This window comes from Microbacterium sp. LKL04 (assembly GCF_900102005.1).
Lineage (GTDB): Bacteria > Actinomycetota > Actinomycetes > Actinomycetales > Microbacteriaceae > Microbacterium.
Genome location: NZ_LT627736.1, coordinates 168,673 through 280,340, shown reverse-complemented (window position 1 = coordinate 280,340; position 111,668 = coordinate 168,673). Strand labels below are relative to the sequence as shown.

107 protein-coding genes, 4 tRNA genes and 1 pseudogene (1 of these 112 running past the window's edge) are annotated in these 111,668 nt (G+C 69.7%); 40 read left to right on the top strand and 72 right to left on the bottom strand.

Annotation, left to right across the window (positions count from 1 at the left end):
• On the bottom strand, positions 1-1,393 hold the 5' portion of the coding sequence (locus BLP38_RS01405) for a helicase HerA-like domain-containing protein (RefSeq protein WP_091351919.1). The gene continues 500 nt to the left of window position 1, outside the view; 1,393 of the gene's 1,893 nt are visible here — the first part of the coding sequence; its start codon is at positions 1,391-1,393; its stop codon lies beyond the left edge, outside the window.
• Between the two features lie 4 nt (positions 1,394-1,397).
• On the bottom strand, positions 1,398-2,054 hold the full coding sequence (locus tag BLP38_RS01400; protein ID WP_091351917.1) for a phosphatase PAP2 family protein: 657 nt from the start codon (positions 2,052-2,054) through the stop codon (positions 1,398-1,400).
• A 176-nt stretch (positions 2,055-2,230) separates the two neighbouring features.
• Between BLP38_RS01400 and BLP38_RS01395 the strand changes: the two genes are divergently transcribed.
• Together BLP38_RS01395 and BLP38_RS01390 are read left to right on the top strand one after the other, a co-directional pair.
• Positions 2,231-2,941 (top strand): DUF3105 domain-containing protein, encoded by a 711-nt coding sequence (locus BLP38_RS01395; protein WP_091351915.1) that lies wholly within the window; start codon positions 2,231-2,233, stop codon positions 2,939-2,941.
• Positions 2,938-3,624, top strand: coding sequence for a DUF305 domain-containing protein (locus BLP38_RS01390; RefSeq protein WP_091351913.1), 687 nt, complete (start codon positions 2,938-2,940; stop codon positions 3,622-3,624). Before BLP38_RS01395 ends, BLP38_RS01390 begins: the two co-directional genes overlap by 4 nt.
• Before the next feature lie 67 nt (positions 3,625-3,691).
• On the opposite strand, the gene BLP38_RS01385 is transcribed toward BLP38_RS01390, so the two are convergent.
• From BLP38_RS01385 to BLP38_RS01375, 3 genes are all read right to left on the bottom strand, one after another.
• Complete coding sequence (locus tag BLP38_RS01385) at positions 3,692-4,663, bottom strand: carbohydrate ABC transporter permease (protein WP_091351912.1); 972 nt, start codon at positions 4,661-4,663, stop codon at positions 3,692-3,694.
• Positions 4,663-6,000, bottom strand: a complete 1,338-nt coding sequence (locus BLP38_RS01380) for a carbohydrate ABC transporter permease (protein ID WP_091351910.1) — start codon at positions 5,998-6,000, stop codon at positions 4,663-4,665. Before BLP38_RS01380 ends, BLP38_RS01385 begins: the two co-directional genes overlap by 1 nt.
• A 110-nt stretch (positions 6,001-6,110) precedes the next feature.
• A complete protein-coding gene (locus BLP38_RS01375) occupies positions 6,111-7,436 on the bottom strand; it encodes an ABC transporter substrate-binding protein (RefSeq protein WP_172824639.1) in 1,326 nt (441 codons plus the stop codon).
• Between the two features lie 267 nt (positions 7,437-7,703).
• Here BLP38_RS01375 and BLP38_RS01370 point away from each other — a divergent pair, with 267 nt between their 5' ends.
• Positions 7,704-8,744 carry a LacI family DNA-binding transcriptional regulator gene (locus tag BLP38_RS01370; protein WP_091351906.1) on the top strand — a complete coding sequence of 347 codons (1,041 nt, stop codon included), beginning with the start codon at positions 7,704-7,706 and terminating at the stop codon, positions 8,742-8,744.
• An 81-nt stretch (positions 8,745-8,825) separates the two neighbouring features.
• Here the strand turns inward: BLP38_RS01370 and rplL are convergent, their stop codons facing one another.
• The 5 genes from rplL to BLP38_RS01340 form a co-directional block, all read right to left on the bottom strand.
• Positions 8,826-9,206, bottom strand: coding sequence for a 50S ribosomal protein L7/L12 (gene rplL, locus BLP38_RS01365; protein WP_018186979.1), 381 nt, complete (start codon positions 9,204-9,206; stop codon positions 8,826-8,828).
• 50 nt (positions 9,207-9,256) lie between these two features.
• Entirely contained in the window at positions 9,257-9,745 is a 489-nt protein-coding gene (rplJ, locus tag BLP38_RS01360; RefSeq protein ID WP_091351904.1) for a 50S ribosomal protein L10, read from the bottom strand.
• A gap of 639 nt (positions 9,746-10,384) precedes the next feature.
• Positions 10,385-11,389 (bottom strand): sugar phosphate isomerase/epimerase family protein, encoded by a 1,005-nt coding sequence (locus tag BLP38_RS01350; protein ID WP_091351900.1) that lies wholly within the window; start codon positions 11,387-11,389, stop codon positions 10,385-10,387.
• Between the two features lie 35 nt (positions 11,390-11,424).
• The gene (locus tag BLP38_RS01345) at positions 11,425-12,570 is read right to left on the bottom strand and encodes a Gfo/Idh/MocA family protein (RefSeq protein WP_091359400.1); all 1,146 of its coding nucleotides are present in this window, start codon (positions 12,568-12,570) and stop codon (positions 11,425-11,427) included.
• Between the two features lie 82 nt (positions 12,571-12,652).
• A complete protein-coding gene (locus tag BLP38_RS01340) occupies positions 12,653-13,699 on the bottom strand; it encodes a substrate-binding domain-containing protein (RefSeq protein ID WP_091351898.1) in 1,047 nt (348 codons plus the stop codon).
• 319 nt (positions 13,700-14,018) lie between these two features.
• Here BLP38_RS01340 and BLP38_RS01335 point away from each other — a divergent pair, with 319 nt between their 5' ends.
• From BLP38_RS01335 to BLP38_RS01300, 8 genes are all read left to right on the top strand, one after another.
• Positions 14,019-15,494 carry a sugar ABC transporter ATP-binding protein gene (locus BLP38_RS01335; RefSeq protein ID WP_091351896.1) on the top strand — a complete coding sequence of 492 codons (1,476 nt, stop codon included), beginning with the start codon at positions 14,019-14,021 and terminating at the stop codon, positions 15,492-15,494.
• Complete coding sequence (locus tag BLP38_RS01330; protein WP_091351895.1) at positions 15,491-16,555, top strand: ABC transporter permease; 1,065 nt, start codon at positions 15,491-15,493, stop codon at positions 16,553-16,555. The genes BLP38_RS01335 and BLP38_RS01330 overlap by 4 nt, the downstream gene beginning before the upstream one ends.
• Before the next feature lie 103 nt (positions 16,556-16,658).
• Positions 16,659-17,837 carry an ROK family transcriptional regulator gene (locus tag BLP38_RS01325; protein ID WP_091351893.1) on the top strand — a complete coding sequence of 393 codons (1,179 nt, stop codon included), beginning with the start codon at positions 16,659-16,661 and terminating at the stop codon, positions 17,835-17,837.
• A 63-nt stretch (positions 17,838-17,900) separates the two neighbouring features.
• Entirely contained in the window at positions 17,901-18,578 is a 678-nt protein-coding gene (locus BLP38_RS01320; RefSeq protein WP_091351891.1) for a YqaJ viral recombinase family protein, read from the top strand.
• Positions 18,579-18,712: 134 nt separating this feature from the next.
• Complete coding sequence (locus BLP38_RS01315) at positions 18,713-20,404, top strand: MDR family MFS transporter (RefSeq protein ID WP_091351889.1); 1,692 nt, start codon at positions 18,713-18,715, stop codon at positions 20,402-20,404.
• A gap of 10 nt (positions 20,405-20,414) precedes the next feature.
• Positions 20,415-20,891, top strand: coding sequence for a MarR family winged helix-turn-helix transcriptional regulator (locus BLP38_RS01310; RefSeq protein WP_307468096.1), 477 nt, complete (start codon positions 20,415-20,417; stop codon positions 20,889-20,891).
• 146 nt (positions 20,892-21,037) lie between these two features.
• Positions 21,038-22,069, top strand: a complete 1,032-nt coding sequence (locus BLP38_RS01305; protein ID WP_091351885.1) for an NADP-dependent oxidoreductase — start codon at positions 21,038-21,040, stop codon at positions 22,067-22,069.
• Positions 22,069-22,347 (top strand): acylphosphatase, encoded by a 279-nt coding sequence (locus BLP38_RS01300; RefSeq protein ID WP_091351883.1) that lies wholly within the window; start codon positions 22,069-22,071, stop codon positions 22,345-22,347. The genes BLP38_RS01305 and BLP38_RS01300 overlap by 1 nt, the downstream gene beginning before the upstream one ends.
• 3 nt (positions 22,348-22,350) lie before the next feature.
• On the opposite strand, the gene BLP38_RS01295 is transcribed toward BLP38_RS01300, so the two are convergent.
• The 9 genes from BLP38_RS01295 to BLP38_RS01255 form a co-directional block, all read right to left on the bottom strand.
• The gene (locus BLP38_RS01295) at positions 22,351-23,136 is read right to left on the bottom strand and encodes an amino acid ABC transporter ATP-binding protein (protein WP_091351882.1); all 786 of its coding nucleotides are present in this window, start codon (positions 23,134-23,136) and stop codon (positions 22,351-22,353) included.
• Positions 23,123-23,797, bottom strand: a complete 675-nt coding sequence (locus BLP38_RS01290) for an amino acid ABC transporter permease (protein ID WP_172824637.1) — start codon at positions 23,795-23,797, stop codon at positions 23,123-23,125. Before BLP38_RS01290 ends, BLP38_RS01295 begins: the two co-directional genes overlap by 14 nt.
• Before the next feature lie 70 nt (positions 23,798-23,867).
• Positions 23,868-24,665: an amino acid ABC transporter substrate-binding protein gene (locus BLP38_RS01285; RefSeq protein ID WP_091351878.1), complete on the bottom strand. Its 798-nt coding sequence runs from the start codon at positions 24,663-24,665 to the stop codon at positions 23,868-23,870.
• Positions 24,666-24,773: 108 nt separating this feature from the next.
• Positions 24,774-25,823, bottom strand: a complete 1,050-nt coding sequence (locus BLP38_RS01280) for an NAD(P)H-dependent flavin oxidoreductase (protein ID WP_091351876.1) — start codon at positions 25,821-25,823, stop codon at positions 24,774-24,776.
• A gap of 73 nt (positions 25,824-25,896) precedes the next feature.
• A complete protein-coding gene (gene rplA / locus BLP38_RS01275; protein ID WP_018186961.1) occupies positions 25,897-26,586 on the bottom strand; it encodes a 50S ribosomal protein L1 in 690 nt (229 codons plus the stop codon).
• A gap of 13 nt (positions 26,587-26,599) precedes the next feature.
• Positions 26,600-27,031, bottom strand: a complete 432-nt coding sequence (rplK, locus tag BLP38_RS01270; protein WP_018186960.1) for a 50S ribosomal protein L11 — start codon at positions 27,029-27,031, stop codon at positions 26,600-26,602.
• Between the two features lie 186 nt (positions 27,032-27,217).
• Positions 27,218-28,225 (bottom strand): transcription termination/antitermination protein NusG, encoded by a 1,008-nt coding sequence (gene nusG / locus BLP38_RS01265; RefSeq protein ID WP_091351874.1) that lies wholly within the window; start codon positions 28,223-28,225, stop codon positions 27,218-27,220.
• Between the two features lie 108 nt (positions 28,226-28,333).
• Positions 28,334-28,600 carry a preprotein translocase subunit SecE gene (secE, locus tag BLP38_RS01260; RefSeq protein WP_065571373.1) on the bottom strand — a complete coding sequence of 89 codons (267 nt, stop codon included), beginning with the start codon at positions 28,598-28,600 and terminating at the stop codon, positions 28,334-28,336.
• 44 nt (positions 28,601-28,644) lie between these two features.
• Positions 28,645-28,717: transfer RNA gene (locus tag BLP38_RS01255), tRNA-Trp, on the bottom strand.
• 213 nt (positions 28,718-28,930) lie between these two features.
• Between BLP38_RS01255 and BLP38_RS01250 the strand changes: the two genes are divergently transcribed.
• Complete coding sequence (locus tag BLP38_RS01250) at positions 28,931-30,751, top strand: HSP90 family protein (protein ID WP_157681061.1); 1,821 nt, start codon at positions 28,931-28,933, stop codon at positions 30,749-30,751.
• Entirely contained in the window at positions 30,748-33,546 is a 2,799-nt protein-coding gene (locus tag BLP38_RS01245; RefSeq protein WP_091351867.1) for a hypothetical protein, read from the top strand. Before BLP38_RS01250 ends, BLP38_RS01245 begins: the two co-directional genes overlap by 4 nt.
• 53 nt (positions 33,547-33,599) lie before the next feature.
• Here the strand turns inward: BLP38_RS01245 and BLP38_RS01240 are convergent, their stop codons facing one another.
• From BLP38_RS01240 to gabT, 7 genes are read right to left on the bottom strand one after another with little or no spacing between them, the layout of a single operon-like run.
• Positions 33,600-34,964 carry an NAD-dependent succinate-semialdehyde dehydrogenase gene (locus tag BLP38_RS01240; protein ID WP_091351857.1) on the bottom strand — a complete coding sequence of 455 codons (1,365 nt, stop codon included), beginning with the start codon at positions 34,962-34,964 and terminating at the stop codon, positions 33,600-33,602.
• A 21-nt stretch (positions 34,965-34,985) separates the two neighbouring features.
• The gene (locus BLP38_RS01235; protein ID WP_091351854.1) at positions 34,986-36,446 is read right to left on the bottom strand and encodes an NAD-dependent succinate-semialdehyde dehydrogenase; all 1,461 of its coding nucleotides are present in this window, start codon (positions 36,444-36,446) and stop codon (positions 34,986-34,988) included.
• Positions 36,443-38,008, bottom strand: coding sequence for an APC family permease (locus BLP38_RS01230; RefSeq protein ID WP_091351853.1), 1,566 nt, complete (start codon positions 38,006-38,008; stop codon positions 36,443-36,445). The genes BLP38_RS01235 and BLP38_RS01230 overlap by 4 nt, the downstream gene beginning before the upstream one ends.
• A 17-nt stretch (positions 38,009-38,025) precedes the next feature.
• Entirely contained in the window at positions 38,026-38,910 is an 885-nt protein-coding gene (locus BLP38_RS01225; RefSeq protein ID WP_091351850.1) for a universal stress protein, read from the bottom strand.
• Positions 38,907-40,265, bottom strand: coding sequence for a flavin monoamine oxidase family protein (locus BLP38_RS01220; protein ID WP_091351848.1), 1,359 nt, complete (start codon positions 40,263-40,265; stop codon positions 38,907-38,909). The genes BLP38_RS01225 and BLP38_RS01220 overlap by 4 nt, the downstream gene beginning before the upstream one ends.
• Positions 40,258-41,739, bottom strand: a complete 1,482-nt coding sequence (locus BLP38_RS01215) for an amino acid permease (RefSeq protein WP_091351846.1) — start codon at positions 41,737-41,739, stop codon at positions 40,258-40,260. Before BLP38_RS01215 ends, BLP38_RS01220 begins: the two co-directional genes overlap by 8 nt.
• A 2-nt stretch (positions 41,740-41,741) precedes the next feature.
• The gene (gene gabT / locus BLP38_RS01210) at positions 41,742-43,100 is read right to left on the bottom strand and encodes a 4-aminobutyrate--2-oxoglutarate transaminase (protein WP_091351845.1); all 1,359 of its coding nucleotides are present in this window, start codon (positions 43,098-43,100) and stop codon (positions 41,742-41,744) included.
• Positions 43,101-43,193: 93 nt separating this feature from the next.
• Between gabT and BLP38_RS01205 the strand changes: the two genes are divergently transcribed.
• The 3 genes from BLP38_RS01205 (at position 43,194) to BLP38_RS01195 (ending at position 47,702) form a co-directional block, all read left to right on the top strand.
• The gene (locus tag BLP38_RS01205; protein ID WP_091351843.1) at positions 43,194-44,726 is read left to right on the top strand and encodes a PucR family transcriptional regulator; all 1,533 of its coding nucleotides are present in this window, start codon (positions 43,194-43,196) and stop codon (positions 44,724-44,726) included.
• A 211-nt stretch (positions 44,727-44,937) separates the two neighbouring features.
• On the top strand, positions 44,938-45,768 hold the full coding sequence (locus BLP38_RS01200) for an endonuclease domain-containing protein (protein WP_231916538.1): 831 nt from the start codon (positions 44,938-44,940) through the stop codon (positions 45,766-45,768).
• Between the two features lie 140 nt (positions 45,769-45,908).
• The gene (locus tag BLP38_RS01195) at positions 45,909-47,702 is read left to right on the top strand and encodes a glycoside hydrolase family 2 protein (protein WP_231916537.1); all 1,794 of its coding nucleotides are present in this window, start codon (positions 45,909-45,911) and stop codon (positions 47,700-47,702) included.
• A gap of 190 nt (positions 47,703-47,892) precedes the next feature.
• Here the strand turns inward: BLP38_RS01195 and BLP38_RS01190 are convergent, their stop codons facing one another.
• The gene (locus BLP38_RS01190; RefSeq protein WP_091351839.1) at positions 47,893-49,683 is read right to left on the bottom strand and encodes a DEAD/DEAH box helicase; all 1,791 of its coding nucleotides are present in this window, start codon (positions 49,681-49,683) and stop codon (positions 47,893-47,895) included.
• A gap of 134 nt (positions 49,684-49,817) precedes the next feature.
• On the opposite strand from BLP38_RS01190, the gene map reads away from it, so the two are divergent.
• Together map and BLP38_RS01180 are read left to right on the top strand one after the other, a co-directional pair.
• Positions 49,818-50,591 carry a type I methionyl aminopeptidase gene (map, locus tag BLP38_RS01185; RefSeq protein ID WP_020098103.1) on the top strand — a complete coding sequence of 258 codons (774 nt, stop codon included), beginning with the start codon at positions 49,818-49,820 and terminating at the stop codon, positions 50,589-50,591.
• A gap of 49 nt (positions 50,592-50,640) precedes the next feature.
• Positions 50,641-51,840 carry a pyridoxal phosphate-dependent aminotransferase gene (locus tag BLP38_RS01180; RefSeq protein WP_091351837.1) on the top strand — a complete coding sequence of 400 codons (1,200 nt, stop codon included), beginning with the start codon at positions 50,641-50,643 and terminating at the stop codon, positions 51,838-51,840.
• 100 nt (positions 51,841-51,940) lie between these two features.
• Here BLP38_RS01180 and BLP38_RS01175 read toward each other — a convergent pair whose 3' ends face one another.
• Genes BLP38_RS01175 through BLP38_RS01160 form a run of 4 tightly spaced genes read right to left on the bottom strand, consistent with a single transcriptional unit; the run spans position 51,941 to position 54,762 of the window.
• Complete coding sequence (locus tag BLP38_RS01175; RefSeq protein WP_091351835.1) at positions 51,941-53,077, bottom strand: UDP-N-acetylmuramate dehydrogenase; 1,137 nt, start codon at positions 53,075-53,077, stop codon at positions 51,941-51,943.
• Positions 53,077-53,484 carry a MaoC/PaaZ C-terminal domain-containing protein gene (locus BLP38_RS01170; RefSeq protein WP_091351833.1) on the bottom strand — a complete coding sequence of 136 codons (408 nt, stop codon included), beginning with the start codon at positions 53,482-53,484 and terminating at the stop codon, positions 53,077-53,079. The genes BLP38_RS01175 and BLP38_RS01170 overlap by 1 nt, the downstream gene beginning before the upstream one ends.
• Positions 53,481-53,927: an FAS1-like dehydratase domain-containing protein gene (locus BLP38_RS01165; RefSeq protein WP_165971285.1), complete on the bottom strand. Its 447-nt coding sequence runs from the start codon at positions 53,925-53,927 to the stop codon at positions 53,481-53,483. Before BLP38_RS01165 ends, BLP38_RS01170 begins: the two co-directional genes overlap by 4 nt.
• Positions 53,928-53,964: 37 nt before the next feature.
• The gene (locus tag BLP38_RS01160; RefSeq protein WP_091351829.1) at positions 53,965-54,762 is read right to left on the bottom strand and encodes a sulfite exporter TauE/SafE family protein; all 798 of its coding nucleotides are present in this window, start codon (positions 54,760-54,762) and stop codon (positions 53,965-53,967) included.
• Between the two features lie 88 nt (positions 54,763-54,850).
• On the opposite strand from BLP38_RS01160, the gene BLP38_RS01155 reads away from it, so the two are divergent.
• Complete coding sequence (locus BLP38_RS01155; protein ID WP_091351827.1) at positions 54,851-55,885, top strand: lactonase family protein; 1,035 nt, start codon at positions 54,851-54,853, stop codon at positions 55,883-55,885.
• 6 nt (positions 55,886-55,891) lie between these two features.
• Here the strand turns inward: BLP38_RS01155 and BLP38_RS01150 are convergent, their stop codons facing one another.
• From BLP38_RS01150 to BLP38_RS01140, 3 genes are all read right to left on the bottom strand, one after another.
• A complete protein-coding gene (locus BLP38_RS01150) occupies positions 55,892-56,449 on the bottom strand; it encodes an NYN domain-containing protein (RefSeq protein WP_091351825.1) in 558 nt (185 codons plus the stop codon).
• Between the two features lie 69 nt (positions 56,450-56,518).
• Positions 56,519-58,246, bottom strand: coding sequence for an ABC1 kinase family protein (locus BLP38_RS01145; RefSeq protein WP_091351824.1), 1,728 nt, complete (start codon positions 58,244-58,246; stop codon positions 56,519-56,521).
• 5 nt (positions 58,247-58,251) lie between these two features.
• Positions 58,252-58,863, bottom strand: a complete 612-nt coding sequence (locus BLP38_RS01140) for a PadR family transcriptional regulator (protein WP_091351823.1) — start codon at positions 58,861-58,863, stop codon at positions 58,252-58,254.
• A gap of 246 nt (positions 58,864-59,109) precedes the next feature.
• Between BLP38_RS01140 and BLP38_RS01135 the strand changes: the two genes are divergently transcribed.
• Positions 59,110-60,132 (top strand): lytic transglycosylase domain-containing protein, encoded by a 1,023-nt coding sequence (locus BLP38_RS01135; RefSeq protein WP_091351822.1) that lies wholly within the window; start codon positions 59,110-59,112, stop codon positions 60,130-60,132.
• Between the two features lie 93 nt (positions 60,133-60,225).
• Here the strand turns inward: BLP38_RS01135 and BLP38_RS01130 are convergent, their stop codons facing one another.
• Entirely contained in the window at positions 60,226-61,521 is a 1,296-nt protein-coding gene (locus BLP38_RS01130) for a M18 family aminopeptidase (protein WP_091351821.1), read from the bottom strand.
• A 106-nt stretch (positions 61,522-61,627) separates the two neighbouring features.
• On the opposite strand from BLP38_RS01130, the gene ligD reads away from it, so the two are divergent.
• Positions 61,628-62,860 carry a non-homologous end-joining DNA ligase gene (gene ligD, locus BLP38_RS01125; protein WP_091351820.1) on the top strand — a complete coding sequence of 411 codons (1,233 nt, stop codon included), beginning with the start codon at positions 61,628-61,630 and terminating at the stop codon, positions 62,858-62,860.
• On the opposite strand, the gene BLP38_RS01120 is transcribed toward ligD, so the two are convergent.
• Positions 62,821-64,437 carry a DHA2 family efflux MFS transporter permease subunit gene (locus BLP38_RS01120; protein ID WP_091351819.1) on the bottom strand — a complete coding sequence of 539 codons (1,617 nt, stop codon included), beginning with the start codon at positions 64,435-64,437 and terminating at the stop codon, positions 62,821-62,823. The two genes, ligD and BLP38_RS01120, sit on opposite strands and share 40 nt — an antisense overlap.
• 67 nt (positions 64,438-64,504) lie before the next feature.
• Entirely contained in the window at positions 64,505-64,999 is a 495-nt protein-coding gene (locus BLP38_RS01115) for a metallophosphoesterase family protein (protein WP_197672424.1), read from the bottom strand.
• 93 nt (positions 65,000-65,092) lie between these two features.
• On the opposite strand from BLP38_RS01115, the gene BLP38_RS01110 reads away from it, so the two are divergent.
• Entirely contained in the window at positions 65,093-65,347 is a 255-nt protein-coding gene (locus tag BLP38_RS01110; protein ID WP_091359391.1) for a hypothetical protein, read from the top strand.
• Between the two features lie 157 nt (positions 65,348-65,504).
• On the opposite strand, the gene BLP38_RS01105 is transcribed toward BLP38_RS01110, so the two are convergent.
• Positions 65,505-66,950 carry an SPFH domain-containing protein gene (locus BLP38_RS01105; protein ID WP_172824636.1) on the bottom strand — a complete coding sequence of 482 codons (1,446 nt, stop codon included), beginning with the start codon at positions 66,948-66,950 and terminating at the stop codon, positions 65,505-65,507.
• 383 nt (positions 66,951-67,333) lie between these two features.
• Between BLP38_RS01105 and BLP38_RS14190 the strand changes: the two genes are divergently transcribed.
• From BLP38_RS14190 to BLP38_RS01080, 4 genes are all read left to right on the top strand, one after another.
• Positions 67,334-68,398, top strand: coding sequence for a replication initiator (locus BLP38_RS14190; RefSeq protein ID WP_157681060.1), 1,065 nt, complete (start codon positions 67,334-67,336; stop codon positions 68,396-68,398).
• 416 nt (positions 68,399-68,814) lie between these two features.
• Positions 68,815-69,951, top strand: a complete 1,137-nt coding sequence (locus BLP38_RS01090) for a hypothetical protein (RefSeq protein WP_091351816.1) — start codon at positions 68,815-68,817, stop codon at positions 69,949-69,951.
• A gap of 295 nt (positions 69,952-70,246) precedes the next feature.
• Positions 70,247-70,648, top strand: a complete 402-nt coding sequence (locus BLP38_RS01085) for a hypothetical protein (protein WP_091351815.1) — start codon at positions 70,247-70,249, stop codon at positions 70,646-70,648.
• Between the two features lie 46 nt (positions 70,649-70,694).
• A complete protein-coding gene (locus BLP38_RS01080) occupies positions 70,695-71,726 on the top strand; it encodes a tyrosine-type recombinase/integrase (protein WP_091351814.1) in 1,032 nt (343 codons plus the stop codon).
• Here the strand turns inward: BLP38_RS01080 and BLP38_RS01075 are convergent.
• From BLP38_RS01075 to BLP38_RS01035, 9 genes are all read right to left on the bottom strand, one after another.
• Positions 71,708-71,781, bottom strand: a tRNA-Met gene (locus tag BLP38_RS01075). The two genes, BLP38_RS01080 and BLP38_RS01075, sit on opposite strands and share 19 nt — an antisense overlap.
• 24 nt (positions 71,782-71,805) lie before the next feature.
• Positions 71,806-71,877, bottom strand: a tRNA-Thr gene (locus tag BLP38_RS01070).
• 64 nt (positions 71,878-71,941) lie between these two features.
• Entirely contained in the window at positions 71,942-73,258 is a 1,317-nt protein-coding gene (locus BLP38_RS01065; RefSeq protein ID WP_091351813.1) for a M23 family metallopeptidase, read from the bottom strand.
• Positions 73,259-73,445: 187 nt separating this feature from the next.
• Positions 73,446-74,234, bottom strand: coding sequence for an inositol monophosphatase family protein (locus BLP38_RS01060; protein WP_091351812.1), 789 nt, complete (start codon positions 74,232-74,234; stop codon positions 73,446-73,448).
• Between the two features lie 104 nt (positions 74,235-74,338).
• Entirely contained in the window at positions 74,339-75,361 is a 1,023-nt protein-coding gene (locus BLP38_RS01055) for a hypothetical protein (protein ID WP_091351811.1), read from the bottom strand.
• A gap of 149 nt (positions 75,362-75,510) precedes the next feature.
• Positions 75,511-75,595, bottom strand: a tRNA-Tyr gene (locus BLP38_RS01050).
• Between the two features lie 87 nt (positions 75,596-75,682).
• On the bottom strand, positions 75,683-76,171 hold the full coding sequence (locus BLP38_RS01045) for an FBP domain-containing protein (protein WP_091351810.1): 489 nt from the start codon (positions 76,169-76,171) through the stop codon (positions 75,683-75,685).
• A 40-nt stretch (positions 76,172-76,211) separates the two neighbouring features.
• Entirely contained in the window at positions 76,212-76,526 is a 315-nt protein-coding gene (locus tag BLP38_RS01040; RefSeq protein WP_091351809.1) for a hypothetical protein, read from the bottom strand.
• Between the two features lie 50 nt (positions 76,527-76,576).
• Entirely contained in the window at positions 76,577-77,422 is an 846-nt protein-coding gene (locus BLP38_RS01035) for a LysM peptidoglycan-binding domain-containing protein (RefSeq protein ID WP_091351808.1), read from the bottom strand.
• A 93-nt stretch (positions 77,423-77,515) separates the two neighbouring features.
• On the opposite strand from BLP38_RS01035, the gene BLP38_RS01030 reads away from it, so the two are divergent.
• From BLP38_RS01030 to BLP38_RS01020, 3 genes are all read left to right on the top strand, one after another.
• Complete coding sequence (locus BLP38_RS01030; RefSeq protein WP_028497481.1) at positions 77,516-78,007, top strand: YajQ family cyclic di-GMP-binding protein; 492 nt, start codon at positions 77,516-77,518, stop codon at positions 78,005-78,007.
• A gap of 96 nt (positions 78,008-78,103) precedes the next feature.
• A complete protein-coding gene (locus BLP38_RS01025; RefSeq protein WP_091351807.1) occupies positions 78,104-78,355 on the top strand; it encodes a hypothetical protein in 252 nt (83 codons plus the stop codon).
• Positions 78,352-78,801, top strand: coding sequence for a BLUF domain-containing protein (locus tag BLP38_RS01020; RefSeq protein WP_091351806.1), 450 nt, complete (start codon positions 78,352-78,354; stop codon positions 78,799-78,801). The genes BLP38_RS01025 and BLP38_RS01020 overlap by 4 nt, the downstream gene beginning before the upstream one ends.
• A gap of 58 nt (positions 78,802-78,859) precedes the next feature.
• On the opposite strand, the gene BLP38_RS01015 is transcribed toward BLP38_RS01020, so the two are convergent.
• Complete coding sequence (locus BLP38_RS01015) at positions 78,860-79,987, bottom strand: Gfo/Idh/MocA family protein (RefSeq protein ID WP_091351805.1); 1,128 nt, start codon at positions 79,985-79,987, stop codon at positions 78,860-78,862.
• Positions 79,984-80,808: a sugar phosphate isomerase/epimerase family protein gene (locus BLP38_RS01010; RefSeq protein WP_091351804.1), complete on the bottom strand. Its 825-nt coding sequence runs from the start codon at positions 80,806-80,808 to the stop codon at positions 79,984-79,986. The genes BLP38_RS01015 and BLP38_RS01010 overlap by 4 nt, the downstream gene beginning before the upstream one ends.
• 111 nt (positions 80,809-80,919) lie before the next feature.
• On the opposite strand from BLP38_RS01010, the gene BLP38_RS01005 reads away from it, so the two are divergent.
• Together BLP38_RS01005 and BLP38_RS01000 are read left to right on the top strand one after the other, a co-directional pair.
• On the top strand, positions 80,920-81,519 hold the full coding sequence (locus BLP38_RS01005; RefSeq protein WP_091351803.1) for a TetR/AcrR family transcriptional regulator: 600 nt from the start codon (positions 80,920-80,922) through the stop codon (positions 81,517-81,519).
• The gene (locus tag BLP38_RS01000; RefSeq protein WP_091351802.1) at positions 81,516-82,721 is read left to right on the top strand and encodes a multidrug effflux MFS transporter; all 1,206 of its coding nucleotides are present in this window, start codon (positions 81,516-81,518) and stop codon (positions 82,719-82,721) included. Before BLP38_RS01005 ends, BLP38_RS01000 begins: the two co-directional genes overlap by 4 nt.
• Here the strand turns inward: BLP38_RS01000 and BLP38_RS00995 are convergent.
• The 4 genes from BLP38_RS00995 to BLP38_RS00980 form a co-directional block, all read right to left on the bottom strand.
• Positions 82,663-83,688 carry an alpha/beta hydrolase gene (locus tag BLP38_RS00995; protein ID WP_091351801.1) on the bottom strand — a complete coding sequence of 342 codons (1,026 nt, stop codon included), beginning with the start codon at positions 83,686-83,688 and terminating at the stop codon, positions 82,663-82,665. The two genes, BLP38_RS01000 and BLP38_RS00995, sit on opposite strands and share 59 nt — an antisense overlap.
• 7 nt (positions 83,689-83,695) lie before the next feature.
• Positions 83,696-85,069: an FAD-dependent oxidoreductase gene (locus BLP38_RS00990; protein ID WP_091351800.1), complete on the bottom strand. Its 1,374-nt coding sequence runs from the start codon at positions 85,067-85,069 to the stop codon at positions 83,696-83,698.
• 62 nt (positions 85,070-85,131) lie between these two features.
• Positions 85,132-86,193 (bottom strand): polyprenyl synthetase family protein, encoded by a 1,062-nt coding sequence (locus BLP38_RS00985; RefSeq protein ID WP_091351799.1) that lies wholly within the window; start codon positions 86,191-86,193, stop codon positions 85,132-85,134.
• A gap of 23 nt (positions 86,194-86,216) precedes the next feature.
• Complete coding sequence (locus BLP38_RS00980) at positions 86,217-86,963, bottom strand: demethylmenaquinone methyltransferase (protein ID WP_091351798.1); 747 nt, start codon at positions 86,961-86,963, stop codon at positions 86,217-86,219.
• Between the two features lie 80 nt (positions 86,964-87,043).
• On the opposite strand from BLP38_RS00980, the gene BLP38_RS00975 reads away from it, so the two are divergent.
• Positions 87,044-88,294 (top strand): isochorismate synthase, encoded by a 1,251-nt coding sequence (locus tag BLP38_RS00975; RefSeq protein ID WP_091351797.1) that lies wholly within the window; start codon positions 87,044-87,046, stop codon positions 88,292-88,294.
• 12 nt (positions 88,295-88,306) lie between these two features.
• Here BLP38_RS00975 and BLP38_RS00970 read toward each other — a convergent pair whose 3' ends face one another.
• Complete coding sequence (locus BLP38_RS00970) at positions 88,307-88,786, bottom strand: MarR family winged helix-turn-helix transcriptional regulator (RefSeq protein ID WP_091351796.1); 480 nt, start codon at positions 88,784-88,786, stop codon at positions 88,307-88,309.
• Between the two features lie 40 nt (positions 88,787-88,826).
• Here BLP38_RS00970 and BLP38_RS00965 point away from each other — a divergent pair, with 40 nt between their 5' ends.
• On the top strand, positions 88,827-89,747 hold the full coding sequence (locus BLP38_RS00965) for an EamA family transporter (RefSeq protein WP_091351795.1): 921 nt from the start codon (positions 88,827-88,829) through the stop codon (positions 89,745-89,747).
• Here the strand turns inward: BLP38_RS00965 and BLP38_RS00960 are convergent, their stop codons facing one another.
• The 3 genes from BLP38_RS00960 to BLP38_RS00950 all read right to left on the bottom strand — a co-directional run bounded on the left by BLP38_RS00960 (position 89,748) and on the right by BLP38_RS00950 (position 91,585).
• Positions 89,748-90,437: an esterase/lipase family protein gene (locus tag BLP38_RS00960; protein ID WP_091351794.1), complete on the bottom strand. Its 690-nt coding sequence runs from the start codon at positions 90,435-90,437 to the stop codon at positions 89,748-89,750.
• Complete coding sequence (locus BLP38_RS00955; RefSeq protein WP_091351793.1) at positions 90,434-91,219, bottom strand: alpha/beta fold hydrolase; 786 nt, start codon at positions 91,217-91,219, stop codon at positions 90,434-90,436. The genes BLP38_RS00960 and BLP38_RS00955 overlap by 4 nt, the downstream gene beginning before the upstream one ends.
• Positions 91,220-91,297: 78 nt before the next feature.
• The gene (locus BLP38_RS00950) at positions 91,298-91,585 is read right to left on the bottom strand and encodes a DUF1905 domain-containing protein (RefSeq protein WP_091351792.1); all 288 of its coding nucleotides are present in this window, start codon (positions 91,583-91,585) and stop codon (positions 91,298-91,300) included.
• A gap of 58 nt (positions 91,586-91,643) precedes the next feature.
• On the opposite strand from BLP38_RS00950, the gene BLP38_RS00945 reads away from it, so the two are divergent.
• Both BLP38_RS00945 and BLP38_RS00940 read left to right on the top strand, forming a co-directional pair.
• On the top strand, positions 91,644-92,408 hold the full coding sequence (locus tag BLP38_RS00945) for an alpha/beta fold hydrolase (protein WP_091351791.1): 765 nt from the start codon (positions 91,644-91,646) through the stop codon (positions 92,406-92,408).
• A 42-nt stretch (positions 92,409-92,450) separates the two neighbouring features.
• Positions 92,451-93,153 (top strand): annotated as a pseudogene (locus BLP38_RS00940) (hypothetical protein).
• A 100-nt stretch (positions 93,154-93,253) separates the two neighbouring features.
• Here BLP38_RS00940 and BLP38_RS00935 read toward each other — a convergent pair.
• From BLP38_RS00935 to BLP38_RS00925, 3 genes are read right to left on the bottom strand one after another with little or no spacing between them, the layout of a single operon-like run.
• Positions 93,254-94,126, bottom strand: a complete 873-nt coding sequence (locus BLP38_RS00935; RefSeq protein ID WP_091351790.1) for a PPK2 family polyphosphate kinase — start codon at positions 94,124-94,126, stop codon at positions 93,254-93,256.
• A gap of 56 nt (positions 94,127-94,182) precedes the next feature.
• The gene (gene menD, locus BLP38_RS00930) at positions 94,183-95,961 is read right to left on the bottom strand and encodes a 2-succinyl-5-enolpyruvyl-6-hydroxy-3-cyclohexene-1-carboxylic-acid synthase (protein WP_091351789.1); all 1,779 of its coding nucleotides are present in this window, start codon (positions 95,959-95,961) and stop codon (positions 94,183-94,185) included.
• A gap of 1 nt (position 95,962) precedes the next feature.
• Complete coding sequence (locus tag BLP38_RS00925; protein WP_091351788.1) at positions 95,963-96,358, bottom strand: PLD nuclease N-terminal domain-containing protein; 396 nt, start codon at positions 96,356-96,358, stop codon at positions 95,963-95,965.
• A gap of 76 nt (positions 96,359-96,434) precedes the next feature.
• Between BLP38_RS00925 and BLP38_RS00920 the strand changes: the two genes are divergently transcribed.
• Positions 96,435-96,725 (top strand): DUF4229 domain-containing protein, encoded by a 291-nt coding sequence (locus tag BLP38_RS00920; RefSeq protein ID WP_091351787.1) that lies wholly within the window; start codon positions 96,435-96,437, stop codon positions 96,723-96,725.
• Positions 96,726-96,728: 3 nt separating this feature from the next.
• On the opposite strand, the gene BLP38_RS00915 is transcribed toward BLP38_RS00920, so the two are convergent.
• Genes BLP38_RS00915 through BLP38_RS00905 form a run of 3 tightly spaced genes read right to left on the bottom strand, consistent with a single transcriptional unit; the run spans position 96,729 to position 99,808 of the window.
• Positions 96,729-97,709, bottom strand: coding sequence for a 1,4-dihydroxy-2-naphthoate polyprenyltransferase (locus BLP38_RS00915; protein ID WP_091351786.1), 981 nt, complete (start codon positions 97,707-97,709; stop codon positions 96,729-96,731).
• An 11-nt stretch (positions 97,710-97,720) separates the two neighbouring features.
• The gene (locus BLP38_RS00910) at positions 97,721-98,896 is read right to left on the bottom strand and encodes an AMP-binding protein (protein ID WP_091351785.1); all 1,176 of its coding nucleotides are present in this window, start codon (positions 98,894-98,896) and stop codon (positions 97,721-97,723) included.
• 9 nt (positions 98,897-98,905) lie between these two features.
• Positions 98,906-99,808, bottom strand: coding sequence for a 1,4-dihydroxy-2-naphthoyl-CoA synthase (locus BLP38_RS00905; RefSeq protein WP_091351784.1), 903 nt, complete (start codon positions 99,806-99,808; stop codon positions 98,906-98,908).
• A 95-nt stretch (positions 99,809-99,903) separates the two neighbouring features.
• On the opposite strand from BLP38_RS00905, the gene BLP38_RS00900 reads away from it, so the two are divergent.
• Positions 99,904-100,317, top strand: coding sequence for a glucose-6-phosphate dehydrogenase (locus BLP38_RS00900; protein WP_091351783.1), 414 nt, complete (start codon positions 99,904-99,906; stop codon positions 100,315-100,317).
• A gap of 6 nt (positions 100,318-100,323) precedes the next feature.
• Here BLP38_RS00900 and BLP38_RS00895 read toward each other — a convergent pair whose 3' ends face one another.
• Positions 100,324-101,076, bottom strand: coding sequence for a hypothetical protein (locus tag BLP38_RS00895; RefSeq protein ID WP_091351782.1), 753 nt, complete (start codon positions 101,074-101,076; stop codon positions 100,324-100,326).
• Positions 101,077-101,120: 44 nt separating this feature from the next.
• Between BLP38_RS00895 and BLP38_RS00890 the strand changes: the two genes are divergently transcribed.
• Complete coding sequence (locus tag BLP38_RS00890) at positions 101,121-102,014, top strand: zinc-ribbon domain-containing protein (protein WP_091359386.1); 894 nt, start codon at positions 101,121-101,123, stop codon at positions 102,012-102,014.
• Positions 102,015-102,032: 18 nt separating this feature from the next.
• Here BLP38_RS00890 and BLP38_RS00885 read toward each other — a convergent pair whose 3' ends face one another.
• From BLP38_RS00885 to BLP38_RS00855, 7 genes are all read right to left on the bottom strand, one after another.
• Positions 102,033-102,578: a hypothetical protein gene (locus BLP38_RS00885; protein ID WP_091351781.1), complete on the bottom strand. Its 546-nt coding sequence runs from the start codon at positions 102,576-102,578 to the stop codon at positions 102,033-102,035.
• Positions 102,575-103,081 (bottom strand): hypothetical protein, encoded by a 507-nt coding sequence (locus BLP38_RS00880; RefSeq protein ID WP_231916536.1) that lies wholly within the window; start codon positions 103,079-103,081, stop codon positions 102,575-102,577. Before BLP38_RS00880 ends, BLP38_RS00885 begins: the two co-directional genes overlap by 4 nt.
• Positions 103,057-104,568: an arabinosylfuranosidase ArfA gene (gene arfA, locus BLP38_RS00875; RefSeq protein ID WP_091351780.1), complete on the bottom strand. Its 1,512-nt coding sequence runs from the start codon at positions 104,566-104,568 to the stop codon at positions 103,057-103,059. The genes BLP38_RS00880 and arfA overlap by 25 nt, the downstream gene beginning before the upstream one ends.
• A 44-nt stretch (positions 104,569-104,612) precedes the next feature.
• Positions 104,613-105,551: a carbohydrate ABC transporter permease gene (locus tag BLP38_RS00870; protein ID WP_091351779.1), complete on the bottom strand. Its 939-nt coding sequence runs from the start codon at positions 105,549-105,551 to the stop codon at positions 104,613-104,615.
• Positions 105,551-106,474, bottom strand: coding sequence for a carbohydrate ABC transporter permease (locus tag BLP38_RS00865; protein WP_091351778.1), 924 nt, complete (start codon positions 106,472-106,474; stop codon positions 105,551-105,553). Before BLP38_RS00865 ends, BLP38_RS00870 begins: the two co-directional genes overlap by 1 nt.
• Before the next feature lie 53 nt (positions 106,475-106,527).
• Positions 106,528-107,865 carry an ABC transporter substrate-binding protein gene (locus BLP38_RS00860; protein WP_091351777.1) on the bottom strand — a complete coding sequence of 446 codons (1,338 nt, stop codon included), beginning with the start codon at positions 107,863-107,865 and terminating at the stop codon, positions 106,528-106,530.
• Positions 107,866-108,027: 162 nt separating this feature from the next.
• On the bottom strand, positions 108,028-109,041 hold the full coding sequence (locus BLP38_RS00855) for a LacI family DNA-binding transcriptional regulator (RefSeq protein WP_091351776.1): 1,014 nt from the start codon (positions 109,039-109,041) through the stop codon (positions 108,028-108,030).
• A 73-nt stretch (positions 109,042-109,114) separates the two neighbouring features.
• Here BLP38_RS00855 and BLP38_RS00850 point away from each other — a divergent pair, with 73 nt between their 5' ends.
• Together BLP38_RS00850 and BLP38_RS00845 are read left to right on the top strand one after the other, a co-directional pair.
• A complete protein-coding gene (locus BLP38_RS00850; protein ID WP_091351775.1) occupies positions 109,115-109,927 on the top strand; it encodes a DUF1206 domain-containing protein in 813 nt (270 codons plus the stop codon).
• 59 nt (positions 109,928-109,986) lie between these two features.
• Positions 109,987-110,976: an o-succinylbenzoate synthase gene (locus tag BLP38_RS00845; protein WP_091351774.1), complete on the top strand. Its 990-nt coding sequence runs from the start codon at positions 109,987-109,989 to the stop codon at positions 110,974-110,976.
• Positions 110,977-110,993: 17 nt separating this feature from the next.
• Here BLP38_RS00845 and BLP38_RS00840 read toward each other — a convergent pair whose 3' ends face one another.
• Positions 110,994-111,584: a TetR/AcrR family transcriptional regulator gene (locus BLP38_RS00840; protein ID WP_091351773.1), complete on the bottom strand. Its 591-nt coding sequence runs from the start codon at positions 111,582-111,584 to the stop codon at positions 110,994-110,996.
• Positions 111,585-111,668: the final 84 nt, after the last annotated feature.

Below are 111,668 nucleotides of genomic sequence, written 5' to 3'. Positions count from 1 at the left end.
GCAGGACGCGTTCGAGGTCGTATCCCGACGTCGGGTACGTGCTCACCGTCGCGCGGAGCGCCTTCGCATCGTCGGGGGTGAAGGCGCGGAGGGCGTGCTGGATGCGCGACCCGAGCTGGCCGAGCACGTCGGCGGGGACGTCCTTCGGCGTCTGCGTCACGAAGAAGACGCCGACGCCCTTCGACCGGATGAGGCGCACGGTCTGCACGATCGCGGCGGTGAACGCCTTCGAGGCGTCGCGGAACAGCAGGTGCGCCTCGTCGAAGAAGAACACGAGCTTCGGCTTGTCGGCATCCCCCACCTCGGGGAGGATCTCGAAGAGCTCCGCCAGCAGGTACATGAGGAACGTCGAGAACAGTTCGGGCTTGTCGGCGATCCCCGGCACCTCGAGGAGCGAGATGACGCCGCGCCCGTCGGGGCCCGTCCGCAGGAAGTCGTGCACGTCGAACTCCGGTTCCCCGAAGAAGACGTCGGCGCCGCCGTCGGCGAAGGTGATGAGCTCGCGCAGGATCACGCCCGCCGTCGCGGACGACAGGCCGCCGAGGTCCTTCAGCTCGGGCTTGCCCTCATCGCTCGTCAGGTACGAGAGCACCGCCCGGAGGTCCGAAAGGTCGACGAGCGGGAGTCCGTGGGCGTCGGCGTAATGGAAGACGAGGCCGAGACTCGACTCCTGCGTCTCGTTGAGCCCCAGGACGCGGCTGAGCAGCAGCGGACCGAACCCGGTGACGGTCGCGCGCACGGGAACCCCGGTGCCGATGCCGCCGAGGGCGAAGTACTCCGTGACGGATGCCGCCGGTTCCCACGCCTGCCCGATCGCCTCGGTGCGGGCGAGGAGCTTGGGGTTCGACTCGCCCGGCGTCGCGACGCCCGTGAGGTCGCCCTTGATGTCGGCGGCGAAGACGGGCACGCCCTTCGCCGCGAGCTGCTCGGCGAGTCCCTGCAGCGTGCGGGTCTTGCCGGTGCCGGTCGCCCCCGCGACGAGGCCGTGCCGGTTGGTCATCGCGAGCGGGATGCGGATCTGCGCTTCCCGGACGGGTTCGCCGTTGACGAGGGCGCCGAGGTCGAGGGTCGTCTCGTCGAAGGTGTAGCCCTGGACGATCCGCGCGACCTCGGAGTCGTCGAGCGGACCCGCCGCGACCGGGGACGCGGCGGCATCCGGCGCCGCGGCGTGCTCGGCGTCCGTGATCTCGGTGGGCGGCGTCTCTGCAGGCGGCGCCCCTCCGGGCGGCGTCTCTGCGGTCGCAGCCTCGGTGGGCGAGGCGTCCGTCTTCGATGCCTGGGCGCGTGCGGCCGCGAGGGCGGCCTGCGCACGGGCGAGTTTCAGCTCCGCCGCGGCGGCAGCGGCCTCCGCTTCGAGACGGGCGAGTTCGGCAGCGGCTTCGTCGGCGCTCATGCCGTCAGCCTAGCGAGAGGCGCCGCTCGCGTTCCCGGACGACGGGGATCGTGAGTGCCGCCGCGACGAGCAGGGTCGTGGCGACCCCGAGAACCATCGCGCCCAGGGTGTCGGTGAGCCAGTGCGCGTGCACCTGCGTGCGGCTGAAAGCCATGAGCAGGGTCCAGGCGATCCCCACCACGGCCACCCACACCCGCGGGAAGAGGATGACCGCGACGGTCGCGATGACGGCGGCGTTGGCGGTGTGACCCGAGGGGAAGGACCCGTGGTCCGAGATGACGAGCATCTCCTCCGGTCGCACCCGCCCGAACAGGCCCTTGAGCAGCTGGACGAGGAGAGCACCGACGATGGATGCCGCGAGGAAGAACACTGCACCCCACGGCCGACGGGCGAGCGCGAGCAGCGCGGCGCCGACGAGCGGGATGACGTAGGTGCCGACGACCCCCGCGCCCAGGACGTTCATGAGGAAGGACACGGGACGGATGCCCGGCAGGAACGTCGTCACATAGGTGTTCCACCACGCATCGAGATCAATGAGCTCGGAGTCGGTGGATTCGACGGCGATACCCGTCGCGACGGCGACCACGAGGAGGATCGCGCCGATGACCGCCAGGCGCAGGCCGATGCCGATCTCGTGTTCGTGTGTGGGCACTGTCGTCATGGGCTCATCCTGTCCGACGGCGCATCGGCGAAACTGCCCCTTGCGCGCGGGCGTCACGGTCCCCCCACGTCACGAGACGCTATGAAGGAAGCCCGACCAGGGATCCAGCAGATGCAGGCGAATAAACTCGAACCGGCGCGCCCGCGCCTCCCCACCCCGACCGACGAGGCCACCCCATGACCCCGAACGATCCTGCCGGAAAGCGGACGAGCGGTAACCCCGCGACGCAGGCACAGCTCAACCTGACCGTCAAACAGCAGCGTGAGCAGCAGAAACAGCAGAAGCTCGCCGAGTATCAGCGTCAGCTCGCCAAGCGCCGCCGCACCAAGGCCACGTGGTGGATCGTCGGCACGACCGCGGCCATCGTCGTCATCGGGCTCGTCGCAGCCTCCTACTTCCTCACCCCGCGCCCCGTCTCGATCGCCCGCGGCGACGGCGACGGTGCCGGCATCAGCGGCGTGCAGACCTTCGAACACACCGCGAACCACGTCGAGGGTGTCGTCGACTACGAGCAGACGCCGCCGGCCGGAGGCGACCACAACGCCATCTGGCTCAACTGCGGCGTGTACACGCAGCCCGTCCCGAACGAGAACGCCGTCCACGCGCTGGAACACGGCGCCATCTGGATCACCTACGACCCCGCGCAGGTCGACGCGGCCGGCATCGACGCGCTCAAGGCGGAACTCCCCCGCGACTACACCGTCCTCTCCCCCTACGAGGACATGGACACCCCCATCGCCATCAGCGCCTGGAACGCGCAGCTGAAGGTCGACTCCCCCGACGACGAGCGCATCGGCGAGTTCATCAAGGCGTACTGGCGCAACACGAACGGCCCCGAGCCGGGTGCGGCCTGCACCGGCGCGCTGGACGCCCCCGGCAAGCAGTGATGACCGAGACCGTCGGCGACGAGCCGGGCACCGAGCGCACCCTCCCGCCGTGGTGGGTGGTGCTGCTCGTCGGCCTGGCCGTCGCCGCGGTCGCGTTCGCCATCGGACGCTTCTCGACGTTCGGGATCGCCGGCTCCACGCCCGCTGAGGGCTCCGCCGACGCCGGGTTCGCCCGCGACATGCAGGTCCACCACGCTCAGGCGGTCGACATGGCGATGACGATCTACGCCGAGACCGACGACGCGGAGCTGCGCGCTCTGTCCTACGACATCGCGACGGGCCAGTCGTCCCAGCGCGGCGAAATGCTCGACTGGCTCGTGAAGTGGGGCCTGCCGGCGTACGGCGATGAGCCGATGGCGTGGATGGCGGCATCCGGAACATCGGGCCACTCGCACGGCGGCGCGTCCGGCACGCCGCAGACCGACGAAGAGATCCGCGATGCGATGGGCATGGCCTCCGACGAGGAGCTGAGCGACCTGCGCGCCGCGACCGGCACCGACGCGGACTGCATGTTCCTCACGCTCATGATCCGCCACCATGAGGGCGCGATCCCCATGGCCGACGCCGTTCTCGAGCTCGGCTCCGACGAGCGCGTTCAGGTCGTGGCCGAGAACATGAAGAAGGGTCAGACCTTCGAGATCGAGGCGATGACCTCGATGCAGCAGCGCCTCGGCTGCAGCTGACACGCACGAACCAGAAGAGGGGGATGCCGGTGGCCACCGGCATCCCCCTCTTCGTCCGTTCGGGTGATCAGCCCTTCGTCGCGCCGGCCAGCAGGCCGCGGACGAAGAACCGCTGCAGCGCGAAGAACACGACGAGCGGGATGAGGATCGAGATGAACGTTCCCGCCGACTGCAGGAACCACTTGTTGCCCCAGGTCCCCGACAGGGAGTTGAGGGCCTGCGTGATCGGCAGCGCACCGGGCGACGCGAAGATCGTCGCGACGAGCAGGTCGTTCCAGACCCAGAGGAACTGGAAGATGCCGAACGAGGCGATCGCGGGAGCGGCCAGCGGCAGGATGATCCGGAAGAACACCTGACCGTGGCCGGCGCCGTCGACGCGGGCGGCCTCGATGATCTCGCCCGGGATCTCGGCGATGAAGTTGTGCAGCATGAACGTCGCCAGCGGCAGCGCGAAGATCGCGTGGGCGATCCACACGCGAGCGAAGCTGTAGTCGACCTCGTTCAGCCCGAAGCCCGGGAAGATGGGCACGTCGTTGATGCTCAGGCCGTCCGAGAACAGGCTGAGCAGCGGCACGAGCGCCATCTGCAAAGGCACGATCTGCAGGGCGAAGACGAACACGAACAGCGCGCTGCGTCCCTTGAAGTCGATCCACGCGAACGCGTACGCCGCGAGGGCCGCCATGACGATCGGGAAGACGGTCGCGGGGATCGTGATCGCGAGCGAGTTCACGAACGCGGAGGCGAGAGTCGTCGACGTCCCACCCGAGTTCAGCGCCTGCAGGTAGTTGTCGAGGGTGAACTCCGGGTCGGTGAACGCCGTCCACCATCCGCTGGTCTGCGTGTCGCTGCCGGGGCGGAACGAGGTCACGAACAGACCGAACGTCGGGATCGTCCAGAAGATCGCGATGATGGCGGCCGCGATCGTGGCGCCCTTCGACGTGAGCTTCTTGTGGGCGATCGCTTCGTTCTTGCGGGTGTCGCGCGCGACCTGGCGCGCGGTGCGGTTGTCGACCGGTGTGGTCGGGGCTGCGACGGTCATCAGCGGATTTCCTTCTGCTTGGCCATCGATCGGGCGTTGTAGATGATCAGCGGCAGGACGAACAGGAACAGCACGACGGCCAGCGCGGACGAGTGTCCGAAGCTCTGGAACCGCTGCTGCTGGTTGACCATCTCGAATCCGAGGACGGTCGTGTCGTCGCGACCGCCGGTCATGACGGCGACGATGTCGTAGACCTTCAGCGACGCGATGGTCACCGTGGTGAGCACGACGATCAGCGACGAACGGATGCCGGGCACCGTGACGTTGCGGAATCGCTGCCACGCGTTGGTGCCGTCGAGCTCCGCCGCTTCCATCTGCTCGACCGGGACCGCCTTGATCGCCGCCGACAGGATGACCATCGCGAAGCCGGTCTGGGTCCAGATGAAGACCACGAGCAGCATGAGCGTGTTGATGATCGGCTTGATGGCGAGCCACTGCACGGGATCGCCGCCGAAGGCGGTCACGATCGCGTTGAGGAGACCGATCTGGTCGCCCTGGCGGGCGTCGTACATGAACTTCCAGATGATGCCCGCGCCGACGAACGAGATGGCGACGGGCATGAAGACCAGGACCTTGAGGAGCTTCTCGCCGCGTGCGCGATCGATGAAGACGGCGTAGGCCAGACCGATGGCGACCGAGATGGTGGGCGCCAGGAGAGCCCACAGCAGGGTGTTCACGATCGACGCCGTGCCGGTGGGGTTCGTGAAGACCCAGATGTAGTTCTCCAGGCCGACGAACTCGTCACCGGTCTTGTTGAAGAACGACTTGAAGATCGTGGCGATCGCCGGGTAGACGAGCCCGAGGATGAGCATGATGCTCGCGGGGGCCATGAAGAGGACGAGCTGGAACAGGTAGCCGGCGCCCTGACGGGAACGGAAGTCCGCGAAGAACAGGAGCGCTCCGACGAGCAGCGCGATGGCCACGACGTAGACGACGGCGTTGGCGTACGGACGCAGCAGCAGGAAGGCGAGCACCGGGATCACCAGGCAGGCGACGAGCCGCATGATGAAGTACCCGCGACCGGGCCGGGGGGCGAACTCGATGAGGACGAGGATGATGCCCACCACGATCCCGAACACCACGAGGATGACGGGGATCTGGATGAGGGGGTTCAGCGCGCCCAGCCACAGGAAGAAGCTGTTGAGCGAGAAGCCGATGGTGATGCGCGACGACTCTTCGCTGGATGCGGTGAAGGCGAGCAGGAACGCGACGAGCGCGATGAGGACGAAGCCCGCGGCGACGACGATCTTCGTGATCGAGCGCCCCTTCGGGTCTTGAGCGTGCGTGATGACGGCAGGTTCGGTGTCGACAGGCCTGTCGACGGTCGTCTGCGACATGCGGGTTCCCTTCTGGGTACGGCGGCGTACCCGTGCGGTGCGGACGGGAGAAGCGGGGCCGGGCTTGTGCAGCCCGACCCCGCTCGGCTCAGCCGATCGTCAGGCGACGATCAGTTCTCGTAACCGGCCTGGATGTCGGAGAGCACCGAGTCGGTGTCCTTGCCGTCGATCCAGTCGACCATGCCCTTCCAGAAGGAGCCCTGACCCACGGTGGCGGGCATCAGGTCGGAGGCGTCGAAGCGGAGGACCGTGGAGTCGTCCTGCAGCGTCGTCATCGCTTCCTTCAGGAACTCGCTCGAGGCGAGGTTGGGGTCGGCCTTCTTGTTGGCCGAGATGACGCCGCCGAGCTCGACGCGAGCGTCAGCGAACTCGGGCGATGCCATGAACTCCAGCACCTTCTGCGTCGACTCGTCGTCCGAGAAGCCCGCGACGAACTCGCCGCCGCCCTCGATCTGGAGCTCACCCTCGGTGTAGCCGGGCATGATGAACGCGTAGACGTCACCCTCGGGAGCAACCTCGGGGGTGTTGCCGTCCGCGGTCTTCACGTCGAGGAAGTTCGCCGACAGGAACGAGGCCTGGTGGGTGAGGGCGCAGTCGCCGCTCGCCACGGCCGCCGCCACGTCGCCGAACGCCGTCGCGTTGATGCTCTTCACGTCGCCGTAGCCGGCGTTGACGTAGTCCGGGTTGAGGAGGATCTCGCCGACCGCGTCGAAAGCCTTCTTGATCTCGGGGTCGGTGAACTTCACGTCGCCGGCGACCCACTGGTCGTAGACGTCGGCGCCGGACTGGCGCAGGACGAGGTCCTCGACCCAGTCGGTGCCCGGCCAGCCGGACGCCGCCTCGGACGCGAAACCGGCGCACCACGCGGGCTTGCCCGTGGTCTCGACGATCTTGTCGGTGAGGGCGATCATGTCGTCCCACGTCTTCGGGACCTCGACGCCCCACTCCGCGAACTGCTTCGGCGAGTACCAGACGTACCCCTTCAGGTTCGCGAGCATCGGTGCCGCGTAGAAGGTGTCGTCGAAGGTGCCGTACTTCTTCCAGTCGGGCGACCAGTTCGCGTCGACGGCCGTCTCGACCGCCTCGGGGGCCTTCAGCACCTTGCCGGTGTCGACGAGGGTCTTCAGCAGACCCGGCTGCGGGACGACCGCGATGTCGGGGGCGTCGCCACCGGTCACCTTCGTGACGATGTTGCCCTCGAACGACTTGTCGCCGACGTACTCGACGGTGATGCCGGTGTCCTTCGTGAACTGATCGAACGACTTGTTCAGGGCGTCTGCCTCGCCGCCCGTGATGCCGCCGGAGATCCGGACGGTCTTCTTGGCGTCTCCGCCGCCGTCTCCGCTGCCACCTTCCGCGCACCCTGCCAGCATCAAGGCGGCCGCGCCGAGAACGGCGACGGGGGCAAGAAGACGGTATCGCTGTGACAATGCCATGTACTTCTCCTCTTTCGGGATCATCGTCCACCCAGAGGAGCCTTGGCCGCATCCTTGGGGAACCGATTCCAGGACAACCTACTGGGGCGGGTGCCCTCCGCACAACAGCGAAATATCAAGGTTCTGCAACTGTCGTCCCGTGCGCTACGATTCGCATGGGAGCGGTACCACTGCAAAACTATGGAACCGGTTCCTTTTTCGGCATCCCACCGGCTACGCTGAGTCCTCGTTCCGCAGTGGCGTCGAGAACCTGGTCGAGGAGGACCGATGAGCACCATCGCCGACGTGGCGCGCGAAGCGGGCGTCTCGAAGGCGACGGCGAGCCGCGCACTGACCGGCAGCGCCCAGGTCTCTGCCGCGACACGGCAGCGGGTCATAGACGTGGCGATGCGGCTGGGCTACGTTCCCTCGACGAGCGCCGTCAGCCTCGCCACCGGCCGCACCCGCAACGTCGGGGTCATCCTCCCCCACGTCAACCGATGGTTCTTCGCCGAAGTGCTCGAGGGCATCCAGTCGGCCCTTCTCGACCGGGGCTTCGATCTCACCCTGTACGACGCGACGCCGGGCAGCGCCGGCCGCGAGCGCGTCTTCACCGACTTCCTCGCTCGCAAGAGGTTCGACGGTCTGATCGCGGTCGGGCTCGAACCGGCGGTGAGCGAGCTCCAGGCTCTGCTGTCGCTCGGCCGCCCGGTCGTCAGCGTGATCGGCACCGAGGAGAGCACGAGCCTCGTCACCCTCGACGACGGCCACGCGGCGGCGCTGGCCACATCGCACCTCGTCGATCTCGGACACCGCCGGATCGCCTTCCTCGGGGGCACATCCGCCTCCCACTGGCCGCACGTCGAGTCGGCGCGGTACGAGGGCTACGAACGGGTGATGCGCGAGTCCGGTCTCGGCGAGTACGTCACGAGGACGCCTGCGGAATTGTCGATGCCCGCCGGGTACGAAGCGGCGGTCGACCTCCTGAGCGACTCGTCCCAGCGGCCGACGGCGGTCGTGGGAGCCTGCGACGAGGTGGCGATCGGCGCCATCATCGCCGCCCGACGTCTCGGCATCCTCGTCCCCTCGGATCTCAGCGTCGTCGGCATCGACGATCACGTCAACGCCGAGATGTTCGCCCTCACCACACTGCGGCAGATCCCTCGAGAACAGGGTGAGACCGCGGTCGACCTGCTCATGCGCCACCTCGACGATCCCGCCCTCGAGCCGGTCACCGTGGCCATCCGTCCGCGTCTCGTGGTGCGCAACTCGACCGCGGCGCCGTCGGGGTCGACGCCCGCGGCCGTCCGCGACTTCTCGCGCGCCTGAGCAGAGCTCGACCCGACGCCGTTAACGCCGGAAGGCTCCGGATGCCGCGGCATCCGGAGCCTTCCGGTGAAGGGAATCGCCTTACTTGACGGAAACCGTCGCGCCGGCGGCCTCGAGGGCCTCCTTGGCCTTGTCGGCAGCTTCCTTGTTCGCGCCCTCGAGCACGGCCTTGGGAGCACCGTCGACGACGGCCTTGGCCTCGCCGAGGCCGAGCGAGGTGAGCTCGCGGACGACCTTGATGACCTGGATCTTCTTGTCGCCGGCAGCCTCGAGGATGACGTCGAAGGAGTCCTTCTCCTCAACCTCTTCAGCAGCAGCGCCACCGCCGGCACCGGCAACGGCGACGGGGGCAGCAGCGGTGACGTCGAACTTCTCCTCGAACGCCTTCACGAACTCGCTGAGCTCGACGAGGGTGAGGCCGGCGAACTGCTCGAGCAGCTCCTCGGTGGAAAGCTTCGCCATGATGTATCTCCTAGATAGATGGGGGTTTGTGTAAAGAGCTCGCTCGTCGCTTACGCGGCGTCAGCGGTCTCCAGCTTTTCGCGAAGCGCGTCGATGGTGGCGGCAGCCTTGCCCATCGTCGCCTTCATCATGCCCGCAGCCTTCGCCAGCAGAACCTCGCGGCTCTCGAGCGAGGCGTACTTGTTGACCTCGTCGGCAGTGAGGGCGTTGCCCTCGAAGATGCCGCCCTTGATCACCAGAAGCGGGTTGGCCTTGGCGAAGTCACGCAGAGCCTTGGCAGTGGCGACGAAGTCACCGTGCACGAAAGCAACGGCCGAGGGACCCTTGAGGTCCTCGTCCAGCGCCGTGATCCCCGCGTTGTTCGCGGCGATCTTGGTCAGCGTGTTCTTCACCACGGCGTACTGCGCGTCCTGACGGATGTTGTTGCGCAGCTGCTTGAGCTGGGCAACCGTCAGACCGCGGTACTCGGTCAGCAAGACGGCGTTCGAGTCCTCGAAGTTCTTCGTGAGCTCGGCGACCGATGCATCCTTCTGCGCCATGGTCACTCCTTGATGTGTACGAGACGCCCCGCAGTGGCGGGGCATCGACCTCGACGGTCGGGCTGCATGAGAAAAGCTCCGGCGCAAGCGCACGGAGCTTTGGGCCCGGTTTCCCGGAAGTCTGTCGTACACCTGCGTGGGCCCCTGCGATGCAGAGCTTCGATCGTGTGCGCGGACGCACAGCGATGACCGACGGTCTTTGGCTTGTCTTCAAGTGTACGCCGCGTCCGCGCGCGCGCCAAATCCCGGCATCCGCCCTCGCGGGCGTCTCAGCGCCGAGGGTAGCGCGAGAGCGAAAAAAAGACGCGCGGGGCCGTACCAGCCTCGGCGCAGGCGGACGAGTGGCCGTCACGGAGAGCGGCGTCGATGTCCTGTCTCGTCCACCCGTCGAGCGCAAGGTCCTGCCGGCGACGAAGGATCGTGGCGGCCGCGGTCGTGCTGACGTCACGCATCCCTGGAGCGTGACGCTCCCCACCTCAGCTCAGCCTCCTCCTCCGTGCGTCGGCGCACAACCGTCACCGTTCCGGCGGTGGGGAGGAGGCTCGAAGGCGCGCGTCCGTGCCGAGAGCGCGGTCGGATGCCGCGCGGCAGCCGAGGCGGTCGGCGCGACGGCACGCCCTCGCGGTCGTGGGCGCCCTGTCAGTGCGAGGAGAACGCGGCGTCGAAGGCTGCGGCGGACGGCTCGTACGTCGAGAGGCGGCGGACGAAAGCGAGCGCTTCGGGGGCCCCGACGAGGCGGTCCATGCCGGCGTCCTCCCATTCGACGGAGAGCGGCCCGGTGTAGCCGATGGCGTTGAGCATGCGGAATGCGTCCTCCCACGGCACGTCGCCGTGACCGGTGGAGATGAAGTCCCAGCCGCGGCGCGGGTCGGCCCAGGCGAGGTGCGATGAGAGCCGCCCGTTACGACCGTTGCCGAGGCGCTTCTTCGTGTCCTTGCAGTGGACGTGGATGACGCGGTCGCGGAAGTCCCAGAGGAACGACACCGGATCGAGGTCCTGCCAAACCATGTGGCTCGGATCCCAATTCAGACCGAAGGCCTCGCGGTGACCGATGGCCTCGAGGGCGCGGTGGGTGGTCCAGTAGTCGTACGCGATCTCGGACGGGTGGACCTCGTGCGCGAATCGCACGCCGACCTCGTCGAACACGTCGAGGATGGGATTCCAGCGGGCGGCGAAGTCCTCGTACCCGGCGTCGACCATGTCCTGGGATGCCGGTGGGAACATCGCGAGGTACTTCCAGATCGAGGACCCCGTGAAGCCGGTGACGATCTTCACGCCGAGCTTCGCCGCCATCCGCGCCGTGTCCTTCATGCCCTCGGCCGCTCGCCGGCGCACACCCTCGGCGTCGCCGTCGCCCCACACTCGGTCCGAGAGGATGTCGCGGTGTCGCTGATCGATCGGGTCGTCGCACACCGCCTGCCCACCCAGGTGGTTCGCGATCGCGTGCACCTGCAGCCCGTTGCGCTCCAGGATCTCGCGCCGGCTGCGGACGTACGCGGCGTCGTTCCACCGGGACACGTCGAGGTGGTCGCCCCAGCACGCGATCTCGAGTCCGTCGTAGCCCCACTCCCCCGCGAGGCGCGCGACCTCCTCGAAGGGCAGGTCGGCCCACTGGCCGGTGAACAGGGTGATCGGTCGCGCCATTGCGGATCCTTTCTCGGATGCGGGGGGTCCCGCGGTCAATCGTTCGTCCGCACCCAGCGGCTCTGGTCGGCGGAACTGCGCTCCACCGCGTCGAGGACGCGCTGCACGTGCAGACCGTCGGCGAAGGACGGCCGCGGCGCGGTCCCCTCGGCGATGGCCGTCGTGAAGTCGACCACCTGGTGCGAGAACCCGTGCTCGTAGCCGAGCATGTGGCCGGTGGGCCACCACGGCGACAGGTAGGGGTGGTCGTGCTCCGTGACGAGGATGCGGCGGAATCCGAGTTCGGTCTCGGCCGCGGTCGCGTCGTAGAAGTCCAGTTCGTTGAGCCGCTCGAGGTCGAAGGACAGGGCTCCGCGGGTCCCCGACACCTCCACGCGCAGCGCGTTCTTGCGACCCGTGCGGTAGCGCGTCGCCTCGAAGGAGGCGAGGGCGCCGGAGCTCAGCCGCCCCGTGAACAGCGCGACGTCGTCGACGGAGACGCGCCCGCGCTCGGTGCTCCTGGTGCCCGAGAGTCCGATGCCCTCCCCGAGGAGCGGACGCTCCTCGACGAGGGTCTCGACGATGCCCGAGACGCTGTCGACAGTCTGCCCCGTGATGTACTCGGCGAGATCCACCGCGTGCGCACCGATGTCGCCGAGCGACCCCGAGCCGGCCTTCGCGCGGTCGAGGCGCCAGGTCATCGGTGCCTCCGGATCCATGAGCCAGTCCTGCAGGTACTCCGCCCGCACCTGACGGACCTCGCCGATCCGACCGGCGGCGACCAGGTCGCGGGCGAACGTCGCAGCGGGCACCCGGCGGTAGGTGAAGCCCACCATGGCGCGGATGCCGCGCGCTTCGGCGCGGGCCGCGGCATCCGTCATCGCCTCGGCCTCGGCCACAGAGTTGGCCAGCGGCTTCTCGCAGAGGACGTGCTTGCCGGCGTCGAGCGCGGCGATCGCGATCTCGGCGTGGGTGTCGCCGGGGGTGACGATGTCGACGACGTCCACGTCATCGCGGGCGATCGTCGTGCGCCAGTCGGTGGACGACTCGGACCACCCCCACTTCGCCGCCGCAGCGGCGGTCGAGGCCGCGTCGCGCCCGGTCACGACGTGCATGACGGGGTCGAGAGGGAGGTCGAAGAACCTCGGCGCGACCCTCCAGCCCTGCGAGTGGGCGGCGCCCATGAAGCCGTGGCCGATCATCGCGATCCGCAGCGTGTCCGTCATGTCGGTGTCCTCTCGGAGATGGTGGGGGCGCCCACGCACCGGGCGCCCCCGTCGATGATCACTCGAACGAGAGGTCGATGTACTGGTCGACGTTGTCCTTCGTGACGACCGGCGCGTCGAGGACGATCCGGTTCGGGATGCCGGGGGTGATGATGTCCCCGAGCGTCTTGTTCTGGGCGATCAGGCGTGCGAGGGCGACGCCGTCGGCCGCCTGGGTCGACGGGTAGATCACGGTCGCCTTCAGGACGGTGTCGTCAGCCTCGATGGCTTCCATCGCGGCCTTGCTGCCGGCTCCGCCCATCATGAAGAACTCGTCGCGGCCGGCCGAGTCGATGGCGGCCATGACGCCGATGCCCTGGTCGTCGTCGTGGTTCCAGATCGCGTCGATCTTCGGGTTGGCCGACAGCAGCTGGGATGCCGCCGACTCGCCGCCGGCGACCGTGAAGTCCGCGGCGACACGGGCGGAGACCTCGAGCCCGCAGTCCTCGAGCGCGTCCTTGAAGCCCTGGGAGCGATCCTGAGTGAGCGGGAGCGAGTCGATCCCGGCGATCTCGGCGACGACGGCGTCCGACTGCCCTTCGAGCTGCCCGCAGATGTAGGTGCCCGCCGAGACCCCCATGCCGTAGTTGTCTCCCAAGATCGTCGCGCGAGCGGCGAACGGGCTCGAGAACTCGCGGTCGACGTTGATGACGGGGATGCCCGCCTCCATCGCGGCGATGGCAGCCTCGGTGAGCGCGGCGCCGTCGGTCGGCAGCAGGACGATCGCGTCGACGCCGTCGTTGACGAACGTTTCGACGGCGGCGATCTGCGCGATGGGGTCGTTGGTACCCTCCGCGGTCTTCAGCTCGACGTCGTCGAAGCTGGCGGCGGCGTCGGCTGCGCCGGAGTTGATGGCGCCGAGCCATCCGTGGTCGGCGGCGGGGCCCGAGAATCCGATCGTGACCGTGTCTCCGGTCTCGGCGTTCTCCTCGGCCGAAGTCCCCTGGTCGACGACGCTGTCCTCATCGGCGCCGGTCCCCGTACAACCCGCCAGCAGGCCGATCGCGGCGGCGGCGGCGACGCCGGTCAGAACGAGGCGCGTCCGGGCGGTCATGCGTGAGCGCATGTCTTCCTCCTTGAATGTGATGCAGCTCTGGTGTGAAGCGGCCAGCGCGCCTCTCGGTTTCGAGTCCACCTTCGAGGAGGGTCAGCGCTGACGGGATGAACATAACAGAACGAATGTCAGCTTCGTCAACTTTTGTTTCTCCCTCGACAGAAGCCGCACGAGCGCATTCCCGCCTCAAGAGCGGCGTACACGTCCGAGAGACTGAAGGTCCGGTCCTGCTGACGCGCGAATCTGAGTCTCGCGCCGCTCGAAGTCGGCATGTTATGTTCACCGCGTGATCAAAGTCGACCATGCATCGTCATTACTCGCCGTCCGGGGGGTGACGAAAGCCTTCTCCGGCGTTCGTGCGCTCCGCGGCGTCGACCTCGAGGTCCGCGCCGGCGAGGTCCACTGCATCCTCGGCCAGAATGGGGCGGGCAAGTCGACGCTCATCAAGACCCTCGCGGGCGTCCATCGGCCGGACGAAGGCGAGATCCGGTGGGCAGGCGAGGTCGTCGAGATCCCGGACCCGGATGCCGGGCTCGCCCTGGGCATCGCGACGATGTATCAGGAGCTCGACGTCGTCGACGGCCTGACCATCGCGGAGAACATCTTCCTCGGTCACGAGCTGTCGCGCGCCGGGTTCACCCGACGCGGTGAAGCCGCCGCGAGGACCCGCGAGCTCCTCCGCAGGCTGGGACACGGGGGTCTCTCCCCCCACGTCGAAGTGAGCCAGCTGAGCGCCGCCAACAAACAGATCGTCGCGATGGCCCGCGCACTCTCCCACGACGTGAAGCTCATCATCATGGACGAGCCGTCGGCCGTCCTCGACACGCACGAGGTACAGAACCTGTTCGGCGTCGTCCGGGAACTGACCGCCGCCGGGATCGCCGTCGTCTACATCACCCACCGACTCGAGGAGATCCGCCAGATCGGCGACCGCATCACCGTCCTCAAGGACGGCAGGACCACCGCGACGGGCCTACCCGTGGCCGACACCCCGACGCCCGAGCTCATTCGCTTGATGACCGGACGCGAGGTCGCGAACGTGTTTCCTGCGCACGCCCCCCTCCCCACCGACGCCCCCGTCGTCCTCGATGTGGCCGACCTCTCGTTGCGCGGCGTATTCGAGGACGTGTCCTTCCAGGTGCGCGCCGGTGAGGTGGTGGGCCTCGCGGGGCTCGTCGGGTCGGGACGCTCCGAGATCCTCGAAACCGTCTACGGCGCTCGTCGCGCGACAACCGGCACAGTGTCGGTGGCCGGCCGCCGACTGCGGCGGGGCTCGGTCGTGGACGCGGTCGCCGCGGGCGTCGGGCTCTCACCCGAGGAACGCAAGAGCCAGGGGCTCGTCCTCGACGAGCCGATCGCGATGAACGTGAGCCTCCCCTCCATCCCACGATTCGCCCGCGCAGGGTTCTTGGACTTCCGCGCGGAGCGGACCGCTGCCCGGCAGCAGATCGACGCCTTGGAGCTGCGACCCGCAGACCCCGATCGCCCGGCGCGGACGCTGTCCGGCGGCAACCAGCAGAAGATCCTGCTCGCCCGATGGCTCGTGCACGGGACCCGGGTCCTCTTGCTCGACGAACCCACACGCGGGGTCGACGTCGGTGCCCGCGCGGAGATCTATGCGCTCATTCGACGGGTCGCCGCCGAGGGCAACGCCGTCGTGATCGTCTCGAGCGAGATCGAGGAGGTGATCGGTCTGTCCGACACCGTGCTGGTCGTCGCGGAGGGCCGCATCCTCTCCACCATCCCGTCCACCCAGATCGACGAGCACGGTGTGCTCGACCTCGTCATGAAAGGAACCGCCGCGTGAGCGAGCAGACCACCGCGGGGGCGGACACTCCCCTCACCCCGACAGAGCCCACGACGACGTCCGCCGTCACCACATCGGACGCCCCGATGTGGCGCCGCATCCTCTCCGGCTCCGTCGGGCGGAACCTCGGACTGGTCCTGGCCCTGCTCGTCCTCGTGATCGTGGGGGCGGCGACGGCGCCGGACACCTTCCTCGGCCTGTCGAACGTCATGGTGATCCTCCGTCAGGCGTCGATCGTCGGGGTGATCAGCATCGGAATGACGCTCGTCATCATCGCGGGCGGGATCGACCTGTCGGTCGGCTCGGTCCTCGGCCTCGCCTCGGTGGTGGGGGCACTCGCCGCGGTGCAGGACCTCGCCGATCAGACGCACTGGATCGTGATGGTCGTCGTCGCCCTGGCGGTCGGCATGTTCGCGGGACTGCTCAACGGCATCGTCATCGCCTACGGCAACGTGGTCGCCTTCATGGCGACCCTCGCCATGCTGGTCGGTGCTCGCGGCCTCGCCGAGATTCTCGCCGACCGCCGCACGCTGCAAGTCGGCGGGCAGCGGGAGTTCATCACCTTCATGAACCTGGACATCCTCGGCGTCGACATGCTGATCTGGATCTTCCTCGTGGTCGCCGTCCTCGGCTGGGTCCTGTTGAACCGGACGACGTTCGGGCGGCGCACGGTCGCGATCGGCGGCAATCGCGAGGCGGCGCGCCTGGCCGGCATCAACGTCAAGCGCCACGTCCTGTACCTCTACGCGCTCTCCGGCCTCTGCGCCGGCATCGCCGGTGTGATGATCCTCGGCCGCACGACGGCGGGCACGTCGGTCAACGGTCAGCTCTACGAACTGGACGCCATCGCCGCAGTCGTCGTCGGCGGAACCCTTCTGATCGGCGGCCGCGGCACGATCACGGGCACCGTGCTGGGTGTCCTGATCTTCCAGACCCTGACCAACGTCTTCATCCAGAACAACCTCACGTCGTCGGTCCAGGCCGTCGCCAAGGGCGTCATCATCGTCGTCGCGGTGCTCCTGCAGCAGCGCTTCGCACGCCCCGCCGGGCGCTCGTCCTGAGCCGTCGACCCTGGGCGTCACATGCACGGCGCCCAGGATCACCGGGGAGACAATTGACGACAGCCGGAGCCCGCCGGCAGCAGGACCTGGAAGAAGTGACCCGATGACAGACTCCCCCTCCCTCGCCAGCGGCGTCAGCGAGCTCTTCCAGCTGCTGCGCGACGGAGTGCCACGCACCCGCGCCGAGCTCGCCAAGTCGACGGGGCTCGCGCGCTCGACGATCGCTGCGCGGGTCGACGAATTGATGCGGATGGGGCTGGTCACCGCAGTCGCCGACAAGGTGTCGACCGGCGGACGTCCACCGTCCCAGTTCGCGCTCAATCCCGGCGCGAAGGTCGTCGTCGCTGCCGACCTCGGCGCCTCGCACGCGACGGTGGCGATCGCCGACCTGGCCGGGACGATCCTCGCGGAGTTCTCGGAGCGGATCGACATCGCCGACGGACCGGATGCCGTCCTCTCCTGGCTCCTCGACGCGGCGCGCAGGCTGCTCGCCCAGGTCGATCGAGACGGCACCGCCGTCGCCGCGATCGGCATCGGCGTCCCGGGACCCGTCGAGCACTCCAGCGGCAAGCCGTCGACCCCGCCGATCATGCCGGGGTGGGACGGGTTCGACATCCCCGGCTGGCTGCAGGCGCACATCGCTGTACCGGTCCTGGTCGACAACGACGTGAACACGATGGCCCTCGGCGAGCGCGCGACGGCCTGGCCGTCGGTCGACAACCTCCTCTTCGTCAAGATCGCGACCGGCATCGGAGCGGGTCTCATCTCTGACGGACACCTGCAGCGCGGCGCGCAGGGCGTCGCCGGCGACATCGGACACGTTCACATCGCGCGCGGCGGGGATGTGCCGTGCACGTGCGGCAATCGCGGCTGCCTCGAGGCGCTCGCCTCGGGTCCCGCGATTGCTCGAAGTCTCCGCGCGATCGGGGTCGAGGCCCACACCGTGGGCGACGTGGTCGACCTCGTCAAGCACGGCAACGTCGACGCCATCCAGGCCGTGCGCCAGGCCGGGCGCGACATCGGCGAGGTGCTCACGACGTGCGTCAGCCTCGTGAATCCGTCGGTCATCGCCATCGGCGGATCGATGGCCCGTGTCGGCGAGCACCTGATCGCCGGTGTCCGCGAGGTGGTCTACGCCCGCTCCGCCCCGCTGGCCACGGCGCATCTGTCCATCGTGCAGTCGGCGACGGGCGCCGAGGCCGGCGTGCTGGGCGCCAGCATCCTCGCCGTCGAACATGCGCTCTCGCGGGACGTGCTCGCCGCCGGTGTCGCGACCGTCTGACGGCGCGACGCCCGCGCGGCGGGTCGGGTCCGTCGTGCGGGAGGGGCGACTTAGGATCGACGGGTGACTCCCGAACTCGCTGCCCGGATCGTCGCGGATTCCCGCGATCGGGTCGCCTGGATGCGGGCTCGCTCCCGCGGGATCACCGCCACCGACGTCGCCGCCCTGACCAGCGAGCGCGCGATCGCCCGCGCCGCCGAGGCCAAGCTCAACGGCTCCGGCTTCAGCGGCAACGCGTACACGGACCACGGTCGCCGCCGCGAGCCGGAGATCGCCGCATGGGTCGCGGCGACCCACGGCATCCTCCCCTCGTCGGCCCTGTTCCACGCCGAGGTCGAGAAGCGCCACCTCGCGACTCCCGACGGGATCATGACGGATGCCGCGGGCCGCGTCGTCCTGGCCGAGATCAAGACGACCAACAAGACCTGGAAATCCATCCCCCGCACATACCTCCGCCAGGTGTGGTGGCAGCAGCACGTCCTCGGCGCCGAGCGCACGCTGGTCGTGTGGGAGGAGCACCAGGACTTCGTCCCGCTGCGGGACGAGCCGCGTTGCGCGTGGATCGACCGCGACGAGGCCGAGATCGGGTCGCTCGTGCGTCTCGCGACCGCTCTCATCGACGAGCTCTACCACCGCACGACGGGCAACACTCCCCCGCGCCGCGAGCAGGCCGCGCCGGTCAGCCGTCGCGAGCAGCTCCGAGAGCGCGACATCTTCCGCGCCCTCGCCCTCGCGGACTGATCAGCCCCGCGCCTGACCGGGTCCCCGGTCCCGTCGGCGCGCCCACTCACCCTCGATAGTTGACAGAGATCAAGCAACGACATAAAGTTGACTTCTCTCAAACTTTGACCTGTGTCAACCATCTGGAGCTGTACATGACCACCACCACACCGACCCGGCGTCGGGTGCTCGCCCCGCTGTCGGGCCTCCTTCTCGGCATGTTCGTCTCGATGATCGCCTCGACCGTCGTGTCGACCTCGCTGCCCGTGATCATCCACGACCTGAACGGCGACCAGAGCGCCTATACCTGGGTCGTCACCGCCACCCTGCTCACCACCGCCATCTCGACACCGATCTGGGGCAAGCTCGCCGACCTCATGGGCCGCAAGACGCTCTACCAGATCGCCCTCGTGATCTTCGTCCTCGCGACCGCCGCCGCCGGCTTCGCACAGGACCCCGGCACGCTCATCGCCTTCCGCGCCGCGCAGGGCATCGGCGCCGGCGGCCTCGCCGCCCTCAGCCAGGTGCTGATGGCCGACATCATCAGCCCCCGCGAGCGCGGTCGTTACATGGGCCTCTTCGGCGCCGTCATGGCCGTCGCCACCGTCGGTGGACCCCTTCTCGGCGGCGTGATCACCGACGGCTTCGGCTGGCGCTGGAACTTCTTCGTCTCGCTTCCGATCGCCGTCGCGGCGCTCATCATGGTGCAGCGCACCATCCCCGCATCCGCTCCCTCCACCCGCCGGGCGAAGATCGACTACATCGGCATCGTCCTGCTGTCGACGGCCGTCTCGCTCCTGCTCATCTGGGTCACCAGCGCCGGTCGCGACTACGACTGGTGGAGCACGGAGACGGTCCTCATGGTCGGCGGCGCAGTCCTATCCGCGATCCTGTTCGTCATCGTCGAGCTCCGCACCTCCGAGCCGCTGGTCCCGCTGACGCTGTTCCGCGACCGCACCTTCACCCTGTCGGTCGTCGCCTCGATCGCGACCGGCATCGCGATGTTCGGCGCATCGGTCTTCCTCGGCCAGTACATGCAGATGGCGCGCGGCGCGACGCCGACCGAAGCCGGCCTCATGACGATCCCGATGATCGCGGGGCTCCTGCTGTCCTCCGTCGGCGTCGGTGCGCTCATCACGCGCTACGGGCACTGGAAGCCGTACCTCGTCGTCGGCAGCATCCTGCTGACCGCGGGCGCGGCCCTCCTGTCGACCATCCACTACGACACCGACTTCTTCCTCGTGTCGGTCTACATGTTCCTGCTCGGCGCGGGTGTCGGTATGACGATGCAGAACCTCGTCCTGGCCGTCCAGAACAGCGCCAAGCCGAGCGAGATCGGTGTCGCCAGTTCGGGCGTCACGTTCTTCCGCAGCCTGGGCGGCACGATCGGCGTCTCCCTCATGGGCGCCGCCCTCGCCTCCCGTGTCGCAGACCTGTTCACCGGCGCGCACGACCGCCTCATCGAGACCCTCACCGCGCTCGGCCCGTCCGGCGCCGCGTGGGGTGAGCAGCTCAGCTCGGGCACGCTCCCCCGCGTCTCGGAGATGCCGCAGCAGCTGCGGGTCATCGTCGAGGACATCTACGCGCAGGGCATCTCCTCCGCATTCCTCATCGCCGTGCCCTTCGGCATCCTGAGCATCCTCGCGGTGGTCTTCCTGCCGAACCGGTCGCTCAGCACGATGACCACCTCCGAGCGCCGCAACGCCTCGGAAGCGGACCTCGCGACCGTGTCGGTCCCCGCCGGCATGGACAGCATCACGGCAACCGGCACCGTGCCCGTCCCGAACGTCGAGTCCGATGCCGCGGCCGAGGCCGATGCCGAGGCCGAGGCGACGACCCGCCGATAACATGGAAACGATGTCCACGCAGTCGGATCGAGAGGCGCGCACCCTGGCGGTGCGCGCCCTCGAGGGCGAGTTCAGCGATCTGATCGCGCTGTTCCGCCGGCGGATCATGGAGAACGCCAACAGCGTCAGTCCCGGCATGCTGCCCGGCGCCTACAAGGTCTTCACGACGATCGCCCGCCATGAGCCGATCACGCAGTCGGCCCTCGCCGAGATGCTCATCCTCGACAAGGGCCAGCTGAGCCGCACCGTGCGCGAACTGACCGATCTGGAGCTCATCGAACGCACGCCCGATCCGACCGACGGCCGGTCGAGCCTGCTGACCGCGACCGATCACGGCCGAGCCCGGCTCGCGGCTGCTCGCGGGCCGCAGGAGGGCGCCCTGCTCCAAGCCCTCAGCGACTGGCGCGTCGAGGACATCGAGAATCTCGCGCATCTCCTGCACGCCCTCGTCGCCGGATCGCGGCCCGACGGCGGCCCCACCACGTAGGCCGCCGCCCGATCGGTCCCCTGCTCAGGCGGCTTCTCGACCCGGTGATGCCGACGTAACACCGCCGAGACAATCTCGCGGTTGACTGGTCATCCACCGAGCACCTCCAGCGCCCGCCGTCGAGCACTGGTGAGAAGGAGCAGCCGATGCGATTCCGGCCGCTGCGATCCGCAGCCCCCACCACGAGCGAGGTCGTCGAGGTGACCGCCCCTCCCCCGGCCATGCGTGCCGTCGTCTACGACGCACCCGGCGACGCGGACGTCCTGCGCGAGGCTCAGGTCCCGGTGCCCGAGCCCGCGATGAGCGAACTCTTGGTGCGCGTCGTGGCCGCCGGGGCGAACCCCATCGACGCGAAGACCCGATCCGGCCGAGGCGTGACGGGGCAGATCCCCGAGTACCCCTCCACGCTCGGGTTCGATTTCAGCGGCGTGGTTGTCAAGAGCCCGTACGAGGCGCACCCTCTGCAGCCGGGCGAGCAGGTCTTCGGCATGGTGCCGTTCCCCCGCTCGGGCGGCACGTACGCCGAGTACGTCGTGGTCCCCAGCCTCTCCGTCGCACGCAAGCCCGCGGCACTGTCGCACGTCGAAGCCGCCGGGGTGCCTCTTGCCGCGCTTACCGCGTGGGGTCTCGTCGTCGAGACGGCTCACGCTCACGAGGGGCAGCGCGTGCTCATCCATGCCGGATCCGGCGGCGTCGGACACTTCGCCGTCCAGCTCGCCGCCTACTTCGGCGCGCACGTCACCGCGACCGGATCGGCGGCCAACCTCGGCTGGCTCCGGGAGCTGGGGGCATCCGTCGTCGTGGACTACTCGACCACGCGCTTCGAAGACGTCGTCGGAGAGGTGGACGTCGTGATCGACCTCGTCGGCAACGTCCACGACGACACCGGCACGCGCTCTCTCGGAGTCCTGCGGCCCGGTGGCCTCTACGTCATGGTGCCCACGGGCGCGTGGCCCGGATACGCGGATGCCGCGGCTGCCGCGGGCGTACGCGCGACGACCTACAAGGTGGTGCCCGACGGAGCGGTGCTGGCGACGCTCGGGCGCCTGCTGGACTCACGGTCGATCCAGGTGTTCGTCGACCGCGTCTTCGACCTCGCCGACGCCGCTGCCGCGCATCGCGAGGTCGAACGCGGCCACGTGCGCGGCAAAGTCGTCCTCACGGTGGCGGACGCGTGATGCGCCGCATCCGCTTGGTCGTCCGCGGCGTCGTGCAAGGTGTCGGGTTCCGCTACTCGATGCAGCACGTCGCGCGCGGCGCCGGCGCGACGGGCTGGGTCCGGAATCTCGCGGGCGGCTCCGTCGAGGCCGAAGTGCAGGGGGGTGCCGCCGCGGTCGAGTCCGTGGCGGACTGGGCTGCGATCGGACCGCGCGGCGGGGTCGTCGACGATGTCGCGATGACCGAGCTGACGCCGGTGACGGACGAGGACGGGTTCGAGATCCGCCGGGACGCCTGAGAGTCAGTCCTCGAGAGGCCGCAGGATCCGGTCGAGGAAACGGCGGGTCCGCTCGTTCTTCGGGGCGGTGAAGATGTCACGAGGGTGCCCGCGCTCGACGATGACGCCGTCGTCGAAGAAGACGACCTCGTCCGCGACCTGACGCGCGAACTGGAGCTCGTGCGTCACGATGACCATCGTCCACCCCTCGTCGGCGAGTTCCTTGAGGACGAGGAGCACCTCGCCGACCAGCTCGGGATCGAGCGCGCTCGTCGGCTCGTCGAAGAGCAGCAGATCGGGAGTGAGCGCGAGCGCGCGGACGATCCCCACGCGCTGCTGCTGACCGCCCGAGAGCTCGTGGGGGTACGCGTCCCGCTTCTCGGCGAGGCCGACGCGCTGCAGCAGCCGCTCGGCCTCGGCGATCGCGGCATCCTTGGCCACGCCATGGGCGTGCACCGGCCCCTCGATCACGTTCTCGAGCACCGTGAGGTGCGGGAAGAGGTTGTTCTGCTGGAACACCATCGCCGACCGGTCGCGCAGCGCCGCCCGCTGCGCTTTGGCCGCCTTGCCCTTGACCGGCTCGGCGAAGTCGTGGCGCTGCCCGTCCGAGAAGACGACGACGCCGGCGTCGGGCGCCTCGAGGCCGTTGAGGCAGCGGAGGACCGTCGTCTTGCCGGACCCACTGGGTCCGATGAGGCAGACGACCTGCCCCGGCGAGACGGCGAAGTCGACGCCGTCGAGGACGACGTTGTCACCGAACGACTTCCGGAGCCCGGTGACGGCGAGAAGGGGTGCGTCAGTGTGCGACACGGCGGTCGAGCCTCCGTTCGATGCGGTCCTGCCCGAACGACAGAACCAGGCAGAAGAGCCAGTAGATGAACGCCGCCTCGATGTAGATGACGAGGAAGTCGAGGCTGAACGCCGCAATGTTCTGCGCGACGCGGAACATCTCGGCGACGGTGATCGAGGCGACCAGCGACGTGTCCTTCACAAGCGAGATGAACGTGTTCGACAGGGGCGGCACAGAGACGCGCGCCGCCTGAGGGAGGATGATGCGCCGCAACGCCGTCGCCCGCGAGAGCCCGACCGTGAACCCCGCCTCCCACTGGCCCTTGGGGACCGAGAGGATCGCGGCGCGGATGACCTCGGCGGCGTATCCGCCCACGTTCAATGACAAAGCGATGACCGCCGCGAGGTACGCGTCGATCCGCACCCCGATCTGGGGCAGGCCGTAGAAGATGACGAAGATCTGCACGAGGAGCGGCGTGCCCCGGATCGCCGAGATGTAGAAGCGGGCGATGCCCGAGAGCACCCGGTTGCCGGAGATCCGCATCAGCGCCGCCGCGACGGCGAGGACGAGTCCGATTGCGAACGAGATCAGCGCGAGCGGGATCGTGACCGTGACCCCGGCGCTGAACATCGGCCAGAACGAGGTCAGGATCAACTGCCATGTATCGGCGTCCACCGGCATCCTTTCGCAGAATGGGGAACGGGCTCGGCGGTCGCGTCACCGCGCCGCGCCGAGCCCGTTGGGGCTGATGTCACTCGGTGACGTCGGCTCCGAAGTACTTCTCGCTGATCTCGGCGAGGGTTCCATCTTCGCGCAGGTCGGCCAGCGCGCCGTCGATCTTCTCGATGAGCGCCTTCTTGTTCTTCGTCGTGACGACTGCGCTCTTGGCGGGGTCGGTCTCGGCCGCGATCTTCAGACCCGTCGGTCCGTCGGTCTTCTCGTAGTCGAGGAACGTCAGCTTGTCGTTGACGGTCGCCTCGACGCGGTCCTGACGCAGCAGCTCGACGGCCTGCGCCCAGCCCTCGATCGGGGTCACGTCGGCGCCGGCCTCCTCGGCGAGCTTGTAGAAGTTGCTCGTGAGCGACTGCGCGGTCTTCTTGCCCTTGAGGTCGGCGAAGCTCGAGATCGAGTCGTCGCTGTCCTTGACCACGACGACGCTCGGCGAGACCGTGTACGGCTCGCTGAAGAGGTACTTCTCCTCGCGCTCGGGGTTGATCGAGACCTGGTTCGCGATGACGTCGACGCGCCCCGCGTCGAGACCGGCGAAGATGCCGTCCCACTGCGTCTCCTGGAACTCGATGTTCAGGTCGAGCTTCTTCGCGACGGCCTCGATGATCTCGACGTCGTAGCCGACGAGCTTGCCGCTTTCGTCGTGGTACGTGAAGGGCCGGTAGGTCCCCTCTGTCGCGACCGTGAGCGTGCCGCCCTTCGCGAGACCGAGGTCGTCGCCGGCGGCGTCCGTCCCGTTCGAGCTCGAGGAGCAGGCGGTGAGCGCCAGGACGGCGCTGAGGGCGAGGGCTCCGAGTGCGGCGGTACGACGACGGGACATGGGTCTCCTTGGTGAGGGGGAAGGGAGGCGCGCGAAGGCTGTGGCCCGCGCGGACCTCTCAATACAACACGCATCCGTGTGGATGATTCCCGCAGGTGACGGTCTGTGTCAGCGGGATGCCGGCGGCAGGCCTGCCGCGAGCTCCGCGAAGACTTCATCCGCGTTGTCCGAGCGCGACAGCCCTGCCGCCTGTCCCGCCCAGAGCGAGATCAGTTCCCCGTCGTCCCGCGCCGCCGCGCGGACCACCCCGGTGAGCCAGTTCTGCGCGGGGAACGCGGCGATGGCATCCGCGTCCTCGATGGCACGGACCGCCCGATTCGGGATGCCTCGGGCCAGCCGCCCGCTCATCGCGCGGGTCAGGACCGTGTCGGTGTCCGCCGCAGCTCGGAGCGCGTCGCGGTGCGCGTCGGAAGCGGCCGAGGCCCGGGTGCGGAGGAACGCGCTCCCGACTTGCACTCCCGCCGCGCCGAGCGCGAACGCGGCGGCGACACCCCGGCGGTCGGCGATCCCGCCCGCGGCGAGGACCGGGACGTCGACAGCGTCGACCACTTGCGGGACCAGGGCGAACGTCCCCACGAGCGAATCCTCCGCGGGACGCAGGAAGGTCACCCGATGCCCGGCGGCCTCCGCGCCGCTCGCGACGATCGCGTCCACTCCCCCGTCCGCCAACGCGACGGCCTCGGCGACGGAGGTGGCGGTCCCCACGACACGGATGCCGCGGCGATGAGCCTCGGCGACGGTCTCGGCCGCCGGCACGCCGAACACGACGCTGAGGACGGCGGGCGCGGCATCCCACACCGCGTCGAGCTGCTCGTCGAGGGAAGGGAGGAACGCGGACGGCAGAGGCGGGTCTGCGACACCGGCCGCGGCCAGGAGCGGAGCGACCGCCGCGCGGGCCGCGGCGAGGTCGGCCTCGGCCGGGACGACCTCGTCACCGGTGGGAAGCCAGAGGTTCAGTGCGAACGGGCGGCCCGTCGCGGCCCTGAGCGCAGAAGCCGTCTCGCGGATGCGGTCGCCCGAGTATCCGTAGAGGCCGAACGAGCCGAGACCGCCCGCGTCGCTGACGGCCGCGGTGAGCGCCACGGACGACAGGCCGCCGAACGGCCCGAGCACGATGGGCGCCTCGATGTCGAACAGCGTCTCGATGTCGCGGGCCACGCGATGACGCTACCAAGGACGGAACGACGAAGGGGCCCCACCCGGAGGTGGAGCCCCTTGCTGTCTGGACGACTCAGACGAGAGCGTTGACGTCCAGCGGGATGCCGGGACCGAACGTGGTCGAGATGGCGCCCTTCTGGATGTAACGGCCCTTCGAGCTCGACGGCTTCAGACGCACGATCTCTTCGAGTGCAGCGTTGAAGTTCTCGTTCAGCTGGTCCTCCGAGAAGGACGCCTTGCCGACGACGAAGTGCACGTTGGCGTGCTTGTCGACGCGGAACTCGATCTTTCCGCCCTTGATCTCCTCGACGGCCTTGGCCGGGTTGGGGGTCACGGTGCCGGTCTTCGGGTTCGGCATGAGGCCGCGGGGTCCGAGGACCTTTCCGAGGCGACCGACCTGGCCCATGAGCTCGGGGGTCGAGACAGCCGAGTCGAACGCGGTGTAGCCACCGGCGACCTTCTCGATGAGCTCGGCGCCACCGACCTCGTCCGCACCGGCGGCGAGAGCGGCTTCAGCGGCGGGACCGGTCGCGAACACGATGACGCGGGCGGTCTTGCCGGTGCCGTGGGGCAGGATGACCGTGCCACGGACCATCTGGTCCGCCTTGCGCGGGTCGACGGCGAGCTTCAGCGCGACCTCGACGGTCGAGTCGAACTTGGCCGAACCGGTCTCCTTGGCGAGGGCGACAGCCTGCTCGGAGGAGTAGAACGTGGAGCGGTCGATCTTGGCCGCTGCTGCTTCGTAAGCCTTGGACTTAGCCATTGTTCTGTTCCCCTCAGCTCTCGACCGTGATGCCCATGGAACGGGCGGTGCCGGCGATGATCAGCGAGGCGGCCTCGATGTCGTTGGCGTTCAGGTCGGGCATCTTCGTCTCGGCGATCTGGCGAACCTGATCCTTGGTGAGCTTCGCGACCTTGGTGGTGTGCGGGGTCGCAGAACCCTTCGCCACACCGGCGGCCTTCTTGATGAGCTCCGCGGCGGGCGGGGTCTTCAGGATGAACGTGAAGCTGCGGTCCTCGTAGACGGTGATCTCGACGGGGATGACGTTGCCGCGCTGCGACTCGGTCGCGGCGTTGTACGCCTTGCAGAACTCCATGATGTTGACGCCATGCTGACCGAGCGCGGGGCCGATCGGCGGCGCCGGGTTGGCTGCACCGGCGTTGATCTGAAGCTTGATCAGGCCGGTCACCTTCTTCTTCGGTGCCATTTCCTCTTCCTTTCACGAGCGAGGCGGATGCCTCGTTCTCCCACGGTCCCGGCGGATCCGGGTCGTGGTGATGCCTGCGCGCACGACGAAGCGGCGCACAAACCACATGAGTCTACCGCATCCGGCATCCCCCGGCATGACGAAGGCCCCGCCGGAGCGGGGCCTTCGCGTCGCGCGATGCTGCGCTTACTGCTTGGTGACCTGATCGAACGACAGCTCGACCGGCGTCTCGCGCTCGAAGAGCGAGACGAGGACAGTGAGCTTGCCGCTCTCGGGCTTGATCTCGGAGATCGATCCGGGAAGACCCGCGAACGAGCCCTCCTTGATCGTGATCGTCTCGCCGATCTCGAAGTCGACCTCGGTGATGACCGAGCGGGCCTGCGTCGCAGAGCCCTTCGTGGCGGTGGCACCCTTGGCCGGCGCGACCTCTTTGGCCTCGACGAGCGGCTTCAGCATGGTGAAGGCCTCTTCGAAACGCAGCGGGGTCGGGTTGTGGGCGTTGCCTACGAAGCCGGTGACGCCGGGCGTGTGGCGCACGACCGACCAGGTGTCCTCGTTGAGCTCCATGCGCACGAGCACGTATCCGGGGATCCGGACACGGTTGACCATCTTGCGCTGGCCGTTCTTGATCTCGACGACGTCCTCCATCGGGACCTCGACCTGGTAGATGTCGTCCTCGACCTCGAGCGTGGACTTCCGCTGCTCGATGTTGGCCTTCACCTTGCGCTCGAAACCGGCGTAGGAGTGGATGACGTACCACTTGCCCTCGAGCGAGCGGAGCTCCTGACGGAAGGCCTCGTACGGGTCGTCCGAGGTCTCGTCCTCGTCATCGCCGAGCTCGGGACCGTCGTAGGGGGCGACCTCGTCCGCCGCAGCTGCGGCGCGCTCTTCCTCTTCGTCGGCGAGCGACTCGGTGAGAACCTCGGCGGCAGCCTCGGCTTCGTCGGCCTGGTCGATCTCGAGCGCGTCGTTGACGATGCGGTCGGCTTCGGGGTCCTCGATCACGACGGCATCCTCTCCGGTGGGCTCGTCCTCGACGGGCTCCTCGTCCTCGATGTGCAGGGCGGCGTGCTCAGCGGATTCGGCGGAACGCTCCTGACCGGCCAGGACGTTGCCCTCCTGCGCTTCGTCGTCCTCGCTGGACTGCTCCGCGGCGGTCGACCAGTCGGCGTCGTCGACATATCGTTCGGTCACGTCATTCACTTCCCTGCAGGTTCGGCTTCGATGTTCAGCGGCAACGCGGCGGGCGGTTCAGATGATCCGGGATGCCGTCCGTCACCGCGACGGATGATCGTCCGGACGTCACCTGGGGACGTCGAAGACGATGTTCGTGATCCAGGTGAAGAACAGGTCGAGCCCGTACACGATGGCCATCACGACAACGACGAATCCCAGGACCACGAGGGTGAACTTCACCAGCTCCTGCCGGGTCGGTGTCACGACCTTGCGGAGCTCGGCGATCACCTGGCGGATGAAAAGGGCGATCCGCTGGAAGAAGTTGAGCTTCTTCTCACGGGTGGCGCCGCTGCTGGCAGCGACGACCTCGCCGTTCGGCTCATCCTGGACCATTCAACCCACCTGTTGCTCGGTTCGAGTCAGCTGACGCTGACGCGCAGGGCGGACAGGAATCGAACCTGCAACCTGCGGTTTTGGAGACCGCTGCTCTGCCAATTGAGCTACCGCCCTAAGGTCTTTCGACCCGGGAATCCACATCCTGTCGGGCCCATGGGCACGGCAAAAGAATGCAGACAACTGCGTGGACCAGCATACGGCATGGCTCGGAGGGTGGCGAACGCGCGGCATCCCTCGCCGTCCGAGGGCCGCCTCGCTAGGCTTGATCGGCCGTCACCGGCATGGGGGAGCACGGCATCGGATGAACGACGACTACCGAGGAGCGCGGTGACGGACAGTACTGCCGCCCAACAGTTCCAGGTCGACCTCCGCGGGGTCATCGACCTGTTGAGCCGCCACATCTATTCGAGTCCTCGGGTGTTCCTGCGCGAGCTGCTGCAGAACGCCGTCGACGCGATCGCCGCGCGCCGGGCCGTCGACGGGGGCGGCGGCCGCATCCGCATCACGCCCGTCAGCGACGGCTCGGCCGAGTTCGTGATGCGCGACGACGGGGTGGGGCTCACCGAGACCGAGGTCGCCGACCTCCTGGCCACGGTGGGACGCAGCTCCAAGCGCGACATCTTCGACCTGCCGCGCGGCGACTTCCTCGGTCAGTTCGGCATCGGGATGCTCTCGTGCTTCATGGTGTGCGACACGATCGTCATCCGCTCGCGGAGCGCGTCAGGGTCCGCTCCCGTCGAGTGGACGGGACATTCGGACGGCACCTTCACGGTCGCCCCCCACCCCGAGGACATCCCGGTCGGCACGAGCGTGCACCTCACGCCGCGCTCGGACACGCGGGCGCTGCTCGGGACGAGCACGGTCATGGAGCTCGCCGAGACCTTCGGACGCTATCTGCCGCACACGGTCGTCGTAGACCTTCCCGGCGGCGGCGAGACGACCGTCACCGAACCCGCCCCCTTCCTCGACGGCGATCTCGAGCGACAGCTCGGCTACGGGCGTGAGCTCATCGGCGCGGAACCGCTCGATGTCATCCCGCTGCACGTCCCGGGCACGCAGACGCGCGGGGTGGCCTTCGTGCTGCCGTTCGCGCCTCCCCCGACGGCACGCCAGAGCACCCGCGTGTACCTGCGGCGGATGCTGCTGACCGAGCGCGCCGACGAGCTGCTCCCCGCCTGGGCCTTCTTCGCCCGCGCCGTCGTCGACTCCGGCTCACTGCACCCGACCGCCAGTCGCGAGTCGCTCGTCGACGACGACGCACTTGAACAGACACGCCAGGAGATCGGCGAGGCGATCCGCCGCTGGATCCTGGAGGTCGCACTGCAGGACCCCGTCCGGCTCGCGCAGTTCGTGTCCATCCACGAGGTCGCACTCAAGTCGCTCGTCCGCCACGACGACGAACTCGCCCGGTTCATCGTCCGGTGGCTCTCGGTCGAGACGACCGCGGGTCGTCTGCGCGTCGAAGAGCTCGCCCGCAGGTTCCCGACCGTGCGCTACGCCGAGACCGTCGACGAGTTCCGCCAGGTCGCCAGCATGGCCTCCGCCGGCGGTGTCCTCGTCAACGGCGGCTACCTCTACGACGCGGACCTCGTCCGCCGGATCCCCGAGCTGTTCCCCGGCGTCGAGGTCGAGCGCGTCGACGTCGTCGGCGAGATCGACCGGCTGGACCTCGCACCTCTCGACGACCGCGCCGCGGCGACAGCCCTCGAGGAGCGAGCGAAGGCTGCGCTCGAGGACGTCGACGTCGCGGTCCGCACGTTCGACCGTCCCGACCTGCCGGGGCTGTTCGTGGCCGATCCCGAGGTGCTGCGCGCCCTCGACCGTGGCCGTGCGCGCAGCGCCGGGGGCGCGTTGTGGGGCGGCGTCCTCGACCGCGCGGCGAGCATCGTCTCGAGCGGCCGCGCCGCGGACGAGCTCGCGGCTCGGCTGTGCCTCAACTGGACGAGTCCCATGATCCGCAAGCTCGCCGCGACGCCGCCCGGCCGGGTGTTCGACCTGAGCGTGCAGCTCCTCTACGTGCAGTCGCTTCTCGCGGGGCACCACCCCCTCGGCCCCTCCGATCGCACGATGATGTCGAACGCCCTTTCGGAGCTGGTCGACCGCGCCATCGACGCCGACACCCCACCCTCGACAGAAGGAGCCTCATGACCGGTTACGCGACCCGCATCCGATCCCTCTTCGACGAGATCGACAACACCCCGTGGGGTCCGCAGGAGCAGTCCCTCGTCGCGCAGGCCGTCGCGCTCGCGCAGGAGAGCGGCGACGAACGACTCGAGTACGAAGCCCGCCTGCGGCAGACCTCGAGCGCGAACATGGGCGGCGACACGGACCTCATGCTCACCTCGTTCGCGTGGTGCCTGGCGCACCACGACGCCGATCCGGAACGGTTCCCCGCCGAGGTCGAGGGCGCCGGTGACGTGCTCTGGCAGTACAAGTGGATGGCGAGCGCCCTCGGCAGCTCGCCCGAGTTCCCCACGGAGCAGATCGCCGCCGTGCTCGACGACATGGAAGCGCACTACCAGCGGGCCGGCGTCGGTCCCAGCGGGGTCCTCATGGCCCGCTTCGAGGATGCCTGGGCGGCGGGCCGCATGGACGAAGCCGCCGACCTGCAGCGCACGCTCGAGGCGACCCCCCGCGACGACTACAGCCACTGCGACGCGTGCGTCCGCAGCCAGTTCGCCGGGTTCTTCATCGAGACCGGTCGCGAGGAAGAGGCCATCCGACTCGTCGGCGAGATGATCGAGAACGGGTTCTCGTGCGGCGAGGAGCCCGAGCACGCGCTGGCTCGCATCCTCCTCCCCTACCTGCGCGCGGGGATGCTCGACGACGCACGCACCGCGCACCTGCGCAGCTACCGCCTCGCGAAGGAGAACCCGGACAACCTCGCGATCGTCGCGAAGAACGTCGTGTTCTGCGCCGTCACCGGCAACGAGGCGCGTGCCCTCGCCCTCGTCGAGCGCCACCTGTCGTGGCTCGTGCACGACGGCCTCGACGCCGACGCGCACGCCACGGCTCTCGGCGCCTTCGCGCTCGCCCTCGACGCCGTCGCCGCGGCGGGCCACCCCGGCCTCACCGTCCGCGGCTCGGACGCGGAGGCCCTCGTGCCCGTCTTCGGCGCGCACGACGGCCCGTGGCGCGTCGACGAGCTCGCCGCCGCGGCGTGGAGTGCCGCCGGCGACATCGCCGCGGCATTCGACCGCCGGAACGGCACGGACGCCCACACGCGGAACCTCGCGCGCCTGCGCGAGGTCGGCACGGAGCACTACGACGTCCCCATCCGCTCGCACGATTTCTCGACGGTGGTCGCACCCGCTCCCGTCCTCACGCGGGAGGACCGCGTCGCCCGTGCCGTCGCCCTGGCGCACGCCGGGTCGTCCGCCGCGATCGACCCGCTCCGCGGGCTGCTGACGGATGCCGACCCCGCCGAGGGCGTGGTCCTGTCGTCGCACCTGCTGGGCGGCCTCGTCGCCACCGACCGGATCGTCGAGGCCGAGGCGTTCCTGCCCGAGCGTCTGACGATCCTGCGCGCCGCGGGGCACGCGGCGCAGGCCGACCTCGAAGAGCGCCTCGGCCTCGTCCTGTTCGGGCACGACCTGGCAGCGGCCGGCGACACGCTCGGCGCCGAGCTGGCAGCCGCGGTGGGCGCGCCCGCGGCAGTCCAGGCGGACCTGGTCTCGACGCGCGGCGTCGCGAAGATGTACGAGGGATCGTTCGCGGAAGCCCGTGACGACGCCCGCGCAGGGGTGCGCCTGTTCCTCGAGGCAGGCGACGCGGTGCGCGCACAGGGTGCGCGACTGCTCGCGGTCGACGCCGCGGCATCCGCTTCGCTCTTCGACGAGGCCCGCGCCGACCTGGACGACCTTCTCGCGGAGTCGCTCAGCGACGGTCGTCGCGCGCGGGCTCTCGCGTCGAAGGCCCGACTGCACGGCGTGGCCGAGGAGTTCGCCGAGGGCGCCGCCGCTGCGGACGAGGCGGCACGACTCCTCCTCTCGCTCGGTGCGGACGATGTCCGCATCGCGGAATCGTTCGTGCTGGCCGGAGCGCTCCATGAGGATGCCGGGGCCGCGTCGCTCGCCGCCGGCCGCTACCGCACCGCGGTCGAGCGGTACGAGTCGGCGGGCGCTCCCACGGCCGACCCGCGTTACCGACTGGGCCGGGCAATGATCTCCGCCGGGATGCCGGAAGAAGCCGTCGACGCGCTCCACCAGGTCCTCTCGGACGAGACCGCCGCCGAGGTGCCCGCCGGATCGCGCGCCATCACCGTGGGGCTGCTCGCCCGGGCGTACGAGGGCGCACGCGACTTCGGCAACGCCGTCGGCGCGTGGGGCTTCGCCGCGGACCTCCACGAGGAGGCGGGCGAAGCCGAGGGCCAGGCCTTCGCACTCGTCGCGCAGGGCCGCCACCTCGGAAACTTCGGCGAGTACGACGACTCCGTGATCGCCCTCGAGACCGCCCTCGGCCTGACCGCCGGCACCGAGGAGCAGGTCGGTCTGCACGCCGAGGCGCTCCATCTGCTCGCGCAGGCCAAGATGCAGCGCGGCGACGAGGATGCCTTCGAGGTCATCGACCAGGCCCTGGCTCTCGGCCGGGCCAACGAGGCGCACTGGTACGTCGCCGACGTGCTCGACACCCGCGCGCGGCTGCTGGCGGCGCGCGAGCGTACCGATGAGGCCGTGGCCACCGCGCTCCAGGCCGCGGACGGGTTCGCGCAGGCCGGCGACGCCAGCTCGGGCGCGGGTTCGGAACTCCTGGCAGCGCGTCTGCTCGTCGGCGTCGAGCGCCCGAATGACGCTGTCCCCCTCTACCGCGCCGCCATCGAGCACGCCACGGACAGCGAGAACGAGCCGCTGCGCCAGCAGGCGGCGCTCGAACTCGGCGACGTCTATGAGGGTCTCGGCCGCCACGGCGAGGCCGCGGAGATCCGCGCGACGACCTCGGCCTGACGCGAAAGCCGCGAGGGGCGGCATCCGACCGGATGCCGCCCCTCGTCAGTCGTTCAGCCGATGCGGACGAGCTTCTTGTTGACGAACTCGTCGGCCGCCAGGAGGCCCAGCTCACGACCCGTGCCGCTGCGCTTGATGCCGCCGAACGGCAGTCCCGGCTCATCGGCGAGGACGAGGTTGACGTAGACCATGCCCGCTTCGATCCGGTCGGCGACGCGGGTCGCCTGCTCGGGGTCGGTCGTGTAGACGTAGGACCCGAGGCCGAAGGGGGTGTCGTTGGCCACGCGGATCGCCTCGTCCTCGTCGGCGACGCGGTAGATGACACCGGCGGGGCCGAACAGCTCCTCGCGGTAGACGTCCATCTCGGGGGTGACGTCCGTCAGGACGGTCGGCGCGAAGAACGCGCCGTCGCGGGTGCCACCGGTGACGATCGTCGCGCCCTGGGCCGCGGCATCCTGGATCTGCTTCTCGAGACGCTCGGCCGCGGTGACCGAGGAGAGCGGCCCGAGGACGGTGTCGGAGCTCCACGGGTCGCCGACCGAAGCGGCCGCCATCTTGGCCGTGAACGCCTCGACGAACGCATCGTAGAGCCCGTCGACGACGATGAACCGCTTCGCGCCGTTGCAGGACTGGCCGGTGTTGTCGAGGCGCGCGTCGACGGCGGCCTGCGCGACCGCGTCGAGGTCATCGGCCGACAGGACGATGAACGGGTCCGAGCCGCCGAGCTCGAGGGCGACCTTCTTGAGATTGCGTCCGGCGACTTCGGCGACAGCGGCCCCGGCGCGCTCCGAGCCGGTCACCGATGCGCCGTGCACGCGCGGGTCGGCGATCACGTCGGCGGCCTGCTCGTTCGTGAGGTACACGTTCGTGTAGACGCCGGCGGGGAAGCCCGCGTCGCGGTAGATCTCTTCGATGGCGGCAGCCGACTCGGGGCACTGCGGCGCGTGCTTGAGCAGGATCGTGTTGCCGACCGCGACGTTGGGGGCGGCGAAGCGGGCCACCTGGTAGTACGGGAAGTTCCACGGCATGACACCGAGGAGCACACCCAGCGGCGCCCTGCGGATGACGGCGGTCCCCTCCCCCTCGATCGGGATCGGCGTGTCGGCGGTGATCTCGTCGATGTGGTCGGCGTAGTACTCCGTGATGTCGGCAGCGAAGTCGACCTCGCCGAGGGCGCCGTCGATCTGCTTGCCCATCTCGCGGACGATGATCTTCGCCAGGTCTTCGCGACGCTCGCGATGCAGCTGCGCCACGCGACGCAGCAGATCGGCCCGCTCGGCGGGAGTCGAGGTCCGACCCCAGCCTCGCGCGGCCTCGTCGGCGGCCCGGAGGGCGCGCTCGACGTCGTCGGCGGATGCCGTCGGGTACGTCGCGTGGGTCTCGCCGGTGGCGGGGTCGATGACGGCGTAGTCGCTCATGATGCTCCTCAGTGCTTCCGGTCAGGCCGGGATCAGGGTGTACTTCACGTTCAGGTACTCGTGGATGCCCTCGAGGCCGCCCTCGCGGCCCATGCCGGACTGCTTCACACCGCCGAAGGGCGCGGCTGCGTTCGAGACGACACCGACATTCAGCCCCATCATCCCCGTCTCGAGGCGGTCGATCATCCGGTGGCCGCGCGCGAGGTCCTGCGTGAACACGTACGAGACGAGGCCGTACTCGGTGTCGTTCGCGAGGCGCACGGCCTCGTCCTCGTCCAAGAACGTGCTGATGGCGAGCACGGGTCCGAAGATCTCCTCGCGGAGGATCGCACTGCCGGGGACGACGCCGTCGACGACGGTCGGCTCGTAGAACGTGCCGGCACCCTCGACGGCGTTCCCGCCCACGAGGACGCGCGCGCCGCGCTCGACGGCGTCGCCGACGAGCTCCGCCGCCTTCGCCACCGCGCGGTCGTCGATGAGCGGACCGATCTGCACTCCGTCCTCGGTGCCGCGGCCGATGGTCATCTCGCGCACGCGGTCCGCGACCCGGCGCGAGAACTCGGCCGCCACCGACTCGTGGACGATGAAGCGGTTCGCCGCGGTGCATGCCTGGCCGATGTTGCGGAACTTCGCGAGCATTGCGCCGTCGACGGCCTTGTCGAGATCGGCATCCTCGAACACGACGAAGGGGGCGTTGCCGCCGAGTTCCATCGAGACGCGCAGGACCCCCTCGGCGGCCTGTGCGATGAGCTTCTGCCCGACCGGAGTGGACCCCGTGAACGAGAGCTTCCGCAGTCGCGGGTCGGCGATGATCGGCGCCGAGACCGCGCCCGACGATGCGGTCGTGATGACGTTGACGACACCGGCGGGGACGCCGGCCTCGGCGAGCAGCTGCACGAAGAACAGCGTCGTCAGCGGGGTCAGTTCCGCGGGCTTCACGACGACCGTGCAGCCGGCGGCGAGCGCCGGCGCGATCTTGCGGGTCGCCATCGCGAGCGGGAAGTTCCACGGGGTGATGAAGAACGAGGGTCCGACGGGACGCTGCGAGACGACGATGCGTCCGGTCCCCTCGGGGTTCAGGCCGTACCGGCCCGAGATGCGGACGGCCTCTTCACTGAACCAGCGGAGGAACTCACCGCCGTAGGCGACCTCGCCGCGGGACTCGGCGAGGGGCTTGCCCATCTCGAGCGTCATGAGGAGCGCGAGGTCCTCCTTGCGGTCCTGCACGAGGTCGAACGCCCGACGGAGGATCTCGCTCCGCTCGCGGGGCGCGGTCGCCGCCCACGACTCCTGCGCGGCGACGGCTGCGTCGAGGGCGCGGATGCCGTCGGCCGGGGACGCGTCCGCGATGCGGCGGATGACCTCGCCCGTCGAGGGGTCGAACACATCGAGGGTCTTGCCCCCCTCGGCATCCACCCACTCCCCGCCGATGAAGAGCTGGTTCGGGATGCCGGAGAGGAGGTCTGACTCGCGGGAGGTCATCGGAGGGTCTCACTTTCTGCGCGCAGCTTTCGCGCGCTGGGGGGTGCGTCGAGGGACAGGGTCTGTCCGCGGAAGTAGGCGGGAGCGACGATACGCATCACGATCATCACCACGATGCCGAGCACGATGATGCCGAGGCCGAGGAAGAACACGATGCCGATGCCGAAGATGTCGGTCCCACTCTCGGAGTAGGCCGGGTCGGCCGAGTCGATGAGCGTCGTGACGAACAGCACGGCCAGGATGATGCCGCCCACCAGCGGGAAGAGCAACGTGAAGAACACGTTCCTCACCGAGTCGAACCACTGGTGGCGGAAGTACCAGACGCACGCGAACGCCGTGATGCCGTAGTAGAAGCAGATCATGAGGCCGAGGGTGAGGATCGTGTCCCAGAGGGCGTTCTCGCTCACCGCGCGCATCACCGCGTAGAAGACCGCCGCCACGATCGCCGACACGACCGTCGCGAACCCGGGGGTGAAGAATCGCGGGCTCACCCGGGCGAACTGTCTCGGGAGGGCGCCGTAGTGCCCCATCGCGAGGAGCGTGCGTGCGGGGCTCACGAAGGTCGACTGCAGCGACGACGCCGAGCTCGTCAGGACGGCGAGCGACACGAGGAACGCCAGCGGACCCAGGATCGGACCGGAGAGGAAGAAGAACACGTTGTCCTGGATGTCGGCGTTGCCGAGCCCCAGCTCGCCGTCACCGGTCCCGGAGTACATGAGCATCGCGACGGCCAGGAGGAGGTAGATGGTCACGATCGTGATCACGGTGATCGTCGCCGACCGCCCGGGGGTGCGCTCCGGGTCCTTCGTCTCCTCGTTCATCGTGAGGGTGACGTCCCATCCCCAGAAGATGAAGATCGACAGTGACAGGCCCGCCGCGAGCGCGCTGAACGACGACACCGCGAACGGGTTGAACCATTCCAGATCGAACGGTTGGAAGTCGAAGCCGCCTCCGCTCACCGCTGCCGAGATCGCGGCGACGGCGAAGAACACCAGCACGATGACCTGGAAGCCGACGAGCACGTACTGCAGCTTCTGCGTCGTCTGCATGTCGCGATAGGAGATGAACGTCGCCCCCGCGATGAACAGCAGGCAGACCACGATGTTCAGCCAGGGGATGCCGGCGAGGTCGGCGATCGACGGGTCGCCCGTGATCTGCGACACGAGGAGGAAGAGGAAGTCGACGGCGACCCCGGCGAGGTTCGAGAGGACGAGCACCGTCGCGACGATGAGCCCCCACCCCGCCATCCACCCGATCCACGGCCCGAAGGCGCGCGTCGCCCACGTGAAGGAGGTGCCCGCGTCCGGCATCCGGTTGTTCAGTTCGCGGTAGCCGAACGCCACCAGCAGCATCGGGATGAACCCCACGAGGATGACGGCGGGGATCTGGGCTCCCACCGCCGAGGCCGTCGGGCCGATCGCGGCCGTGAACGTGTACGCCGGCGCGATGCACGAGATGCCGATGACGACGGCGCCGAGCAGGCCGATGGTCCCGGCGCTGAGGCCCTTCTTCGAGAGCCCGCCGTCGGCGACGGGGACCTTCTCGGCGGCGTGCTGGCTCATCGTCGAGCTCCTTCGGGTCAGCGGGACGAGTCGGTGGTGCGGGTACGGGGGACGACGACCATCGGCACCGGGATCTCGCTCAGGAGCTTCGCGGCGACGGATCCGAGGAAGAGACGGCGCGGCTGGGCCAGGCGGCTCGAGCCGACGAGGATCATCTCGCCCGGCAGCCAGTCGAGGTGCGCGACGGCGTCCTCGATGCTGTCGCCCTTCGCGGTCACGATGTCGGCGCGGACACCCTCGGGGATGGCGGCGAGCACGTCGGCGAGCACCTTCTCGGCGTGGGCGGCGCCGGCGAGGCGGATGACCCCCGTGTCGACGGATGCCGGCAAATCGACCGTCACGAGCGAGACGAGCCGCAGCGAGGCACCGGTCGCCGATGCGAGGGCGACGGCCTCCTCGAGGAGGATGTCCGCCCCGGCGCGCGTGCCGACGGCGACGGTGAGGCGCGGGACACCGGCATCCGTCACCCGCTTGCGGGCACCACGCGGCACGAGGACCACCGGGACGTCGGAGGAGTGCAGGAGCTGACTCGTCGTCGAGCCGAGCCGGTGGCGGCCCCGGGCTCCGCCGTCGGCGGCGCCGACGACGAGGTGCGTCGCGCCGAACTCGTCGGCGGCCTCGACGAGCCCTTCGGCGAAGGACTCCGCGTAGCGCGCGTGCTCGCGGTGCACGACGCCCGCCTGCACCGACGCGGCCGCCTCGGCGAGCCACGACTCGGCCTGGCCGAGCAGGTACCGGTCGTACGAGGCGTCCGGCGGAGTGATGACGCTCCGACCCTCGCCGGGCAGGACGAGGACGATGTCGAGTTCGGATCCGGATGCCGCCGCGAGCCCGCCCGCGACGGCCACCGCATCGCGGCCCGCCTTCGTGGCGGTGTAGCCGACGACGATGCGGCTCGTCATGCCCGGCCGTCCTCGAGGATGTTCCTCGCGGCGAGGCGTCCCATGCGGATCGCGCCGTCGACGTGCTGGTAGCCCGCACCGGCGATGTCGCTGCACGCGAACTGGATCGGACCGACCGGGGTGCGGACATCGGCGCCGTAGCGGTGCAGGCCGCCGAGGTCGAAGCTCGCCGCGTACGCGCCACGGGTCCACTCCTCGGTGCCCCAGTCGCTCTCGTAGTAGACGACGGGGTCCTTCGCCTCGGGACCGTAGTAGTGCGACAGCGACTCGAGGATGCGCTCTTTGCGCTCCTCGGCGGTGAGGCGGAACATGTCGTCGGCGTTCCGGTCCGACACGAAGCCGACGAGCGTGCCCCGCGGGTCGTCGTGGTTCGTGTTGTCATAGGCCTCGTGGCAGATCTCGTATGGGCTGAACGCGGTGCCCGAGAGCCCCTTCTCGCGCCAGAACGGCGTCTCGTAGACGGCGTGGACCTTGATCACGAAGCCCATCGAGATGTGCTGGTGCATCTGGTGCTGCAGGCGCGGCATCGGCGGGACGAACGAGATGCGGTTGTAGAGCACGGGCGCGACGGCGAGGACGGCGCTTCGGGCGCGGACCGTCAGTCCGTCCGCGTGCGCCGTGACACCGGCATCCGACCACTCGATGGTGCGGACGGGACTGTTCAGGAAGACATCGTCACCGAGACGCTCGGCGAGAAGGACCGGGACCTGCTGGAGTCCGCCCACGACGCGCTTGTCGAGGATGAAGTCGGCGTCGACGAGGTGCGAGTAGCTGCCGGCGCTCGCGGCCATGAGGAGCGACTGCAGCAGCGAGAACGCGTGGGTCGGCTTCGTGAGCATGGCGGAGCCGGTCGCGAAGGCGAGGTTGCGGACCGCCTCGTCGTCGTCGGTCTGCTGGCGCAGCCACGCGTCCCACGTGATCGTGTCCCACTCGGCGGCCTTCGGGTGCGCGAACGGACGGTCGGGGTCGATCTCGGCGACCATCGCGTCGAGGCGCTGGGTGATCTCGTCGATCGTCCGCTCGGTCTCGGGGCTCACGGGGAACATCTCCCCCGTGAAGCGCGAGACGGCGCCGTCGGGGCCGACGTAGACGCTGTCGCCCTCGCGGTATCGGCTGAAGGTGTCGAGTCCCAGTTCGGCCACCGTGTCGATGAGCGCGTCTTGGTCGGGCGAGACCCACTGACCGCCGAGTTCGAGCATGGCGCCGTCGATGACGTCGGTCCACAGCCGGCCGCCGACGCGCTCGCGAGCCTCGAGGACCGCGACCGAGAGCCCCGCCTTGCGCAGTTCGTTCGCTGCGGTGAGGCCGGCGGCACCGGCGCCCACGATGACGACGTCACGGGTGATCTCAGTCATTCACGACTCCTTCGTTGGAGGGGATGCGCTCGTTCGACGCGTGGTCGGGACGGCGACGGAGGTTGCGACGGACGAGCGGCCAGAACACGAGCAGCACGCCGGTGGCGATGAGACTCGTCCACACCTGCGCACGGCCGGACTCGGAGGTGAGCATGACCACCACGACGGCGGCGATGGACGCGATGAGGAGGATGTTGAGCCACGGGTGCAGCCAGACCTTGAGCTTCAGCTTCGCGACCTCGTCGGGGGTCATCTTCTGGCGCAGCCGCATCTGCGTGAGGGCGATGAAGACATAGACGAAGAGGGCGACGAGTCCGGCCGAGTTCATGATGAAGTCGAAGATGCCCGAGCTCGGCGCGACGAAGTTGACGAGCGTCGCGATCAGGCCGCCGATGGTGGAGGCGAGCAGCGCGATGACGGGGACGCCGGTCCGCGAGCGGGTGGCGACGACCTTCGGGGCGAACCCCTTGTCGGCGAGCGCGGCGAACATGCGCGACGCCGAATACAGGCCCGAGTTGAGCACCGAGATGACCGCCGTGAAGATGACGAGCTGCATGATGACGTCGGCGAAGGGGATGCCGAACTTCGACAGCGCGATCGTGAACGGGGCGTTGGCGACGTCGGTCGGCACGGGGAGTTCGTCCCACGGGACGACCGTCACGATGACGAGGACCGATCCGACGAAGAAGAGCAGGATGCGCCAGATGATCGTGCTCGTCGCCTGCCGGATGCCCTTGGCGGGGTCGACCGATTCGGCCGAGGCCATGACGGCGATCTCGGTGCCGAAGTAGGAGAAGATCACGAGGGCTACGCCGGTGAAGGCGACGCCGATGCCGTTGGGGGCGAAGCCGCCGTGCTCCCACAAGTTGGGGACGGCGACCGTCGCGTTCGGCCAGAGCCCGAGGGCGAAGAGGATGCCGGCGCCGAGGAAGACGACGATGGCGACCACCTTGATACTGGCCAGCCAGAACTCGACCTCGCCGAAGGTGCGCACCGAGATGACGTTCGTTCCGACGAAGATCGCGATGAGGATGAGCGACCAGGCCCAGGACGGCAGCGCCGGGATCCAGGTGTGCATCGTCTCGCCGCCGAGAACGGCTTCATAGGCGAGGACGCCGACCCAGAAGTACCAGTACAGCCAGCCCACGAGGTACGCGGCCCAATCGCCGAGACCGACGCGGGCGTACTCCATGAACGAGCCGATGGCGGGACGGGATGCCGCCATCTCGCCCAGCATCCGCATCGCGAAGAAGACGAGCAGACCGCCGATGAGGTACGAGACGATCGCGGCCGGTCCGACTTCGCGGATGACGTTGCCGGACCCGACGAACAGACTGGCCCCGATGATCCCGCCGAGGGTGATCATCGTCACGTGTCGCGAGCGCAGCTTGTTCGAGCGTGCCTTCGTGACCGCCCCGAGACCCGCCGATGTCTCGGGCGAGACGGGGTTCGACCAGTTGTCCGTACCCGCCATACTCAGCCCTTCCCCAGGGCCTCGGCGACGACGTCGAGGCCCTCCGTCAGCAGCTCGTCCGAAATCGACAGGGGCGGCAGGAACCGGATGACGTTGCCGTAGGTGCCGCAGGTGAGGACGATGACGCCCGCGGCGATGCACGCCTTCGCGATCGCACCCGTGAGCGCGGCATCGGGGGCACCCGTGGTCGGGTCGACGAACTCGGCGGCGATCATGGCTCCGAGTCCGCGCACCTCACCGATGCGGGGATCGGATGCCGCGAGATCCCGCAGCCGGGAGGTGAGGAGCTTCTCGATCTCCTGCGCCCGCTCGATGAGGCCGTCGTTCTCGAACGCGTCCATCGCGGCGAGGGCTGCGGCACAGGCGACGGGGTTGCCGCCGTAGGTGCCGCCGAGGCCACCGGTGTGCGTGGCATCCATGATGTCGGCGCGTCCGGTGACCGCGGCCAAGGGCATTCCCCCAGCGATGCCCTTGGCCGTGGTGATCAGGTCCGGCACGATGCCGAAGTGCTCGCTCGCGAACATGGCGCCGGTCCGGGCGAAACCGGACTGCACCTCGTCGGCGATGAAGACGACGCCGTTCTCGCGGCACCACTCGACGACGGCGGAGAGGAAGCCGTCGGCCGGGACGACGAAGCCGCCCTCGCCCTGGATGGGCTCGATGATGACGGCGGCCAGGTTGTCGGCACCGACCTGCTTCTCGATCATCGAGATGGCGCGGGCCGCGGCATCCGCTCCGGACAGTCCGTCACGCAGCGGGTACGAACCGGGCACGCGGTAGATCTCGGAGGCGAAGGGACCGAAGCCGCTCTTGTAGGGCATCGACTTGGCCGTCAGCGCCATCGTGAGGTTCGTGCGGCCGTGGTACGCGTGGTCGAAGGCGACGACCGCCTGCTTGCCGGTGAACTTGCGGGCGATCTTGACCGCGTTCTCGACGGCCTCGGCGCCGGAGTTGAAGAGGGCGCTCTTCTTGGCGTGGTCGCCGGGGGTCAGGCGGTTGAGGGTCTCGGCGACCTCGATGTAGGACTCGTAGGGCGAGATCATGAAGCAGGTGTGGGTGAGCTGCGCGGCCTGCGCGGCGATCGCCTCGACGACCTTCGGGTGGGCGTTGCCCACCGTCGTGACGGCGATGCCCGAGCCGAGGTCGATGAGCGAGTTGCCGTCGGCGTCGAGCACGACGCCTCCACCGGCGGCGACGGCCGCGATCGGAACGGTGTGACCGACACCCGCGGCGACGGCGTCCGCCTTGCGCGAGAGCAGCTCCTGCGAGCGGGGGCCGGGGATCGCGGTCTCGAGGCGGCGTTCCTGCGGAAGGGACGGTCCACCGAGGGGCGTGCTGACGGAGGCGATCGAGGTGCTCATGCGGCGAGCGTAGAGGGGTGCGTGCGTGCGGTCACTCGCCGTTGCGTCTATTCTCGCGTCAGGACTGTACGACGCGTACAGAAGGGAGGCCGCATGGTTGCTCGGGATGCCGACCCCACCCTGCGCGCCCTCCTCGGCCGCGGGGAGCTCCGGCTGAGCCTCGCGGGCGAGGAGGACGACCTGCCGCCGGGCGCCCTCGACCGCGCGACGCGGTGGGTGCACAGCTCCGACCTCGACGACCCGACCCCGTTCCTCGCCGACGACCTCGTCCTCCTGACCACCGGCACGCAGTTCCCCGCCGGCATCCGCTACCCCTTCGACGCCTATGTGCGGCGACTCGTGGATCGCGGCGTGGCCGCATTGGGATTCGGGACCGAGGTGGCTCGCGACGGCATCCCGCCGGGACTCGCCGCCGCGTGCCGACGCGCGAACCTGCCGCTGTTCGAGGTGCCGTACGACACGCCCTTCATCGCCGTCGCGCGCGCCAACGCCGAGGCCGTCGCGGCGCAGGCGTACGCCCGGCGCAGTTGGGCGCTGTCCGCGCAGCGCGCGATCGCGCTCGCGGCGCTGCGGCCCGACGGGCTCGACGCGACCATCGCCGAGCTCGCGCGTCAGCTCGACACGTGGGTGGGGATGTACGACGCGGCCGGCGAGCTCGTCCGCGAGCACCCGGCGGGGAGCCTCACGGCCGACGCATCCGCTGTGCTGAGGACGGAGGTCGACGCGGTCCTGCGTCGCGGCGCCCGCGCGGGCTCGTCGCTGCGCTCCGACACCGACGCGTTCACGCTGCAGACCCTGGGGCGGGGCGGGAGCCTGCGCGGCGTCCTCGCCATCGCGGCGAGCGAGCTCGACCAGGCCGGCCGCGACGTCGTGACCGCCGTGATCGCGATGGCAGGCCTCGCGCTCGAGCAGCACCAGCGCCTCTCGCGCGCCCGCACCGCACTCCGCTCCGGGATGGTCCGGTCGCTCCTCACCGGCGACCCCGGCCTCGCCCGGCAGATCTCACGCGACGTCTGGGGGCCGTTGCCCGCCGCTCCGGTCGTGGTGGCGGTGGCGGATGCCGCGGGTCCCCGCACGCACGCTCTCATCGACGTCCTCGAGCTCCGCGCCGACGAGCGGCACGGGGCACTGCTGTACGGCACCCTCGACGACGACGTCGTGATCGTGGTCCCCGCCTCGGCCGCCGCGACGCTCGAGGAGATTCCGGCGCGCTTCGCGCTCCGACTCGGGGTCTCGGAACCGGCGGGATACGCCGACGTCGCCCGCGCGCTCGACCAGGCACGCGCCGCCCGGGGCCGCGCCGCCGCCCCCGAGATCGTGCGCTTCGAAGAGGTGCAGGCCCGCGGCATCCTCTCGGCCCTGTCGGCGGGGCAGGCGTCGACGGTCGCCGCGGCCTACCTCGACCCGCTGCGCGAGCACGATCGCGCGCACGGCGCCCGGCTCGAGGAGACCCTCCGGGCCTGGGTCGTCGCCGACGGCTCGAACGACACCGCCGCGACCGCGCTCGGGGTCCACCGGCACACCGTCCGCACGCGCCTCGCCGCCGCAGAGCGCATCCTCGGCGTCGACCTGTCGTCGTTCGCCGCCCGCGCCGAGCTGTGGGCGGCCTTGCACCTCGGGGGGTGAGGCGGGGCGAGGGGCTGACGAACGGCGGAGATCTGGGCGGCGCGCCGGGCTCGCCGGGGTGTTCCACGGCGTGTCGCGGTGGATCTCCGCCGCTGACGCGGCAATGCGCATCGCCGCCGAGGACTCCTCCACCCGCACGTCGATGGGTGCGTGATCCACGACCTCGGCGGGTGGACGACACCTGAGGACGGCTTCACGAGAGGGTGCGGTCGTGTGCGAGGACGGCGCTGGGCTGACGACGACGGCGGAACTCCGGAGATCGGGCCTGAGTCCCTCAGCCATCGCCGCCGCGGCACGGGCGGGCGCGATCTCTCGGGTCCGCCGCGGCACCTACGCCACCCGCGGGGCGTGCGCGCCCGTGCGGGATGCCGCGCGGCACGGCGGCGTCCTCGGCTGCGTGAGTGCGGCTCGCCACCTCGGCCTGTGGACGCTCGATGTCGGCGCCGACATCCATGTGTGGATGCGGGCCGACGGTCACCGCCTTCCCCATGACGGATGCCGGTGCCTCGACCACTGGGACGCTGCACCGGCGCCCGGGCGCCTCGCGCCGGCATCCGTTCCTCGCGTGCTGCGGCAGATCTGGCTGTGCCGCGGAGTCGAGGAGTTCTTCGTGGCAGTCGAGTCGGCGCTGCACCTCGGCATGCTCACGCCTGCGGGCCGCGCGTGGCTGCGCCGGACGTGCGGAGACGCGGCCCGCGCGGCCCTGGACTTCGCCGGGCCGCACTCCGAGAGCGGCCTCGAATCGCTCCTGCGCTGGCGACTGCGCGGCACCGGCGTCTCGATGCGCGCCCAGGTCGAGATCACCTCCGTCGGACGGGTCGACTTCCTCATCGGCGACCGGATCATCCTCGAGGCCGACGGCGCGGAGCACCACGCATCACCCGCGGCGCGCCACCGCGACCTGGTGCGCGACGCGAACGCGGCGGCATGGGGCTACGTCACGCTGCGGGTCGATTACGCGATGATCGTCCACGACTGGGACACCGTCGTCGCCGCCCTGCGCGGGCTTCTGGACGCCGGCATCCACTGCGATCGCGCCTGAGGCGAGCCGTACGGCGGAGATCCGAGCCGACACTCCGACGGACGGATGCCGTACGGCGGCGCGTCTCGAGGATCTCCGCGGCTCGACCCGAGTCTCACCGCGGCGCGCACACCGCCCCGAGGTCGGGCATGCTGGTGCGCATGAGCGACGACGATGTCACCTTCCGCGCGAGCACGCAGGACGGCACCTACCCGAGACCCCAGCTCGTCCGAGGCGCGTGGGCCGACCTCACCGGGACCTGGGGCTTCGCCTTCGACGACGAGGATGCCGGGGCCCGGCTCGGCTGGGAGGGCACCGGCATCCGTTCGGGTCGGATCATCGTCCCCTTCCCGCCCGAATCGACCGCCTCGGGAGTCGGGGACACCGGCCCGCACCGCGTGCTCTGGTACTCGCGCGACCTCACCGACCCGGATCTGGATGCCGCCGGGCACGGTGACGGGCGCCGCCTGCTGCTGCATTTCGGCGCCGTCGACTACCGCTGCGAAGTCTGGATCGGCGGTCGCTCCGTCGGGCGGCACGAGGGCGGTCACACGCCGTTCTCCTTCGACATCACCACCGCCGTCGCCGCGGGAGAGCGGACGGTCGTCGTGCGGGTCGAGGACGATCCCACCGATATCGCGCAGCCCCGCGGCAAGCAGGACTGGCTCGAGCAGCCGCATTCGATCTGGTACCACCGGACGTCCGGGATCTGGCAGCCGGTCTGGCTCGAGAGCGTGCCCGAGGTGCACGTCGCAGCCGTCCGCTGGACGACCGATCCGCGCGGGGGCACGATCACCCTCGACCTCGAGCTGTCCGCTCCGTCGGAAACCGGGATCGAGGTCGATCTGTCGTTCGAGGGGCGCACGCTCGTTAGAGGCGCGGTCAGGTCCGCAGCGCGCGAGGTGACCGTGATCCTGCCCGTCGCGGACCTCGCGCACGGTCAGGCGTACGAGGAACTGCTGTGGTCGCCCGAGCACCCTCGCCTCGTGGACGCGAGGATCACGGTCGGCGACGACGTCGTGGACTCGTACCTCGGCATCCGGACCGCCCACGTCGCCCGGGGCCGGTTCTGGCTGAACGACCGCCCGTACTTCGTGCGGTCGGTCCTCAATCAGGGCTACTGGCCCGACACGCATCTCGCTGCGCCGTCGGCGGAGGCGTTGCGCGACGAGGTCGAGCTGATCCGCTCGCTCGGCTTCACGGCGACACGCGTGCATCAGAAGTTCGAGGACCCCCGGTTCCTGCTCGCGGCCGACCAGCTGGGCCTGCTGGTGTGGGGCGAGGCGCCCGGCACCTACACGTTCACGCAGACCGCGATCGAGCGGACAACGCGCGAGTGGCTCGAGGTCGTGCGGCGCGACGCATCCCACCCCTCGATCGTCACGTGGGTGCCGCTCAACGAGAGCTGGGGCGTGCAGCACATCGCGAGCGACCCGCGCATGCAGCACTTCGCCCGAGCGCTCGTGTCGCTGACGAAGGCTCTCGACCCGACCCGCCCCGTCGTCTCGAACGACGGCTGGGAGCAGGTCGACACCGACATCGTCGCGATCCACGACTACGAGTGGCGGCCCGAGGTGGTTCGGGAGCGCTATCGGACGGATGCCGGCATCCGGCACCTTCTCGACACCACGGGCCCCGCGGGTCGCGACCTGATCCTCAGCGGCGATGTCGCCGATGCGCCCGTGATGCTCACCGAGTTCGGCGGCATCTCGTTCGACACCGCGGCGGCCGAAGGGGCGTGGGGGTACTCCTCCGCGACCTCACCGGACGACTTCGCGGAGCGCTTCGAGGGCCTCATGGCAGCCGTCCACGCGAGCGAGGTGCTCGCCGGGTTCTGCTACACCCAGCTCACCGACACGCTGCAGGAGACCAACGGGCTGGTGACCGCCGACCGCACACCGAAGATCGCGGTCGACCGCATCCGCGCCGCCATCACCGGGGGTGCGGACGGCTGAGCGGTAGGGCGGGGCGGCCGTCAGCGGATGCAAGAGTTTCGGCGCGACACACCGCAAGTCTCACCCTTCACCCGGCGCGTCGCGCGCGATCCCTTGCATCCGCGACCGGCAGCGGCCCTGGCCCGAAACGGCGGCCGGATATCGCCGACCGAGCGGATGCCGCGGCACGCCGCTCGCTCAGCGGATGCCGTCAGTCGCGGCCGTGACGCGGCTTGCGCTCCGGGCGGTCGTCGTACGAGCGCTTCGGGCGGTCGTCGAAGGAGCGCTTGGGACGCTCGCCGCCGGGGCGGCCGCGATCGGGGCGGATCTCGATGAGCTGGCCCGAGATGCGGGTGCCCTTCAGACGCTCGAGGACCGAGGCATCCATCGAGGTCGGGAGCTCGACGAGCGAGAAGTCGGGACGGATCGTGATCGCGCCGAAGTCGTCACGGCCGAGGCCGCCCTCGTTCGCGAGCGCTCCGACGATCTGGCGCGGCTCGACGCGCTGACGACGCCCGACCGCGATGCGGTACGTCGTGAAGTCGCCCTTGCCGCGGCGCTCGCGGGGGCCGTCGGCGCGTGCCGGCCGGTCCTTGCGCGTGCCGCGCTCGGCGTCGGCGGCCAGCGTCTTGGCGAGCTGGTCGGCTGCCGGGTCGAGCAGCAGCGGCGTCTCACCCTGCGCCACGACGGCGAGGGCGGCGGCGACGTCCTGCTCGGGCACGTCGTGGTTGCGGACGTAGTGCGCGATGACGTCGCGGAACCCGGTGATGCGGTCCGTCTCGGCGAGCGCGGCGGTGATCGCGTCGTCGAAGCGGGCGAGACGGGTCGAGTTGATGTCCTCGGTCGTCGGCAGCTGCATCTGCGTCGGCGCCTGACGCGTCGCGCGCTCGATGTGCGCGAGCAGGTAGCGCTCGCGCGGGGTCACGAAGCTGATCGCGTCGCCCTTGCGCCCGGCGCGGCCGGTGCGGCCGATGCGGTGCACGTACGACTCGGTGTCGGTCGGGATGTCGAAGTTCACGACGTGGCTGATGCGCTCCACGTCGAGACCGCGCGCGGCGACGTCGGTTGCGACGAGGATGTCGAGCTTGCCGTCCTTGAGCTGCTGGATGCTGCGCTCGCGCTGCGGCTGCGGGATGTCGCCGTTGATCGGCGCCGCGCTGAAGCCGCGGGCGCGCAGCTTCTCGGCGAGGGTCTCGGTCTCGTTCTTCGTGCGGACGAAGATGATCATCCCGTCGAAGTCCTCGACCTCGAGGATGCGCGTGAGGGCGTCGACCTTCTGCTGGTACGACACGATCAGGTAGCGCTGCGTGATGTTCGTGTTCGTGGAGGTCTTGGTCTTGACCGTGATCTCCTCCGGGTCGCGCAGGTACTGCTGCGCGAGACGACGGATGGATGCCGGCATGGTCGCCGAGAACAGGGCGACCTGCTTCTCGGCGGGCGTCTTGGCGAGGATCTGCTCGACGTCCTCGGCGAAGCCCATCTTCAGCATCTCGTCGGCCTCGTCGAGGACGAGGTTCTTCAGCTGCGAGAGGTCGAGCGTGCCCTTCTCGAGGTGGTCCATGATGCGGCCGGGGGTGCCGACGACGATGTGCACACCGCGGCGAAGGGCCGACAGCTGCACGCCGTAGCCCTGGCCGCCGTAGACGGGGAGGACGTGAACGCCCTTCATGCGGGCGGCGTAGGACTCGAACGCCTCGCAGACCTGGAGCGCGAGCTCACGGGTCGGGGCCAGGACGAGCGCCTGCGGCGTCTTCTGCGTCAGGTCGAGGTTCTCCATGATCGGCAGCGCGAATGCGGCCGTCTTGCCGGTACCGGTCTGCGCCATTCCGACGACGTCGCGGCCGCCGAGGAGGACGGGGATGGTCGCGGCCTGGATCGCGGAGGGCGTCTCGTAACCGAGGTCCTTGATGGCGGCGAGGACGGGACCGGTCAGACCCAGCTCGTCGAAGCCGGGGAGGGCGGGGGTGTCTGCGGGTTCGGTCGGGGTCTGGGGGTCACTCACCTATCCACCGTAGTGGAGCGGGCTGTGAAGCGCCCGGGCCGGTCAGCCGGCGGCGCTGCGCTACGCTCCCGACCAGCCTTCACGGTGCGGACGTATGATTGTCCGTTGCGCCTGCCGACCGAACGGACTGCCTCGTGATCGAGATCCTCACCCCTGACCAGATCGACCGTGCCCGCACGACGGGTGGACTCGTCGGCGACATCCTGCACGGGATCAAGGAGCGCGTGAAGCCGGGGACGAACCTCCTCGAGATCGACGCGTGGGCGAAGGACATGATCCTCGGCGCGGGCGCCGAGTCCTGCTACGTCGACTACGCGCCGTCGTTCGGTCGCGGCCCGTTCGGCCACTACATCTGCACGGCCGTGAACGACGCCGTCCTCCACGGCCGGCCCCGCGACCAGCGTGTCGTCGCGGGCGACCTCCTGACCCTCGACCTCGCGATCAAGACGAGCGGCGTCGCCGCGGACGCCGCGATCAGCTTCACCGTCGGCGGCGGCGCCCACGCCGAGAACGACCCGCTGATCACCGCGACCCAGGAGGCCCTGGCCGCCGGCATCGAGGCGGCGCAGCCCGGCGCCCGGATCGGTGACATCTCGGCCGCGATCGGCGACGTCCTCACCGCAGCGGGCTACCCCGTCAACACCGAGTTCGGCGGTCACGGCATCGGCACGACGATGCACCAGGACCCGCACGTGTCGAACATCGGCCGCGCGGGCCGCGGTTACCGTCTGCGCCCGGGCCTCATGCTGGCGATCGAGCCGTGGGTCATGGTCGACACCGACGAGCTGAAGGTCGACGACGACGGCTGGACGCTCCGGAGCGCGACGGGATGCCGCACCGCGCACACCGAGCACACGGTGGCCATCCTCGAATCGGGCAACGAGATCCTCACGCGCCCCACGCGCTGACCCGCGACACACCTCTCGTCCGGGCGATGCCCGACGGTACGCTCGGAGGGTGACCGAACGCGCCCCCGTCTCCCGCAAGCTCTCCGCCATCGCCGAGTCCGCGACCCTCAAGGTCGACGCCAAGGCCAAGGCCCTGCAGGCCGCCGGTCGCCCGGTGATCTCGTACGCGGCCGGAGAGCCCGACTTCGCGACGCCGCAGTTCGTCGTGGATGCCGCAGCCGAGGCCCTGCGCGACCCCGCGAACTTCCGCTACACGCCCGCCGGCGGCCTCCCGGTCCTGCGCGAGGCGATCGCCGCGAAGACGCTCCGCGACTCGGGTCTCGAGGTCGCGCCGTCGCAGGTCATCGTCACCAACGGCGGCAAGCAGTCGGTGTACCAGGCCTTCCAGGCCGTCGTGAACCCCGGCGACGAGGTCCTCCTCCCGGCCCCCTACTGGACGACGTACCCCGAGGCCATCGCCCTCGCCGACGGCGTGCCCGTCGAGGTGTTCGCCGGTGCCGACCAGGAGTACAAGGTCACCGTCGACCAGCTCGAAGCTGCCCGCACCGACAAGACCACGGTGCTCGTGTTCGTGTCGCCGTCGAACCCGACCGGCGCCGTCTACACACCCGACGAGACGAAGGCCATCGGCGAGTGGGCCCTCGCCCACGGCATCTGGGTGATCAGCGACGAGATCTACCAGAACCTCGTCTACGAGGGCGCGCGGGCCCAGTCCATCGTCGAGGCCGTGCCGGAGCTCGCCGGTCAGACGATTCTCGTGAACGGCGTCGCGAAGACGTACGCCATGACCGGCTGGCGCGTGGGCTGGATGGTCGGCCCCGCCGACGCCATCAAGGTCGCCGGCAACCTGCAGTCGCACCTGTCCTCCAACGTCAACAACATCGCCCAGCGCGCCGCCCTCGCCGCCCTCACCGGGCCGCAGGACGAGGCCGAGAAGATGCGGCAGGCGTTCGACCGTCGTCGCGGGCTCATCGTCTCCGAACTCGCGAAGATCCCGGGCGTCACCGTCCCGAACCCGCTCGGTGCCTTCTACGTCTACCCCGACGTGACGGGCCTGCTCGGCCGTGAATGGGACGGCGTCCGCATCGAGACCTCCCTCGAGCTCGCCGACCTCATCCTCGAGCGCGCCGAGGTGGCCGTCGTCCCGGGCGAGGCCTTCGGCCCTTCGGGCTACCTGCGCTTGTCGTACGCGCTCGGCGAGGACCAGCTGCTCGAAGGCGTCCAGCGCCTGCAGCGCCTCTTCGCCTGAGGCCGGCGGACTCCGCCGACGATCGCCGACGTCCCACTCCGGCCGGGAATGAGAGCACTTTTCCCGGCTGGAGTGGGACCTCGGCGTCGGGTGAGCCGAGTCAGAGCTCGACGTCGAAGAACACCGGCTCGGGCTGCAGGAGCACACCGAACTCGGACTGCACGCGCTGCTGGATGAGCCGCGCGAGGGCGGCGACCTCCTCGGCCGTCGCACGTCCCCGGTTCGTGAGCGCGAGGGCGTGCTTGGTCGACAGCGATGCCTGCGACCCGGGCAGGCGGAAGCCCTTGCGCATCCCCGCGTGCTCGATCAGCCAGGCGGCGCTGATCTTGACGGGAGCGGGTCCCCCGGTGCGCGGCGGGATGAACCCCTCGAACCGGTCGAGCGGGATGACGCGATCCGCCTCGAGGGCGGGGGCCATCGACCAGCGCGGCGCCTCCGCGGGGAGGGTCGCGGCGAACTGCGCCGACACGACGGGGTTCTGGAAGAACGACCCGGCACTCCACGTGTCGTGGTCGTCCTCGTCGAGCACCATGCCCTTGCGGGCGCGGATCTCGAGGACGGTCTCGCGGATCCACGCGAGCGGGACCGCGGCATCCGCGTCGAGTCCCAGCGCCGACCGCAGCTGCGCCCCGCGGACGGGAACGGCGCTGTGGCCGACCTGCGCGAGTTCGAGGGTCACCGACAGGATCACGGCGGAACGCTCGGGCACCGAGCCGTAGTGCTTCTTCAGGACCGACGTGCGAAGACCGAGACCGAGATCGGATGCCGGGACCACCGACACCTCTCCGGTCGACTCGTCGATCAGCTCCACCTCGACGAGCGTCTCGACGATCTCCTGGCCGTACGCACCGATGTTCTGGATGGGAGCGGCGCCGGTCGTGCCGGGGATCCCCGCCATGGCCTCGATCCCGCTCAGACCCGCCGCGACCGTCTGCGCCACGAGGTCGTCCCACGAGTGGCCCGCCTGCACTCTGAGGCGCACGTGACCCGGGTTCGGCGAGGGCAGCCGTTCGATCCCGGTGGATCGGACGAGGATCACCGTGCCCTCGAACTCGTCGTCGGCGAACAGCAGGTTCGAGCCGCCGCCGAGGACCAGCCACGGGTCCCCCGCCGCCCAGACATCGCGGAGCGCGTCGGCGAGCTCGTCTGCCGTCGTCGCCTCGATCATCCGCTGCGGCGACCCGCCGACGCGGAGCGTCGTGAGCTGGGAGAGCGGGACGGGCGTGATCTCGGGCATCAGGATGCCGCGCGGACGCGCACCTGCGCCTTGCCGAGGACCGTGGTGCCGTCGTGGCTGACGGTCAGGTCGATGCGAACGGCGTCGCCGTCGAGCGCGCCGACCTTCGCGACGACCGTGACGTCGGCTCCGGTCTCGGCGTCGACGACGACAGGGCGCGTGAAGCGCACACCGTATTCGAGGATGCGCCCGGAGTCGCCGAGCCACTCGACGATCGTCTCGACGGCGAGACCCATCGTCAGCATGCCGTGGGCGAGGACGCCGGGCAGGCCGACGCGCTCGGCGACGGCGTCGTTGTAGTGGATGGGGTTGAAGTCGCCCGACGCGCCCGCGTACCGGACGAGCGACGCGCGGGTCAGGTGGACGGTGCGCTCGGCCACGACGGTGCCGATCTCAAGAGAGGTCATTCGTCTCCTCCGACCAGCAGGACGGACGTCGCCGTGACGACATGGTCGCCACCGGCATCCGTGATCTCGGCCTCACTCGTCACCATCGCACCCTTGCCGAACGCACGGATGCCGGTGACCGTCAGACGCCCGGTCAGCTCGTCGCCGGCGACGATGGGCCGCGTGTAGCGGAAGCGCTGCTCGGCGTGCACGACGCGCTCGAGCACGATGCCCGAGTCCGGTTCGCTCAGCAGCTGCTGCAGGGTGATGTCCTGGATCACCATCGCGAAAGTGGGCGGCGCGACGACGTCGGCGTAGCCGAGGGCCTGGGCGGCGGCGGGGTCGTCGTGCTGCGGGTCGGTCGCGAAGACGGCGCGGGCGAACTCGCGCACCTTCTCGCGGCCGACGAGGTACGGGGCGGTCGGCGGGAAGGCTCGACCGAGCAACTCGGGATTCACAGGCACCGCACGATCCTACCGTCCGGGCCTCCTGCGGGCCCGGTCAGCGGGCGCGATGGGCGCGGACCGCTTTGACCCCGAGCTGCACCGCGATGAAGGTGAGGTAGACCGCGAAGAGGACGTTCGCCGTGAAGGGATCGACGAGGGTCGCAAGCCAGGCGCCGAGGGCCGTGGTCGTGCACGCCGCGACGCCGATGACCGCCGCCGCGACGAGGTCGACGTTGTGGCGCCGGAGGTTGCCGATCGTCCCCGAGATCGCGGTCGGGATCATCATCAGCAGCGAGGTTCCTTTGGCGACGAGGTCGCTCGTGCCGAAGAGGAACATGAGCGCCGGCACGACGATGACGCCGCCGCCGACACCGAGGAGGCCCGCCATGATCCCGGTGAAGACACCGAGCACCGCGAACCCGATGCCGGTGCCCCACGTCAAGGGGACCTCCGCCTCACGGGAGGGCACCACGATGAACAGCATCACGATCACGACGACGAGGAAGGCGATGAAGCCCCAGCGGATCGCGTTCTGGGGCAGCCGCGCCAGCAGCCAGGTGCCGATCTGAGCGCCGACGACGGCGGCCGCCGCGAGGATGATCGCGGGGATCCAGGCGACGGCGTCGACGGCGGCGTAGGAGATGACGCCCACGGCGGCGGTCGGCACGATGGCGGCGAGCGAGGTCCCCGCTGCCCGCCGCTGATCGAAGACGAGCAGCGTCAGCAGGAGCGGGACGATGACCGTGCCGCCGCCGACGCCGAACATCCCCGACATGAGCCCGGCGAGCAGGCCGATCGCGAGGGCGCTCAGGTAGTAGCGCGGCGTACGGTCGGTGGTCGGGAGCGCGGTCACGAGGGCAGATCCGACACGAAACGCATGCGACGACCCTACTCCCGCGCCGACGCGGCACCGCTCGCAGGGAGCGGCATACGATCGATTCATGTCCTCTTCACTCGTCCTCGTGGCCAACGCCGGTGACTCCTCGATCAGCACCTTCCGCGTGACGGATGCCGGGCTCGAACGCCTCGCCGTGACGCCCGGAACCACCGGGTGCTCGAACTTCGCCGTCGACGGCGACCGCGGCCTCGTGTACGCGTCGGTGAAGGCGGACGACGACAACGCGGAGGCCGGCATCCTCACCCTGGCCCTCGACCGCGAGACCGGCGCGCTGACCCCGCTCTCGCGCGTCGCGCTGCCCGGCGGCGCGATGAACTACCTCGCCCTCACCCGCGGCGGGTCGGCCCTCCTCGGTGCCGCCTACTCGGGCGGCTACGGCATCGTCTGCGCCGTCGGCGAGGGCGGTGTCGTCTCGGCGCCGACCGCCGAGGTTCGCTTCCCCCGTCTGCACTCGGTGCTCGCGAGCGGGGACGGGCGCCACGCCTACTTCGTCTCGCTCGAGACCGACCTCATCGCCCAGTACGCCCTGGGCGAAGACCTCTCCCTGTCGCCCCTCGAGCCGGCGACCGCCGAAGCCCCCACCGGGAGCGGGCCGCGGCACCTCGCGTTCAGCGACGACGAGGCGACCGTCTACGTCCTCACCGAGTTCACCGGCGAGGTGCTCCGCTACCGCCGCGACTCCGCGACCGGAACGCTCGACCTGATCGACGCGACCCCCGCTCACGATCCGTCCGAGAAGCTCCGCCACAGCGTCATCGACGAGGACCCGCGCGAGAACCACTACGTCTGGGGTGCGGACATCCACCTCACCGACGGCGTGGTGTGGGCGTCCGAGCGCACGGCGAGCACCCTTGCCGCGCTGCGCATCGACGGCGACGGCTCTCTCTCGGAGCCCGCGGGGTTCGTCTCGACCGAGACGCAGCCGCGCGGCTTCGCCGTCAGCCCGGACCGCACGCTCCTCGTCGCTGCCGGCGAGGGCTCGACGACGGTGTCCCTCTACCGCGTCGACGACGCCGACCTGCACCTGCAGGGCCGGTACGAGACCGGTCGCGGCGCGAACTGGGTGCGCTTCGCCTGACCCCGCTCAGCGCAGGAACTGCTCCGGGTCGAACTCGTCGATGGGGATGATCCGCACGCGCGGCAGCTGCGCGTCGAACGCTCCCGCGTCGTATTCGAGGTCGAAGAAGCGGATGCCGGGGATCTGAGCGAAGCCGGCGTTGCGGAACTCCTCGAAGGCCAGCACACCCACCCGGCGCGAGCCGTCGGCGAGGACGCCGAGGTCGTCGACGAAGTCGCCGTCGTGGCTGACGAGCACGACGTCGTCGCCGTGCTCCTGCAGGGCGCGGAGCGTCCGCTGGATGGCGAGGTCGACGACCTTCTCGTCGGGGTCGCCTGACAGCGGCACGGGCTGGTAGCCGAGCGCGAGGAGGGCCTGCACGAACGACATCGGCAGGTTCGTCGAGGCGTTCAGGAAGAAGAGCCCGCGCGCGTCCTGATTCCACTGGTCGGCGACGAAGGAGAGGATCCGGTCCCATCGGGGCCGCTCATCGGGCTGCGGACGCCGCCCCAGGATCGAGCCGCCGAGCGTCGCGTCGATGTTCTCACCGTCGACGAGGATCCAGGTCCTGCGATTGCCGGCCATGCCGCCTCCTCCGCGCGCGCCGTTCGAGCCGTGCCGGCGCGCCCGACTCATCCTAGGCGGCGCCCCGCCTCACCAGCGGCGGCCGAACACCCCGGCGAGAAGGGCATGACCCAGCGGCAGCAGGGAGCCGGTCATCAGCACGCCGCCGAGCACGGGATCGTCCGGGCGAAGGGTGGCACCGCCCACGAGGAGTGCGGCGAACAGCAGCCCCGACAGGGTCCGCCGTCCCAGCTGCTCCAACCGGGCGACGCGACGTTCGAGTGCCGGGTCGGGGAACGAGACGCGTCGGTCCTCGATCCGCGTGAGGAAGCCGTCGACCCGGCCGGGAAGCCGCGCGGCCGTGGTCACACCGGTGACGGCGCGCCGCAGCACGTCGGTGACGGCGTTGCGTCCCTCCTCGCGCACGAGACGCGAGGCGTACGGCTCGACGGCGTCCCAGAGGTTGAAGGCCGGGTCCAGCGCACTGCAGACACCCGAGGTGAGCGACATCGCGCGCACGATGAGGAGGAAGTTCTCCGGCAGTTGGAACGGCAGAGACCGCACGACGTCCTGGAACTCGATCGCGAACGCGCGGAACTCCCGCGGGTCCACCTCTCGAAGTTCGGCGAAGCCCATCCCGCCGAACCGCGCGAACAGCTGCGTCATCGCGCGCTCGAGCTCGGTCGTATCGGCGCTGGGCAGCAGCACTCCCACGTCGCGGATGCTCTGGACGAGCGCGACGCCGTCCCGCGCCGCGACGGCGATCATGAGACGCCGCAGTCCGTTCCGCAGGCTCGGCGGGACCTCGCCCATCATGCCGAAGTCGATGAACGTGAGCCGCCACCGCGGAGCGTCGGCACCGGCGGCATCCGTCCCCGTCAGCGGCGTCACGAAGATGTTCCCCGGATGGGGATCGGCGTGGAAGAACCCGTGCGTGAACACCTGGTCGAACATGACCGAGGCGAACACCTGGGCGACCTCTGCCGGGTCGATGCCCGCCGCAAGGAGCGCCTCGTGATCGGTGATCTTGATCGCCGTGACGTCTTCGAGGGTGAGGGTCCGGCGCGAGGTCCGCTCCCAGACGACGGCGGGGACCCCGACGCGCGGGTCGCCGGCGAAGTCCGCCGCGAAGCGCTCACCGTTGGCGGCCTCGTGCAGGTAGTCGATCTCCTCGAGGCTCGTCTCGGCGAACTCCTCGACGAGCTGGGGCGCGTCGACGCGGTCCGACACGATGCGGACGTGGCTGAGCCAGCGTCCGACTCGGCGGAGCGCGGCGAGGTCGGTGTCGACGATCCGCTGGATGCCGGGCCGCTGCACCTTGACCACGACGGCGTCGAGTCCGGTGAGCGCGGCATCCTCCTCCGCCAGGCGGGCCCGATGGGCCTGACCGAGGGATGCCGCGGCCACCGGCACCGTCTCGACGCCCGCGAACGCGCGACCGAGCGGAACCCCCAGCTGCCCTTCGGCTTCGGCGCGGATCTCGGGGAACGGAACGGCGGGGACCTCGTCCTGCAGACCTTCGAGTTCCTTCGTGATCTCGGGAGGCAGGACGTCCAGTCGCGACGACATGAACTGACCGACCTTGATCATCAGTCCACCGAGATCGATCGCGAGTGCATGGAACCGGCGTGCGATGCGCTGCATGCGCGCCGACCGTCCGCGCACGCCGATCCAACCGAGGCCGATCCGCGGCAGGAAGAGCTCGAACCACCACGTGACGACGAGCGCCCTCGCCGCGAACCGGAGGATGCGTCGATAGCGCGCCCGCGCGTCGCGGTCGTCGGGAAGGTCCTCGCCTTCCCGACGCCGTGCTGCCACGCGGATCAGCCCTGCGCGAGCAGAGCGTAGAGCCGGCGGCGAGCCTCGTCGAGGATCTCCACGGCCTCCGCCACCTGCTCCGGTGACCCGGTGCGGGCGACCTGCGCCGCTGCCTGAGCCAGCTCGACGCCGGCCTTGGGGAGAGCGGATGCGCGGTGGTGGTGCTCCTTCGTCGGCGCGGCGCTCTCCCACGGAGCGGACCCGGCCGCTTCCTCGGCGACCATGCGGCCCGCGTCGGTGAGCGAGTAGGTCTTGCGACCGCCCGCCTCCTCGGCGACGATGAGGCCCTCGTCCGCCAGCAGCTGCAGGGTGGGGTAGACCGAGCCCGCGCTGGGCTTCCACGATCCGCCGCTGCGCGAGTCGATCTCCTGGATGATCTGGTACCCGTGCATCGGCTTCTCCACGAGAAGCGCGAGGACGGCGGTGCGCACGTCTCCCCGGCTCATGCGAGAGGGCGCCGGGCGCTGATCGAAGGACGTTCGGAACTGCTCGAAGGCCTCCATGAGACCGGCGCCGAGGTTGCCGAGATCGAAGCCCTGCGGCCCCGATCCGAACCCGCGGCCGGCGCCGCCGAAGCCGCTCGAGCCGAAGCCCTGCGAACCGAATGAGCTGTTCATGATGTCTCCTTCAGGTGGTGACCGATACCCAACGATATATCGTTCACAGGCATCCGCGGCTGGGGTCAGGAAGTTCCCAGGCTCCGTGATCAGGACTTTTCACACCGGGTGACCAATCGGGGACGTCCAGGTAACGTTCGGGTAACGCTCAGGTCCGTGAACCAGGGTGGGGGACTCGTGCCCGCCCGAACGGTCACGCACGCCCTTCGAGGCGTGTCCCCGCTACACGGAACCATTACTTTCTGCATGCCTACTGACTCGACGTACACGCCCACCCGCCGCTCCATCCGCTCCACCCGAACCGAAGAACGCAGACTCCGGCGCCGCCCGGTCCTCGTCCTCTCGACGATGACCACCGCCTTCGTGATCGCCGCCAGTGCGACGGCCATGGCACCCGCCCCTCAGGCCGCACAGGCCGAGACTCCGACACCCGCGATCGCCCTCGCCTCGTTCTCGCGGACTCTCCCCGAGTCCCTGACCGACGGCGTCGCAACCTCCGCACCGGAGTCGCGAATCCAGGCGGCGCTCGAGAAGGCCCAGACGTCCGTCGCCGCGTCGAAGGACGTCACCGCCGACATCAAGGCCTCCAAGCTCGACGTCGGAACCAAGGACACGACGGTCCCCACGGACGACCTGTCGAACGCGGTCGACGAGCTCGAGACGGTCGCCGGACTTCCGCTCCTGCTCGACACCCGCGACGCGACCGAGGCCGTCGAGGCCGAGATCGCCTCGGTCGACGAGCAGACGAGCGCTCTGCGCGGTCGCCTCGACGCCGCCGTGGCCAAGGAGAAGGAGCGCCAGGCCGAGGAGAAGCGCAAGGCCGAGGCCGCCGCGAAGGCCAAGGCTGAGGCCGAGGCCGAGAAGAAGGCCGCCGAGGAGGCTGCCGCCGCCGAGGCGAACTCTTCGAGCTCCAGCTCGAGCTCGAACGCCTCTGCCCCCGTGGCGCGGGCAGCCAGCGGCACGTCCGCGGCAGCTGCGCAGGAGACGGCGCGAGGCATGCTCGGAAGCTACGGCTGGGGCGACGACCAGTTCGGATGCCTCGTCTCGCTGTGGAACAAGGAGTCCGGCTGGAACTACCAGGCGTCCAACCCCTCGAGCGGCGCCTACGGCATCCCCCAGGCCCTCCCGGGCAGCAAGATGGGCTCCGCCGGATCCGACTGGCAGACGAACCCGGCGACGCAGATCGCATGGGGCCTCGGCTACATCGACGGTCGCTACGGTAGCCCCTGCGGCGCCTGGGGCCACTCGCAGTCGGTCGGCTGGTACTGATCGCCGCCTGACGCATCACCCCTGACACCGCGGATGCCGCGGGTCCCCGACATCACATCGGCGGGCCCGCGGCATCCGTCGTTCCCCCTGCGATCAGGCGGTGAAGAACGCCTCGGCCACCCGGGACAGGTCGTGGAGATCGCTGACCCCGGCGAGCTCGCGCGCGGAGTGCATCGACAGGATCGGGATGCCGACGTCCACCGTCGCGATCCCCAGCCGGGTCGCCGTGATCGGACCGATGGTGGATCCGCACGGCACCGCGTTGTTCGAGACGAACTCCTGCGAGCCGACACCGGCGACGTCGCACCAGCCGTTCCAGGCCGCGGCACCCGCGCCATCGGTGGCGTAGCGCTGGTTCGCGTTGATCTTGAGGATCGGTCCCGAGCCGAGCCGGGGCTGGACCACGGGGTCGTGCTTCTCGGCGTAGTTCGGGTGCACCGCGTGACCCACGTCGCTCGAGACGCACCATGACGACGCAAGCGAGCGCAGCTGCTGTTCACGGTCGGCGCCGAGCGAGAGCTGGATTCGCTCGAGCACATCCGCGAGGAACGGCCCGGCCGCTCCGGAGCGGGTCGCGGAGCCGACCTCCTCGTGGTCGAACACCGCGAGCATGGCGATGCGGGACGCATCGAACCCGTCGGCGGCGCGTTCGAGCGCGACGACGCCGGCATGGACGGACGCCAGGTCGTCGAGACGGCCCGAAGCGAAGAACACGTCACCCTTGCCGAACACGGCGCCGCGGGCGGCGTCCGCCGTCACGACGTCGTACCCGCGGATGCGCGATGCGTCGACACCGGCTTCGGCGGCGAGCTCGCCGAGCAGGTCGGCGGAGTCGGCGTCACCGAGACCCCACACCGGCTGGGTCTGGCGCTGCTTGTCGAGGGCGAGGCCGTCGTTGACCTCACGGTCGAGGTGGATCGCGAGCTGCGGCAGCCGCAGGAGGGCACCGGTCGCGGCGAGGACACTCGTCCCGTCATCGAGCACGAGACGGCCGGCGAGGCGCAGCTCGCGGTCGAGCCACGAGTTCAGCAACGGACCGCCGTAGACCTCGACGCCCGCCTGCAACCAGCCGAGGCTCCCCGTCGTCGGGCGGGGCTTGAGCTTCAGGGCCGGGGAGTCGCTGTGCGCACCGAAGACGTGGACGCCGGTCGCGGCATCCGCTCCGTTCGGGACGATCCAGGCGAGGACCGCGCCGTCCCGGACGACGAAGAACCGGCCGCCGGGCTGCGCGGGCCAGGCCTCGCGCTCGTCGAGCTCCTGGAAGCCCGCCTCGCGCACTCTGCGGGCGACCTCCGTCGCGGCGTGGTAGCTGGAGGGCGACGCGGCGACAAATTCGGCGAGGTCGGCGGCGTGGTCGAGCGCTGCAGAGCCGGTCACGGGCGTGGACATGGGTGTACCTCCAGAGAAGGATGCCGGGCGGGACCCTCCGATCGTAGTTCGACCGGGTCCGCGCAACCCCGTGGCTCACGGGCCCGCGCCGCGGTAAACCGGGCGCATGGCGAAGAAGGACGATGCGGTCACGCTCGAGGTCGACGGGCACGAGGTGCGGCTCTCGAGCCCCGACAAGGTCGTGTTCCCGGAGCCCGGGATCACGAAGCGCGAGCTCGCGGAGTACTACCTCGCGGTGGCCGACGGAGCGCTCCGCGGCGTCGCGGACCGACCCATGGTGCTGAAGCGCTTCGTGAAGGGGATCGACCACGAAGCCTTCTTCCAGAAGCGCGTCCCGGAGAACCGACCGGATTTCGTCTCGTCCGCGACGCTCCGCTACGCCTCGGGGACGAGCGCCGAGGAGGCCGTGATCCGGGATACCGCGGGCCTGGTCTGGGCGGTGGGGCTCGGATGCCTCGACCTGAATCCCCACCCCGTCCGCGCCGACGACCTCGACCACCCCGACGAGCTCCGCATCGACCTCGACCCCATGCCCGGGGTGGAGTGGTCGCAGATCGTCGACGTCGCGTTCGTCGCGCGCGACCTGCTGGCCGATGTCGGACTCGTGGGGTGGCCGAAGACGTCGGGCTCGCGCGGCATCCACATCCTCGTCCGTACCGATCGGCAGCACGACTACGCGCAGGTGCGGCTGGCGGCCCAGGCGTTCGCGCGCGAGATCGAGAACCGCGCGCCGGGGCTGGCGACCGCGCACTGGTGGAAGGAGGAGCGCGGCGAGAGCGTCTTCGTCGACTTCAACCAGAACGCGAAGGACCGGACGGTCGCGTCGGCGTACTCCGTGCGGCCTCTCGCCGACGCACGCGTCTCGATGCCGGTGGAATGGGACGCGCTGCGGACGATCCGTCCGGAGGAGTTCACCGTCCGGACGGTGCCCGCCCTCTTCGCGGAGCGAGGGGACGCCCACGCCGGCATCGACGACGCTCCCGGATCACTCGCGCAGCTGCTGGCGCTCGCGGAGGAGCTCGGACCCGCCGAACGCGCACCGCGCGGCGGGGACGGCTCGGGGCGGCGGCAGTCGACGATGCCGCTCATCGAGATCTCCCGCGCCGCAACGAAAGACGAGGCGCTCGGCGGGCTCGACCGGTGGCGCGAACGCCACCCCGACGTCGCTGCGCACCTATCCCCCGCCGATGTGATGGTCGACGGCATGCGCGGGTCGAGCTCGCTCTGGTACCGCGTGCGCGTCAACCTGCAACATGTCCCCGCAGCCGAACGCCCGGCCCAGGAGCCGCTCGAGGTCGACTACGACCCGTGGACGCGCTCCGCCGGTCGGGACTCCTGAGCCTCGTCGTCGCGGCGGCGGCCGGAGCCGAGGGCGAACGTCGCTCCGAGACCGATGACGAGGAAGCCCGCGGCCGTCAGGGCCGACGCGCGGGTGCCGTCCGAGAAGGCGGTGCGCGCGGCATCCGCGATCTGCGCCTGCGACGGGTCCGCCTCGAGCCCGGCGATGGCTGCTCCGGCCGAGTCGACGACGGCCGTCACGACTTTGTCGGCGGCGGCGGACGGGACACCGGCATCGTCGAGGGATGCCGCGAGCACACCGCCGGTCGTCGTGAACAGCACCGTCCCGAGGATCGCGACGCCGAGTGCCGATCCGACCTGGCGGGCGGTGGACTGAATGCCCGAACCCTGGCCGGACTTCTCGACGGGGACGTCCTGCAGGATCACACCCGTCAGCTGGGCGGTCGCGAGTCCGACGCCGAACCCGTAGACGGCGAGGGCGGGGATGAGCCAGCCCCAGGCGGCATCCGGTCCGATGATGAACCCTGCCCACGCGATGCCGACGATCTCCGCCAGGATGCCGAGGCGCACCACGACGACGGCCGGGACCTTTCCGCTGAACGCGCCCGCGGCGCCGCTGGCGATGAACGATCCGCCGGCGAGGGCGAGGAGCAGCAGGCCGACCTGGAGCGCATCGAAGCCGAGGACGAACTGCAGCCACAGCGGCAGCGCGAGGATGAGCCCGAACTCGCCGAGCGAGACGACGAGGGCCGCGATGTTGCCGTTCCGGAACGACGAGATGCTCAGCAGCGAGAAGTCGATGAGCGGGTCCTGGCCGCGGCGGCCGCGGCGGAGCCCCCACCAGACGAACAGGACCAGCGCGATGAGCGTGATGGCGAACGCGAAGGGGATCGGCGAGACGGCCAGGGGCCAGGTCCAGCCGCCGATCGTGAGCCCGTCCTCGGCGAGCCACCAGCCGAAGGTCCGGCCCTCGATGAGGCCGAACACGAGCGAGCCGAAGAGGATCACCGACAGCAGTGCGCCGACGCCGTCGATCGAGCGCCTACGGGTCTCGCGCGACTCCGCGACGGTCAGCAGAACACCGATCACGATGATGATGCCGAGGGGGATGTTGATGCCGAACGCCCACCGCCACGAGAACGCGGTGGTCAGCCAGCCGCCCAGGAGCGGACCGACCGCCGCCATGCCGCCGATCGTCGACCCCCAGACGGCGAAGGCGATGCCGCGCTCACGGCCGCGGAACGTGGAGTTGATGAGGGACAGGGTGGTCGGGAGGATCATCGCTCCGCCGACGCCCTGCACGAAGCGCGCGAGGATCAGCAGCTCACCCGTCGGTGCGACGCTCGCGAGCACCGACGACGCGGCGAAGACCGAGACGCCGATCAGCATCACCCGCCGCCTGCCGAAACGGTCGGCGAAGGCGCCGAACAGCAGCAGGAACGAGGCGAACACGAGGGTGTAGACCTCCTGGACCCACTGCACCTCGGTCGAGCTGATCTTCAACTCCTCGACGATCGACGGCACGGCGACGTTGACGATCGTCGAGTCGACGATGATGAGTGACACCGCGACACTGATGAAGACCAGTCCGAGCCACCGGCGGGAGTCCTTCGCCATGAGATTTACCTCGCTTTTCTAGCAATCCGACAGCGATAGTACTCCTCCGACGACGGGGTGCAACCCGTCAGATGCTCCGGAGTTCGACGGAGCGAATGCCGCCGTCCGCCACCTCGACCACCATCAGCGTGTGGTCGGGTTGCCGCCGCCGGTCGGTCGGCGAGCCGGGGTTGAGGAGGCGCATGCCACTCGGCGCCGTCGTGTCCCACGGGATGTGACTGTGGCCGAACACGAGCAGGTCGGTGCCCGGGAAGGCGGCATCCATCCGCTCCTCGCGGCGCTGCTTCTGCCCCGTTTCGTGCACGACGGCGACGCGGACGCCCTCGATCTCGCGGCGCGCGACCTCGGGCAGGACGGCGCGCAGATCGTCGCCGTCGTTGTTGCCGTATACGCCGAGGACCTCGCCGTGCTGACGCAGGTCGTCCAGGACGGATGCCGCGACCCAATCCCCCGCGTGGACCGTGAGGTCGGCGGCATCCGCTTCGCGCCGAACCGCATCGGGCAGGGTTCGCGCACGGCCGGGAATGTGAGTGTCGGAGATCAGCAGCAGTCGCGTGGTCACCGCGGCAGGGTAGCTCAGCCCGGCGCGAGGCGACAGCCCGTGCGCACGTCGGGCGATCGGGGTGAGGGTGGGGGTCTCGAAGGAAGGAACACCATGAGCACTCCCGATCAGACCGGCGACGAGGGCATCCGCCTCGACCCGGACGACGCTCCCACCGAGGACACCACCGTGGGCGACACCGAGGCCGCTGACGCGGAGTTCGAGGGCCGCCCCCTCGACCTCCCCGCGGACGACCCCGAAGAGACATATGCCGCGACCGACATCCAGCCCGAGTCGCAGGGCCAGGACCCCGTCGTCGTCGAACTCGGCGAGGAGGGCGAGGGCGACCTCTCCCCCGCAGACCTCTGATCCCTCCGGGTCGGCGACCGTTCGCCGATGCAAGGGATCGTGCGCGACACGCCGCCCACCGGCGCGGTGAGGCGGCGTGTCGCACCGGATCCCTTGCATCCGTTGACGGTTCGGGATGCCGCGGCGCGGCCCGCCCCTTCGCCGGAGCCGGGCGCGCTCAGTCCTGCGGGACGCTCGCCTTCGCCCCGTCGGCGATGCCGCGGCCCAGCGCCTGCCCCTGCACCAGTGACGCGATGTCGAGGCCGGTCGTGCTCTTGACCGCGTCGAAGGTGGCCGCGAGGCTCTGGGACTGCTCGCGGGCGATGTGCGTGGCGGCGGTGTCGCCACCAATGAGGGTGATGTTGCCGACGCTGGCGTAGCCGGCTGCGAAGGACGACACCATGTCGGGGAGCTTCGAGACGACCTCGCGCGTGAGGACGGCCTCGAGATTCTCCTGCAGCGCCTCGGCTTCGGCCTGGATGGCAGCGGCCTTGGCTTCACCGGTCGCGCGGATGGCGTCTGCTTCGGCCTCGGCCGTCGCGCGACGGGCCTGCGCTTCGGCCTCGGCCTTGGCGAGCGTGGCAGCCGCCTCGGCGGACGCGGACGCCTGGCGGGCGTCGGCCTCGCGCTGCACCTTGTACGCGGCGGCATCCGCCTTCTGCTGCTCCACCGCGCGGTCGGTCTCGGCCTGCTTCTGACGCGTGTAGGCGTTCGCGTCGGCTTCGGTCTGCGCGCGGTACTTGTCGGCGTCCGCGACCTTCTTGACCTCGGCGTCGAGGGTGGCCTGCTTGTTCTCGGCCTTCTGGACGAGAACGGCCTGCTCGCGCTCGGCGCGGGCGAGGTTCTCCGCCTGCTCGGCCTCCGCGTTGGCGCGGCCGACCTCGCTCTTGGCGGATGCCTTGTTCTTGTCCAGGGCGGTCTGCTCGATCAGGTTCGCCTCGTCGGTGGCGATCTGGCGCGCCTTCACCTCGCGGGCCGCATTGATGCGGGCGACCTCCGCCTCGCGGCGGACGCGCTCGACCTCGGCGGCTCCGAGTGCCTCGATGTAGCCGTTGGTGTCGTTGATGCCCTGGATCGCGAACGAGTCCAACACGAGGCCCTGCGCGAGCAGGTCGCCCTTCACACCCTCGGCGATCTGGTCGCTGAGCTTCTGCCGGTCCTTCATGACCTCTTCGACCGAGAGCATCGCGACGACGCCGCGGAGGGCACCCTCGAGCTGCTCGGTCGTGAAGGTGTCGATGGCCTGATCCTGCGAGGCGAAGCGCTCGGCTGCGGCGCGCACCTGATCGGGCTGGGAGCCGATCTTGACGAGAGCGACACCCGCGACGTGAAGGGTCACACCGTGGGTCGTCTGCGCCGTCGGCTCCATCTTGATCTGGCGCGAGCGGAGCGAGATCTTGTCGGAGCGCTGCGTCAGTTTGTTGACGAACGCGCCACCACCCGTGATGACCGTCATGTTCGAGGTCGTCCCGTCGGAGCCTCGTTGCTTCTTGCCGACGACCACGATGGCCTCATCGCTCTGCGGGACCTGATACCAGGCGCGGAACAGGAGCAGCCCGATACCGAGGATGAACAGCAGGGCGACGACGGCAACCCCGGCGACGATGACGATGGTGAAGTCCACAAGCGGGCTTTCTGGTGAGACCCGCCCTCGCGCCGGCCGCGCACGAGACGCACGTGCGGTGGAGACGCCGGCGGCGGGTAGGGCAACGGAACCGGATCGGTGATCGAAACGTACACCATGACGATGTCGCGCCGTCGATGCCCTCTACCGTACGAGGAACGCTCGCTCCACGGACAGATCGTCGGCCGCAACGACCAGACAGTCGTCCCACTCTATGGACGCTCGCCAGGAGCAGATGACTGACCAGTTTCATGGCCGCGAGGTGGGTATCAGGCTACGGACATGACAAAACCCCCGGGTGGAGCCGGGGGTTTTGCGTAGCGGGAGCGGGGCTTGAACCCGCGACCTCACGATTATGAGGCGTGTACCCCTAGCCGCTCGCTATGCGAGCGACTCCGAACGAATCATCTGCTGAACGCGACGCCGTCCTCGCGCGCGGGTGCTCCTCCCCCATCAAGACGGCCATCGGCGTGTGGATGCGTTGCGGTAGCCGCATCAAGAGCCGTTGCCCCTCTTGCGCTGAGTTGTACCGAAACGACTGGGCTGCGATCGCTCGGTCTGGCGTTTTCGACGGCCCGGTCGAGCAATACCGTTTCTATCTGCTGACGCTCACCGCACCTTCGTTCGGTGGCGTGCACCGGGTGCCACGCGTCGGGGACGCGATGTGCCGCTGCGGTCGCCTGCATAACGCTGGCGACTCCGGTCTCCGTGGCGTGCCGCTCGATCCAGGTCGCTACGACTACGCAGGGCAGGTGGCTTGGAACCGGGATGCCGGAGTTCTGTGGGATCGCACCCGGCGCCGGATGCGTGACCGATGGGACTCTCTCGAATACTTCATCGTTCGCGAGTGGCAAGACCGAGGTGTCCTGCACGTGCATGCCCTCGTCCGAATCGCACGGATAGAAGCGCCGAGCTCGGACTCACTCCGTGATGCTGCGCGAACAGCGACCGCAGTCTCGAAGGTCGACGGGACGATCGTCGAGTGGGGCGCGCAAGCGGACTGCAAGGCGTTCCGCGCGGACGGCGACGGCGCGAAGACGATCTGGTACCTCTCCAAAGCGCTGAACTACGTCTTGAAGGACGTGGCGACGGATGCCAGCGAGGTCCCGGTCGCGGTGTGGCGGCACCAAGTCGCGCTCGGGCAAGCCGCGCGCCAGACGCGGTGCACGACCGACTGCGAGCCGCAGAACTGCTCAAGCCTCGTCCATCAGCGGTACGGCTCGCGTTCGCAAGTCGTGAGCGCCTCGCGCCGAACCAGCAAGCGCACGGGCTGGTCCTTCACCGGCCTCACGCGCACGCTGCAGCGCCAGCTTCGTCGCGCCTGGTGGGAGTCTCAGCAGGTCGATGAAGCCGGCGCATCTGTGGTGGTCGATTCGCCGGCACCCCTTGAGAATCTCGCCGCGCGCTTTCGCCGCGAGTTGGTCGCGCGGGACGGATCCGCGCCATGAAAGGAGTAGGGATGAAGTGTTTGAACGCGGCGCATCGCGACGGGGAGCCACTCCCGGATTGGGAAGTTCACCTGCGGGACGGGTTCGGGCGTCCCGGTGACCCCCTCGGCGGCGTGACGGGACTCGTCGACAACGCCGACGCGGCCTTGGCCGCGTTCCTAGCGGCGTTCCCCGAGCTGGCGAGCTTCCCGCTCATCGCTGTGCGATCGTCGATCGCGCCTCCGTGGTCGACTGTCGAAGGCGTGTGAGAGTGTCGGGAAGGGGCGCGAAGCGGTGCCGCGTGCGGCACGCCGCGCGCCTTCCCGACACGCTTGCGCGCCTCGCCTGACGAACCCGGATCACGACGTCGAGGGCAACCGAAGCGCGCAGCGCGCAGGGCGGCAGCGGAACGTGGCCAGCACCGCTAATGTCGAGCCATGCCAGAAGATGCCGAGGTCTCGCGAGCGTTTGTGTTGATGCCCTTCGAGGCGGATTTCGACGATGTCTATACCGAGCTGATTGCCGCTCCCCTCCAGGAGGCGGGGTTCGAAGTGTCACGCGCCGATTCTCTGCTCAACCAGCGAAATATCCTGGCAGATGTGGTGGCCGGTATTGCTCGAGCCGACTTGGTCATCGCCGACGTGACGGGCCTCAATCCCAACGTCATGTACGAGCTAGGGCTGGCGCATGCGTTGGGCAAACGCACCGTGATGATCACACGAGAGATCGGATCGCTCCCCTTCGATTTGCGACCGTATCGAGCCAACGAGTACTCGGTCAACTTCGCGCGCGCCCGGGCTCTGGCAGACCTGCTTCGCGGCATCGGCGAGGCAGTGCGAAGTGGCACAGCTGATTTCAGTAACCCAGTTCAAGACTTCGCTCCGGGGGCCCTCGAGGCGACGCCTCAGGTCTCTGTCGCGCCCCGGGCCTCCCGGGATTCGTCCCCGGGTGCGTCAAGCAAGCAACCGGATGGAGATGACGACAAAGACGATCGTGTCTCGGTCGATCTGGGATTCCTCGACGGGCTGGAGCTTCTGGGGACGTCCAGCGAGCGACTGTTCGAGGTCTCGAATGCGATCGGCGCGCGGACGGGCGCTGTAGGCGACAGATTCGCTGACGGCAGCGCGCGGCTCGAACAGATTCGGAAGAATCTGGGCAAAGATCGCGGACTTCAGCCGTCTCTAGCGGTGATGCGCGATATGGCGAAGGAGCTCGATACGTACTCGAAGGATCTGAAGCCCCTCAACGATGAGCTCCGTGAGGCCCTGGCCGATTCGGTGGCGGGCGCGAACGCGGTTGCGAGATTCCGCTTGGACGCTGAAGGACAAGATCCTTCGACACTGACGGGAGAACTGGAAAGCCTCTCGAGGCTCGGCGAAGCACTGATCAGCTCTTACGTCTCGACGAGCGACTTCTCGACCCTGTTGGCAGGCCTTCCCCCGATGCAAAGTGACCTCACAGTCGCGTCACGACAGGCCGCCAGCGTCGTCGCTGAAACGGCCTCGATCCTCGAGGACGCGCAAGCGGAGTTCTTGCGCGCTGAGTCGATCTTGCGCGGACGGATCGAGCACTGAGAATCCAGATCAGCTGACGGGGCTTGATCTTGTGTAGAAGATTTCGGGAGAACGCAGATGAGTGACAGGAAGCCGTGGGCGTACGTCGTGGACAGCCCTGCGGACGTCTGGTCAATGGCGGAGTTCCTTTCGACCTCCACCGGGGAAGATGGCGAGGTCGTAGTCCTCGACGATCGGGAGATTCCAGCTACGCAACTTGTCGACGTCTGGCGCTGGCTCTTTGACAAGTAGCTCGGACGCGTGTCTGGCGGTAGCCGTAGTCTGATAGTCCCGGAACTGCGACTGAGGAGGCACGGTGGCCGACTTCCGAGCCGATCGCTCCCCCACCCCCGAGGGTGCGGGCAACGCAAAGAGCGCCATCGAACACGCCTGGGACGCGTATAACTCCGCAAATCAGGCGATCAACAAGCCTCTACAAGCCGCCTTCCCCGGCATCAAGTCGCTGCTGCGCCCCTGGGTCAACTCGACCATGTTCGATCTGTTCGGCTTCTGGCTTGCCTGGCGCCTGGTGGGCGGTTTCGAGGGCATGCAGGTCGTCCTCGGAATGAGTCGATCGACCCTCTATCGACGTATCTCCCAGTTTCGCGCGGCGTTCGGGGAGCATCCCGACGTGTATGAGTTCCCTGGCGTGACTGTCGATGTTGAGACATTCGTCAAAGTGATGGCTGCGCGTCGAGCTGGCGACAACAGCGACTAGTCCCATAAAGTTGCACTAGGCGGTTCGCCCGGACTAGTCTCAAAATGTGAGACTAAACCCGACGGGCGTCACGTTGCGTGACTTCTACAGCGAGTATTCCTCGCTGTTGTTCGACGGCCTCACGTCCAACTCGGTCCAAGGGTATGAACGGGCGTGGCGCATCCGCGTCAGCCCCACGCTGGGCGACCTGCTCCTCGACGACCTCCGCCCCCTGACAGTCATGCGCGCGATGCAGGACTGGAACGGCAAAGCGAGCACCGTCAACGCCGCCAAGGTGCTCCTGTCGCGCTTGCTCGACCTTGCAGTGCTGGATGAACGCCTCTCTGCAAACCCGTGCAGGCTCATCCCCCGGCAGCGAGGAAAGGCAACCGACCAGAGCCTCAGGGAGCGCGCTCTCACTCGCGCACAAGTTGCCATCATGCTCGAAGCCACCGCCTGGCACCCATACGGGCAACGGATTCTTGCCGCGATGGTGCTGACCGGGACCCGGCTCGGTGAAGCGTCAGCTCTGCGCGCGGAGCACGTCGATCTCGAGAACGGTCTACTGCGGATCCGCGCGACACGCTCTCCCGACGGTCACGGCCGCGTGGTCGAACGCGCAACTAAGAGCGGGAAGGCCCGCGATGTGCCGATCATCGAGGAGTTCAAGCCGTGGCTCGAAGCGGCGATGTCGAGCGGCCATCAGTACCTGTTCTCCGGCGCGAAGGGTGGACCCTTCGACAGCACGAATCTGAGCCGAGCTCTCCGCTGGAAGACCACTCGCGCCACCATCGGCACGTTCCCCGACGGAAGCGCCGTCCGATTCCACGACCTCCGCCACACCTTCGCGTCGTACCTCAGCGGACTCGGCCTTCCGCCGACGCAGATCCAGCGCGTAATGGGGCACGCATCGATCACAACCACTGAGCGCTACATGCATAGCCCCTCGCGCGATGCAGCTCTGGCGGCGAAGCGCATCCTCGATGCCCAATTCAGTGAGGTCACTTTCCGAGGGGGTGAGAAGGCGGCTGAAGCGGTCCACGCACAACAAAACCCCCGGGTGGAGCCGGGGGTTTTGAGTAGCGGGAGCGGGGCTTGAACCCGCGACCTCACGATTATGAGTCGTGCGCTCTGACCAGCTGAGCTACCCCGCCGTGGCGCATCTGAAGGATGCTGCGAGCCCCGAGTCAGGATTGAACTGACGACCCCTTCCTTACCATGGAAGTGCTCTGCCACTGAGCTATCGGGGCGTGCTGCCCGCAAGCGGGCAACTAGAAGAGGATACCAGAGTCGCGGCACCCGTCTGTAACCGGGTCAGCCTTGCGTGTGCTCCTTCAGCCACGGCAGCGGATCGATGCGCGTGGTCCCGCCGAGCAGCACCTCGAGGTGCAGGTGGGGGCCCGTGGACTTGCCCGTGCTGCCGACCTGGCCGATGACCTGACCGGCCTCGACGGTCTCTCCGGGCGAGACGCGCAGCGAGCCGTACTCCATGTGCCCGTAGCGGGTCGAGACGAGCTGACCGTCGATGATGTGGTCGATGACGACCGTCACTCCGTAGTCGCCGCCGGCCTCGGTAGCGATGCGGACGGTTCCCGCAGCCACCGCGTGGATCTCCGCTCCCCGGCCGGGGGTGAAATCCGTGCCGTGGTGAGCACGCGAGAACTTCGAGAGGTAGGACGTCGAGCCGAACTGCGCCGAGATCGGCACGCCCACGGGGAAGGGCCACTGCACGGCGGCCGTGGCGTCGTTCACCCAGGTGCCGGCGAACGCGGTGACACCGGACTCGGCGGCGACGTCGGCCATGGATTCGATGTCGTATTCGTCGGAACGGGCGAGATCCTTCGCCGCCGTGGCGGAGCCGGCGACGTACGCCTGGATCTCAGGGGCGTCGACGTCTGTCGCGTCGCTGGCGAGCGTCATGTCGCCCCGCACTTCCTGGCCGAACGCGCCGACGGCGGCGACGGGAGTCGTGATGCCGATGGCGAGCAGTCCGACGACCCCGACGACGCTGACGGAGAAGGATGCCGCGGCGACCCGCTTGAACATGATCCGGCCACGACGGGGGCGAGCGGGCTGATCCGCCATGCGCACCCGAGTTGTCGTAGGCTGCGCCTGCTCGTCAGCCTCGGCTGCCGCACGGGCGACCTGGATCGGCGTCTCGCCCGTGAAGGAGAAGACCTTCGCGGCGAGCTCGAACTCGTCGATGCTGGGCGCCGCGTCATGCGCGGAGGAGTGAACGGAGTCCGCGGCCGGGAGGACGATGGTCTCGTCGAGGAATTCGTGAACGGGGACCTCGGGGACCGGGACGGCGGGAGCGGCCGGCCGTGACCGGCGACGCCGCGGCAGAGTGGCCGCGGCGGCCTCGGCGATCACGGTCTCCGCGATCGACGCCGGTGCCGCCTGGGCGGGCTCCGGCTCGGGCGCGACGAACGCCACGACGGGTGCCTCCACAACCGGCTCGGCAGCGACCGCGGTGACCGCTTCGACGGCTGCAGACGCCTCGCGCGCGCGCCGCCGGCGCAGAGCGGGCGCCTCCACCGCCTGAGCGATGGCGGGGACCTCGTTCGAGACGACAGCTCCGTCAGCCTGCCGACGGTACTCCGCACGGGTCAACGGCGCGGGGCCGGACACAGCGGGTCGCCGGCTACGACGCGCTGCGGGCGCGTCGGTAGAGGAGGCATCGAAAGTCAAACGTGCGGGCTCTCGTGTCGAGCGGCCGGGGCCGCGGGCTTCAGGGGTCGATGTTCTCCGCTCGGGCAGCGAAGGTAACGATCAGATAAACACGCTACACGACGGAGGCTGGGAATGGGATGCCGGTTCACACACCGATCGTCGCCGCCAACCGTTCGAAGAGCTCGGGGCCCGCAGCGATGGTCATCTCCCGCCCGGGAGCGCCGCCGGGCGCCCCGGTGACCCGTCCGCCGGCCTCGGTGACCAGCAGTGCACCCGCGGCGTGGTCCCACGGGTGCAGTCCCCGCTCGAAGTACCCGTCCAGCCGGCCGGCTGCGACGTACGCCAGGTCGAGGGATGCGGCGCCTGCGCGGCGCAGGTCGCGCAGGAGCGGCATGACGGCTGCGACCCTCGCGAGGTCCTCCGCATGGTGCTTCGGGTCGTATCCGAAGCCCGTGGCGACGAGCCCGCCGGCTTCACCGACGCTCGACACCGTCAACCGGTGCTCTCCTCGCCATGCGCCCTCGCCTCGGACCGCGTGGAAGGTCTCGTCGATGGCGGGGTTGTGCACGACCCCGGCGAGCGCGGTCCAGGTCGGCGGCGTGGGCTCTCCCGAGACCGCCGCGATGCTGACGGCGTAGTGCGGCATCCCGTAGGCGTAGTTCACGGTGCCGTCGATGGGGTCCACGACCCACGTGATGTCGGAGGTCCCCCGCTCGGCGCCGGACTCCTCGCCGAGGAACCCGTCGTCGGGCCTCTCTGTGGCGAGTCGGGCACGGATGAGCGCCTCGACCTCGCGGTCCGCCTCCGTCACGATGTCGGCGAGCGCCGACTTGGTCGCGGCGATCGCGACGCCTTCTTGACGGCGCGTGCGGGCGAGCTCACCCGCTTCGCGAGCGATGTCGAGGGCGAGGTCGGCGAGCGCGGCGGCATCCATCCCTCCACGGTACGCCGCCCGGGGGCCATCGCCCGCGGAACGACGAACCGCCCGCGACGCCCTCGCGGAGGGCGAGGCGTCCCGGGCGGTTCGAGGAACAGGATTCAGTAGCGCGGCGGCGGCGGAACGTCGGGCGTCCCCGGAGCCGGCGGCATGGGAGGAACCGGCTGATCGGGCTGGGCCGGCGGTGCAGGCTGCGCCGGTGGTGCGGGCTGCGCCGGCGGTGCGGGCTGCGCCGGCTCGCCGGGGATCGGCGCGGGCGGCGCGGGGGGCACCTCGGCGCCCGCGCCGTAGGGCTGCTGAGCGTAGGTCGGCTGACCTGTGTAGTACGCGTTCCAATCGGGGCTGCCGTCGGGCATCACCGGGAGCGGGGTGCGACCGTCCGCGTACGTCGGCCACGCCTGGACCGGCGCTACGGGCGCGGCATCCTGCGGGGCGTAGGCCGTCTGCGGGGCGTAACCGGGTGCGCCGTAGCCCTGCGCTGCGTAGCCGACCGCCTGGGGACGCTCCTTCTTCGGCGCGAAGAGGGCGTTCACGAGAGGAACGAGAGCTGTGCCGACGGCAGCGAGGATCGCGACCGAGACGAGCACACGCCAGTAGATGTCGCGGAAGTCGACGAACTCGCCCAGCATCAGCGGGATCACGAGCATGAACGCGAGGATGACGACGAGGCCCATCGTGACGTAGGCCACGATGCTGGTGAACGTCGTCTGGTGACGCGTGAACGACTTCACGTAGAGCCGGATGTGGAGAAGGGCACCCTGCAGGACCAGCAGGATGACGATGTATTTGAAGAAGCGTTCGACGCCGACACCGTAGTTGTCGCCCGCATCCGGCATCCAGATCAGGAACGCTCCGATGATGAGCGCGACGACCCACGACACGATGCTCGCGAGAGCGAACCACGCCGGTCGACGGCTGGCGAGGGATGCCTCGAGGATCGACAGTCCGGCGAAAGCGGCCAGCAGCAGGATCGTGAGGAACGCCCGTCCGACGATGCCGGCGGAGTCGCCGACGATGACCCAGACGACGCACACGATCGCAGCTGCGATGAGCGCGCCGATGGCGACCCAGATCGCGGCTCTGAAGATCTTGCTCGAACTGGGGGCGGTGATCGGTTCGCTCATCCTCGACATCCCTTCGGCGGAGGCCTCCCCCCGCCCTCGCCCCCATCCTGTCAGACCGCGCGGTGCGGCAACGCGATCTCCACAGGGCTTGCCGGGGCCACCGGGGGAATGAGAAAGAGCCGCGGAATGCTCCGCGGCTCTTCGTGTGGTGGTGGCGAGTGAGGGATTCGAACCCCCGAATGCAATGCAGTCTGATTTACAGTCAGATCCCTTTGGCCGCTTGGGTAACTCGCCAGGTGCGCACCCGCCCGGCTTTCGCAGTCGACCGGAGGCGCGATCACCGATACTACCCTCCCTGAGGGCGTGACGAAAACCGAGGCGTCAGGCGGCCGCGGCGACGCGCTCGACGAAGGATTCGAGGCGGTGTCGGGTGCCGTCGATCCGCCGATCGACGCTCGCGCGGATCTCGCTCGGCGCCAGCGGCGCGGCGATCCGCACGTTGTCGTGGCAGGTCAGATCGGCGCACACGTAGGTGCCGACGCTGTCGCCGCGGTCACCGGCATCCCCCGCCCGTCGCGCGGTGAACATCGTCACCTGATTGCCGGGCTGCATCGTGTGGCAGATGTTGCACATCGCCGATCGGGCGTGGGCGGCGCCGTTCGCGGCCCGCAGGACGATGCCCGTGGGCTCGCCGCCGATCTCGGCGACGACGTAGCCGCGGCTGCGCGTCGTGGGGTCGCGCCAGGCAAGGAAGTCGAGGTGATCCCATTCGAGGATCGGGAAGTCGTGGGGCAGTTCGAGACGGGTGCGTTCGTCCTTCGTCGCATTGACGAGCACGTCGCGCAACTGGTCCTCTGTCAGCGGCCGCATCAGTCCAGTCTACGAAGGAGGGGATGCCGCGGCTCCGTCGTCAGCTTCCGATCGCGAGGATGATCGACGCAGCACCGACGAGTCCGATCCCCAGGACCGTTCCGATCGACGGCCAGACGAACCCGCTCCGGCGGATGCCGGCGAAGACGAGACCGACGATGCCGGCGAGCATCGCGGCCGACCCACCCGCGACGAGCAAGGCGAAGGTGACGATGAGGAGCCAGCCGTACTGCTCGTCGACCGTCGCAACCAGAAGGAGGACGAGGAACGTCGGCAGGACCGACAGGACCACGATGACGACGGCGGCGATGCCCCAGGCACGCTGCGCGAGCTGAGGGGGTGCGGGCGTGCTCACGTGGTCAGAGTAGGGGCGCCGAGCCTGCGGTCATGGTCGGCGCGCGGTGATCAGCCCTGAGATTCGATCGACCGGCTCGTCGGGCGCAGCTGCACGCGGTCTCCGGGCTGGAGGACATGCTCCGGGCCGCCGGCCTGGTTGAACTGCTGCACGGTGATCGCGTCGACGCAGAACCGGTCGCCGATCCCGCGGTACGTGTCGCCCGGCTGCACCGTGTAGAAGGTGGGCGTGCCGTCGACGTTCTCGACCGGCCCCTCGGCGTATTCGCCCGTGCCGGTGTCGACGATCGTCCCCCTCATTGTCACCGCGATGCGACCAGAGGAGTCGGGCGTCGACAATTCGATACGGGCGATCCCGTCGCAGTCCTGGTGGGTGCGATACCCGCCCTTGTTCGCCTCGTTGAGCGCGGCGGCCGTCGCGGTGCCCTCGGAGAGGATGGCGAGATAGTCACCCTCGTAGATCTCGCCCGCCCCGTCGAACGCGTTCGCGGCGTCGAAGTCGCCGCTGTCGAGGCAGAACCGCTGGACGATCGCCCAGTACGAATCGTTGGACACGACGCGGTAGACCGTCGCGAGTCCCTCCGCGTTCGAGCGCTCGACGGCCCCCGTCGCACCGGGAGAGATCGACCCCCGATCCTTGCCCGGCGGAACGCCGAGGCATTTGCTCTCGGGCGGCGCCGGAGTGGTCTCGACCGGTGCGGGCTGCGTCGGCTCCGGCGTCGGGGTCGGCGTCGGCGTCGGGGACGCGATCCGTATCGGCGTGGCCGACGGGGACGGTGCTTCCGCGACCACCTCGTCGGTCGGGATCATGCCGATGACGGCCGGCGCCGCGAGCGCAAGCAACCCCACCACGGCCCCCACGGCGATTCCGACCATGATCTTCCCCCGACGATCCATGCCTCGACGCTAGCGGCCGCGCATCACGGGCGCGCAACGATGTGGATGCCGGGACCCGCGGCATCCACTCGGTACAGCGGTACCCTCGAACGCATGGCATCAGACTCTTCGTTCGACGTGGTCAGCAAGGTGGATCGTCAGGAGGCGGACAACGCCCTCAACCAGGCGCGCAAGGAGGTCGAGCAGCGCTACGACTTCAAGGGCACCGGCGCCTCGATCGAGTGGAGCGGCGAGTCGATCCTCATCAAGGCGAACAGCGACGAGCGGGCGAAGGCCGTGCTCGATGTCTTCCAGTCGAAGCTGATCAAGCGCGGCATCTCGCTGAAGAGCCTCGAGTCCGAGGACCCGCAGCCCTCGGGCAAGGAGTTCCGGCTCGTGTCCACCCTCAAGGAGGGCATCTCCTCCGAGGACGCGAAGAAGATCACCAAGCTGATCCGCGACGAGGGCCCCAAGTCGGTCAAGGCGCAGATCCAGGGCGACGAGCTGCGCGTGCAGTCGAAGTCCCGTGACGACCTGCAGGAAGTCCAGCGGATGCTGAAGGCCGCCGACCTCGACGTCGACCTGCAGTTCATCAACTACCGCTGACGCGCTGATACGCGGCCGCCAGGTTGTCAAGCCCGCGCGGCCGTCGGAGCCCTCACCTACCGTGGCTACTCTGCACCACGAGTAAGTGAGGTTCCCGTGTCTGAGCACCCCCCATCCCCCGGCACGGTCTGGGCGCGCGTCGAAGACGGCTTCCACGTCGGCAGTCGCGACGGCAACTTCCTCGGGTACATCGAGCGACGCCGGGACGGTCACTACGACGCGTTCGACATGCGTTCGGCGGTGATCGGCACGTTCGCCGACCTCGTCTCCGCGATGCGCACGCTCTCGTCGGCTCCGACGCCCGCGCCGGGCGCGAACGGCATCCTCACGATCCAGGAGAACCGATGACCGCCGCCGACGACACCGTCTTCTCCGTCGTGTACTCGAGCACCGCGACCGAGCCGTTCACCGACGACGCGCTCGGCGAACTGCTCCAGCAGTGCCGGTCCGCGAACGCGCAGCGGGACATCACGGGCATGCTGCTGTACCGCAACGGCCGCTTCATTCAGATCCTCGAGGGCCCCGAGCAGGCGGTCCGCGAGACGATGGGGAAGATCGAGCGCGACCCGCGTCACGACCACCTACGCGTGCTGATCGACGAGTTCACCGAGGATCGCAATTTCGCCGAGTGGACGATGGGCTATGAACCCATCGTCACCTCCGAGGGAGACGCGCCCGAGGGGTTCCGCGACACCTTCGACGACCTCGAAGGGCACGGCGACCCGTCGGCCACGCTCCGCGCCGCACGCGAGCTGAGCCTCTGGTTCCGGGTGCGCTCACACCAACCGCGCTGACGAACGGACGACGGCCCGGACCCCGCCAGGGATCCGGGCCGTCGCTCGTGTCAGCTGATCAGAGCGTGCTGGCGAAGGGGTCGAAGTCGACCGGAACCGCGGGCACCGGCGCGACGGTGCTATCGATCTCGAGGTACTGGCCGGTCTCGGCCGAGTCCTGAGCCGACAGCAGCACGTCGAGGACGTGGAAGCCGAGCTCACCGGTGGCGACGTGCGTGCGGTTATCCGCGATCGCGCGGACCATGTCGAGGACACCGAGCCCACGGCCCACGACCGTACCCTGCTGCTCGACGTCGATCCACTCCTGCTCGGTCTTCATCCCGTCGCGGAAGACGCCCAGCGGCTTCACGTAGCGGGTCGGACCGTCGAAGCGGTTGGGGTCGGGCAGCACGATCGAGCCCTCGGTGCCGTGGATCTCGACGACACCGTGACGCTCGAGCGCCGAGTCGAAGCTCAGCAGGTGCGTGCCGTGCTGGCCGCCCTCGAACGTCGAGAGCACCTGCACCGACGACGGGACCTCGACGGGGAAGGTCTCACCGGCGCGGGGACCGGTGTGGATGTGACGCTCCGTGCGGAAGCGCGATCCGCGCGCCGCGACACCGGCGATGGGCCCCAGCAGGCTGACGAGAGCCGAGAAGTAGTACGGCCCCATGTCGAGGAGGGGTCCCGCACCCTTCGCGAACAGGAACGCGGGCTCCGGATGCCAGAGGTCGGGCCCCTGCGTCTGGAACGCGGTCTGCACGAAGAGGGGCGTGCCGATCACTCCCTCGGCGATGGCGCGCTTCGCGGACTGGAAGCCCGGGCCGAGGATCGTGTCGGGTGCCGAGCCGACGCGGACGCCGGCAGCGTCGGCATCCTTCAGCAGCTGACGAGCGCCCTCGCGGTCGAGGCCCAGCGGCTTCTCGGTCCACACGTGCTTGCCGGCGGCGACCGCCTGCGACGAGACAGCGATGTGCGACTCGGGGATCGTGAGGTTCACGACGAGCTCGACGTCGGGGTTGCCGAGGACGTCCTCGAGCGTGCCCCACGAGGGGACGCCGTGCTCCTCGGCCTTGGCCTTGGCGCGCTCGGGGATCATGTCGCCGATCGCGACGACCTTCACGTCGGGGAACGACGTCAGGTTCTCGAGGTAGGTCTGGCTGATGACACCGGCACCGACGATGCCGACTCCGACGGGGCCGGTCATGCGATGAACCCGCCGTCCTTCAGGAAGGCGTACGACGCGGCGATGTCCTCGAACACGTCACCGGGAGCCTTGTCGTACTCGATGACGGCGTACTGGATGTTCGTCCCGGCGTGCAGCGATGCGGCGAGCGGAACGTCACCGGTGCCGGCACGCAGCTGCTCGAGCGAGTCGGAACCGAACTCGTCGGCGCCGGGTGCCCAGGGGTTGGATGCCGGGGCGATGCCGTCCTTCACGTGCACGGCGACGAGGCGGTCGCCCAACCTCTCGACGAGGGCCGGCACGTCCTGGCCACCGGTCAGGGCCCAGAACAGGTCGAGCTCGATCTGGACGCGGTCGTCGGTCAGCTCCAGGAAGCGCTCGTAGGCGGTCTGTCCGTCGAAGGACTTCACGAACTCCTGCGCGTGGTTGTGGTAGCCGACGGACATGCCGAAGCCGGCCGCGGTCTCGACGAGACGGTTGAGGCGCTCGGCGATGTCGGCGACGCCCTCTTCGGTGAACCAGCGCTCGGCGGGGACGAACGGGTCGATGACCGTGGTCATGCCGATCTTCGCGGCAGCCTCGAAGACGACCTCGGGAGCGGGAGTGGGGATCGAGCCGTCCGGCGTCCACAGCTCGTCCGACAGCAGCGGCGCGTGACCCGTGGGCGAGGCGAGGCCGCTGGCGTCGAGGGCCGCGCGGATCTCGTCGGGGCGGCGGACGAAGTCGAACGCCTCGACGTTGCGCAGGCCGAGAGCGGCCAGCTTGTCGAGCGATCCGGACATGTCCTCGCTGAACTCTTTGGCGAGCGTGTAGAGCTGGACTGAGGCGAGCGGCAGAGCCATGGGCCTTCCTTCGTAACGTCGTTGTCGGATGCCGCGAGGCGGCGTGGCCACGACGATATCAGAATTAACCTCCAAGTGGAGGTTTTCGTTCCGCCGTCCTACTCTGTCCCCATGACCCAGGACGAGGACGATGTGATCGGCCGCCGCGGATCGCGGCCGAAGGGCGTCGCCAGGCGCCAGGAGATCCTCGACCGCGCCATCGAGGTGTTCCGCGAGCGCGGCGCGAGCGGCACGTCGCTCCGCAAGATCGCGGAGGCCATCGGCGTGTCCCACGCGGCGCTGCTGCACTACTTCGACTCCCGCGAGCAGCTCCTGGTCGCCGTCTACGCACACGCCGAGCAGACCCACGACGATCCGTCCGAACTTCGGCCCGGTATCGACACGATGATCCACGCCGCCCGGAGGAACGTCGGGATCCCGGGGCTCGTGACGCTCTACTCCACCCTCCTCGCCGCGTCGCTCGAGACCGAGGACGGCGTCGGCCGAGACTTCTTCACCCTGCGATTCGAGAGCCTTCGCAGATCGATCACCGAGAGCCTTCGACTGCAGCAGCAGGAGGGCCTCGTGCGCGACGACGTGCCGGCCGAGCACCTGGCGGCGCTCCTCATCGCGGCATCCGACGGTCTGCAGATCCAGTGGCTCCTCGACCCCGGCGTCGGACTCGAGTCCACGCTCCGCACGCTCGGCGCGCTGCTGCGCCCCCGGGCATGACCGCGCCGCGCCTCACCCGCCGGCTCGTCGTCGTCCTCGGGTTCCTCTCGGCCGTCGGGCCGTTCGCGATCGACATGTACCTCGCGTCGCTCCCCCAGATCGCCGACCAGCTCGAGGCCGCGCCCGCCACGGTCCAACTGACCCTCACCGCGTTCCTCCTCGGGTTGGGCGTCGGGCAGCTGCTGCTCGGCCCGCTCTCGGACATGTGGGGGCGCCGCCGCGTTCTCCTCCTCGCTACGGCGGCCTTCACCCTGACGAGCGTCGCCCTGATCGCATCCCCGAACATCGAGGTGTTCGTCGGCCTGCGCCTGTTGCAGGGACTGTCGGGTGCGGCTGGCGTCGTGGTCGCGCGGGCCATCGCGGTCGATCTCAGCACGGGGCGCACCGCGGTGCGCGCGCTCAGCCTCATCGCGACCGTCGGCGGACTCGGCCCCCTCATCGCTCCCCCGATCGGCGGCCTCGTCGCCTCGTTCTCGGGGTGGCGGGGCGTACTCACGGCTCTCGCCGTCATCGCCGTCCTCATGCTCGTCCTCGCCTGGCTCGTCGTCCCGGAGTCTCTCCCCCGCGAACTCCGGCACACCGGCGGCCTGCGGACCATGCGCGCCTCATTCGCCCATTTCATGAGGGACCGGGTCTACCTGGGGTACACGGGCGCCTATGTCTCCGGCTTCGCGGGCCTGTTCGCCTACGTCGCGGCATCCCCCTTCGTCGGGCAGATCATCCTGGGGATGCCGCCCCTGCTCTACGGTCTCGGTTTCGCCGGCGGCGGCGGCGCACTGCTGGTCGCGAACCTGATCAACGCGACGTACGCGCCGCGGATCGGGCCGGAGCGGATGCTGGTGGTCGGCGCCTCGCTCGGCGTCGCCTCAGGGGTGGTCATGACGGTCTCGGCGGCCACCGGCATCCTGTCCGTCCCGCTCTTCCTCGCCTGCGCGTTCACGACGATGGGCGGCGCGGGGCTGACCTTCGGAAACGCGAACGCGCTGGGCCTCGCCCGCGCGACGGCGAGCAACCGCGGGGCCGGAGCAGCGCTCATGGGCGCCTGCCAGTTCGCGGTCGGTGCGCTCGTGACCCCGATCGTGGGGTTGTGGGGAGAGGAGACGGCGGTGCCGATGGCGGGCGTCATGCTGCTGGGAGCAGCGGTCAGCCTGACTCTCGGGCTCGCCTCGAATCGCGCGAGCGGCCGAGCACACCCCGCATGAGCCACCGTTCGAGGGCCAGGTAGGCCTGCTCGCGCGGGGTGGGGCGGGACAGGAAGATGTCGTGGATGCCGCCCTCGATCCGTGCGAGCGTCACCTCCCGCCCGATCCGCGTCGCGGCGCGGGCGATGTCGTCGACGACGAGGACGGAGTCGCTGCCGGTCATCTCCGCGTTCCACGCGAAGGGGTTCGTCGACTTCGTCGAGAGGAGCACGATCGTCGGGCACCCGACATCCACTCCCGCCGACACCCGCCGGTGGCCTTCGACGATCGCCGCCAACCACCCGGGATGCGTCGGGAAACCGCGCTCGGGCCGCCACTCGCGTCGGTACCCGCGCACCGGGAGAGCCCCGACCTCGGTCTGCGCCCGGGTGTAGAAGCCGAGGTCGACGACCGGGTGCGCACCCATCGGGTCGACTCTCGCGCGCATCTGGACGAGCGGCGACAGCGCCTGCCGCCCCAGTGTGCCGAGCTGCAGCTCGAGCCACGGGCTGTTGAGGACGAGCGCATCGAGCCGGCCGTGATGACGGGATGCCCACAGCGTGGCGGTGAGACCTCCGGTCGAGTGCCCCATCATCACGAGGCGGCGACGCGACCGCGGACGATCGAGCGGATGCCCCATGGCGCCCAGCGCCGCGGCGATGTCGGCGTCGTACACGTCGAGCGAGGTGACGAAGCCGGGCGTGTTCCCCGGCCGCAGACTGCGACCGTACTTGCGAAGGTCGAGGGCGTGGAACCGCGCGCCGAGGGACGCCCAGAAGCGCGCGAGCTCGACCTGGAAGAAGTAGTCCGACCAGCCGTGCAGGTAGAGGACGTCGACGTCGCGCAGCGGCCCGGTGAGGCCCGCGAGCTTCGGCGGATCGAGCCGGACGAGCGTCGCGACGACCTCGCCCTCCGAGTCGCTGCCCAGTGGCAGCGTGAGCCGCTCGAACGGACGTCCCAGGACGTCCTGCTCCCAGCCGCCGGTCATGTCGCGATCACTCGCCGCGCGAGACCCGCACCATCTCATCGCGGTCGACGACCTTGATGCGCTCGCGCTCGTGCGGAGCGCCGAGGGCGACCTCGTGCTCGTCGAGTCGGTGCCACCCGTCGAGGTCGGTCCAGGCGACCTGACGCTCGGCGAGCAGCGAGATGATCGCTTCGTCGGACGCGTCCTCGGGAGTCCACCACGATGCCTGGTCGTTGATCAGGTGGCGGATGGTCTCCATCGCGTCGGACTTGGTGTGGCCGATGAGGCCGACGGGTCCGCGCTTGATCCACCCGGTCGCGTAGACGCCGGGAACGCGCTCGTTCGAGCCCTTCTTCACGACCTGACCCTCATGGTTCGGGATCACGCCGTGGCGCTTGTCGAACGGCACGTCCGGCAGCGGCGAGCCGAAGTAGCCGACGGCGCGGTAGACCTGGCCGACGGGGATCTCGCGCATCTCGCCGGTTCCCTCGACCCCGCCGGAGCCGTCGGGTCGGGTGCGCTCGGTGACGATCGACGCGACGCGACCGTCGGCATCCTTGGTGATCTCGACGGGCCGCGCCCAGAAGTGCAGATGCAGCCGTCGGCTCGCCTCGCCGCCGGCGTTGTTGACGCTCGGCCGCTGGCGCCACGACTGCAGCACACGGTCGATCACCATGACCTGCTTGTTCGACGCGATCGCGGCCTTCGAGGCCTCGTCGTAATCGAAGTCCTCGTCGTAGACGACCATGTCGACGTCGTTCAGCTCGCCGAGCTCGCGGAGCTCGAGCGGCGTGAACTTCACCTGTGCCGGGCCGCGGCGGCCGAAGACGTGCACGTCCGTGACGGGCGAGGCCTTGAGGCCGTCGTACACGTTCGCCGGGATCTCGGTGGGCAGCAGGTCGTCGGCGTGCTTGGCGAGCACGCGCGCGACGTCGAGGGCGACGTTGCCGTTGCCGAGGACCGCGACGGATGCGGCATCGAGCGGCCATTCGCGCGGGAAGTCGGGGTGGCCGTCGTACCAGCTCACGAAGTCGGCGGCACCGTACGAGCCTTCTGCGTCGATGCCGGGGATGTCGAGATCGGCGTCTTTGATCGCACCGGTCGCGAAGATGACCGCGTTGTAGTGCTTCTTGAGGTCGGCGAGGGTGATGTCGGTGCCGAAGCGGACATTGCCGAAGATGCGGATGTCGCCGCGGTCGAGGACGTCGCGAAGGGCGTTGATGATGCCCTTGATGCGCGGGTGGTCGGGGGCGACGCCGTAGCGGACGAGTCCGTAAGGGGCGGGCAGGTGGTCGAACAGGTCGATCGAGACGTCGAACTTGCGCTCAGCCTTGAGGAGGATGTCCGCCGCGTAGATGCCGGCGGGTCCTGCGCCGACGATGGCCAGCCGAAGCTTGGTCATGGGTGTCCTTTCCGAGAGCCCGCGTGCGGGCGTGACGAAGAAGCGGCGAATCCGCCGGGTGATCAGCTGGAGCGGTCGACGACGACCTGGGCGAAACGGGTCAGCGCCTCGCGGACCTGCCCGTCGGGCAGAGGGGCCAGAGCAGCGACGGCGCGATCGGACCACTCGTGCGCGAGCCGACGGGTCGCCTCGGTCGCGGGGTGTTCGCGGAGCTGCGTGAGCGGGTGGTCGAGGATCGCCGGGTCCGCGCCGTCGGAGATGCGGGCGACGCCCTCGTCGATCGTGACCTTCAGCGACTGCGACGCCGGGTCGCTCGCGCGGCCGAGCAGCAGGTAGGGCATCGTCGGCACGCCTGCGCGCAGGTCGGTGCCGGGCACCTTCCCGGTCTCGGCGGCGTCCGCCGACAGGTCGATGACGTCATCGAGCAGCTGGAAGGCGACCCCGACCCGCTCACCGAACTCGCGGACGGGAGCCGCGTATTCGTCCGAGGCATCCGAGAAGATGACGCCCGTCTCGGCCGCGGCGGCGATGAGCGAACCGGTCTTGTCGCTGAGGACCTGCAGGTAGAACTCCACCGGGTCATCGCCCGGCTGCGCACCGACGGTCTCGTGCATCTGGCCGAGGACGAGGCGCTCGAACGTGTCGGCCTGCAGACGGATCGCCCGCTCCCCCACCTTCGCCATGAGCTGGCTGGCGCGCGAGAACAGCAGGTCGCCCGTGAGGATCGCGACGCTGTTGCCCCACACGGCGTGAGCGCTGGGAACGCCGCGACGACGGTCCGCCTCGTCCATGACGTCGTCGTGGTACAGCGATCCGAGGTGGGTCATCTCGAGCGCGGTGGCACCGGCGAGGACGTCGTCGGTCACCCCCGAGCCGAGCTGCGCCGTGAGGATCGCCAGCATCGGCCGCATCCGCTTCCCGCCGGCCTCGTAGAGGTAGCGGGACGTGACGTCGGCGAGCGAATCGCCGACCTTCAACTCACCGGCGAGGCGGGCTTCGACGAGGTCGAGCCCTTCTTCGACCGTGGTGAGGAGCTTCCGCATCCGCGGTCCCACGAAAATGCGTTCGGTGACGCCGAGTCGGCTCGCGATCTGCGAGCCCGGAGTACCGGGGCGGGGGGTCATGCCTCCAGCGTACCCGTCGCGCTCTAGGCCCGGTCCGGGGTTGCGGGCTTGTGCGCGCGGTGCAGGGCGACGATCCCGAAGCTGAGGTCGCGCCACGCCACCTGCTCCCAGCCTGCGCCGCGCATGCGCCCGGCGAGGGCGCGCTGGTCGGGCCAGTCGCGGATCGACTCGTTGAGGTAGTCGTAGGCTGCCGCGTTCGAGCTGAAGGCGCGAGCGACGACGGGCAGGATGCGGTCGTTGTAGAAGCGGTAGAGGCCGCGCATGAGCGCTGCCGGCGGGTGCGAGAACTCGCAGATCACGAGCGTTCCGCCCGGCTTGGTGACCCGCAGCATCTCCCGCAGAGCCTTGTCGGGGTCGTTGACGTTGCGAAGGCCGAACGAGATCGTGACGGTGTCGAACTCCTCGTCGGCGAAGGGCAGCGCCGTCGCGTCCGCCTCGACGAAGGACAGATTCGGGATGCCGCCGTGCCGCCGCGTGCCTTCGGCGATCATCCCCGCCGAGAAATCACCCGCGACGACGTCGGCGCCCGAGCCGGCGAGCGAGACCGAGCTCGCGCCGGTGCCGGCGGCGAGGTCGAGGATGCGCTGACCACGGCGCGGCGCCACCGCGCGCGTCGTCGCGATGCGCCACAGCTTGTCGTTCCCGAGACTCAGCACCGCGTTGGTGCGGTCGTAGGCCGGCGCGACCTCGTCGAACATGCCGCTGACGCGGGCGGGATCCTTGCCGAGGTCCGCGCGGGTGGACGGGGTGCGGGAGGGCTGGTCGGTCACGTGTCGAGCCTAATCGGGGCGGGGCGCCGCCGGGCTGAGAGGACGGGTCCGCCGCACCGGCGCCGGATTAGGCTGGCCGGGTGACCTCGTCTGCACTCGGCATCCCGCGGCTGCGTGCCGTCACCCGCCGGATCGAACCGGTCGATGAGCCGCTCGTCTACGCCTCGCCCGACGACCCGACCGTCTGGTCTCGCCGCGGCGACCTGCTCGTCGGCGTGGGTCGTGCGGCGGAGCTCCCCGCCGGCGCGCCGGCCGCGCAGTGGTGGCGCGATGTCGCCGCCGCAGCGGAGATCGACGACAAGGTGCGGATGCCGGGGTCCGGCCTCGTCGCCTTCGGCGCCCTCCCCTTCGACCCGGCGAACACCTCGGCGAGCGCTGCGCTGGCCGTGCCGCGCATGATCATCGGTCGCCGCAGCGACACGAGCTGGGTGACCCACGTCTTCGTCGAGGGCGAGCCCGAGCGCGAAGAACCCCAGGCGGTCACCCTCGGCCCGCACTGGTCGGCCACCGTCGGCCCCGGTGCGTGCACGCCCGACGGCTATCAGGGCGAGGTGCGCGCCGGTCTCGAGGCGATCGCGTCCGGCGAGGTCGCCAAGGTCGTCCTGGCCCGCGATCTGGTGGGCACCGTTCCGGCCGGGTCGGACCTGCGACGTCTGGTCCGCGCCCTCGCCTCGGCGTACCCCGACACCTGGACCTTCGCGGTGGACGGCACGATCGGGGCGAGCCCCGAGACGCTCGTGACCGTCTCGGGCGGCACCGTCACTGCTCGCGTGCTGGCCGGGACCGCCGCGCGCGGTGCCGACGCCGACGCCGACACCGCGGCATCCGTCGCCCTCGCGACGAGCCCCAAGGATCTCGACGAACACCGGTACGCCGTGCAGAGCGTGCTGACGGCGCTGCGCGAGCACACGACCGCACTGGTCGCCGAGCCCGAGCCGTTCATGCTGAAGCTCCCCAATGTCTGGCATCTGGCGACCGATGTCGAAGGCTCGCTGTCGGGGCACGCGTCCTCTCTCGACCTGGTCGAGGTGCTGCACCCGACCGCCGCTGTCGCCGGGACTCCGACACAGGCGGCGCTCGAGGTCATCCGCCGCGTCGAGCCCTTCGACCGCGGCCGTTACGCCGGACCCGTCGGGTGGATCGACGCCGCGGGCGACGGTGAATGGGCCATCGCCCTGCGCTGCGCCCAGTTCGACGTGCACACAAATGCCGGGGCTGACATCCCGCTCATCGCTCACGCCGGCGCGGGCATCGTCGCCGGAAGCGACCCCGAGACGGAGATGCTCGAGACCCGGGTGAAGTTCCGCCCGATCGTGGACGCGCTCGCCTGAGGGGCGCGGCGATCACCCCTCGCCGGCCAGCTTCGACAGCAGGCCGGCGAGCGTGCTGCGCTCAGCGGCCGTGAGTGGTGCGAGGATCTCTCGTTCGGTCGTCAGATGATCGGGCAGCACCGCGTCGAGCAGCGCGCGCCCGGCGTCGGTGAGCCGCACGAACTTGCCACGGCCGTCGTCGGGATTCGGCTCGCGGATCACGAGACCCAGCCGATCCAGGCGGTTGAGGCGCTGGGCAACCGCACTCGAGGTGATCATCGCGTCGGCGGCGAGTTCGGCGGGAGTGATCCGGAAGGGCTCCCCCTGACGAGCGAGGGTTGCGAGCACGTCGAACGTTCCGGCGTCGATGCCGTGCGAGGCGAAGGTCTCAGCGAGCCTCCCGTCGACGACGGCTGCGGCGCGGCTCAGGCGACCGATCACAGCCATCGGACTCACATCCAGACCGGGCCGGGCGGTGCGCCACTGGGCGAGGATGCGATCGACGTGGTCCATTCCTCGACCATATCGCTAAGCAGTGAGCTATATTGACTAAGTGCTTAGCAAAACCACGTCGGCCGTCGCGATAACGGCAGTCGCTCCGATCCTCTGGGGCACGACGTACCTCACGGCGACGACGCTGCTCATCGCGGACCATCCGGTCCTCACCGCGACGGTGCGCGCGCTGCCCGCCGGCATCCTGCTCCTCACCATCGGACGGCGGCTCCCTCGAGGCTCGTGGTGGTGGAAGTCGGTCGTGCTCGGCGCGCTCAACATCGGCGGTTTCTTCGCCTTCCTCTTCATCGCCGCCGACCGGTTGCCCGGAGGAGTCGCGGCGGTGGTCGGGGGCATCCAGCCCCTGCTGGTCGCGGTGCTCGCCTCTCGCCTGCTCGCCGAGAAGCTGACGGGGCGGGTCGTCGCCGCGGGGATCGCCGGGGTGACCGGCGTCGCGCTCATCGTCCTGCGGGCCGCGGGCGGGCTCGATGCGATCGGCGTCGCGGCCGCCCTGCTGGGTGCGGTGTCGATGGCGCTCGGAGTGGTGTTGACGAAAGCCTGGTCGAGCGAGCACCCGCCTCTCGTGGTCACCGCATGGCAGCTCGTCGCCGGCGGTCTCATCCTCGCCGCGCTCGTCGCAGTCTTCGAGCCTCTCCCCGAGCAGCCGCCCACGCTCACCAACATCGCCGGTTACGTCTACCTCACCCTCATCGGCACCGCGCTCGCCTACGCCCTCTGGTTCCGCGGGATCGCCGCACTGCCAGCACGGGTTCCAGCCTTCCTCGGACTCCTGAGCCCGGTCGTGGCGCTCTCGATCGGCGGCCTCATCGCGGGAGAGACCCTCACTCTGACGCAGGGCTGCGGCGTCGTGCTGGTGTTCGCCTCCGTCGCTGCCGTGATCGGCGGAGTGTCAGGACGGGGCCGGCGTCTCACGGGCATTCCCACCAACCCAGATGCTGGGTCGGCTGACCTTCACAAGTGATCACCGTGCGGCTTGCGGTTCCTCGGACAGATTGATCAGTTCCGCGATGACGCGGGGATGCGCCAGCACGCGGAAGTGCCCTCCCGTATCCAGCCGGACGCTCTTCGCGGCGCCCGGGAGCTCGCTTCCCTCGGGGATGTGCGGATCGAACTGCCCGTAGACCGACACGATGCGGCCGTTCACCTCGTGCTCCTTCGACAGGGCGACGATCGTCGCGCTCCGGGGCGAGAAGATGCGCAACGAGGGGAGGACCATCACACGGCCGTAGCGCGATCCCCCGAAGGGTGTCGCCACCGCGAGCATGCTGTCTATCCGTCGCTCGTCCGTGTCCCGGACCATGGCGCGTTTGCCGACGAGGCCGCCCTTGCTGTGCGCCAGCAGGACGCATCCGTGCAGGTCGTGCTGGGCGAGGTACTCGACCACGATGGCCGAAGCTTCGTCGACGGGACGTCGGTTGCGCCGCAGGACGGGCAGGACGTGCACGGGATGCCCCCGCTCATGCATCGCCGTGATGAGCGGGGTCATGAACCGCCAGGTCTCGTACACGCCGGGGAGGATCACCACGGGAGTCAGGTCCCCGGTCGTGAACTCCCGCGGATCGGTGCGGCCGAGCGCGGCGTTCACCTGCCACCGGAGTGCGTAGAGGTAGTCGCGCACCCACCATGCGGCGTTGCGGAGGAGTCGCATCATCGCCGGACCCCGGGCACCGGCGGTGTCCGTGCCGCAACGAAGGCGGTGATCGCGTCGGCGGCATCCCGCGGCGCCCTGTCCTGGACGACGTGGAACCCTCCCGGGATCTCCGCGACGGCCGCATCCGGAGCGGCGGCAGCCAGCCTGCGGCACCACGCCCCTCCCGCGACGGGATCGCGTGCGCCACGGAGCACGAGCAGGGGCAGCGAGAGCAAACGCACGCGATCCTCCAGGGGGTAGGCGAGCATGTGCCGGAGCTGTCGCGTGTACCAGGGGATGCCGCAGCGGACGTAGTCGCTGAGCACGAGCCAGTTCGCCCTCGGCGTCTCACCGAAGGTGTCCAGAGCGAGCGCGCGGGCCTGCGCGAAGGCCGTCCGGTGGCGATCGTCGACGACCGGGCCCATCGCGACCACATGAGTAATGAGATCGGGACGTTGGATCGCCAGCTCGACGACCCACTGACTGCCCATCGAGTGCCCCACGGCGACGACGTCCTGAAGACCCAGACGGTCGAGCAGTCCCGCGATCGCCGCCGCCATCGCGGGGACGTCGAGGTCTTCGCCCGGCTTGGGGGCCCCTCCGAATCCGGGCAGGTCGATCGACACGACCGACTCGGTACGCGCGAGTTCGGCGTGAAGCCGACGCAGGTAGCGATGCGACATCCCGATGCCGTGCACCAGCAGGATGGTCCGCGTCGTAGCGGGGCCTCGCGAGCGCACGATGCGAAATCGCCGTCCGTCGACCGTCGCATCCTCCGCGGTCGCAGCGTCTCGACGTCTCATGCGCCCTTCCCTCCCCCGCCCTGCCGACCGGGATGCATCACGCTATCCGCGCGAGGAGGGCTGACGCCGGGGGTTGACCTATGTGAGGCGACGGGTCAGACGAACGGTGACCGTGTCGCCGATCCCCTTGCCGAGTTTCTTGCGGACCGCCGCGTTCAGGGACACCATGTGGCCACCGGTGCCCGTCACCATCAGCCCGACGTTCGGCATCTCGACGGCGTCGACGGTCAGGTCCACCCGGACAGAGCGGCCGGTGCCGAAGAACTCAGCCGAGCCCGGCATCTCGACGCAGGCCCAGGTTTCGCCCTTCACCTCCACACCGATCGGTGCGGTGAAGGTGTGGTCGAGCGCGATGGGTTCGATCATGCCCCTCAATCTACGGGGATGTCATCCCGTGCCGTTGTCGCGTCGCTAGCCTCGACCCATGACCGTCGTCCTCCTGCACGGCTGGCCCGGACTCCCCTCGGACTACGACCAGGTCGTGGCCCACCTGAGCGGGGAACAAGTCATCGTCCCCGACCTCGCGGGGTTCGGCGCGGGATTCACCGGCACGTCGCCCGCATTCGATGCGACCGCCGCTGCGCACGCCGGCCGGCTCCTCTCCCAGCTCGACGAGGCCGGTGTCACCGGGGGCGTCGTCATCGGCGGATACGACATCGGCAGCCGCATCGCTCAAGCAGCCCTCCGCGCCGACCCCGACCGGTTCGACGGCGCGGTGCTGACGCCTGCCTATCCGGGGATCGGCGACCGTGCGGCATCCCCCGCCCTCGCCTCGACCTTCTGGTATCAGCACTTCCACCGCGAACCCGTGGCCGCGGCCCTCATCGACGGCGACGAGCGCGCCGTCCGGACGTACCTCACCTACATCTGGGAGACGTGGCGAGCGGATGCCGCTCCTCCCCCGCACCTCGACGAGATCGTCGCGGCCTACGCGCGGCCGGGGGCTTTCGCCGCGAGCCTCGAGTGGTACACCGCCAACCGGGGATACTCAGCGGACGAGGGCCCGATCACGGTCCCGACGACGATGCTCTGGGCCGAGCACGACCCGCTCTTCCCAGTGGAATGGGCGGACAACCTCCCCCAGCACTTCTCGGACGTTCACCTCGAGGTCGTGCCGGATTCCGGGCACTTCGTACCGGTCGAACGACCGGATGCCGTCGCGAAGGCCATCCGCTCCCACCTGCGATGAACGGCTCGAGTCGATGTCGGAGGTTGGTGCGAGGGTGGAGGCATGACGGAAGCGATGGAAACCCCCGATGGCGAGGCGTATACCGCCGCCGTCGCGGGCATCGTTGCGGACGTCGAGGACGTGGGCCGCCGGATCGCTGCGGGGCAGATCGCGGAGCTTCGCGTGCTGGCCGCTGCGGGGCGGCTGGCGGACGAGCAGGGCGCACCCCGCAACGCGAGAGTCCCGGTGCACGACATGGTGCTCCGGTCGATCTCTGCGGAGGTCGCGGGGGTGATGCGGCTCACCGACCGGGCGGTTCAGCGTCGGATCGGGGAGGCGCGGACGATCATCGAGGGATTCCCCGCGTCGGTCGCCGCGTGGGAAGCCGGGCGGATCGTCCGGGGGCACGTGAAGGCGATCGTCGACGCCGGGCTGAACCTGCCCGCGAAGTTGTGGGCCGAGTTCGAAGCCATCGCCATCGAACGGTGCGAAGGCGAGACCCCGAACCGAGTCCGGGGTGAGCTCGAGATCCTTGCGCACCGGATGCACCCGCGGACGTTCGCGGAACGCCACGAGGAACCTCGCCCACCTCTGCCAACGGCATCATTCGATGAAGCAATTCACCGCCTGGCGGGTGCGACAACTCTCGGGTGGAGTCCTCGAATGGACCTCACCCCTCGGCAGGACCTACAGAGAAGACGCACCCACCCCGGCCGTTGCCTTCACCCCTGCCACAACACACCCCGGAGACCCGGCACCCTTCTGACGACACACCCGCAGAGCGCCATCGTGTACCGATGCGGGCGAGGCGAGATCGTCCGACCCGCCGCTCTCCCAGAGACCGCCGTGGTGCGCGATGTCGGCGCTCACGTCGCAGCGAGCCGCGCCTTCTCGGCCGCCACATCGAAGTCCGCCGCGGGCCACTGCGGGTCGATACGCTCCAGGACGTCGATCAGCAGCGCCTGCACCGCGAGCCGGGCGTACCACTTGGCGTTCGCGGGAACGACGAACCAGGGCGCCTGGTCCGCCGACGTCCGCTCGAAGAGCGTCTGGTACGCGTCCATGTACGCCGGCCACAGCTCGCGCTCGTCGACATCGCCGGGGTTGTACTTCCAGTGCTTGTCGGGGCGCTCGAGCCGCTCCGCCAGCCGCGACTTCTGCTCGTCGCCGGAGATGTGGAGCATCACTTTCACGATGTGCACGCCACGGTCCGCGAGGCGCTTCTCGAAGTCGACGATCGCTCCATAGCGTCGCTCGATCTCGTCCGCCGGGGCGAGCTGCCGGACACGTCCGATCAGGACATCCTCGTAGTGTGATCGGTCGAAGACGCCGATGTACCCCGGCTCGGGCACCTCCTTCTCGATCCGCCACAGGAAGTCGTGCGCCAGTTCCTCCGGCGTCGGCTTCTTGAACGCCTTCAGGTGCACGCCCTGCGGGTCGGTGGCGCCGATGACGTGCCGGACGATACCCCCCTTGCCTGCCGAGTCCATCGCCTGAAGGACGAGCAGAACCGACGGGGAGTCCGGCTGCGTCCGGCTCTGGGCGTACAGCCGCTCCTGCAGCTGATCGAACTGCGCCGCCGCGGCGGCCAGGTCGGCCTGGCCCGCCTTCTTGCCCTTGCCGTACCCGGGCGTCGAATCGGGATCGACGTCCGCCAGTCGGAAGCCCGATCCGACCCGCAGCAGCGTGGTCGGCGAGGTGGTCCAGTGGCCGCCGGAAGGGTGAGGCGTCGCAGTCATGCCGCTCATCCTGCCGTGCGGCGACGCGCGACGCGACGGTCTTGCGGATGCCGGCGCTATCGCTCCAGCGGGACTTCGATGATCTGCCGCCCGCCGACCGGCGACGTCAGCGCCTGATCGAGAGCACCGCGCGTGGTGACCCGCCGGTACTCCCACCCGTACGCTCTCGCGAGTTCTTCGATGCGCGCGGTCTGCGGCGTGTACTGGACCCGGTCGAACGCCGCGGACCCTGCGACTCCCGCGACCTCGAGACCGTCGAAGATGGTGCCGCCGCCGTCGTTCCCGACGACGACCTGGATGCGCGGCTCCGCTTCGGCCGACGGATGCAGGAGCGCCCCGACGTCGTGCAGGAACGCGAGGTCGCCGAGCAGGACCCGGGTGACCCCGGGCGTCGCGCCCCGCTGGGACGCCGCCGCGATGCCGAGACCCGTCGCGATGGTCCCGTCGATCCCGGCGAGACCGCGGTTCGCATGAACGGGCACCTTCTTCCCGCCCAGGATCGCGTCGGCCACCCGCACGAGACGGGACGAGCCGAACAGCAACCGGTCATGCGGCCAGGTCGCGCGCCAGAGTGCGTCGACGAGGCCTGCCCGGTCGAGCGGTGCACGGATCGCCCCGAGTTCGGCGGAGATCGCCCCCAGCCGCTCGGCGGGGACGGCCGACGCCAGGGCATCGGCGTCAGGAGCGGCGGGACTGAGATCGACGATCTGATCGCGTGACGCACGCATCCAGGCGCCCAGCCAGTCCCGATCGCCCCTCTCTGCAGCCACGGCATCGACCGGCAGCGTCGCCCCGTTGAGGTTCAGGTTCTCCCCCGGTCCGCGCACGGCGAGGACCTCGACGTCGTCGCGGCTGAGCAGGCGGGCGACCTCGCGGCTCAGGGTGGGGTGCCCGAAGACGACGACGCGTTCGATGCGCCCGCCGAGATCGGGATCGGACAGCAGACGGCGGTAGCCGTGCACGAGGTGTCGTCCGTAGCGTGCGCCGCTGACGATCTCGGCGATGAGGGGGAACCGGCCGTCATGCGCGAGCTGTTCGGCATCCGCTCCCGCATCGGCACCTGCAACAATGACCGTCCGCGGGCCCGCCTCGAGCACGACCGGCTCGGACTCGGCGGGCTCGACTGCGGCACCCACGCCGCCGCCGCCCTGGTAGTGCGCGCCCCATTCCGCTTCGACGGTCTCCTCCGTGACGGATGTCTCGGATGCCGGAGCATCGACCGGCGCCGACGGGAGCCACGCGGGCACCTCACCGGCGAGCGGCTCGCGGAAGGGGACGTTGAGGTGCACGGGGCCGGCGACGCGGGATCCGGCGCCGACAGCGGCATCCCACCCTTCGTCGGCCGCGGCTCGGAACGCGGCGACCTCGTCGGCGTCGAAGGAATCGGCCCGTAGCTCGGCCACCGGGAGATCGGCCTCGAGCCGCACGAACCCGGAGAACATCCCGGGCTGCCGCGTGGCCTGATTCGCGCCGATGCCGCGGAGCTCCGGCGGACGGTCGGCGGTGAGCAGCAGCAGTGGCACACCGGAATGGTGTGCTTCCAGGACGGCGGGGAGGAGGTTCGCGACCGCTGTACCCGACGTGCAGACGACGACGGCCGGCATCCGGTCCTCACGACCGATCCCGAGGGCGGTGAAGCCCGCGACGCGCTCGTCGATACGGACGTGGAGGCGGACGAGCCCGCGCGCTTCGAGCTCGGCGGCGACGAGCGCGAGCGCCTGCGACCGCGACCCGGGTGAGAGGACGATGTGGCGCAGCCCGCGCTCCACGAGTCGAGTGAGCAGCGCCGCCGCGGCATCGGTCGCCGGCGCGCGCCCGGGTCCGGCAGTCGTCATGTCAGGAACGCGAGCCGCGCGACTGTTCGTCCGTGTCGTCGTCCGACTGCGGATCGACGGGTCGATCGCGCGGGTCGGGAGACTCGGAGTCGAGAGCGGCCAGTTCCTCCTCGAGGCGGCGGATGCGCTCGTCCTGATCGCTCGAGGTCCCGATACGACCGAGGAAGTCGGGATCGTCGTCGGGCGCTCGGAAGGTCACGCGCTGCGACGACGCGCGAGCGCGACCGATCACGAACCAGAGGATGCCGCCGACGACGGGAAGGAGGATGACGATGAGCAGCCAGATCGGCTTGCTGACCCCGCGATGACGGGTGGGCGGCTGCAGCGCGCAGTCGACGATGCTGTAGACCCAGAAGGCGGCGAACAGCAGCGCCAGAATCAGATACACGCGCGCCATTCCTCCATCCTAGGCGCGCCGTCGCGCCCTGAGGCGGCGCGGCTGCCGCTCAGACTGGCGGCCGTAGAATGGGCGCATGCGTGCTCGGTCCGCCTTCGTCTACGCGCTGCTGCGGCTGCTCGCCTTCTTCGTCCCGTTCGGGATCATGATGCTGTTCCCCGTGCTCCGCGAGCAGTACTGGCTCGCCGCGATCTTCTCGGCGCTCATCGGCCTCAGCCTCTCGATGCTGTTCCTCCGCCGCCCGCTCGACGACGTCTCGATGGGGATCGCCGAGCGCCGCGAAGCGCGCCGTCGCGCGAACAGCGATGAGGCGGTCGAAGATGCGTTCCGCGATGAGGATGCCGCGTCCGACGGCACCGTCCGCTGACCGTCAGACTGCGACGTACGCCCAGAGGATGAACCCGCTCCACGCGAGCGACGCGATCGAGCTGAGCTGGAGCGCGACGATCAGTTCGCGCGGTGTCCGGTACGTCCAGACGATGAGGGTGGCCGACAGTGTCACCAGCAGCACGAGCAGCGACAGCCACGCGACCGGGTAGACGAGGCCGAGGACCGGCACGACGGCGAACGGCACCAGCATGAACACCGTGTAGAGCACCTGCGACCCGCGCTTGCCGATGAGGACCGTCAGGGTGCGCTTGCCCGCGACGCGATCCTGGGCGATGTCGCGCAGATTGTTGGTGATCAGCACGCCGCACGCGAGGGCGCCGACGGCGATCGACGGAACCCACGACTCCTGGGGGACCGAACCCGCCTGCACGTAGGTGGTCCCGATGGTGGCGACCGGGCCGAAGAAGACGAAGACGAACAGCTCGCCCAGGCCGAAGTACCCGTAGGGCCGTTTGCCGCCGGTGTAGAACCAGGCGGCGACGATGCAGACGACGCCGACCGCCAGCATCCACCACAACTGCGTGCGGATGACCACCGCGATGCCCACCAATGCCGCGATCGCGAAGAAGATCAGCGCGGCCGTCAGGACGGCGCGGGGCGTCACCCGACCCGACGCGGTCAGGCGCGTGGGGCCGACACGGTGGTCGTCGGTGCCGCGGATGCCGTCGCTGTAGTCGTTCGCGAAGTTCACCGCGATCTGCAGCGACACTGCGACAGCGAGGCAGCACAGCGCGAGAACCCAGTGGAACCCGGCACCGACGGCGACCGCCGCGCCCGTGCCCACCAGGATCGGACTGATCGCGAGCGGCAGGGTCCGAAGGCGCGCCGCACCGATCCAGTCGCGGGCGGTGACCGGGGCGGGCTTCGGCGGCGCAGACGACATGCGCGCCTTCGCCGGGTTGCCACGCGGCGCGGTGCGCTTGGCGGCAGGCTTGCGGGAGGTCTTTCGGGATGCGGCCACGAGCAAGGATCCTATTCCCCGCGCGACGCCGGCTCCTCGTCGTCCGCGAGCAGACGGCGCAGGAGCGCGCGATCCGGCTTGCCGGTCGAGGTCATCGGCACCTCATAGAGCACGAGCAGCTCACGCGGTCGCGCGGGTGCACCGATCGCGGCTTCCACCACGCTCCGCAGCTCCGCGAGAAGGTCGGGTTCCGTGTGCCCCGCGAGTGCGCGGCGCGCCAGGACGACGACGGATGCCTCGCCCCACCGCTCGTCGCGCGTCGGCACGACGACCGCTTCCTCGAGCCCCCCGATCGCACGAACGGCCTGCTCGACACGATCGAGCGAGACGTTCACGCCCCCCGACACGATGACGTTGTCACGGCGACCCGTGATGCGCAGGACCCCGTCGTCGAACGACCCGGAATCGCCGGTGCGGTACCAGCGCGCGCCGTCGGCGCCGCGGACGAACGTCTTCGCCGTCCGCTCGGGATCGCCGAGGTAGCCGTCGGCGAGGGTCGGGCCGCCGAGCTGGACCTCGCCGTCCTCGATGCGCGCCCGCACGCCCTCGAGCGGCCGCCCGTCGTAGACGCACCCTCCGCTCGTCTCGGTCGACCCGTAGGTGCGGACGATGCGCGCGCCGAGCGCGGCGGCGCGGTCGGCGAGCGCGGGCGGCAGCGCCTGCCCGCCGACGAGCACGGCGTCGAACGAGGCGAACGCTCGGGCGACCGCGGCATCCGTCTCTCCCGCCTCGACCAGGGTCTGCACCTGAGCGGGGACGAGAGACGTGTACGTCGGCACGCGGTGGCCGCCCTCGCTCGCGGCCATCGCCGAGGCGGCCGCCGTGAAGGTCTGCGCCGTGAACGAGCCGGCCAGGATCGCCGGGTCGCGACCGGCGACGAGCGCCCTCACCATCACCTGGACGCCGGCGACGTAGGTCGCGGGGAGGGCGAGCAGCCACGACCCGCTGCCGATCCGTTCCGCCGTCGCGAGCGCCGACGAGGTCAGTGCCGACCGGCTGAGGGCGACGGACTTCGGGTACCCGGTCGATCCGCTCGTCGTGACGACGACGGCCGTGCCTGCGGGGACGTCGGTCGGGAGATCGGATGCCGCACCGAGGGCGACCGCCGGTCCCGCGCCGAGCACCGCGGCACGGAGCGCGCGGAGGACGTCACGCGGATCCGCGGAATGGAGGCGGCTCAGCTGCATGGTGCGGACTCAGTAGTGGTACGGGTACGGCGACCAGTCCGGATCGCGCTTCTCGAGGAAGGCGTCGCGCCCTTCGACGGCCTCGTCGGTCCCGTAGGCGAGACGCGTCGCCTCGCCTGCGAACACCTGCTGGCCGACCATGCCGTCGTCGATCGCGTTGAAGGCGAACTTCAGCATGCGGATCGCGGTCGGGGACTTGCCGAGGATCGTCCGCGCCATCGAGATGGCCTCGCGCTCGAGCTCGGCGTGCGGGACGACGCGATTCACCGCGCCCATCTCGTAGGCGCGCTGCGCGGAGTACTCCTCGGCGAGGAAGAACACCTCGCGGGCGACCTTCTGACCGACCTGGCGAGCCATGTACGCCGAGCCGTAGCCGGCGTCGAACGAGCCGACATCGGCGTCGGTCTGCTTGAACCTGCCGTGCTCGGCACTCGCGATCGACAGGTCGCAGACGATGTGCAGCGAGTGCCCGCCGCCCGCAGCCCACCCCGGGATGACGGCGATGACGACCTTCGGCATGAAGCGGATGAGGCGCTGCACCTCGAGGATGTGGAGCCTGCCCGCGCGCGCCGGGTCGGGGGTCGTCGCGTCGTCGGCGGCGTACGTGTAGCCGTCGCGGCCCCGGATGCGCTGGTCGCCGCCGGAGCAGAACGCCCAGCCGCCGTCCTTCGCGCTCGGGCCGTTGCCGGTGAGCAGCACGACGCCGACCTTCGGGTCCTGCCGGGCGATGTCGAGCGCGCGGTAGAGCTCGTCGACGGTGTGCGGCCGGAAGGCGTTCCGGACCTCGGGACGATCGAACGCGATGCGGGCGATCCGTCCGTCGGTCGAGACGTGCGCGGTGATGTCGGTGTAGCCCTGGGCGCCGGGCGCCTCGGTCCACTCCGACGGGTCGAAGAGCTCGGAGACGGTCACCCGGCCAGCCTACGCGCGGGGCCCACGCGGGCTCCGATCGTGCGAAGCTTGTAGGGCGGTCCTCACCCCCGACGAGGGCTGCAGAGAGACCCCGCATGAAGATCACGAGATCATCCGACTGGCGGGACGCTCTTCCGTTCGAGGTCCCCGTCCTCGCCGCCGACGCCGTGCCCGGCGAGCCGACGCGCTGCGTGAGCTGCCCCGCAGGCAGCGAGCCGCGGGAGCGCACCGAACTGTGGGCCGTCAAGCACCGGCATCCCAACAATCACGCGGGATTCGTGCGCTACTACTGCGCCGAGCACGCCCCCAAGACCGCGCCGCCGCCCCCGCCGTCGGTGGCTCGCCCGGGCAAGGCCCGCGGCACCGCACCGAAGCCGCGTCCCGAGCGGACCGTCGCGCCGAAGCGCCCCGCGGCGTCGCTGGACGTCGTCCGCGCCATGTGCCCGAACTGCTTCGTCGAGGTCTCCGCGACCGGCGAGTGCGGCATGTGCGGCCAGCAGGTGGCCTGAGCCCGATCAGGGTTCGGTCGGCTCGACGTCCGTACCGTGGAGACGCCACCACTGTTCGATGTGATCCACCGCGATCGCCGGGAGCAAGCCAGACGACGTCGTGCGCAGCCCAGGTGCGTCCGACAGCCGCAGACTCTGGAACGCGAAGATCCGATCCCCTTCCACATCCAGCCGGAGGTACGGCTCGTCGCCGTCGCGCAGCTCGAGCCGCTGTCCTTCGTCGCTGGGGGTGGAGACGACGCCGTCGCACGCGGCGACGGCATCGATGAGCGGGGCCTTCTGCGCCGCGGCGGATGAGTCGAAGCGCCAGGCCGACATGCGGTAGACGAATTGATCACCCTTCGTGCTGCGTCCCGATACCGAGGCCTGGATCTGGGAAGCCGCACCCGCCGCGAACATGTGATCGGTGGGTGCGAGGTACGCGGAGACGCCGTCCCGCGCCACCTGCGGAGCGCACAGCGCGTTGACGGCCTCCGTTCCGGCGGGCGCGCAGGCGCCGTCGCCGCGTTCGAAGAGAGCGACGCCGGCGGTGTACTCGGGACCGCGTTCCACCCCCGGCATCCCGTCGAGCGATTCTTCGACCGGCAGGGCCGCATCGCCCCCGCGGGTGCAGGACGAAGCGTCCGCCTCGCCATCGACGACGACGCGCGTCGGCGCCGGCCTCGGTGACTCTTCCGACTCGAGGCTCGCCGTGGAGACGCAGCCGGTGAGGACGATGACCAGGGCGAGGACGACGGAAAGGCCACGAAGTGCACGCATCTCCGCAGTATGCCGTGTCCGAGCCCTCGCCTACCGTCGGCACCGTGACGGAACCGGTGCGGTGGTGGTGGGAGCGTCGTCAGTTCTCGCGCGGCACCGATGTCCCTTACGCCGTCGGGACGTACCGGTCCACGTGGGCCGCGTATCCGGAGCTCGTCCGGCAGTACCACCCGGACCTCAATGGCGGCATCGTCCTCTCGCAGATCCCGCCCGCCGCAGACGTACTCCTGTGCTGGGAATGCTCCGCAGGCCATCGGTTCGCTGCGACGCCGACCGAGCAACGCGAACGCCCGGGACGCGTGCGACGCCGGTCGGCCTGGTGCCCGGAGTGCTCTGCGCTCGCGGCGCCTCGCCCCGTGAGGGTCGTCGAACGCATCGACGCGGGCGCGGCTCTCGCCGCCGTGCAGCGGGCGAAGGCGGTGCGGATGCCGGTGGCCCCCGCTCCGGCTCCGGTGCGCAAGCGTTCCGCTCCAGCCCTCTGCGAGAAGACCCCGGACCTCCCGGCGGGTGAGCCGTTCGTCAGCGCCTGCGCTCCCCCACCGGCATCCGCTGCCGAAGCGCGGCTACGGGCGGACCTGAGCGCCGCGATCCTGTTCAGCGAAGGGATGACGGCGGTCCGGGTTGCGCGGCCGTTCTTCCGCCACCGGGAGGTGTGGCCCGACATCCTGCTCCCCGAGCTGCGGGTCGCGGTCGAGTACGACACCCCCGGACGTCACGGCCTCGAGCACGTCGGCACACGGGAGACATCCGACCGGCGCAAGGATGCGCTGCTGCGCGCGGCAGGCTGGGAGGTCGTGCGGGTGCGCACGGGCGGACTCGAACCGCTCGGGCCGCACGACGTCGTCCTCCGGACCGCGGGGACGCGAACGGTCGGCGCGATCGTCGACGCGCTCCGCGAGATCCGGGGCGCGTTGTTGGTCGATGCCTATCTGCGGTGATGTGCGGTCGACGCCGGATCAGACCGGCTCTTCCCAACCGATCACGCGGGCGCCGCGTACCGGCACGGCGCCGGGAGCGAGGACGTGCGGGATGCCGTGGAACCACGCTCCGCTGACGCCGCGGCGGACCATCTCCTCCAGCCACGCCCGGTTCGCGGCCGGTACTTCGGTGGCCGTCGTGAACGACGCCGGATCGAACGGTGCGACCTCTGCCGGGTCGAGGGGGTCGCCCACCGCCGAGACGGTCCGGTCGAGGACCACCGTCCCGTGCGGCAGGTCGTCCGCCGGGATCGCCCAGAACTCCGCCCGCGGCAGCTCTCTGCCGCGGATCTCGCGCCACGCCCGCCAGATCGCGTGCGGGTGGACCGGGCTCAGGAACACGACCTCGGTCCACGTCCGCGCGAGCCCGGGGATCTCCGTCACCTTCAGGCGCTGCCTCTCGGGAGTGTCGTCGTACTTCGACATCGCCCGCGCGTAGCCCGCGGGGTCGATGTCCGCCAGATCGGATGCCGGGACGAGCACGTCGCCGACGAGATCGACCCGCTGGTGGAAGGCGACCCTCATGAGGCTGGCCGCACCCCGTCGAAGGGGGTCAGGGTGCGCAGCCCGCTCTCGCCCCGTTGAAGGAACAGTCGCAGCGGCCCCTCCTGCAGGAGCGGGTCTCGCGACCCATAGGGCGCGTCCGAGCAGTTGTCGGCGGTCGATCCGACGCGAACCACCTCACCCATCACGACGTCACCCTTTTCCGCCTCGGCGACGGTGACCCGGTACGCGTTCGCGTCGAATCCCAGGATGTTCATCGTTCCGTCCGATTCGACGGCATCGGTGACGATGACCACATCTGCATCACGAGCGCGCTCCTCATCGGAGGAGTACGACACCCACGAGGCACACGACTGCGAGCTGCATCCCGTGAGCGACGCCGCGGCCAGCACGAGGACGACCACCACCACCGCATGCTTCATCTCGACCCCCTCGCCCGAGAGTGTCGCACAGGCGGCATCCGTCTCACTGCGGGGAACGGATGCCGCCTGGAACCGGCTCAGCCGAGCGCGACCGCCGTCCACGACACCGGCGGCAGCGTGATCGTGAGAATGCCGTCCTCGACGCGGACCGATTCGTTCGGCCGCGGGGCGACGCGCTCGCGGTCGGCGAGGGTGTTCTTCGCGTTGATGTCGTCGTCGGTGAGCGTGTGCGTCTCGAGGACCGAGAGGTCGCCGAGCGCCGCGACGTCGACCGAGACCTCGATCGACTCGGTCGTGCTCCGGTTCACGAGGAACAGGGCGCTGCGACCGGCCTCGGCGTCGTGCGTCGCGACGGCGTCGACGAGCGGCACCTCGCCGTACACCGCCGTCGTGTGGGTCGGCGACTCGAGCTTGACGCGGAGCGCGGCGCCCTTCGCCAGACGCGAGGTGATCGAGAACGGGAAGAACGTCGTCTGACGCCATGCCGGCCCGCCCGGCTCGGTCATGATCGGCGCGATCACGTTGACGAGCTGCGCGAGCGAGGCGCTCGCCACGCGGTCAGCGTGCTTGAGGAGCGAGATCATCAGGTTGCCGAAGACGACGGCGTCGAGCACCGAGTAGGAGTCCTCGAGCAGGCGCGGCGCCACCGGCCAGTTGTCGATGCCCTCGATCTTGTCGACGCCGTGGAAACGGTCGATGTACCAGACGTTCCACTCGTCGAACGAGATGTCGATCTTCTTCGACGATCCCCGCACCGCGCCGACGTGGTCGGCGGTCGCGACGACCTTCTCGATGAAGCCGTCCATGTCGACGGCCGAGGCGAGGAAGCTGTCGACGTCGCCGTTTCTCTCCTCGTAGTACGCGTGGCACGAGATCAGGTCGACGTCGTCGTAGGTGTGCGTCAGCACGACCCGCTCCCATTCGCCGAACGTCGGCATGTGGGCGCTCGAGGACCCGCACACGACGAGCTGGATGTCGGGGTCGAGCTGCCGCATCCCCTTCGCCGCCTGCGACGCGATCTTGCCGTAGTCGTCGGCGGAGCGGTGCCCCAGCTGCCAGGGACCGTCCATCTCGTTGCCGAGGCACCACATGCGGACGCCGAACGGCTCCGTGCGACCGTTGGCGATGCGCCGGTCGCTGAGCGCGGTCCCCGAGCGGATGTTGGAGTACTCGAGCAGGTCGATCGCCTCGAGCGTCCCGCGGGTGCCGAGGTTTACCGCCATCATGAGGTCACTGCCGACCTTCTCGAGCCACGACGAGAACTCGTGCAGGCCGACCTCGTTCGTTTCCGTCGAGTGCCAGGCCAGGTCGAGCCGACGCGGACGCTCGGAGACCGGTCCGACCGAATCCTCCCAGCGGAAGCCCGACACGAAGTTGCCGCCGGGATAGCGGATCGTGTCGACCCCGAGCTCCTTGACGAGGTCGATGACGTCGGTGCGGAAGCCCTCGGCATCCGCACTCTCGTGACCGGGCTCGTAGATGCCGTCGTAGACGTGGCGGCCGAGGTGCTCGACGAAGCCACCGAAGAGCTTTCGACGGACATCGCCGATCGCGAAGGCGGGATCGACGGTGAGACGTGCGCTGGGCATAGAGATGCTTTCTGTTTCGAGGGAGGACGAGGGATACGGGGCGGTCACTTGACCGAACCGAGGGCGAGACCGCCCTGCCAGTACCGCTGCAGGAACAGGAACGACAGCAGGAGCGGGAGGACCGAGATGAAGGCGCCCGAGGTGATCAGGTTCCAGACCTGCTCGCCGCCGGCGCCCGCGTTCGACAGCGCCAACCACCGGTTGAGGCCGACCGTGACGGGCAGCAGCTGCGGGTCGGTGAGGACAGCCAGCGGCAGGAAGAAGTTGTTCCAGGTGCCGACGACCGACAGCAGCAGGACCGTGACGATCGCCGGGCGCAGCAGCGGCACGACGATCGTGCGGAACGTGCGCCACTCCCCGGCCCCGTCGATGCGCGCCGCCTCGAGCAGTTCGTCGGGGACGGCATCCTGCGTGTAGACGCGCATGAGGTAGACGCCGAACGGGTTCAGCAGCGACGGCAGGATGACCGCCCACGGGGTGTTGATCAGGCCGTACTGGCTGAGCAGCATGAAGGTCGGGATGACGAGCGCGGTGAGCGGCACCATCACCGAGCCGAGGATCATCCCGAAGACGACCCCGCGGCCCCGGAACTGGTACTTCGCGAACCCGTATCCGGCGAGGACGGCGACGACGGTCGCACCGAGCCCGGAGACGAACGCGTACAGGAACGAGTTGCCGAGCCAGCGCCAGTAGATGCCGCCCTGGTGGGTGAACAGACCCTGGATGTTGGTGAAGAAGTCGCCCGGCTGATCGAACCAGAACGCGGAGCTCGAGAAGAGCCCGCCGGTGTCCTTCGTGGCGGCGACGAAGAGCCACCAGATCGGGATGACGAAGTAGATCGCGAGGATGATCAGCAGCACGTGCGAGCCGATGCGGCGCCGGCCGCGAGGGCGGCCCGCCGAGCGGTTCTTGCGCGAGGGGATGCCGGTGACGGTCGTGTGGGCGTCGTCCGAGACCGACGCCGTGGTGGGGAGGGCGGACATCACTTCAGTCCGTTCTGCTTGCGGGTGAGGAAGAGGAAGCCGAACGAGCCGATGAACACGAGCACGCCCAGCGAGAAGGCGATCGTCGACGCGTAGTTGAACTGGCTGTAGCTGAAGGCCAGCGCGTAGGCGTACATGTTCGGGGTGTAGTCGGCGGGCAGGGCGCCCGAAGCGATCGAGCGGAGCACCGTCGGCTCGGTGAAGAACTGCAGCGTGCCGATCAGCGCGAAGGTGATCACCATGACCATCGAGGACGAGATCATCGGCACCTTGATGCGGGTGGCGATCTGGAACCCGTTGGCGCCGTCGATGCGGGCCGCCTCGTAGACCGCGGGGTCGATCGCGCGCAGCGCCGCGTAGACCACGATCATGTAGTACCCGGCCCACTGCCACGTGACGACGTTGACGAGGCTGAAGAAGATCGAATCGCTGGAGAGGAAGTTCGGCGCCTCAAGTCCGAAGATCCCGAAGATCGTGGCGCCCGGGCCGAAGCGGGGGCTGTAGAGGAAGCTCCACATGAGTGCGCCGATGACGACCGGGATCGCGTAGGGCGCGAAGATCAGCAGACGCGACAGCTTCGACACCCACGTGGTGAGGGAGTCGAGGACGAGCGCCGCGACGATCGCGACGAGCAGCTGCGCCGGGATCATGACGAGCGCGAAGAGGATCACGCGTCCGAGTCCGCCGAGGAACAGCGGGTCGGTGAACGCCTTCACATAGTTGTCGATGCCGACGAACTTCGTCCCCGTGGCCAGCGTCGAGCTGAACAGACTCATCCCGAATGCGTAGATGAGGGGGAAGACGAGGAACGCGGCGAAGACGACGAGGAACGGCGTGATGAACAGCCAACCGACCTGCTGACGTCGCTGGATGCCGCTGCGGCGGCGCGGCGGCGCGGGCCGCTCGAGTACCTGAGTGGTCATGGTGTCGCTTCCGGGGAGGGGCGGGGGCCGGCCGAACCGGCCCCCACCGCGCGTCAATCAGTGAGCGTGAAGCCCTGTTCGGTGGCGTACTTCTCGAGCGTGGCCTGCAGGTCGTCGAGGGCGGGCGCGGCATCCTTGTTCTTGTCGACGACGACCGCGGTCACCTCCTCCTGCAACTGGTCGTAGGCGTAGTTCTGGAACGGGCTGAACGTGAAGCCCGAGTACCCGGATGCCGCCGGCAGGAAGACGTCCTTGTTGATCTGCTGCCCGCCGAAGAACGGGTACTCCAGGTCGCGGAAGTAGTCCGACTCGAGGATGGGCTTCCAGAGCGGGAAGAGCGCGGCCTTCTCGATGCCGATCTTCCACGCCTCTTCGGTGCCGAAGATCTCCTTGGCGACGGTGGCCGCCGCCTCCTTGTCATCGGCCTGGGAGGTCACGGCGAACGTCGAGCCGCCCCAGTTGATCTGCACCGGGTTCGCGGCATCCCACTGCGGCACGGGTGCTGCGCGCCATACAGCGCCCTCGTCGGACCCTTCGAGCCCCTGCAGGTAGCCGGGACCCCAGGCCGCCGCGACGTAGATCGCGTACGAGCCGTCGACGAGCTTCGTGTTGTAGTCGGCCGTGAACGCCTCGTCGACGGCGACGAGGCCCTTGTCGGCGAGGTCCTGCCAGAAGGCGAGCACGTCCTTCGAGCCCTGGTCGGCGACGTCGATGCCGATCTCCTGCGGGGAGGCGCTGTCGTAGGTGAACGGCACGGAGCCGGCCTGGGCGAAGAGCGCCTGGGTGAACGCGCGGCCGTTGGGCGGGAAGTTGGCGAGCACACCCGGCGCACCCTCGTCCTTGAGCTTCTGCGCCGCCGCGGCGAACTCGTCCCACGTGGTGGGAGCCTTGATGCCGTACTCGTCGAGGATGTCCTGGCGATAGAGCATGCCCATGGGGCCGCCGTCGACGGGGATCGCGTAGACGGCGTCGCCGCTGGAGACGTCCTTCCAGGCGCCCTCGGTGTAGTCGTCCTTCACGTCTCCCGCGCCGTACTCCGAGAGGTCGACCAGCGAGTCGCGGATGGCGAAGCTCGAGAGGACCTCGGATTCGAGCATGATGACGTCGGGCGCCCCGCTGCCGGATTCGATCGCCGTGGAGAACTTCGTGTACTCGTCGTTGCCCTGGCCCGCGTTGGTCCAGCAGATCTGAACGTCGTCGTGCTTCTCGTTGAAGAGGTCGACGACCTCCTCGAAGGAGGGGTACCAGGCCCAGACCGACACCTGGGTCGCATCCGGGTTGACGATCTTGTTGGTGCACGACTCTGCCGTGGCGCCACCACCGGAGCATCCGGTGAGGGCGGCTGCGGCGACGACGGCGACGCCGGCGCCGGCGATGACCTTGGACTTCATGAGCTGTGAGCTTCCTCTCGCGGTGTGGACACCGGTGTCGAACGGAGACGGATGCAGGTGCGTCGATGCACGGGGGTGCCGCGTTGCACTCGCTTTTACAACGTTAGAAGTAAACGTTGTAAAAGTGATGATGCCGTCGGCGACCCCGACTGTCAAGCGACGTCACGGTAACGGCGCGGACTCTCGCACGGCGAGGTGGAAGTCGGCGAGCAGGAGCTTCGGCGAGGCGTCGGGAGCCGGTGCCGCGATGCGTGCGAGGAGCGTCTCGACCGCGGTCCGCGCGATCCATTGCTGACCGGGATCGATCGTCGTGAGCGAGGGAATCGAGTACTGCGCTTCGTCCAGATCGTCGAAGCCGACCACGGTGACGTCGTCCGGCACGCGGCGGCCGCTCTCCTGCAGCACACGCATCGCGCCGAGGGCGAGCGTGTCGTTGAGCCCGAACACCGCGTCGAACTCGACCCCCCGATCGATGAGTTCGTGCATCGTCCGCGCCCCGTTCGAGCGATGCCACATGGTGGTCGAGCCGATCAGCTGCGGGTCGAAGGGGATGCCGGCGGCATCCAGCGCCTCCCGGTAGCCCTTCAGCCGGAGTCCTGCCGAACCGATCACCTCGCCGTCGTGTGCGCCCACGACGGCGATCCGTCGGCGCCCGCCCGCGATGAGGTGCTGGGTCGCCGCCCGCGCGGCTTCGACGTTCTGCATCGTGACGTGATCGACGGGGCCGTCGAACACGCGCTCGCCCAGGAGGACCATCGGGTAGGGCACCCGCAGCCTGTCCCCGTCGTCCTGGCCCATGCCCAGCGGACTGAAGATGAGACCGTCCGTGAGCTTGAGGCGAGGGCTGCGCAGCAGGTCGAACTCGCGGTCACGGTCGCCGCCGGTCTGCTCGACGAGCACCACGACGCCGCGGCGCTCGGCCTCGGCGATGACGAGACCGGCGAGCTCGGCGAAGTAGCTGAGCGCCAGGTCGGGGACGGCGAGGGCGATCGCCCCTGTGCGGCCGCTGCGAAGGTTGCGCGCGGTGAGGTTCGGGGTGTAGCCGAGCTCAGCGATCGCACGCTCGACGCGCTCGCGTGTCGCCGGGCGGACGTGCGGATGGTCGTTGATGACATTCGACACCGTCTTGATGGACACCCCGGCGATCCGTGCGACGTCGTGCAGTGTCGGCGACATGGACCCTCCCCGCGTCACTGTACAACGTTGCAAGGAAGAGGGCCGCCGCGCGGCCCGTCGCTAGGCTGGCGCGATGAGTTCATCGGCGAAGAATGCGGCGCACGGGGCGAAGAACAGTCGGACCCTGCGCACGCTCGCGCGCGTCGGCTTCGCCGCCAGCGGTGTCGTGCACATCGTCATCGGCGTCATCGCGATCTCCCTCGCCACCGGCCGGGGAGGCGGAGAGCAGGCCGACCAGTCGGGCGCCCTGCAGCAGCTGGCGTCCGCACCCGGCGGCGTCCTCCTCCTTTGGGCGGCTGCCGTGGGCCTCGTCGTGCTCGGCCTCTGGCACCTCCTCAGCGCGTTCCTCGACCGCTCCAGCGACTCCCGGCGCGATCGCGCCGTGCACATCGCGAAGAACGGCGTCAAAGGTGTCGTCTACGTCGTTCTCGGCGTCACCGCCGTCACGGTCGCCGCGGGTGGTTCGGCCGACTCGTCCGACTCGACGCGGTCGCTCACGGCAGACCTGCTCGCCACCCCCGGTGGCGTCTTCCTCGTCGTCGCGATCGGGCTGGTCCTGATCGGCGTCGCGGGCTACCTCGTGTTCAAGGGCGTCACGCGACGCTTCGAGCGCGACCTCTCGATGCCCGGTGGCACTGCCGGGCGCGCGGTCCGCATCCTCGGCACCGTCGGGTACGTGGCCCGGGGCATCGCCTTCGCGGGCGTCGGCGTCCTGTTCCTCGTCGGTGCGGTCACGAACGATCCCGAGAAGTCGAGCGGACTCGACGGTGCCCTCCGCTCGTTCGCGGAACTCCCCGCCGGCGTCATCGTGCTGAGCGTGATCGGTGCGGGCTGGATCGCCTACGGCGTCTACGCGTTCTTCCGCGCCCGCTACACCCGGCTGTGACAGCCGACCCACCCGCGGACAAGACGCGCGCCGGCGCCTGAGCAGGCCAGGATGGGGGCATGTCCCTGCCCTCGCTCGCCGACCTCCGCGCGACGGCGCGCGTGGTGTCGCTGCCTCTCCACACCCGCTTCCGCGGGATCGACGTCCGTGAGGCCCTGCTGCTCGAGGGCCCGGAGGGATGGACCGAGTTCTCGCCGTTCGCGGAGTACGACGACGCTGAGTCCGCGGCCTGGCTCGCGGCGGCGATCGAGTACGGCTGGCAGCCCACGCCTGCGGCCGTCCGCGACACGATCCCGGTGAACGCGACGGTGCCGGCCGTGCCCGCGGCATCCGTTCCGGGGGTCCTCGCCCGCTTCGACGGATGCCGCACCGCCAAGGTGAAGGTCGCCGAACCCGGTCAGGTGCTCGCCGACGACGTGGCGCGCGTGCGAACGGTCCGGGAGGCGATGGGCCCCGAGGGCCGCATCCGCGTCGACGCGAACGGCGGCTGGAACCTCGACGAGGCCGAGCACGCCGTGCACGCTCTCGCCGAGTTCGACCTCGAGTACGTCGAACAGCCGTGCGCGACGGTGGCGGAGCTCGCCGAACTGCGCGGCCGCATCCGGTACATGGACATCCCGATCGCCGCCGACGAGAGCGTCCGCAAGGCCGACGACCCGGTCGCCGTCGCACGGGCCGGCGCGGCCGACCTGCTCGTGATCAAAGCCCAGCCGCTCGGCGGGCTGCGGCGCGCGCTCTCGGTCGTCGCCGAGGCCGGACTCCCTGCCGTCGTCTCGAGCGCCCTCGACACCTCGGTCGGCCTCGCGATGGGCGTCGCCCTGGCGGCATCCCTCCCCGACCTCGACTTCGACTGCGGACTGGGGACGGCGTCGCTGCTCGCCGCCGACGTCACCGACGAGCCGCTGCGGCCGCGGGGCGGATCGCTGCCGCTGCGCCGGGTCGTCCCGGACGCGTCCCTCCTCGACGCGCACGCCGCGACGCCGGAGCGCCGGGACTGGTGGCTCGCGCGGCTCGAGCGCTGCCACGCCGTCCTCGCCGAGTCGTCGTAGCGACCGGCAGGCGAGGATCAGCCGACCAGCAGCGGAACGAGCTGCTCGAGTCGCGACTGCATGGCCCGATTGGCCTGCCGCTCGGACAGGCGCTCGAGCGCGGCCTGCACGCTGCACTGCTCCGAGACGTCCAGGAGCAGTTGCGCGGCGTCGGCGACGGGCATCCGCAGCGGGAGCGCGTGGCGTTCGCTCACTTCGCGAACGATGGTCTCGATCCGCCCGAGCATCTGCGCCCGCCAGGCCAGGAACGCCTGCGCCAGCCGAGGATCGCGAAGCGCCTGGGTGCGGACCTCGCTGAGCAGCTGGGGCTCCATCCGCTCGGCGAGCGACATCGTCGCGATCTGGCGGACGAGATCGAGCGGATCGTCGGTGCCCGAGAGCCGCTTGACGCGCACCGAGACCTCGTCGAGCTTGTCTTCGGAGAGCTGAGTGATGAGGGCGAGGAAGAGCTCGTCCTTCGACTCGAAATTGGAGTAGAACGCGCCCCGGGTGAATCCTGCACGTTCGCAGATGGTCTCGACGGATGCCGCGTCGAGGCCGACCTCGGCGAACACCTCGTGTGCGGCGTCGAGCAGGCGAGCTCGCGTGTTCTCGCGGCTTCGCGCCATCTCACACCCACCCTTCAGGATTGCGACCTGTGTGCGGGTCTACGATACACATGTGTATTGGATACAGCGCTGTATCGAAACCGT

Bases quoted from the DNA above. Each gene is read 5' to 3' on its own strand.
- BLP38_RS01400 (WP_091351917.1), bottom strand. From the start codon at position 2,054: ATGACGACAGTGCCCACACACGAACACGAGATCGGCATCGGCCTGCGC.
- BLP38_RS01395 (WP_091351915.1), top strand. From the start codon at position 2,231: ATGACCCCGAACGATCCTGCCGGAAAGCGGACGAGCGGTAACCCCGCG.
- BLP38_RS01385 (WP_091351912.1), bottom strand. From the start codon at position 4,663: ATGACCGTCGCAGCCCCGACCACACCGGTCGACAACCGCACCGCGCGC.
- BLP38_RS01380 (WP_091351910.1), bottom strand. From the start codon at position 6,000: ATGTCGCAGACGACCGTCGACAGGCCTGTCGACACCGAACCTGCCGTC.
- BLP38_RS01375 (WP_172824639.1), bottom strand. From the start codon at position 7,436: ATGGCATTGTCACAGCGATACCGTCTTCTTGCCCCCGTCGCCGTTCTC.
- BLP38_RS01370 (WP_091351906.1), top strand. From the start codon at position 7,704: ATGAGCACCATCGCCGACGTGGCGCGCGAAGCGGGCGTCTCGAAGGCG.
- rplL (WP_018186979.1), bottom strand. From the start codon at position 9,206: ATGGCGAAGCTTTCCACCGAGGAGCTGCTCGAGCAGTTCGCCGGCCTC.
- rplJ (WP_091351904.1), bottom strand. From the start codon at position 9,745: ATGGCGCAGAAGGATGCATCGGTCGCCGAGCTCACGAAGAACTTCGAG.
- BLP38_RS01350 (WP_091351900.1), bottom strand. From the start codon at position 11,389: ATGGCGCGACCGATCACCCTGTTCACCGGCCAGTGGGCCGACCTGCCC.
- BLP38_RS01345 (WP_091359400.1), bottom strand. From the start codon at position 12,570: ATGATCGGCCACGGCTTCATGGGCGCCGCCCACTCGCAGGGCTGGAGG.
- BLP38_RS01340 (WP_091351898.1), bottom strand. From the start codon at position 13,699: ATGCGCTCACGCATGACCGCCCGGACGCGCCTCGTTCTGACCGGCGTC.
- BLP38_RS01325 (WP_091351893.1), top strand. From the start codon at position 16,659: ATGACAGACTCCCCCTCCCTCGCCAGCGGCGTCAGCGAGCTCTTCCAG.
- BLP38_RS01315 (WP_091351889.1), top strand. From the start codon at position 18,713: ATGACCACCACCACACCGACCCGGCGTCGGGTGCTCGCCCCGCTGTCG.
- BLP38_RS01310 (WP_307468096.1), top strand. From the start codon at position 20,415: ATGTCCACGCAGTCGGATCGAGAGGCGCGCACCCTGGCGGTGCGCGCC.
- BLP38_RS01305 (WP_091351885.1), top strand. From the start codon at position 21,038: ATGCGATTCCGGCCGCTGCGATCCGCAGCCCCCACCACGAGCGAGGTC.
- BLP38_RS01300 (WP_091351883.1), top strand. From the start codon at position 22,069: ATGCGCCGCATCCGCTTGGTCGTCCGCGGCGTCGTGCAAGGTGTCGGG.
- BLP38_RS01290 (WP_172824637.1), bottom strand. From the start codon at position 23,797: ATGCCGGTGGACGCCGATACATGGCAGTTGATCCTGACCTCGTTCTGG.
- BLP38_RS01285 (WP_091351878.1), bottom strand. From the start codon at position 24,665: ATGTCCCGTCGTCGTACCGCCGCACTCGGAGCCCTCGCCCTCAGCGCC.
- rplA (WP_018186961.1), bottom strand. From the start codon at position 26,586: ATGGCTAAGTCCAAGGCTTACGAAGCAGCAGCGGCCAAGATCGACCGC.
- rplK (WP_018186960.1), bottom strand. From the start codon at position 27,031: ATGGCACCGAAGAAGAAGGTGACCGGCCTGATCAAGCTTCAGATCAAC.
- secE (WP_065571373.1), bottom strand. From the start codon at position 28,600: ATGGTCCAGGATGAGCCGAACGGCGAGGTCGTCGCTGCCAGCAGCGGC.
- BLP38_RS01245 (WP_091351867.1), top strand. From the start codon at position 30,748: ATGACCGGTTACGCGACCCGCATCCGATCCCTCTTCGACGAGATCGAC.
- BLP38_RS01240 (WP_091351857.1), bottom strand. From the start codon at position 34,964: ATGAGCGACTACGCCGTCATCGACCCCGCCACCGGCGAGACCCACGCG.
- BLP38_RS01235 (WP_091351854.1), bottom strand. From the start codon at position 36,446: ATGACCTCCCGCGAGTCAGACCTCCTCTCCGGCATCCCGAACCAGCTC.
- BLP38_RS01230 (WP_091351853.1), bottom strand. From the start codon at position 38,008: ATGAGCCAGCACGCCGCCGAGAAGGTCCCCGTCGCCGACGGCGGGCTC.
- BLP38_RS01225 (WP_091351850.1), bottom strand. From the start codon at position 38,910: ATGACGAGCCGCATCGTCGTCGGCTACACCGCCACGAAGGCGGGCCGC.
- BLP38_RS01220 (WP_091351848.1), bottom strand. From the start codon at position 40,265: ATGACTGAGATCACCCGTGACGTCGTCATCGTGGGCGCCGGTGCCGCC.
- BLP38_RS01215 (WP_091351846.1), bottom strand. From the start codon at position 41,739: ATGGCGGGTACGGACAACTGGTCGAACCCCGTCTCGCCCGAGACATCG.
- gabT (WP_091351845.1), bottom strand. From the start codon at position 43,100: ATGAGCACCTCGATCGCCTCCGTCAGCACGCCCCTCGGTGGACCGTCC.
- BLP38_RS01205 (WP_091351843.1), top strand. From the start codon at position 43,194: ATGGTTGCTCGGGATGCCGACCCCACCCTGCGCGCCCTCCTCGGCCGC.
- BLP38_RS01195 (WP_231916537.1), top strand. From the start codon at position 45,909: ATGAGCGACGACGATGTCACCTTCCGCGCGAGCACGCAGGACGGCACC.
- BLP38_RS01175 (WP_091351835.1), bottom strand. From the start codon at position 53,077: ATGCCCGAGATCACGCCCGTCCCGCTCTCCCAGCTCACGACGCTCCGC.
- BLP38_RS01170 (WP_091351833.1), bottom strand. From the start codon at position 53,484: ATGACCTCTCTTGAGATCGGCACCGTCGTGGCCGAGCGCACCGTCCAC.
- BLP38_RS01155 (WP_091351827.1), top strand. From the start codon at position 54,851: ATGTCCTCTTCACTCGTCCTCGTGGCCAACGCCGGTGACTCCTCGATC.
- BLP38_RS01150 (WP_091351825.1), bottom strand. From the start codon at position 56,449: ATGGCCGGCAATCGCAGGACCTGGATCCTCGTCGACGGTGAGAACATC.
- BLP38_RS01140 (WP_091351823.1), bottom strand. From the start codon at position 58,863: ATGAACAGCTCATTCGGTTCGCAGGGCTTCGGCTCGAGCGGCTTCGGC.
- BLP38_RS01135 (WP_091351822.1), top strand. From the start codon at position 59,110: ATGCCTACTGACTCGACGTACACGCCCACCCGCCGCTCCATCCGCTCC.
- BLP38_RS01130 (WP_091351821.1), bottom strand. From the start codon at position 61,521: ATGTCCACGCCCGTGACCGGCTCTGCAGCGCTCGACCACGCCGCCGAC.
- ligD (WP_091351820.1), top strand. From the start codon at position 61,628: ATGGCGAAGAAGGACGATGCGGTCACGCTCGAGGTCGACGGGCACGAG.
- BLP38_RS01120 (WP_091351819.1), bottom strand. From the start codon at position 64,437: ATGGCGAAGGACTCCCGCCGGTGGCTCGGACTGGTCTTCATCAGTGTC.
- BLP38_RS01110 (WP_091359391.1), top strand. From the start codon at position 65,093: ATGAGCACTCCCGATCAGACCGGCGACGAGGGCATCCGCCTCGACCCG.
- BLP38_RS14190 (WP_157681060.1), top strand. From the start codon at position 67,334: ATGCGAGCGACTCCGAACGAATCATCTGCTGAACGCGACGCCGTCCTC.
- BLP38_RS01090 (WP_091351816.1), top strand. From the start codon at position 68,815: ATGCCAGAAGATGCCGAGGTCTCGCGAGCGTTTGTGTTGATGCCCTTC.
- BLP38_RS01060 (WP_091351812.1), bottom strand. From the start codon at position 74,234: ATGGATGCCGCCGCGCTCGCCGACCTCGCCCTCGACATCGCTCGCGAA.
- BLP38_RS01055 (WP_091351811.1), bottom strand. From the start codon at position 75,361: ATGAGCGAACCGATCACCGCCCCCAGTTCGAGCAAGATCTTCAGAGCC.
- BLP38_RS01045 (WP_091351810.1), bottom strand. From the start codon at position 76,171: ATGCGGCCGCTGACAGAGGACCAGTTGCGCGACGTGCTCGTCAATGCG.
- BLP38_RS01035 (WP_091351808.1), bottom strand. From the start codon at position 77,422: ATGGATCGTCGGGGGAAGATCATGGTCGGAATCGCCGTGGGGGCCGTG.
- BLP38_RS01030 (WP_028497481.1), top strand. From the start codon at position 77,516: ATGGCATCAGACTCTTCGTTCGACGTGGTCAGCAAGGTGGATCGTCAG.
- BLP38_RS01020 (WP_091351806.1), top strand. From the start codon at position 78,352: ATGACCGCCGCCGACGACACCGTCTTCTCCGTCGTGTACTCGAGCACC.
- BLP38_RS01015 (WP_091351805.1), bottom strand. From the start codon at position 79,987: ATGACCGGCCCCGTCGGAGTCGGCATCGTCGGTGCCGGTGTCATCAGC.
- BLP38_RS01010 (WP_091351804.1), bottom strand. From the start codon at position 80,808: ATGGCTCTGCCGCTCGCCTCAGTCCAGCTCTACACGCTCGCCAAAGAG.
- BLP38_RS01005 (WP_091351803.1), top strand. From the start codon at position 80,920: ATGACCCAGGACGAGGACGATGTGATCGGCCGCCGCGGATCGCGGCCG.
- BLP38_RS01000 (WP_091351802.1), top strand. From the start codon at position 81,516: ATGACCGCGCCGCGCCTCACCCGCCGGCTCGTCGTCGTCCTCGGGTTC.
- BLP38_RS00995 (WP_091351801.1), bottom strand. From the start codon at position 83,688: ATGACCGGCGGCTGGGAGCAGGACGTCCTGGGACGTCCGTTCGAGCGG.
- BLP38_RS00990 (WP_091351800.1), bottom strand. From the start codon at position 85,069: ATGACCAAGCTTCGGCTGGCCATCGTCGGCGCAGGACCCGCCGGCATC.
- BLP38_RS00985 (WP_091351799.1), bottom strand. From the start codon at position 86,193: ATGACCCCCCGCCCCGGTACTCCGGGCTCGCAGATCGCGAGCCGACTC.
- BLP38_RS00970 (WP_091351796.1), bottom strand. From the start codon at position 88,786: ATGGACCACGTCGATCGCATCCTCGCCCAGTGGCGCACCGCCCGGCCC.
- BLP38_RS00960 (WP_091351794.1), bottom strand. From the start codon at position 90,437: ATGATGCGACTCCTCCGCAACGCCGCATGGTGGGTGCGCGACTACCTC.
- BLP38_RS00955 (WP_091351793.1), bottom strand. From the start codon at position 91,219: ATGAGACGTCGAGACGCTGCGACCGCGGAGGATGCGACGGTCGACGGA.
- BLP38_RS00950 (WP_091351792.1), bottom strand. From the start codon at position 91,585: ATGATCGAACCCATCGCGCTCGACCACACCTTCACCGCACCGATCGGT.
- BLP38_RS00945 (WP_091351791.1), top strand. From the start codon at position 91,644: ATGACCGTCGTCCTCCTGCACGGCTGGCCCGGACTCCCCTCGGACTAC.
- BLP38_RS00935 (WP_091351790.1), bottom strand. From the start codon at position 94,126: ATGACTGCGACGCCTCACCCTTCCGGCGGCCACTGGACCACCTCGCCG.
- menD (WP_091351789.1), bottom strand. From the start codon at position 95,961: ATGACGACTGCCGGACCCGGGCGCGCGCCGGCGACCGATGCCGCGGCG.
- BLP38_RS00925 (WP_091351788.1), bottom strand. From the start codon at position 96,358: ATGGCGCGCGTGTATCTGATTCTGGCGCTGCTGTTCGCCGCCTTCTGG.
- BLP38_RS00920 (WP_091351787.1), top strand. From the start codon at position 96,435: ATGCGTGCTCGGTCCGCCTTCGTCTACGCGCTGCTGCGGCTGCTCGCC.
- BLP38_RS00910 (WP_091351785.1), bottom strand. From the start codon at position 98,896: ATGCAGCTGAGCCGCCTCCATTCCGCGGATCCGCGTGACGTCCTCCGC.
- BLP38_RS00900 (WP_091351783.1), top strand. From the start codon at position 99,904: ATGAAGATCACGAGATCATCCGACTGGCGGGACGCTCTTCCGTTCGAG.
- BLP38_RS00895 (WP_091351782.1), bottom strand. From the start codon at position 101,076: ATGCGTGCACTTCGTGGCCTTTCCGTCGTCCTCGCCCTGGTCATCGTC.
- BLP38_RS00885 (WP_091351781.1), bottom strand. From the start codon at position 102,578: ATGAGGGTCGCCTTCCACCAGCGGGTCGATCTCGTCGGCGACGTGCTC.
- arfA (WP_091351780.1), bottom strand. From the start codon at position 104,568: ATGCCCAGCGCACGTCTCACCGTCGATCCCGCCTTCGCGATCGGCGAT.
- BLP38_RS00870 (WP_091351779.1), bottom strand. From the start codon at position 105,551: ATGTCCGCCCTCCCCACCACGGCGTCGGTCTCGGACGACGCCCACACG.
- BLP38_RS00865 (WP_091351778.1), bottom strand. From the start codon at position 106,474: ATGACCACTCAGGTACTCGAGCGGCCCGCGCCGCCGCGCCGCCGCAGC.
- BLP38_RS00860 (WP_091351777.1), bottom strand. From the start codon at position 107,865: ATGAAGTCCAAGGTCATCGCCGGCGCCGGCGTCGCCGTCGTCGCCGCA.
- BLP38_RS00855 (WP_091351776.1), bottom strand. From the start codon at position 109,041: ATGTCGCCGACACTGCACGACGTCGCACGGATCGCCGGGGTGTCCATC.
- BLP38_RS00850 (WP_091351775.1), top strand. From the start codon at position 109,115: ATGAGTTCATCGGCGAAGAATGCGGCGCACGGGGCGAAGAACAGTCGG.
- BLP38_RS00845 (WP_091351774.1), top strand. From the start codon at position 109,987: ATGTCCCTGCCCTCGCTCGCCGACCTCCGCGCGACGGCGCGCGTGGTG.
- BLP38_RS00840 (WP_091351773.1), bottom strand. From the start codon at position 111,584: ATGGCGCGAAGCCGCGAGAACACGCGAGCTCGCCTGCTCGACGCCGCA.